Annotated in this window: 110 protein-coding genes and 2 riboswitches (2 of these 112 only partly in view); of the genes, 50 read left to right on the top strand and 60 right to left on the bottom strand. The window is 71.7% G+C overall.

Annotated features, from left to right (window positions below; translation table 11 throughout):
* Positions 1-822 carry the 5' portion of a helix-turn-helix transcriptional regulator gene (locus EUA93_RS09365; RefSeq protein ID WP_207208644.1) on the bottom strand. It extends 126 nt beyond the left edge of the window, so only the first 822 of its 948 coding nucleotides appear in the window; it begins with the start codon at positions 820-822; its stop codon lies off the left edge, out of view.
* 62 nt (positions 823-884) lie between these two features.
* Here EUA93_RS09365 and EUA93_RS09360 point away from each other — a divergent pair, with 62 nt between their 5' ends.
* Together EUA93_RS09360 and EUA93_RS09355 are read left to right on the top strand one after the other, a co-directional pair.
* The gene (locus EUA93_RS09360) at positions 885-1925 is read left to right on the top strand and encodes an ABC transporter ATP-binding protein (protein ID WP_129399883.1); all 1041 of its coding nucleotides are present in this window, start codon (positions 885-887) and stop codon (positions 1923-1925) included.
* On the top strand, positions 1922-2668 hold the full coding sequence (locus tag EUA93_RS09355; protein ID WP_129399882.1) for an ABC transporter permease: 747 nt from the start codon (positions 1922-1924) through the stop codon (positions 2666-2668). The genes EUA93_RS09360 and EUA93_RS09355 overlap by 4 nt, the downstream gene beginning before the upstream one ends.
* 106 nt (positions 2669-2774) lie before the next feature.
* Here EUA93_RS09355 and EUA93_RS09350 read toward each other — a convergent pair whose 3' ends face one another.
* Genes EUA93_RS09350 through EUA93_RS09335 form a run of 4 tightly spaced genes read right to left on the bottom strand, consistent with a single transcriptional unit; the run spans position 2775 to position 7775 of the window.
* Entirely contained in the window at positions 2775-3776 is a 1002-nt protein-coding gene (locus tag EUA93_RS09350; protein WP_129399881.1) for a glycosyl hydrolase family 18 protein, read from the bottom strand.
* Between the two features lie 20 nt (positions 3777-3796).
* Positions 3797-6109 (bottom strand): phosphoribosylformylglycinamidine synthase subunit PurL, encoded by a 2313-nt coding sequence (gene purL, locus EUA93_RS09345; protein WP_242497304.1) that lies wholly within the window; start codon positions 6107-6109, stop codon positions 3797-3799.
* A gap of 9 nt (positions 6110-6118) precedes the next feature.
* Entirely contained in the window at positions 6119-7393 is a 1275-nt protein-coding gene (locus EUA93_RS09340; RefSeq protein ID WP_129399880.1) for a WXG100 family type VII secretion target, read from the bottom strand.
* Position 7394: 1 nt separating this feature from the next.
* On the bottom strand, positions 7395-7775 hold the full coding sequence (locus EUA93_RS09335; RefSeq protein WP_129399879.1) for a hypothetical protein: 381 nt from the start codon (positions 7773-7775) through the stop codon (positions 7395-7397).
* A 186-nt stretch (positions 7776-7961) separates the two neighbouring features.
* Between EUA93_RS09335 and EUA93_RS09330 the strand changes: the two genes are divergently transcribed.
* From EUA93_RS09330 to EUA93_RS09320, 3 genes are all read left to right on the top strand, one after another.
* Complete coding sequence (locus tag EUA93_RS09330) at positions 7962-9050, top strand: type VII secretion target (RefSeq protein ID WP_129399878.1); 1089 nt, start codon at positions 7962-7964, stop codon at positions 9048-9050.
* Between the two features lie 9 nt (positions 9051-9059).
* Complete coding sequence (locus EUA93_RS09325) at positions 9060-9458, top strand: hypothetical protein (RefSeq protein ID WP_129399877.1); 399 nt, start codon at positions 9060-9062, stop codon at positions 9456-9458.
* Positions 9459-9555: 97 nt separating this feature from the next.
* Positions 9556-10902 (top strand): glycoside hydrolase domain-containing protein, encoded by a 1347-nt coding sequence (locus tag EUA93_RS09320; RefSeq protein WP_129399876.1) that lies wholly within the window; start codon positions 9556-9558, stop codon positions 10900-10902.
* A 3-nt stretch (positions 10903-10905) separates the two neighbouring features.
* On the opposite strand, the gene EUA93_RS09315 is transcribed toward EUA93_RS09320, so the two are convergent.
* From EUA93_RS09315 to EUA93_RS09275, 9 genes are all read right to left on the bottom strand, one after another.
* Positions 10906-11349 (bottom strand): DUF3817 domain-containing protein, encoded by a 444-nt coding sequence (locus EUA93_RS09315; RefSeq protein ID WP_129399875.1) that lies wholly within the window; start codon positions 11347-11349, stop codon positions 10906-10908.
* On the bottom strand, positions 11346-12014 hold the full coding sequence (gene purQ / locus EUA93_RS09310; RefSeq protein ID WP_129399874.1) for a phosphoribosylformylglycinamidine synthase subunit PurQ: 669 nt from the start codon (positions 12012-12014) through the stop codon (positions 11346-11348). The genes EUA93_RS09315 and purQ overlap by 4 nt, the downstream gene beginning before the upstream one ends.
* Entirely contained in the window at positions 12011-12253 is a 243-nt protein-coding gene (gene purS / locus EUA93_RS09305; protein ID WP_129399873.1) for a phosphoribosylformylglycinamidine synthase subunit PurS, read from the bottom strand. The genes purQ and purS overlap by 4 nt, the downstream gene beginning before the upstream one ends.
* A gap of 126 nt (positions 12254-12379) precedes the next feature.
* Entirely contained in the window at positions 12380-13447 is a 1068-nt protein-coding gene (locus tag EUA93_RS09300; protein WP_129399872.1) for a hypothetical protein, read from the bottom strand.
* 163 nt (positions 13448-13610) lie between these two features.
* Entirely contained in the window at positions 13611-13796 is a 186-nt protein-coding gene (locus tag EUA93_RS09295) for a hypothetical protein (protein WP_129399871.1), read from the bottom strand.
* The gene (locus EUA93_RS09290; RefSeq protein ID WP_129399870.1) at positions 13796-15358 is read right to left on the bottom strand and encodes a long-chain-fatty-acid--CoA ligase; all 1563 of its coding nucleotides are present in this window, start codon (positions 15356-15358) and stop codon (positions 13796-13798) included. The genes EUA93_RS09295 and EUA93_RS09290 overlap by 1 nt, the downstream gene beginning before the upstream one ends.
* A 32-nt stretch (positions 15359-15390) precedes the next feature.
* Positions 15391-15816 carry an SRPBCC family protein gene (locus EUA93_RS09285; protein WP_275937887.1) on the bottom strand — a complete coding sequence of 142 codons (426 nt, stop codon included), beginning with the start codon at positions 15814-15816 and terminating at the stop codon, positions 15391-15393.
* An 11-nt stretch (positions 15817-15827) separates the two neighbouring features.
* Positions 15828-16721, bottom strand: a complete 894-nt coding sequence (locus tag EUA93_RS09280; RefSeq protein WP_129399868.1) for a phosphoribosylaminoimidazolesuccinocarboxamide synthase — start codon at positions 16719-16721, stop codon at positions 15828-15830.
* A gap of 19 nt (positions 16722-16740) precedes the next feature.
* On the bottom strand, positions 16741-17295 hold the full coding sequence (locus EUA93_RS09275; RefSeq protein WP_129399867.1) for an antibiotic biosynthesis monooxygenase: 555 nt from the start codon (positions 17293-17295) through the stop codon (positions 16741-16743).
* Between the two features lie 122 nt (positions 17296-17417).
* On the opposite strand from EUA93_RS09275, the gene EUA93_RS09270 reads away from it, so the two are divergent.
* Complete coding sequence (locus tag EUA93_RS09270) at positions 17418-18428, top strand: sulfotransferase family protein (protein ID WP_129399866.1); 1011 nt, start codon at positions 17418-17420, stop codon at positions 18426-18428.
* On the opposite strand, the gene EUA93_RS09265 is transcribed toward EUA93_RS09270, so the two are convergent.
* The 3 genes from EUA93_RS09265 to EUA93_RS09255 form a co-directional block, all read right to left on the bottom strand.
* Positions 18412-19044, bottom strand: coding sequence for a hypothetical protein (locus EUA93_RS09265; protein WP_242497303.1), 633 nt, complete (start codon positions 19042-19044; stop codon positions 18412-18414). The two genes, EUA93_RS09270 and EUA93_RS09265, sit on opposite strands and share 17 nt — an antisense overlap.
* 277 nt (positions 19045-19321) lie before the next feature.
* Positions 19322-19591, bottom strand: coding sequence for an acylphosphatase (locus EUA93_RS09260; RefSeq protein WP_129399865.1), 270 nt, complete (start codon positions 19589-19591; stop codon positions 19322-19324).
* A 40-nt stretch (positions 19592-19631) separates the two neighbouring features.
* Complete coding sequence (locus EUA93_RS09255; RefSeq protein ID WP_129399864.1) at positions 19632-20147, bottom strand: hypothetical protein; 516 nt, start codon at positions 20145-20147, stop codon at positions 19632-19634.
* A gap of 132 nt (positions 20148-20279) precedes the next feature.
* On the opposite strand from EUA93_RS09255, the gene EUA93_RS09250 reads away from it, so the two are divergent.
* On the top strand, positions 20280-21719 hold the full coding sequence (locus EUA93_RS09250; protein ID WP_242497302.1) for an MFS transporter: 1440 nt from the start codon (positions 20280-20282) through the stop codon (positions 21717-21719).
* A 15-nt stretch (positions 21720-21734) separates the two neighbouring features.
* Here EUA93_RS09250 and purB read toward each other — a convergent pair whose 3' ends face one another.
* Genes purB through purD form a run of 3 tightly spaced genes read right to left on the bottom strand, consistent with a single transcriptional unit; the run spans position 21735 to position 25026 of the window.
* Complete coding sequence (purB, locus tag EUA93_RS09245) at positions 21735-23189, bottom strand: adenylosuccinate lyase (RefSeq protein WP_129399863.1); 1455 nt, start codon at positions 23187-23189, stop codon at positions 21735-21737.
* Between the two features lie 3 nt (positions 23190-23192).
* Positions 23193-23738: a ribonuclease FAU-1 family protein gene (locus tag EUA93_RS09240; protein ID WP_129399862.1), complete on the bottom strand. Its 546-nt coding sequence runs from the start codon at positions 23736-23738 to the stop codon at positions 23193-23195.
* Complete coding sequence (gene purD, locus EUA93_RS09235; RefSeq protein WP_129399861.1) at positions 23731-25026, bottom strand: phosphoribosylamine--glycine ligase; 1296 nt, start codon at positions 25024-25026, stop codon at positions 23731-23733. The genes EUA93_RS09240 and purD overlap by 8 nt, the downstream gene beginning before the upstream one ends.
* Positions 25027-25140: 114 nt before the next feature.
* On the opposite strand from purD, the gene EUA93_RS09230 reads away from it, so the two are divergent.
* Positions 25141-27285, top strand: coding sequence for a serine/threonine-protein kinase (locus tag EUA93_RS09230; protein ID WP_129399860.1), 2145 nt, complete (start codon positions 25141-25143; stop codon positions 27283-27285).
* Positions 27286-27301: 16 nt separating this feature from the next.
* Here EUA93_RS09230 and EUA93_RS09225 read toward each other — a convergent pair whose 3' ends face one another.
* Together EUA93_RS09225 and EUA93_RS09220 are read right to left on the bottom strand one after the other, a co-directional pair.
* Positions 27302-28834 (bottom strand): sialidase family protein, encoded by a 1533-nt coding sequence (locus tag EUA93_RS09225; RefSeq protein ID WP_129399859.1) that lies wholly within the window; start codon positions 28832-28834, stop codon positions 27302-27304.
* Positions 28835-28955: 121 nt separating this feature from the next.
* Positions 28956-30239 carry an adenylosuccinate synthase gene (locus EUA93_RS09220; protein WP_129399858.1) on the bottom strand — a complete coding sequence of 428 codons (1284 nt, stop codon included), beginning with the start codon at positions 30237-30239 and terminating at the stop codon, positions 28956-28958.
* Positions 30240-30430: 191 nt separating this feature from the next.
* On the opposite strand from EUA93_RS09220, the gene EUA93_RS09215 reads away from it, so the two are divergent.
* Positions 30431-31342 carry a diacylglycerol/lipid kinase family protein gene (locus EUA93_RS09215; RefSeq protein ID WP_242497301.1) on the top strand — a complete coding sequence of 304 codons (912 nt, stop codon included), beginning with the start codon at positions 30431-30433 and terminating at the stop codon, positions 31340-31342.
* Here EUA93_RS09215 and EUA93_RS09210 read toward each other — a convergent pair.
* Complete coding sequence (locus EUA93_RS09210; protein WP_129399856.1) at positions 31339-32301, bottom strand: helix-turn-helix domain-containing protein; 963 nt, start codon at positions 32299-32301, stop codon at positions 31339-31341. The two genes, EUA93_RS09215 and EUA93_RS09210, sit on opposite strands and share 4 nt — an antisense overlap.
* 215 nt (positions 32302-32516) lie before the next feature.
* Between EUA93_RS09210 and lysS the strand changes: the two genes are divergently transcribed.
* From lysS to EUA93_RS09170, 8 genes are all read left to right on the top strand, one after another.
* Entirely contained in the window at positions 32517-34232 is a 1716-nt protein-coding gene (gene lysS, locus EUA93_RS09205; protein WP_129399855.1) for a lysine--tRNA ligase, read from the top strand.
* A gap of 13 nt (positions 34233-34245) precedes the next feature.
* A complete protein-coding gene (locus EUA93_RS09200; RefSeq protein ID WP_129399854.1) occupies positions 34246-34572 on the top strand; it encodes a hypothetical protein in 327 nt (108 codons plus the stop codon).
* Between the two features lie 81 nt (positions 34573-34653).
* The gene (locus EUA93_RS09195; RefSeq protein WP_129399853.1) at positions 34654-35634 is read left to right on the top strand and encodes a hypothetical protein; all 981 of its coding nucleotides are present in this window, start codon (positions 34654-34656) and stop codon (positions 35632-35634) included.
* The gene (locus tag EUA93_RS09190) at positions 35627-36025 is read left to right on the top strand and encodes a hypothetical protein (protein ID WP_129399852.1); all 399 of its coding nucleotides are present in this window, start codon (positions 35627-35629) and stop codon (positions 36023-36025) included. The genes EUA93_RS09195 and EUA93_RS09190 overlap by 8 nt, the downstream gene beginning before the upstream one ends.
* Positions 36026-36075: 50 nt before the next feature.
* Positions 36076-36498, top strand: coding sequence for a DUF3151 domain-containing protein (locus EUA93_RS09185; RefSeq protein WP_129399851.1), 423 nt, complete (start codon positions 36076-36078; stop codon positions 36496-36498).
* Positions 36499-36596: 98 nt separating this feature from the next.
* Positions 36597-36881, top strand: coding sequence for a DUF3311 domain-containing protein (locus tag EUA93_RS09180; protein WP_207208642.1), 285 nt, complete (start codon positions 36597-36599; stop codon positions 36879-36881).
* Positions 36878-38608, top strand: a complete 1731-nt coding sequence (gene mctP / locus EUA93_RS09175) for a monocarboxylate uptake permease MctP (RefSeq protein WP_129399850.1) — start codon at positions 36878-36880, stop codon at positions 38606-38608. The genes EUA93_RS09180 and mctP overlap by 4 nt, the downstream gene beginning before the upstream one ends.
* A gap of 35 nt (positions 38609-38643) precedes the next feature.
* A complete protein-coding gene (locus EUA93_RS09170) occupies positions 38644-40167 on the top strand; it encodes a DHA2 family efflux MFS transporter permease subunit (RefSeq protein WP_129399849.1) in 1524 nt (507 codons plus the stop codon).
* A gap of 33 nt (positions 40168-40200) precedes the next feature.
* On the opposite strand, the gene EUA93_RS09165 is transcribed toward EUA93_RS09170, so the two are convergent.
* The 3 genes from EUA93_RS09165 to fbaA all read right to left on the bottom strand — a co-directional run bounded on the left by EUA93_RS09165 (position 40201) and on the right by fbaA (position 42861).
* The gene (locus EUA93_RS09165; protein ID WP_129399848.1) at positions 40201-40923 is read right to left on the bottom strand and encodes a GAF and ANTAR domain-containing protein; all 723 of its coding nucleotides are present in this window, start codon (positions 40921-40923) and stop codon (positions 40201-40203) included.
* 76 nt (positions 40924-40999) lie between these two features.
* Positions 41000-41620, bottom strand: a complete 621-nt coding sequence (locus tag EUA93_RS21560) for a GAF and ANTAR domain-containing protein (protein WP_275937886.1) — start codon at positions 41618-41620, stop codon at positions 41000-41002.
* 206 nt (positions 41621-41826) lie between these two features.
* Positions 41827-42861, bottom strand: coding sequence for a class II fructose-bisphosphate aldolase (gene fbaA, locus EUA93_RS09155; RefSeq protein WP_129399847.1), 1035 nt, complete (start codon positions 42859-42861; stop codon positions 41827-41829).
* 159 nt (positions 42862-43020) lie between these two features.
* Here fbaA and EUA93_RS09150 point away from each other — a divergent pair, with 159 nt between their 5' ends.
* Positions 43021-43761: a septum formation family protein gene (locus EUA93_RS09150; RefSeq protein ID WP_129399846.1), complete on the top strand. Its 741-nt coding sequence runs from the start codon at positions 43021-43023 to the stop codon at positions 43759-43761.
* A gap of 78 nt (positions 43762-43839) precedes the next feature.
* On the opposite strand, the gene EUA93_RS09145 is transcribed toward EUA93_RS09150, so the two are convergent.
* The gene (locus EUA93_RS09145) at positions 43840-44520 is read right to left on the bottom strand and encodes an RNA methyltransferase (protein ID WP_165355104.1); all 681 of its coding nucleotides are present in this window, start codon (positions 44518-44520) and stop codon (positions 43840-43842) included.
* A 37-nt stretch (positions 44521-44557) separates the two neighbouring features.
* Between EUA93_RS09145 and EUA93_RS09140 the strand changes: the two genes are divergently transcribed.
* Positions 44558-45259, top strand: a complete 702-nt coding sequence (locus EUA93_RS09140) for a DedA family protein (protein ID WP_242497300.1) — start codon at positions 44558-44560, stop codon at positions 45257-45259.
* 9 nt (positions 45260-45268) lie between these two features.
* On the opposite strand, the gene pyrE is transcribed toward EUA93_RS09140, so the two are convergent.
* Both pyrE and EUA93_RS09130 read right to left on the bottom strand, forming a co-directional pair.
* The gene (gene pyrE, locus EUA93_RS09135; protein WP_129399844.1) at positions 45269-45802 is read right to left on the bottom strand and encodes an orotate phosphoribosyltransferase; all 534 of its coding nucleotides are present in this window, start codon (positions 45800-45802) and stop codon (positions 45269-45271) included.
* 10 nt (positions 45803-45812) lie between these two features.
* Positions 45813-46553: a class E sortase gene (locus EUA93_RS09130; RefSeq protein ID WP_129399843.1), complete on the bottom strand. Its 741-nt coding sequence runs from the start codon at positions 46551-46553 to the stop codon at positions 45813-45815.
* Positions 46554-46595: 42 nt separating this feature from the next.
* Between EUA93_RS09130 and EUA93_RS09125 the strand changes: the two genes are divergently transcribed.
* Complete coding sequence (locus EUA93_RS09125; protein ID WP_129399842.1) at positions 46596-47771, top strand: pyridoxal phosphate-dependent aminotransferase; 1176 nt, start codon at positions 46596-46598, stop codon at positions 47769-47771.
* 18 nt (positions 47772-47789) lie between these two features.
* On the opposite strand, the gene EUA93_RS09120 is transcribed toward EUA93_RS09125, so the two are convergent.
* Both EUA93_RS09120 and EUA93_RS09115 read right to left on the bottom strand, forming a co-directional pair.
* Entirely contained in the window at positions 47790-48659 is an 870-nt protein-coding gene (locus EUA93_RS09120) for an ABC transporter permease family protein (RefSeq protein ID WP_129399841.1), read from the bottom strand.
* A gap of 54 nt (positions 48660-48713) precedes the next feature.
* Positions 48714-49850 carry a hypothetical protein gene (locus EUA93_RS09115; protein WP_129399840.1) on the bottom strand — a complete coding sequence of 379 codons (1137 nt, stop codon included), beginning with the start codon at positions 49848-49850 and terminating at the stop codon, positions 48714-48716.
* Positions 49851-49982: 132 nt separating this feature from the next.
* On the opposite strand from EUA93_RS09115, the gene EUA93_RS09110 reads away from it, so the two are divergent.
* The 4 genes from EUA93_RS09110 to EUA93_RS09095 all read left to right on the top strand — a co-directional run bounded on the left by EUA93_RS09110 (position 49983) and on the right by EUA93_RS09095 (position 53375).
* Positions 49983-50879 (top strand): ABC transporter ATP-binding protein, encoded by an 897-nt coding sequence (locus tag EUA93_RS09110; RefSeq protein WP_129399839.1) that lies wholly within the window; start codon positions 49983-49985, stop codon positions 50877-50879.
* Entirely contained in the window at positions 50876-51697 is an 822-nt protein-coding gene (locus EUA93_RS09105; protein WP_129399838.1) for an ABC transporter permease, read from the top strand. Before EUA93_RS09110 ends, EUA93_RS09105 begins: the two co-directional genes overlap by 4 nt.
* A gap of 188 nt (positions 51698-51885) precedes the next feature.
* Complete coding sequence (locus EUA93_RS09100) at positions 51886-52428, top strand: cysteine hydrolase family protein (protein WP_129399837.1); 543 nt, start codon at positions 51886-51888, stop codon at positions 52426-52428.
* Entirely contained in the window at positions 52425-53375 is a 951-nt protein-coding gene (locus EUA93_RS09095; RefSeq protein ID WP_129399836.1) for a PfkB family carbohydrate kinase, read from the top strand. Before EUA93_RS09100 ends, EUA93_RS09095 begins: the two co-directional genes overlap by 4 nt.
* Positions 53376-53473: 98 nt before the next feature.
* Here the strand turns inward: EUA93_RS09095 and EUA93_RS09090 are convergent, their stop codons facing one another.
* Genes EUA93_RS09090 through kdgD form a run of 4 tightly spaced genes read right to left on the bottom strand, consistent with a single transcriptional unit; the run spans position 53474 to position 58189 of the window.
* The gene (locus EUA93_RS09090; protein WP_129399835.1) at positions 53474-54403 is read right to left on the bottom strand and encodes an alpha/beta hydrolase; all 930 of its coding nucleotides are present in this window, start codon (positions 54401-54403) and stop codon (positions 53474-53476) included.
* Between the two features lie 8 nt (positions 54404-54411).
* On the bottom strand, positions 54412-55734 hold the full coding sequence (locus EUA93_RS09085) for an enolase C-terminal domain-like protein (RefSeq protein WP_129399834.1): 1323 nt from the start codon (positions 55732-55734) through the stop codon (positions 54412-54414).
* A complete protein-coding gene (locus tag EUA93_RS09080; RefSeq protein WP_129399833.1) occupies positions 55731-57218 on the bottom strand; it encodes an aldehyde dehydrogenase (NADP(+)) in 1488 nt (495 codons plus the stop codon). Before EUA93_RS09080 ends, EUA93_RS09085 begins: the two co-directional genes overlap by 4 nt.
* Before the next feature lie 44 nt (positions 57219-57262).
* Positions 57263-58189, bottom strand: coding sequence for a 5-dehydro-4-deoxyglucarate dehydratase (kdgD, locus tag EUA93_RS09075; protein ID WP_129399832.1), 927 nt, complete (start codon positions 58187-58189; stop codon positions 57263-57265).
* A gap of 159 nt (positions 58190-58348) precedes the next feature.
* Here kdgD and EUA93_RS09070 point away from each other — a divergent pair, with 159 nt between their 5' ends.
* Together EUA93_RS09070 and EUA93_RS09065 are read left to right on the top strand one after the other, a co-directional pair.
* The gene (locus EUA93_RS09070; RefSeq protein ID WP_129399831.1) at positions 58349-59170 is read left to right on the top strand and encodes a Rossmann-fold NAD(P)-binding domain-containing protein; all 822 of its coding nucleotides are present in this window, start codon (positions 58349-58351) and stop codon (positions 59168-59170) included.
* A 61-nt stretch (positions 59171-59231) separates the two neighbouring features.
* Entirely contained in the window at positions 59232-59696 is a 465-nt protein-coding gene (locus EUA93_RS09065) for a GNAT family N-acetyltransferase (RefSeq protein WP_207208640.1), read from the top strand.
* Here EUA93_RS09065 and EUA93_RS09060 read toward each other — a convergent pair.
* Both EUA93_RS09060 and EUA93_RS09055 read right to left on the bottom strand, forming a co-directional pair.
* Complete coding sequence (locus EUA93_RS09060; RefSeq protein ID WP_129399830.1) at positions 59683-61476, bottom strand: GAF domain-containing sensor histidine kinase; 1794 nt, start codon at positions 61474-61476, stop codon at positions 59683-59685. The two genes, EUA93_RS09065 and EUA93_RS09060, sit on opposite strands and share 14 nt — an antisense overlap.
* A 100-nt stretch (positions 61477-61576) precedes the next feature.
* On the bottom strand, positions 61577-62485 hold the full coding sequence (locus EUA93_RS09055) for a LysR family transcriptional regulator (protein WP_129399829.1): 909 nt from the start codon (positions 62483-62485) through the stop codon (positions 61577-61579).
* 112 nt (positions 62486-62597) lie between these two features.
* On the opposite strand from EUA93_RS09055, the gene EUA93_RS09050 reads away from it, so the two are divergent.
* From EUA93_RS09050 to EUA93_RS09020, 7 genes are all read left to right on the top strand, one after another.
* Positions 62598-63599: a Bug family tripartite tricarboxylate transporter substrate binding protein gene (locus tag EUA93_RS09050; RefSeq protein WP_129399828.1), complete on the top strand. Its 1002-nt coding sequence runs from the start codon at positions 62598-62600 to the stop codon at positions 63597-63599.
* A gap of 66 nt (positions 63600-63665) precedes the next feature.
* On the top strand, positions 63666-64208 hold the full coding sequence (locus EUA93_RS09045; protein WP_129399827.1) for a tripartite tricarboxylate transporter TctB family protein: 543 nt from the start codon (positions 63666-63668) through the stop codon (positions 64206-64208).
* 14 nt (positions 64209-64222) lie between these two features.
* Positions 64223-65764: a tripartite tricarboxylate transporter permease gene (locus EUA93_RS09040; protein ID WP_129399826.1), complete on the top strand. Its 1542-nt coding sequence runs from the start codon at positions 64223-64225 to the stop codon at positions 65762-65764.
* On the top strand, positions 65761-66156 hold the full coding sequence (locus EUA93_RS09035) for a universal stress protein (RefSeq protein ID WP_129399825.1): 396 nt from the start codon (positions 65761-65763) through the stop codon (positions 66154-66156). The genes EUA93_RS09040 and EUA93_RS09035 overlap by 4 nt, the downstream gene beginning before the upstream one ends.
* Positions 66153-67418, top strand: a complete 1266-nt coding sequence (locus EUA93_RS09030; protein WP_129399824.1) for a glucarate dehydratase family protein — start codon at positions 66153-66155, stop codon at positions 67416-67418. The genes EUA93_RS09035 and EUA93_RS09030 overlap by 4 nt, the downstream gene beginning before the upstream one ends.
* 43 nt (positions 67419-67461) lie before the next feature.
* Positions 67462-68106, top strand: a complete 645-nt coding sequence (locus EUA93_RS09025; RefSeq protein ID WP_129399823.1) for an SRPBCC family protein — start codon at positions 67462-67464, stop codon at positions 68104-68106.
* Between the two features lie 3 nt (positions 68107-68109).
* Positions 68110-68445, top strand: coding sequence for an ArsR/SmtB family transcription factor (locus EUA93_RS09020; RefSeq protein WP_129399822.1), 336 nt, complete (start codon positions 68110-68112; stop codon positions 68443-68445).
* A 251-nt stretch (positions 68446-68696) separates the two neighbouring features.
* Here EUA93_RS09020 and EUA93_RS09015 read toward each other — a convergent pair whose 3' ends face one another.
* The 3 genes from EUA93_RS09015 to EUA93_RS09005 form a co-directional block, all read right to left on the bottom strand.
* Positions 68697-69371 (bottom strand): FadR/GntR family transcriptional regulator, encoded by a 675-nt coding sequence (locus EUA93_RS09015; protein WP_129399821.1) that lies wholly within the window; start codon positions 69369-69371, stop codon positions 68697-68699.
* The gene (locus tag EUA93_RS09010; RefSeq protein ID WP_129399820.1) at positions 69368-70531 is read right to left on the bottom strand and encodes an L-talarate/galactarate dehydratase; all 1164 of its coding nucleotides are present in this window, start codon (positions 70529-70531) and stop codon (positions 69368-69370) included. Before EUA93_RS09010 ends, EUA93_RS09015 begins: the two co-directional genes overlap by 4 nt.
* An 84-nt stretch (positions 70532-70615) precedes the next feature.
* Positions 70616-71551 carry a 2-hydroxyacid dehydrogenase gene (locus tag EUA93_RS09005; RefSeq protein WP_242497299.1) on the bottom strand — a complete coding sequence of 312 codons (936 nt, stop codon included), beginning with the start codon at positions 71549-71551 and terminating at the stop codon, positions 70616-70618.
* A gap of 101 nt (positions 71552-71652) precedes the next feature.
* Between EUA93_RS09005 and EUA93_RS09000 the strand changes: the two genes are divergently transcribed.
* The 4 genes from EUA93_RS09000 to EUA93_RS08985 all read left to right on the top strand — a co-directional run bounded on the left by EUA93_RS09000 (position 71653) and on the right by EUA93_RS08985 (position 76350).
* Positions 71653-72564: an AEC family transporter gene (locus tag EUA93_RS09000; protein WP_129399819.1), complete on the top strand. Its 912-nt coding sequence runs from the start codon at positions 71653-71655 to the stop codon at positions 72562-72564.
* 17 nt (positions 72565-72581) lie between these two features.
* Positions 72582-73988 carry an FAD-binding oxidoreductase gene (locus EUA93_RS08995; RefSeq protein ID WP_129399818.1) on the top strand — a complete coding sequence of 469 codons (1407 nt, stop codon included), beginning with the start codon at positions 72582-72584 and terminating at the stop codon, positions 73986-73988.
* Positions 73989-74010: 22 nt separating this feature from the next.
* Positions 74011-74454, top strand: a complete 444-nt coding sequence (locus tag EUA93_RS08990; RefSeq protein ID WP_129399817.1) for a DoxX family protein — start codon at positions 74011-74013, stop codon at positions 74452-74454.
* A 72-nt stretch (positions 74455-74526) separates the two neighbouring features.
* Positions 74527-76350 (top strand): reprolysin-like metallopeptidase, encoded by a 1824-nt coding sequence (locus tag EUA93_RS08985; protein ID WP_129399816.1) that lies wholly within the window; start codon positions 74527-74529, stop codon positions 76348-76350.
* Positions 76351-76428: 78 nt separating this feature from the next.
* Here the strand turns inward: EUA93_RS08985 and EUA93_RS08980 are convergent, their stop codons facing one another.
* Together EUA93_RS08980 and EUA93_RS08975 are read right to left on the bottom strand one after the other, a co-directional pair.
* Positions 76429-77262 (bottom strand): CPBP family intramembrane glutamic endopeptidase, encoded by an 834-nt coding sequence (locus tag EUA93_RS08980; protein ID WP_242497298.1) that lies wholly within the window; start codon positions 77260-77262, stop codon positions 76429-76431.
* Positions 77263-77308: 46 nt separating this feature from the next.
* Complete coding sequence (locus EUA93_RS08975) at positions 77309-77803, bottom strand: MarR family winged helix-turn-helix transcriptional regulator (protein WP_129399815.1); 495 nt, start codon at positions 77801-77803, stop codon at positions 77309-77311.
* A 113-nt stretch (positions 77804-77916) separates the two neighbouring features.
* Between EUA93_RS08975 and EUA93_RS08970 the strand changes: the two genes are divergently transcribed.
* Positions 77917-78852: an NADP-dependent oxidoreductase gene (locus EUA93_RS08970; protein WP_129399814.1), complete on the top strand. Its 936-nt coding sequence runs from the start codon at positions 77917-77919 to the stop codon at positions 78850-78852.
* 22 nt (positions 78853-78874) lie between these two features.
* Here the strand turns inward: EUA93_RS08970 and EUA93_RS08965 are convergent, their stop codons facing one another.
* The 3 genes from EUA93_RS08965 to clpB form a co-directional block, all read right to left on the bottom strand.
* The gene (locus tag EUA93_RS08965) at positions 78875-79852 is read right to left on the bottom strand and encodes a peptidoglycan-binding domain-containing protein (protein ID WP_129399813.1); all 978 of its coding nucleotides are present in this window, start codon (positions 79850-79852) and stop codon (positions 78875-78877) included.
* Between the two features lie 69 nt (positions 79853-79921).
* Positions 79922-81121: an MFS transporter gene (locus EUA93_RS08960; protein WP_242497297.1), complete on the bottom strand. Its 1200-nt coding sequence runs from the start codon at positions 81119-81121 to the stop codon at positions 79922-79924.
* Positions 81122-81280: 159 nt separating this feature from the next.
* Complete coding sequence (gene clpB, locus EUA93_RS08955; protein ID WP_129399812.1) at positions 81281-83872, bottom strand: ATP-dependent chaperone ClpB; 2592 nt, start codon at positions 83870-83872, stop codon at positions 81281-81283.
* A gap of 166 nt (positions 83873-84038) precedes the next feature.
* Here clpB and EUA93_RS08950 point away from each other — a divergent pair, with 166 nt between their 5' ends.
* Positions 84039-84449, top strand: a complete 411-nt coding sequence (locus EUA93_RS08950; RefSeq protein WP_129399811.1) for a hypothetical protein — start codon at positions 84039-84041, stop codon at positions 84447-84449.
* 140 nt (positions 84450-84589) lie between these two features.
* Here EUA93_RS08950 and cobF read toward each other — a convergent pair whose 3' ends face one another.
* Positions 84590-85324 carry a precorrin-6A synthase (deacetylating) gene (cobF, locus tag EUA93_RS08945; RefSeq protein WP_129399810.1) on the bottom strand — a complete coding sequence of 245 codons (735 nt, stop codon included), beginning with the start codon at positions 85322-85324 and terminating at the stop codon, positions 84590-84592.
* Complete coding sequence (gene cobN, locus EUA93_RS08940) at positions 85321-88914, bottom strand: cobaltochelatase subunit CobN (RefSeq protein ID WP_129399809.1); 3594 nt, start codon at positions 88912-88914, stop codon at positions 85321-85323. Before cobN ends, cobF begins: the two co-directional genes overlap by 4 nt.
* Positions 88915-88944: 30 nt before the next feature.
* Positions 88945-89091: riboswitch (cobalamin riboswitch) on the bottom strand.
* Between cobN and EUA93_RS08935 the strand changes: the two genes are divergently transcribed.
* Positions 89085-89912 carry a nitrite reductase gene (locus tag EUA93_RS08935; RefSeq protein WP_129399808.1) on the top strand — a complete coding sequence of 276 codons (828 nt, stop codon included), beginning with the start codon at positions 89085-89087 and terminating at the stop codon, positions 89910-89912. Its footprint overlaps the riboswitch before it by 7 nt.
* A 96-nt stretch (positions 89913-90008) precedes the next feature.
* Here EUA93_RS08935 and EUA93_RS08930 read toward each other — a convergent pair whose 3' ends face one another.
* Entirely contained in the window at positions 90009-90695 is a 687-nt protein-coding gene (locus EUA93_RS08930) for a 4a-hydroxytetrahydrobiopterin dehydratase (RefSeq protein WP_129399807.1), read from the bottom strand.
* Positions 90696-90758: 63 nt separating this feature from the next.
* Positions 90759-90828: riboswitch (cobalamin riboswitch) on the top strand.
* A gap of 48 nt (positions 90829-90876) precedes the next feature.
* Between EUA93_RS08930 and EUA93_RS08925 the strand changes: the two genes are divergently transcribed.
* Genes EUA93_RS08925 through cobM form a run of 3 tightly spaced genes read left to right on the top strand, consistent with a single transcriptional unit; the run spans position 90877 to position 93874 of the window.
* A complete protein-coding gene (locus tag EUA93_RS08925) occupies positions 90877-91560 on the top strand; it encodes a precorrin-8X methylmutase (protein ID WP_129399806.1) in 684 nt (227 codons plus the stop codon).
* Positions 91557-93140, top strand: coding sequence for a precorrin-2 C(20)-methyltransferase (locus EUA93_RS08920; protein ID WP_129399805.1), 1584 nt, complete (start codon positions 91557-91559; stop codon positions 93138-93140). The genes EUA93_RS08925 and EUA93_RS08920 overlap by 4 nt, the downstream gene beginning before the upstream one ends.
* Positions 93137-93874: a precorrin-4 C(11)-methyltransferase gene (gene cobM / locus EUA93_RS08915; RefSeq protein WP_129399804.1), complete on the top strand. Its 738-nt coding sequence runs from the start codon at positions 93137-93139 to the stop codon at positions 93872-93874. The genes EUA93_RS08920 and cobM overlap by 4 nt, the downstream gene beginning before the upstream one ends.
* A gap of 125 nt (positions 93875-93999) precedes the next feature.
* On the opposite strand, the gene EUA93_RS08910 is transcribed toward cobM, so the two are convergent.
* The 3 genes from EUA93_RS08910 to EUA93_RS08900 form a co-directional block, all read right to left on the bottom strand.
* The gene (locus EUA93_RS08910) at positions 94000-94440 is read right to left on the bottom strand and encodes a protein-tyrosine phosphatase family protein (protein WP_129399803.1); all 441 of its coding nucleotides are present in this window, start codon (positions 94438-94440) and stop codon (positions 94000-94002) included.
* A gap of 88 nt (positions 94441-94528) precedes the next feature.
* Positions 94529-94804 carry a Fe-S cluster assembly protein HesB gene (locus EUA93_RS08905; protein WP_129399802.1) on the bottom strand — a complete coding sequence of 92 codons (276 nt, stop codon included), beginning with the start codon at positions 94802-94804 and terminating at the stop codon, positions 94529-94531.
* A gap of 74 nt (positions 94805-94878) precedes the next feature.
* Positions 94879-95394 carry a cupin domain-containing protein gene (locus EUA93_RS08900; protein WP_129399801.1) on the bottom strand — a complete coding sequence of 172 codons (516 nt, stop codon included), beginning with the start codon at positions 95392-95394 and terminating at the stop codon, positions 94879-94881.
* Between the two features lie 58 nt (positions 95395-95452).
* On the opposite strand from EUA93_RS08900, the gene EUA93_RS08895 reads away from it, so the two are divergent.
* Positions 95453-96097 (top strand): TetR/AcrR family transcriptional regulator, encoded by a 645-nt coding sequence (locus EUA93_RS08895; RefSeq protein ID WP_129399800.1) that lies wholly within the window; start codon positions 95453-95455, stop codon positions 96095-96097.
* On the opposite strand, the gene EUA93_RS08890 is transcribed toward EUA93_RS08895, so the two are convergent.
* Positions 96094-97848: a sensor histidine kinase gene (locus EUA93_RS08890; RefSeq protein WP_129399799.1), complete on the bottom strand. Its 1755-nt coding sequence runs from the start codon at positions 97846-97848 to the stop codon at positions 96094-96096. The genes EUA93_RS08895 and EUA93_RS08890 overlap by 4 nt on opposite strands.
* Complete coding sequence (locus EUA93_RS08885; protein ID WP_129399798.1) at positions 97845-98489, bottom strand: response regulator transcription factor; 645 nt, start codon at positions 98487-98489, stop codon at positions 97845-97847. The genes EUA93_RS08890 and EUA93_RS08885 overlap by 4 nt, the downstream gene beginning before the upstream one ends.
* Before the next feature lie 153 nt (positions 98490-98642).
* On the opposite strand from EUA93_RS08885, the gene EUA93_RS08880 reads away from it, so the two are divergent.
* Positions 98643-99038 carry a hypothetical protein gene (locus tag EUA93_RS08880; RefSeq protein WP_129399797.1) on the top strand — a complete coding sequence of 132 codons (396 nt, stop codon included), beginning with the start codon at positions 98643-98645 and terminating at the stop codon, positions 99036-99038.
* A 55-nt stretch (positions 99039-99093) separates the two neighbouring features.
* On the opposite strand, the gene EUA93_RS08875 is transcribed toward EUA93_RS08880, so the two are convergent.
* A complete protein-coding gene (locus EUA93_RS08875) occupies positions 99094-99375 on the bottom strand; it encodes a DUF4287 domain-containing protein (protein WP_129399796.1) in 282 nt (93 codons plus the stop codon).
* A 133-nt stretch (positions 99376-99508) separates the two neighbouring features.
* Between EUA93_RS08875 and EUA93_RS08870 the strand changes: the two genes are divergently transcribed.
* Positions 99509-100708 carry an acyl-CoA dehydrogenase family protein gene (locus tag EUA93_RS08870; RefSeq protein WP_129399795.1) on the top strand — a complete coding sequence of 400 codons (1200 nt, stop codon included), beginning with the start codon at positions 99509-99511 and terminating at the stop codon, positions 100706-100708.
* Entirely contained in the window at positions 100708-101658 is a 951-nt protein-coding gene (locus EUA93_RS08865) for a class II glutamine amidotransferase (protein WP_129399794.1), read from the top strand. Before EUA93_RS08870 ends, EUA93_RS08865 begins: the two co-directional genes overlap by 1 nt.
* A gap of 64 nt (positions 101659-101722) precedes the next feature.
* Here EUA93_RS08865 and EUA93_RS08860 read toward each other — a convergent pair whose 3' ends face one another.
* Positions 101723-105808 carry an isopeptide-forming domain-containing fimbrial protein gene (locus EUA93_RS08860; protein WP_129399793.1) on the bottom strand — a complete coding sequence of 1362 codons (4086 nt, stop codon included), beginning with the start codon at positions 105806-105808 and terminating at the stop codon, positions 101723-101725.
* 471 nt (positions 105809-106279) lie between these two features.
* On the bottom strand, positions 106280-106486 hold the full coding sequence (locus tag EUA93_RS08855) for a hypothetical protein (protein WP_129399792.1): 207 nt from the start codon (positions 106484-106486) through the stop codon (positions 106280-106282).
* Between the two features lie 261 nt (positions 106487-106747).
* On the opposite strand from EUA93_RS08855, the gene EUA93_RS08850 reads away from it, so the two are divergent.
* Positions 106748-107896, top strand: coding sequence for a hypothetical protein (locus tag EUA93_RS08850; protein ID WP_129399791.1), 1149 nt, complete (start codon positions 106748-106750; stop codon positions 107894-107896).
* Positions 107897-107982: 86 nt separating this feature from the next.
* On the opposite strand, the gene EUA93_RS08845 is transcribed toward EUA93_RS08850, so the two are convergent.
* The gene (locus tag EUA93_RS08845; RefSeq protein WP_129399790.1) at positions 107983-108492 is read right to left on the bottom strand and encodes a hypothetical protein; all 510 of its coding nucleotides are present in this window, start codon (positions 108490-108492) and stop codon (positions 107983-107985) included.
* A gap of 185 nt (positions 108493-108677) precedes the next feature.
* Between EUA93_RS08845 and EUA93_RS08840 the strand changes: the two genes are divergently transcribed.
* A complete protein-coding gene (locus tag EUA93_RS08840; RefSeq protein ID WP_129399789.1) occupies positions 108678-109355 on the top strand; it encodes a hypothetical protein in 678 nt (225 codons plus the stop codon).
* A gap of 68 nt (positions 109356-109423) precedes the next feature.
* Here EUA93_RS08840 and EUA93_RS22305 read toward each other — a convergent pair whose 3' ends face one another.
* Complete coding sequence (locus EUA93_RS22305; protein ID WP_129399788.1) at positions 109424-109732, bottom strand: tyrosine-type recombinase/integrase; 309 nt, start codon at positions 109730-109732, stop codon at positions 109424-109426.
* Positions 109702-110019 carry a site-specific integrase gene (locus tag EUA93_RS08830; protein WP_165355102.1) on the bottom strand — a complete coding sequence of 106 codons (318 nt, stop codon included), beginning with the start codon at positions 110017-110019 and terminating at the stop codon, positions 109702-109704. The genes EUA93_RS22305 and EUA93_RS08830 overlap by 31 nt, the downstream gene beginning before the upstream one ends.
* 466 nt (positions 110020-110485) lie before the next feature.
* On the opposite strand from EUA93_RS08830, the gene EUA93_RS08825 reads away from it, so the two are divergent.
* Positions 110486-111304 carry a nuclease-related domain-containing protein gene (locus tag EUA93_RS08825; protein WP_242497296.1) on the top strand — a complete coding sequence of 273 codons (819 nt, stop codon included), beginning with the start codon at positions 110486-110488 and terminating at the stop codon, positions 111302-111304.
* 190 nt (positions 111305-111494) lie between these two features.
* Here EUA93_RS08825 and EUA93_RS08820 read toward each other — a convergent pair whose 3' ends face one another.
* Positions 111495-111901, bottom strand: the 3' portion of a protein-coding gene (locus tag EUA93_RS08820; RefSeq protein WP_129399786.1) for a TatD family hydrolase. The gene runs 352 nt beyond the window's last position; only the last 407 of its 759 coding nucleotides appear in the window; the start codon falls outside the window, past its right edge; it ends in the stop codon at positions 111495-111497.

Genomic DNA, 111901 nt, shown 5'->3' with positions numbered 1-111901 from the left:
GTTCATCTCCAGGACGCAGCCCGCCCCGTCGGGCGTCACCGTGCCCCAGCGACCGACCCGGGCGGCGAGGTCGTCGGCTGCCATCGCCAGCCGCACGCGTACGGCGTAGCGCTGGGGCATCCGCCGGATGCCCTGCTGCACGAAGGCGAGCGCGTCTCCGCCGGGCAGGTCGCGGGGGCGGAACCGCTGGCCGGTCGGCTCCGGGTCGGAGATCCGGTCGAGTCGGAAGCTGCGCCAGTCCGTCCGGTCGCGGTCCCAGGCGACGAGGTACCACCGCCGGCCGATCGAGACGAGCCGGAGCGGCTCGACCCGACGGTGCGTCACCTCGGCCTCGCGCGCGGCGTAGTCGAAGCGCAGCATCTCGCTGTCGCGGCAGGCCTGCGCCAGCGTGGTGAGGACGGCCGCGTCGAAGACCGGTGCTCCCTCCCACGGGCCGGGCGAGTCGGTCTGGCTCGCGACGGCGTCCATCTGGCGGCGCAGGCGGGGCGGCATCAGGGACAGCACCTTCGACAGCGCCTGGACCGACCAGTCGTCCATCCCCGCGACGGCGCCGGCGGCCGCCGTCCGCAGACCGACGGCGATCGCGACGGCCTCCTCGTCCTCGAGCAGCAGCGGCGGCAGCGAGCCGCCGGCCCGCAGCTGGTAGCCGCCGGCGGCGCCGCGGACGGCGTCGACGGTGTAGCCCAGCTCGCGCAGCCGGTCGACGTCGCGGCGCAGCGTGCGAGCGCTCACCTCGAGGCGGTCGGACAGCTCCGGACCCGGCCAGTAGCGGTGGGTCTGGAGGAGGGACAGCAGTCGCAGCATCCGTTCGCTCGTGCTCATGTCTCCAGAATAGTTCCGAATGCGGTCAGGAACTGACCTGATGCGTCCCTAGCGTCATCTCCATGACCCACACCAACACCGGACCGGCGATCGTGACGCGTGGCCTGACCCGCCACTTCACCTCGCGCAAGCAGACCGTCGAGGCAGTGAAGGGCCTCGACCTCGAGATCGGGCAGGGCGAGCTGGTCGCCTTCCTCGGGCCCAACGGGGCCGGGAAGTCGACCACGCTCCGGATGCTCACCACCCTCATCCCGCCCACCTCCGGCACCGCGAGCGTCGCCGGTCACGACGTCGTCACCGGCCAGCGCCACGTGCGCCAGGCCATCGGCTTCGTCGGGCAGGGCAACGGTGCCGGGCACCGCCAGCTCGGTCGCGACGAGCTGATCAGCCAGGGCCGCGCCCACGGGCTGTCCCGCGCCGACGCCCGCCGTCGCTCCGAGGAGCTGATCGAGGACCTCGACCTCACCGCGGTCGCCGACCGCAAGGTCTCCTCGCTCTCCGGCGGCCAGCGTCGCCGGCTCGACATCGCGATGGGCCTCGTCCACCTGCCCCGCGTGCTCTTCCTCGACGAGCCGTCGACCGGCCTCGACCCGCAGAACCGGATCAACCTGCAGGAGCTCATCCAGCGCCTGCACACCGAGACCGGCAGCACCGTCGTGCTCACCACGCACTACCTCGAGGAGGCCGACGCCCTCGCCGGTCGCGTGATCGTCGTCGACCACGGCACGGTCATCGCCGACGACTCCGCAGCCCGGTTGAAGTCCGGCCTCGGCGACCTCGTCCGGCTCGGCTTCTCCTCGGAGCCCGATGCCGCCCGGGCCGCGTCCCGGCTGTCCCGGGTGCCGTCCTCGCGTGTCGACGCCTCCGGCTCCTTCGTCGACCTGCGGGTGAAGGACGGCTCGACGCTCGTCGGTGGGCTGCTCGCCGACCTGGCCGCGGACGGCGTACCCCCGACGCGGGTGGAGGTCGCCCGACCCACCCTCGACGACGTCTTCCTCGACCTCACCGGTCGCAGCCTGCGCGAGACCCAGCAGTCCCCCACCACCGAGTCGGACGCCGCGTCCGACCAGCCCACCTCCATCGAGAGCGAGGTCGCAGCATGAGCACCTTCGTGTCAGACACCGTCAACGTCATGAACCGCGAGCTGAAGCCCGTCTGGCGCGAGCCGATGGCCGTGGTGTTCGCGATGATCCAGCCGCTGGTCTTCCTCGGGCTCTTCGCGCCGCTGCTGCCGCAGATGGCGTCGGGCTCGGCGCTGCAGTGGTTCGTCCCCGGCATCGTCGCGATGACCGCCCTGATGGGCGCGTCGTTCACCGGCTCGAACCTGATGGAGGAGATGCAGTCGGGCTCGCACGAGCGCCAGCTGGTCTCGCCGCTCGGCCGTCCGGCGCTGCTCGTCGGCCGCGCGCTGAAGGAGGTCGTGCCGATGCTGATGCAGGTCGCGATCATCGTCGCGGTCGTGACGCCGTTCAGCTTCGACCTGCACCTCGGCGGGGTGGTCGTCGCCGCGCTCGTGCTGTCGCTCTTCAGCATCGGGATCGGGGCGCTGTCGTTCGCGCTGGCCCTCGCCTCGAAGGGCCAGGACTGGATGTTCTGGACGATCCAGCAGACGCTGCTCTTCCCGGCCCTGCTCACCGCCGGCGTGCTCCTGCCGATGGACGGCGCACCCCGCTGGCTCGAGGTCGTCTCGACGCTGAACCCCATGACGTACGTCGTCGACGCCACCCGCGCGCTCTTCGCCGGCACCTTCCCGGCCGACGTCGTGCTCCAGGGCGTCGCCGGTGCCGCGGTCGTCGCGGCCCTCGGCCTCTGGGTCGGGGTCCGGGCGATGCGCCGCTCGAGCTGAGGTATGTCCTGCCTTGCCGGGGGAGTCACCGGATATCCGGTGACTCCCCCGCTTGTCGGCCGAGATCTGGGTGCCGAAGCGGGAGACTCGGGTGCGAAGTACGGCGTCAGCCCAGGCGGCCGGCCGAGCCGAGGCGCCAGATGGCGGTCCCGCGGAGGCCGAGCTCGGCGGTCAGCGATGCGCGGGCGTCGTACGACCTCCCGTCGGACCACCACACCCGGCGACCTCCGGGGAGCAGAGCCGTCCACTCCCCCTGGGCGCCGTTCCAGCGGGGCCGGGCACCGGTGCGTGACACCAGGTTGCGCGCCGCCTTGACAGCGAGCGTCCGGCCGGAGCCGTCGGCGTTCCAGAGGTAGCCGTAGCCCGCGATGCCGAGGTCGAGCCTGTCCGCCGGCACGAGCTCGAGCGCCGCCGCGACGCTCTTCCGCACCCACGGCAGCCCGCCGACGGGGCCGGGGCCGGACCAGCCGGGACCGTGCTGGTCGTAGGCCATCAGCTGGATCGCGTCGACCACCTCAGCGAGCTCGGTCATCCGGTATCCCCGGTCGAGGTACGCCGACGAGGTGCTGGACGCCGACACGTCGATCGTGATCGACGAGGCGGCCGGCAACCGCTCCCGCAGTGCCTGCACGAAGGCGACCAGGCCGCGCGAGTCGCGGCGCCGCACGAGCTCGAGGTCGACGTTGACGCCGTCCCACGCGCCGGCCCCGACGAGTGCGGCGAGGCGGTCGGCGACGACGTCGATGTTCGCGCTGCTCGAGAGCAGCGCCGACAGCGCGTCCGGGTCGAAGCCGCCGAGGCGGTCGCTGTAGTTTCCGACCAGGAGCTCGGCCCGCAGGCCCTCCTCGTGGGCGACCTCGACGAGCCGGAGCGTCCTCGGGTCGGGCTCGGTGAGGCCCGCTCCGCTCGGCTTCAACGAGGTCGCCGCGACCGTCACGGTCGACAGCGCGTCGGCGTCACGTCGCACGATCGCCGGGCGGGTGCTCGGCATCGCGTAGCCGGTGACGGCCAGCCCGTCGGTCGGCTCGGCCAGTTCCCGGACGGGCGCCGCACCCGCCGGCAGCGGCGCGAGCAGGAGCAGGGCGAGGGTCGCGATGGCGGTACGCACGAGGAGCAGTCTGCCGGGAGTCAGGCCCCGAGCACCGCAGGCAGCGTCGCGCGCCAGGCCGCCTTGGCCTCGGCGACGGGGAGGTCGAAGACGCCCTCGACCGAGATCGTGTCGCCACCGGTGCGCCCGATCGGGGTGATCGGCACGCCGTGCTGCTGGGCGAGCGCGACGAGCGTGTCGGCCCGGTCGTCGGTCACCGTCGCGAGCACCCGGGCGGTCGACTCGGAGAAGAGCGCGACGAACGCGTCGTCGGCGACGGAGGCGAGGGAGACCGAGACGCCGACGTCGCCGGTGAAGGTCGACTCGGCGAGGGCCTGGGCGAGGCCGCCGTCGGCGAGGTCGTGGGCGCTGGTGACGACGCCGTCGCGCGACGCGTCCTGCAGGAGCGAGGCGAGGGCCTGCTCGGCGGCGAGGTCGAGGCGGGGCGGGAGGCCGCCGAGGTGGCCGTGGACGACGTGGGCCCACTCCGACCCCGAGAGCTCGTCGGCCGTCGAACCCAGCAGGAAGACGCGCTCGTCGGCCGCGCGGAACCCGGTGGGCGTACGACGCGTGACGTCCTCGATCACGCCGAGCACCGCGACCACGGGCGTCGGCAGGATCGCCGTCTCGCCGGTCTGGTTGTAGAGGCTGACGTTGCCGCCGGTGACCGGGATGCCGAGCTCGAGGCAGGCGTCCTTGAGGCCGCGGCAGGCCTCGGCGAACTGCCACATCACGGCCGGGTCCTCGGGCGAGCCGAAGTTGAGGCAGTCGGAGACCGCGAGCGGCCGGGCGCCGCCGGTGGCGACGTTGCGGAAGGACTCGGCCAGCGCGAGCTGCGCGCCGGTGTAGGGGTCGAGCTTGGCGAAGCGGCCGTTGCAGTCGGTCGAGACCGCCACACCGAGGTTGGTGTCGGCGTCGACGCGGACCATGCCGGAGTCGGACGGCTGCGACAGGACGGTGTTGCCCTGGACGTAGCGGTCGTACTGGTCGGTGATCCACGACTTGTCGGCCAGGTTCGGCGACGCGACGAGCCGCAGGAGCGTGGACCGCAGCTCATCACCCGATGCGGGTCGCGCCAGGCGCGAGGCGTCGTCGGCCTGCAGCTCGTCCTGCCAGTCGGGCCGGGCGAACGGGCGCTGGTAGGTCGGGCCGTCGTGTGCCACGGACCGCGGGGGTACGTCGACGACGCGCTCGCCGTGCCAGTCGATGTGGAGGCGGCCGGAGTCGGTGACCTCGCCGACGACGACGGCTTCGACGTCCCACTTCTCGCAGATCGCCATGAAGGCGTCGACGTCGCCGGGCTCGACGACCGCCATCATCCGCTCCTGCGACTCGCTCATGAGGATCTCCTCGGGGGCGAGGGTGGAGTCGCGCAGCGGCACCCGGTCGAGCTCGACGTGCATGCCGCCGTCGCCGGCGGACGCGAGCTCGGAGGTGGCGCAGGACAGACCGGCACCGCCGAGGTCCTGGATGCCGGCGATCACGCCGGCGGCGAAGAGCTCGAGCGTGCACTCGATGAGCAGCTTCTCCATGAAGGGGTCGCCGACCTGGACGCTCGGTCGCTTGGCCGGGCCGCCCTCGTCGAAGGTCTCGCTCGCCAGCACCGACACCCCGCCGATGCCGTCGCCGCCGGTGCGGGCGCCGTACAGCACCACCTGGTTGCCCGTGCCGGAGGCGTTGGCGAGGTGGAGGTCCTCGTGGCGCAGGACGCCGACGCAGAGCGCGTTGACGAGCGGGTTGCCGGCGTAGGTCTCGTCGAAGACGGCCTCGCCGCCGATGTTGGGCAGGCCGAGGCAGTTGCCGTAGCCGCCGACGCCGGCCACGATCCCGGGCAGCACCCGGGCGGTGTCGGGCGCGTCGAGCGGGCCGAAGCGGAGCGGGTCCATCACGGCGACCGGGCGCGCGCCCATCGCGAGGATGTCGCGGACGATGCCGCCGACGCCGGTGGCCGCGCCCTGGTAGGGCTCGACGAACGACGGGTGGTTGTGGCTCTCGACCTTGAAGGTCACCGCGTAGCCCTGGCCGATGTCGAGGACGCCGGCGTTCTCGCCGATGCCGGCGAGCATCTTGCCGACCGGCGTCTCCTGCGGGATCTCGCCGAACTGCTTGAGGTGCACCTTGGTCGACTTGTAGGAGCAGTGCTCGCTCCACATGACCGAGTACATCGCCAGCTCCGAGCTCGTCGGGCGGCGGCCGAGGATCTCGCGGATCCGGGCGTACTCGTCGGCCTTGAGGCCGAGCTCGGCCCAGGGCTGCTCGCGCTCGGCGTCGGAGGCGGCGATCGCGACCGTGTCGAGGGTGCCGGTCGCGCCGGACGTGGTCAGGGTGGACTGCGGGGCGCTCGTGTCGGGCACGGCGACAATCTACCGGCGTGAGGCCCCGGGTCCCGAGCCGGTCTCGACGCTCGTACGCCGCCCGCGACCCGATGCGTCGTCGTCGGGCTCATCCTCGGGGCCGTCGGGGCCGTCGGCCTGCTCGGCCTCGAGCTCGGCGTCCAGCTCGTCGTCGAGCTCGTCGTCCAGCTCGGCGTCGTCCGCCTCCGCGTCGGAGCCGACCGTGACCTCCTCGGTCGGCACACCGTCGTAGCGCTTCTTCTCGTCCTTGTCCTGCTCGCGCTCGGCCTTGCGGGCGGCGCGCTCGGCGCGCCTCTCCTCGACGGCGGCGCGCTTGGCCTCCCTGGCGGCCTCCTTCTCCCGGGCGACGCGGGCAGCCTCGTCGTCATCGACCGGACCGCCGGCCGCGGTGCCGCGCGCGCCCGCCCGACCCTCGAGCTTGGGGGTCGCCAGCCGCGTCGGGCCGGAGCGGCCGCTGGCCATGCCGCGCGACATGGTGCCCGCGCGGGCACCCATCGCGCCGGCTCCCATCCCGCCCATCGGCGGGGCCGCGCCGGACGATTTCTTGTCCCCGCGGCGACCCAGCACGCCACTGGCCGCGGAGGCGACGAAGGGAGCGATGTTGCCCGAGACGCCGTGGAGGTCGGGCATCGACACCGATATCGCACCGATCGGCGGCAGGGCCGCGATGCCGGCCTGCGACGAGCCGAGCACGGTGGTCGACGGCGGCGGGACGGTGCCGACGCCGCTGACGTCGTCGCCCGGGCCCTGCCCGTGGGGGAAGAACCCGCCGGCGAGGGTCTTCAGCTCGGTGCGGACCATGACGAGCTCGGCGCGGGCGCTGCGCAGCCGGGCGCCCTCCTGCTCGAGGGTGGCACTCATCCGTCGGCGGATCTCGGTGGTCTCCTGCTCGCCCGAGGTGACCTTGGTGCGGTCGTCGTCCTCGGAAGGCTGGAAGACGAGGTAGCGCGACTCGCCCACCACCTGGTGCGGAATCATCGAGACCTTGGTCCAGGCCTGGTCGAGCTCACGCTGCGAGGAGCTGATGATGGCGCTGATCGCCCGGAGCGAGCCGGCGATCTGCGTGGCCAGCGCGGTGAACCGGTCGAGGTTGAGCAGCACCTGACGGCGGTGGTTGTCGTAGCTCTCCGCGGCGGCGGCGTCCCAGCCCTCGGTCGCCCGACGGGCGGCGGTGACGATCTCGTCGCCCCGGCGGGTCATCAGCGCGCTGATCTCGTCCCACCGCAGGGCGGCCGTCTCGAGCGGGCCGACGTCGGCGCGGAGCTCCCAGGCGTTGGCCGGCACGTCAGCGACCTCCCGGCTGGGGAGTCCGGTCGAACTCGTGGGTGATGATCTGCGACACGGCCCGGTCGAGCTCGCCCGCCACCGTGTCGTCGGCGCGGACGGCGTCCCGCGCCGCGTCGATCAGCCCGGCCACGCCCTGACCGAGGGCGCCCGAGAGTGCCGCGAGCGTCTCGCCGGCGTCGGTCAGCGAGTCGGCGTACGACGCCGCGATGTTGCGCATGCCGTCGGCGTCGCCGAGGTCCGCACAGGCTCCGGCGAGCTGGTCGATGGCGAGCGCCCAGTCCTGCTGCATCGCGGCGAGGGTGCTCTCGGACGACTCGGCGAGCTCGACCAGCTTGGTCGGCTCCACCTGCATCAGGGATCGCTTTCCGGTTCCGCTCACCTCTGCGGCCTACCCGCGCGAGCCCGGCCCAAACACCGATCCGGTGAACCTGTGGGTAAACAAATGGCTCGGTAAACATTTCGGGGCCGGCGGTTTCACGGCGCGGAGTTCGGGGAAGTCAGCCTGCACAGCCGTTTCCCAGCGATCTCCCCCGTGTCCCTTCTCGGAAAGCCACCAGGAGCTGCGATGAATGCCGTGATGACCGTCGACCTCTCGGAACTCGACGCCTGGTCAGCCCAGGTCCAGCGCGCGAGCGACGACCTCACCGGGATCGCCCGCAACGGCGGCAACAGCCTCGTCCAGAGCGACTTCGGCCCGATCCTCGAGACGATGATGGGCGCCTACAACGCGCTCCTCCCGTCGGTGAACCAGTCCCTGGAGGACAACGGCACCGGCATGAAGGACCACGCCGACGCCCTGCGCGCCACGGCCCGCGACTTCACCCTCACCGAGGACGGCATCGTCCGCCGCCACAACGCCAACGGCGTCGACGCCCGCGACGGCTCCAGCAGCTTCTGGGACGTCGCCGACACCACGATCCGCCGGGCCGCTCCCACCGAGGGCGAGCTCCCCAAGATCAGCTTCGGCTTCCCGTACGACACCGTGTGCGACCTCGTGCGCATGCTGACCGGCTTCGACATCCGCGCCGAGCTCGCCGAGAAGATCGGCGGCGACGTGGTCAGCGCTTCGGGGCAGGGCTCGTCGTTCGGCAGCCTCGGCACCTCGATGAAGGGGGTCGCCGCCAACCTGCAGAGCGGTGGCCAGACCATCACCAAGACCTGGCAGGGCTCGACGTCCGACGCCGCGATCAAGCAGATCGGGACCTGGGTCGGCTCGCTCAACACCCAGGCCGGCCAGCTCGTCCAGATGGGCCAGAACATCATCCAGATCTGCCGCGACGCGTGGCAGACCGCGCTCTCGGTCGTGCAGTGCGTGAAGTCGGCCGTGCAGACGGTGTCGTCCGCGCTCGCCACGATGAGCATCCCCGGCGTCGGCTGGGCCCGCGTGGTGCAGGCCGTGTTCCAGGCGTTCCAGGCCGTGATGAAGGCCTACAAGGCGATCATGAAGCTCATCAACATCCTCAAGCAGGTGAAGTCCCTCATCGAGACCGTGAAGAACTTCTTCGACGGCGACAAGGCCCCGGTCTCCACGCCCAGCGCGCCGACCGCCACCGGTACGCCGACCAGCGTCACGCGCGACCCGAGCACTATCACCACGCCGACGGTGGGCCAGAAGCCCGCTGCACCTGCGGCGCCGATGGTGCAGACGGCATAATCGCGCGGCATGAGCGACCCCCGTAGCCAGGCGGAGATCCTGGAGGCGATCAGCGCCGCCCGCGAGGACCTGACCGCGAGCCTGGCCGACCTCAAGGCGACCGTCGACCAGCTCAACGCGAAGCCGCTGCTCAGCGAGGAGGAGAAGGAAGCCCTCGAGGAGCAGGCGGAGTCGGGCGAGCTGGGCGAGGACATGAAGGAGCTCGTCGCCAAGATCAAGGGCGGCGAGGACACCTGGGACAACGTCTTCTCGGGCGAGTCCCCCAACGGCGCCCTCCTCCAGGGCCACCTCACCAAGATGTTCGAGGAGCACAAGGAGGACATCGCGCTGGCCTTCGAGGACCTGATCGAGGAGGAGGAGGCCAAGGGCAACTTCATCTTCGACGAGGTGCCCACCAGCGACTCCTGAACTACTCCGGTGTAGTTCGAGCGAAGGCCTGTTACCGGTGTGACTCGTGTGGTTTGGTGGCGGCGCTCGCCCTTCCCCGCACTGCTGGAGTCACCCCATGCGTCGCCTCGTCCTCGCCCTCCTCACGCTCGTCCTGGTCACGCCCGTCGTGGCCTCGTCGCCGGCCACCGCCGAGGAAACGTCGAGCGCTCCGCGCCTCGCCTCGCAGCGCCAGGTCGCGCTGGCCACGCCGGGCGACTTCACCGGCTACGGCTTCGACCAGTGCCTGGCCCCGACCCAGTCGGCGATGGACACCTGGTGGAAGAAGTCGCCCTTCTCCGCGGTCGGCATCTACATCTCCGGTGACTCGCGGGCGTGCCGCTCGCAACCCAACCTGAGCCCGACCTGGGTCGCAACCCAGGTCGCCCGCGGCTGGCGACTGCTCCCCATCGCCCTCGGTCCGCAGGCCTCGTGCCAGCCGCGCTTCCCGCGCTACCAGGACGACTTCACGATCTCGAGCAAGCCGGCCGGCGGCTACGCCACGGCGGCCGCGCAGGGCGTGGTCGAGGCCGACAAGAACGCCACTGACGCCACGACGTACGGCATCGGGCCGGGCAGCACGATCTGGTACGACCTCGAGGGCTTCGACCTCACCAACACGCACTGCCGCGAGTCCGCGCTCGTGTTCACCTCCGCGTGGGTGACCCGGATCAGGGAGCTCGGCTACGTCGCCGGCTTCTACTCCAGCGCCAGCTCCGGCATCAAGATGCTCGACGACGCGCGCACCCAGCGTCCCGGCCAGTTCGCGCTGCCGGACCGGATCTGGATCGCCCGCTGGGACGGCAACGCCAACACCTCGACGACGTACATCCCCGAGGACGGGTGGCGTCCCGGCGGCCGGATGAAGCAGTACCGGGGCGGCCACAACGAGACGTGGGGCGGGGTCACGATCAACATCGACAGCAACTACATCGACCTCGGCGCCGGCTCGGTGGCGCGTCCCGAGGGCCGGTGCGCCGGCACCAGGCTCGGCTTCTGGAAGTACCCCGCGGTCTCCCCCGCCTCCGCCCAGCCGACGCGGGTGAAGGTGCTGCAGTGCCTGCTGACCGAGCAGGGTGCCTACTCCGGCCCCGTGTCCGGGACCTACGACGCGGCCACGATCGCCGCCGCCCGCGCGTGGCAGGCGAGCCGCAGGTTCACCCCGGCCGACACCTTCGAGAAGCGCCACTGGGTGGCCCTGCTCTCCGCCGGGGCGCGTACGACGATCAAGCGCGGCTCCGCCGACGAGTCGGTCAACCGGCTCCAGCGCGCGCTCAACGCGGCGGGCGCCGGGAAGTTCCGGGCGACGGGCGTGTTCGACGCCAAGACCGAGGCGGCGCTGAAGAAGTACCAGTCCCGCCTGAAGATCTCCGTGTCCGGCGTGGCCACGCCCCAGACCTGGAACAAGCTCCACCAGGGTCGCTGACGGCTACGCCGGAGGGCCGACCACCAGCGCGACGCCGGTGAGGCCGGCGACGGCGATGATCCCGACGAGCAGGCCCTGCGCCGGGCGGCGGAGCAGCCAGGCAGTGGGCTTCTCGAGGAGCCCGGTGGGCGACTCGGTGCGCAGACGCCACTCGTCGCCGAGCAGCCCCGCGCGCTCGGCGTACCGCTCGAAGGCGATCGTCACGAACGGCGGGATCGCGGCGAGCAGGCCCAGCGCGAGGCGGCCGGGCGTCCACCTCTGGTCGACCCAGAGGAGCACGGTGGTCAGGCAGTAGGCGATGAACACGACGCCGTGGACCATGCCGCCGATCCGGACGCCGAGCTCGGTGGTCTCGGTGACGTACTTGAGGAACATGCCCGTCAGGAGCAGCGCCCACGTGACGGCCTCGGCGCGCGCGACGAGGCGGTAGAGACGGGTGGGGCTCACACGAAGACCTGGGCGGCGAGCGAGGTGAAGAAGCCGAGCCCGTCGGTGCCGGGGCCGGTGAGCTCCTCGACCGCGTGCTCGGGGTGGGGCATGAGGCCGACGACGTTGCCGCGCTCGTTGGAGATGCCGGCGATGTCACGGAGCGACCCGTTGGGGTTGTCGTCGAGGTAGCGCGCGACGACGCGGCCCTCGCCCTCGAGCATGTCGAGGGTGGGCTCGTCGGCGACGAAGCCGCCCTCGCCGTTCTTGAGGACGATCGTGACCTCGGCCCCGGCGGCGTACGACGACGTCCACGGGGTGTCGACGCGCTCGATGCGCAGCCGCTGGTCACGGCAGACGAACTTGCGGTGGTCGTTGCGGATCAGGGCGCCGGGCAGCAGGTGCGACTCGCAGAGGATCTGGAAGCCGTTGCAGATGCCGAGCACGGGCAGGCCCTGGCCGGCAGCCTCGATGATCGGGGTCATGACCGGCGCGAAGCGGGAGATCGCACCGCAGCGGAGGTAGTCGCCGTAGGAGAAGCCACCGGGCAGGACGACCGCGTCGACGCCCTTGAGGTCGTCGTCGCCGTGCCACAGGGCCACCGCCTCGTTGCCGCCGACGGTGACCGCCCGGCGCGCGTCGACGTCGTCGAGCGAGCCTGGGAAGGTGACGACCCCGACCCTCACTGGACGTGCACCTCGAAGTCCTCGATGACCGGGTTCGACAGCAGCTTCTCGGCCATCTCGCGGACCTCTGCGAGCAGCGCGTCGCTGGGCTCGCCCTCGAGGTCGACCTCGAACCGCTTGCCCTGCCGCACGTCCCTGACCCCCGCGAAGCCGAGCCGCGGCAGCGCTCCGAGCACCGCCTTGCCCTGGGGGTCGAGGATCTCGGGCTTGGGCATGACATCAACGACGTAGCGAGCCACGTGGCGCTCCTGGGGACAGGCTGGGGTGGGCGAGGCCGATTCTAGTGAAGGGTGGCGTCGTCCTCCGACTCGGGCGGCTCGCGCGGACGGGTACGACGCCGGGCTGGGGAACCGTCGGGTGGCAGATCACCGACTCCGAGGACTCGACGGTTCCCCGGACCTGCGGTCCTCGAGCGCGGCGTAGTGCTCGAGCATGATCACCTCGCGCTCGGCCTCCTCCGTGTCGACCGGGGCCAGCGGCGGGGCCGGGACGAAGGCTCCGACGCGCCACCGACGCTCGGACCCGGGCAGCCACAGAGCGCGTCCGCGGGCGGCGTGCATCCGCTCGACCTGCACGTCGTCGGAGTCGGAGCCCACGACCGCGAAGGTCTCCAGACCGACGGCTCTGAGATCGGCGTGGCGCTTCTCGTCCCGGGACTGGCGCCGTGCGGACCGATGAGCAGAGCCGTTGAACTCGCCGCACACCCCGGCGTCCACGTCGAGCAGGTCCACGACCGCGAGCAGCCGCCCCGACAGGTCGCGCACCTCGCGGTTCATCAGGGGCCGGGGCAGCCCTGCGACGGACTCCCACACCTGGAGCATCGCCGACTCCCTGGGCGAGCGGCACTCCGCGCACGCGCGCCCGAGTGCGTATGTCGCGTGCGCCGGGAGCCGGACGTCCCGCACGAGCCCGCGCAGCACCGGACGCTCCACGACTCCTGCCGCCAGCGCCATGTCGACCATCACCCCGGCGGCTCGGGCTGAGGAGGCACGACGGATCTCGTGCAGGAGCGCGACGTCGTTCGGAGCGCACCTGACGCCGTACCTCACGATCGGGTCCGGCAGCTCACGGCGGGTGCGGGCGACCACTACTGCCGGCCCGCGAAGCCGCCTGGCGTGGGGCAGCAGCACCGGGACCGGGAGCGGCGTGCGCCGGTCCGGCTCCACGCCCTCGAAGTAGCTCGCACCGGCCAGGCGCAGTGCCGCCCAGCCGGTGAGCATCCCGCTCGTCGGCAGCAGGCAACCCACCTCGAACGCCCGCTGCTCGGGCGTGCGCGGGGTGTCGGCGGGCACGTGCCATCCGCGGCTCACCGCGAGGAACCCGGGGCCTCGCACACGACCGGCGCTCGGCCCCTCGCGGCCCTCGGCCCAGCGGCGTACGGGCGCCACCAGGCCTGTCGCCGGTGGGCAGCACGGGTGCCAGTTGTCGTCCATGCGGGCGTCCTGCCCACCGACCGGACCCTCGACACCGACCCGTCGCGGCCTGTGGACAGCCGATCCGGGGAACCCACGGGTCGTCCCGCTCGGCCGCCGACGACCCGACGGTTCCCCGGACGAACGGAGTCACCGGATATCCGGTGACTCCCGAAGTAGGGACCTAGTGCGGGCGACGGGCGGCGGTGATCGCGAGCCCGACGCCGAGGCCGGCGAGCAGGGGGCCGATGATCGCCCAGATGGTCTGGTCGGTCATCGCGCTGCCGCCGATGTAGCCGAGGCCCTGGCCGGTCCAGAGCGCGCCGACGAGCACCATCACCACGCCGAGGGCGATGAAGAGGGCCCGCATCAGCTGAGCTCGCGCTTCAGGATCTTGCCGGTGGCGGTCATCGGGAGGGCGTCGACGAACTCGACGATCCGGGGGTACTTGTAGCCCGCCATCTGCTCCTTGCCCCACGCGACGAGCTCGTCCTCGGTGACCGTCGCGCCGTCGTTGCGGATCACGACGGCCTTGATCTCCTCACCGTGGCTCTCGTGGGGCACGCCGATGACGGCGGCGAGCGAGACGTCGGGGTGGGTCAGCAGGACCTCCTCGATCTCGCGGGGGTACACGTTGTAGCCACCGCGGATGATCATGTCCTTGGACCGGTCGACGATGTAGTACCAGCCGTCCTCGTCCTTGCGGCCGAGGTCGCCGGAGCGGAACCAGCCGTCGACGATCGCCTCGGCGGTCGCGTCGGGCCGGCCGTAGTAGCCCTTCATGATGTTCGGGCCCTTGATCGCGATCTCGCCGACCACGTCGTCGCCCTCGAGGTCCTCGCGCACGCCGGGCTCGGGGTTGATCAGCTTCATCTCGACACCGGGGATCGGCTTGCCGATCGATCCGACGCGGGCGGGCTCGCCGTAGACCGAGAAGCTCGCGACCGGCGACGTCTCGGACAGGCCGTACCCCTCGAGGATGGTCACGCCGAAGCGGCGCTCGAAGTCCTTGTGCACCTCGACCGGCAGCGCCGAGCCACCGGCCGCAGCCACCCGCAGGGTGCTGGCGAGCTTCTTCACGTCGACGCCGGAGTCGTCGAGCGCGCCGAGCAGCCCCCAGTACATCGTCGGGACGCCGGCGAAGAAGGTGACGTCCTCGCGGTCCATCAGCGCGAGCGCGGGGCCGGCCTCGAACCGCGGCAGCAGCACGACGGTGCCGCCGAACGCGAAGCCGGCGTTCTGGATGACGGTCTGGCCGAAGGAGTGGAAGAGCGGCAGCACGCACAGAAGCGTGTCGGGGTTCTCCGCGTCGGCCCCGAAGAGGGCGTCGCTGCTGAGCGCGTTGGAGACCATGTTGCGGTGCATCAGCTCGGCGCCCTTGGGCTGGCCGGTGGTGCCCGAGGTGTAGAGGATGACCGCCGTGTCGTCGCCGTCGACCTCCACCGTCTCGAAGATCGGGAGCTGGTCCTTCAGCGCCTGGCCGAGGGTCTCGGTCCCCTCGATCGGCGACTCCGCGGCCGGGTCGGCGGTGACCACGAAGAAGTGCTCGCACGAGTCGGTCTGCTCGAAGCCGGCGTGGCCCTCCGTGCCGATCGGCAGGTCGGGCGTGCCCTGGAAGCAGAAGTAGGCCTTCGCGTCCGAGTCGTCGAGGTGGTAGGCCACCTCCCGCCCCTTGAGCAGGACGTTGAGCGGGACGACCGTGGCGCCGGCCTTGAGGATGCCGTAGTAGACGATCGGGAAGTAGGGCAGGTTCGGGCAGCTCAGCGCCACCTTGTCGCCCGGCTCGATGCCTCGCGAGACCAGCAGGTTGGCCACCTGGTTGGCCGCTGCGTCGACCTGTGCGTAGGTCAGGCGGGTGTCCCCGAGGACGACGGCGGTGCGGTCCGGGTGGGACGCGGCGGATCCTTCGAGCAGCGAGGCGAGGTTCGACATGACGACAACCTACCGACCGGTCGTGACGCGCGTCACCGACCGGCGCGCTCGGCCATGATCCGACCGGCCTTCCTGAGGTCGGCGGCGATGGCCGTCGACGCCAGCAGCCCGGCTGCGGCCGCGGGGAAGGCCCACGCACCGCGACCGGTCACCTCGCCCGTGGCGTGCACCCGACAGCCGCCGGGCACGTCGGAGAACCGCAGCGCCAGGGTCGCGGTGACGCCACGCCAGCTGCCGCGCTCGGCCCACAGCCGGACCGGCTCGAGGTCGGTGGTCTCCATGTGGGGTCGTACGCCGACCGCGGTCCGCTCGCGCCACGTCTGCCCGAGGTGCGGCTCCTCGTCGGGCGGCACCTCCACCGAGAGCAGCGAGGACTGCCACTCGGGACGGCGACGCGGGTCGCTGAGGTAGTGGAAGGCCGTCTCGGCCGGGACGGGCAGCTCGACGGTGGCGTCGATGCGCCGGCCCTTCAGAACCGCTCCCCGGTGAGCAGCTCGAACGCCTCGACGTACCTCGCCCGGGTGCGCTCGACGACGGCCTCGGGCAGGGGCGGCGGAGCCTCGCCGGAGTGGCGGTCCCAGCCGGACTCCCCGGTGAGCCAGTCCCGCACGACCTGCTTGTCGTACGACGCCTGGGCGCGGCCCGGCTGCCAGTCGGCCGCCGGCCAGAAACGGGACGAGTCGGGGGTGAGGACCTCGTCGGCGAGGATCGTCGTGCCGTCCGGACGCCGACCGAACTCGAGCTTGGTGTCGGCCAGGATGATCCCGCGCTCGCGCGCCAGGCCGTGCGCCTTGTCGTAGACCTCCATGGTGAGCATCCGGAGCTCCGCTGCGGCGTCGTCACCGACGGCCTCGACGACCGCCTCGTAGTCGACGTTCTCGTCGTGGTCACCGAGGTCGGCCTTCGTGGCGGGGGTGAAGATCGGCGACGGGAGGTGGCTGCCGTCCTGCAGTCCGGCGGGCAGCGCGATGCCGCAGACCTCGCCGGTGCGCTGGTAGTCGAGCAGCCCGGAGCCGGTGAGGTAGCCGCGCGCCACGCACTCGACCGGGAACATGTCGAGCTGCTCGCAGACCAGCGCGCGCCCGGCGACGGAGGCCGGCACGTCGGTCGAGACGACGTGGTTGCCCACCAGCCCGGAGAGCTCCCCGAACCACCACAGCGACATCCGGGTGAGGATCTCGCCCTTGTCGGGGATCGCTGCGTCGAGGACGAAGTCGTAGGCCGAGATCCGGTCGCTCGCGACCATGAGCAGCCGGCCCTCGTGCTCGCCGGAGTCGATCCGGTAGAGGTCGCGCACCTTGCCGGAGTGCAGGTGGGTGGTGCCGTCGATCGCAGGGGCGGTGGGAATGCTCAGCTCGGCCACGCGCCGAGCCTAGCGGGGACTAGCGGTGCAGCCACCAGCTCATCCGGCGCGTGATCCACGGCAGCACGACGTAGGTCATGAGCGGGGTCAGCACCACGATCGTCACGAGAACGCGCGGCACGAGCGGCCAGTCGACGAGGGGCGTGTGGCCGACGACGAAGTTGACGGCCAGGCTCAGGGGGAAGAACCCCATGAAGATGACGACCATCTGCTTCCACCGCGGCGGCGCGGACGGAGCGGCGACGCTGAGGTGCTCGACGGTCGCCGGCTCGTCGAACCAGCCCTCGATGCCGGTACGACGCTCGCGCCGCTTCTCCTCCACGTCACCGGCCGCGGCCTCGAGCCACCAGGCGCGCTGCGGGGAGGCCTCCCAGGCGGCGAGCGACTCGGCGTCGGCGAAGCGGTAGAGCATGTGCCAGTCGCTCGAGTCCACGCTCGGGCGGACCCAGCCCGAGCCGAGGAAGCCGTCGAACCTCTCCGCCATCGAGGTGCCCGCCTGCATCCACGCCAGCATCTGCGTCGTGTGCCGTGGGTCGACGTGACGGGTGACGGACACGGTGACGGGGGCGGTCATGGCACCAGTCTCGGTCGCGCGTGCGCGCGAGGTGAAGCCGACGGCGACGAGATCCCGACCACTCTGGTCTCCCATTGTCGAGTGACCTAGTCTACAAAGACGAGATCACCCCTGGAGCGAGCATGACCCGAGCACCCCGTCCCGACTTCCTCGTCATCGGAGCACCCAAGGCCGGCACGACCGCCCTGCACGCGGCGCTGGCGCAGCACCCCGACGTCTTCGTGTCCGACCCCAAGGAGCCGAAGTACTGGCTCTGCGACGGCGCCCCGCCGCCGGCGTGGCGCGGACCGGGTGACAAGCACTCGCAGCAGGAGTGGATCTGGCGGGCCGACCGCTACTTCCCGCTCTTCGAGGGCGCGCGGCCCGACCAGGTGCGCGGCGAGAGCACGCCCTTCTACCTCTGGAGCCGGGGCGCCCACCGCCGGATCGCCGAGGACCTGCCCGACGTGCGCCTCGTCGCCGTGGTCCGTGACCCGATCGACCGCGCCTACAGCAACTGGATGCACCTGTGGTCCGACGGGCTCGAGCCGGAGTCGGACTTCATCACGGCCTTCGGCCGCGAGGCCGAGCGCGTCCGCGCCGGCTGGGCACCGTTCTGGCGCTACGGCGAGCTGGGCCGCTACGGCGAGCAGCTCCAGCACCTGCACCGCCACGTCGACCCGCAGCGGATCCTGGTCGTGCGCTACCGCGACCTGGTCGACGAGCCCGGCGCGACCGTCGACCGGGTGAGCCGGTTCCTCGGGATCCGCGAGGGACTCGTCGACTCGATCCCCCGCGACAACTCGCGCAGCTTCGTGCCGCCCGGGTGGCGGCCCCAGGTCTTCGGCCCGCTCGTGCGCGGTGGCGCACGCCTCGGGCAGTTCGCGCCGCCCGAGGTGTGGCGTCGCGTCCACCCGTGGACCATCGGCCTGCTCAGCGACCGCGCCGAGGCGGCCCGGCCCCGCCTCGACGCCGTGCGCCGGCAGCGGCTGGTGGACGAGTACGCCGACGACATCGGCCTCCTGTCCGAGCTCACCGGGCAGGACTTCGAGGACTGGCTGTCGCCGGAGAGCCGCGGCTCCTACGCCGAGCGCTCCGCGACGGTGACCGCGACGGTGACCGCGACGGTGACCCCGATCAGCGCACGCACGTGACCAGGTCGTGCGCGCCGTCGGGGCGCGCGGCCTCGACGTAGTAGCGCACCCGGCCGTCGGGCAGCGGCACCGCGGTCGCGTAGCGGAAGGCGCCGTCGGAGTGCGGCGAGCTGATCGGCGGCGTCTCGGCCCGGGTCAGGGCCTCGCCGTCCCACGTCGCCACACCGGTCGTCTCGAACCAGTTCGACTCCGCGTCGGGGCGACCGTCGTAGAGCACCGTGCCGTCGGGGAGCACCGCGCTCACCCGGGCGCCGCGGGCGTCCCACTGGCCGTCGCGCCCGGCGAGCACCTCGCCGCGGTCGTCCCACGCGAGGCCGTCGGCGCTGGTGAGGCGGCGGGTGGTCATCCGGTCCTCGTGGCCGGGCTCGTCGAGCGGGTGGCAGCACAGCCACATCTCGTAGCCGTCGTCGCCGACCGTGACGACGGGGTCCTTCACGCCGGTGTGCTCGTCGCCGGCGTGCACCGTGTGGCGTACGCCGTCGGGCAGGCCCTCGACCGTGTCGGCGGTCAGGCTGTCGACCCACCAGTGCTTGGAGCCGGGCGTCGCGCAGGAGAGGTAGCCGCCAACCGCCCTCGCGCAGCGGCACGAGCACCGGCCGCTCGAACGACTCGGCACCGAAGGCCTCGCGCGCCACCTCGGCGACCGGCTCGAAGGTGGTCCCGTCGCTCGAGCGCGCGACGACGACCGAGACACCGCGACCGTCGGTCAGGGGGCGGCGGACGCGCCAGGTCAGCCAGAACGTGCCGTCGACCAGCACCGCGCTGGCCGCGCCGGCCCAGTTGCCTGCACCGGGACCGGGTGCGGGCACCACGACCTGCACGTCGTCGTAGGTGGGCGGAGCGCTCGTGGCCGTCGTCATGCGACCACGATAGTCCACAAGAGTGGTCGAGAATCAGCCCGTGGTGGTGAAGGTCGTGGCGCCCGTCGGCGCGGCCTCCCGGACGGCGACGTGCTCGACGCGCGCCGACGGCGGACCGTGGTGGCACCAGGCGACGAGCTCGTCGACCGCGGACCGGTCTCCCTCGGCGTGCAGGAGCACCGAGCCGTCGACCTCGTTGCGCACCCAGCCGGCGACGCCGAGGCGGTGCGCCTCCTCCTCGGTGTGCCACCGGAAGGCGACGCCCTGGACGCGCCCGGTCACCCGGACGGAGACGGCTGCCACCCCGCCATCATGCACGAGCGGCCGTCGCCGGCTGCGCGCGTCAGGCCGTGCCGATGGTGTAGGTCAGCTGACCGGTGCTCGCGTCGCCCATCACCATGGCGGTCCCGTCGTCCTTGCTGAACACCGCCAGCCGGGTCTCGCCGGTCTCCGTGGTCGTGTCGCGGGTCCAGCCGTTGGCCTCGAGGTCGGCGACGGCCTCGTCGAAGGCCGCGACCGCGTCGTCGACGTCGAGCGTGACCGAGGAGCCGTCAGGGGTGTCGACGGACGAGACGACCTCGCCCTCGGGGACGGTGAGGTCGCTCGGGAAGCTCTCGGGGATCTCGCCGGAGCCGACGGAGATGGTGCCGTCGTCGGACTCGATCGTGACGTCCTCGCCGTCCACGTCGACGTCGACGTCCTCGCTGCCGGAGTCCTCCATGGCCTGCTCGGCGAGCTTCTCCCCCAGCTCCTGGCCGGCCTTCTCGCTGGCGTCGTCGCCGCCGCACGCGGAGACGAGTCCGGCGACTGCGACGAGGACGACCGCTCCGGCGGCACGTCGTACTGCGATCCTGCGCATGGTTTCCCCCTGTGACGATCCGGTTGTGGCACCACCCAACCGAGCCCGGGCGAACCGTGGCAAAACGACGCCCTGTGGTCTGGACCAGCCCTTCGGGCGGGACGGCTCGGGCGCGGGTGCGAGGCTGGTCGGGTGAGCGAGGAGACGCGGACCGCAGCGACTGCCGGCGATGCGGCCGCCGAGCCCGACCCGCGGCGCTGGCGTGTCCTCGCGGTCTCGCTCGTCGTCGGCTTCATGTCGCTGCTCGACGTCACCATCGTCAACGTCGCCGTGCCCTCGATCCGGTCCGGTCTCGACACCAGCGCGGCCGCGATCCAGTGGGTGGTGTCGGGCTACGCGCTCGCCTTCGGCATGACCCTCGTCGCGGGTGGGCGACTGGGCGACGCGCACGGGCGCCGCCGGATGATGATCATCGGCCTGGTCGGCTTCGTGCTCTCCAGCGCCGCCGTCGGGCTGGCCCCCAACCCGGCCGCGATCATCGTGGCCCGGCTCGTGCAGGGCGCCAGCGCCGGTCTGCTCACCCCGCAGAACTCCGGGCTCATCCAGCAGCTCTTCCGGGGCGAGGAGCGCGGGCGCGCCTTCGGGATGTTCGGCTTCACCGTGGCCGTCGCCTCGGCGACCGGCCCGCTGATCGGCGGTGCGCTGATCGGCCTGCTCGGCGAGGAGAACGGCTGGCGCGCCCTCTTCCTCATCAACGTCCCGATCGGCCTGGTCGCCCTCGCGCTGATCCGACGCCTGGTCCCGGACAACGACACCGGTGCGGACGCCGAGAAGGACCCGAGGGTGGACCTGCCCGGTGCCCTGCTCCTGGGCCTGGCCGTGCTGGCCGTGCTCTACCCGCTCATCAGCCTCGAGGGCGGCGCCGGGTTGTCGCTCGTGGCGCTCGTGGCCTTCCCGCCGCTCGCCTGGGCGTTCGTGCGGTGGGAGGCGCGGACGGTGAGCCGCGGGCACCCGCCGCTGCTCGACGTCTCGCTCCTGCGCGGCCTGCCCGGCTATGCCAACGGGCTGCTCGTCGGCACCCTCTACTTCACCGGCTTCACGGGCATCTTCCTGGTCCTGTCGGTCCACCTGCAGGAGGGCGAGGGCTTCTCACCGCTGCACGCGGCGCTGCTCATCACCCCGTTCGCCGTGGGATCCGCGGTGACGTCGCCCGTCGCGGGCCGCCTGGTGGGCCGCCTCGGCCGGCGGGTCACGCTGCTGGCGCTCTCGGTCATGATGACCGGCACCGCCCTGGCCGCCTGGCTGGTGACCCAGCCGACCGACCGGCTCTGGTGGACGCTCGCCCCTGCCATGCTCCTCGCCGGGATCGGCGGTGGTGGCGTCATCTCGCCCAACCTCACCCTCACGCTGGCCGAGGTGCCGCCCCGGATGGGCGGTGCTGCCGGAGGCGCACTGCAGACCGGGCAGCGGATCGGGTCGGCGCTGGGCGCGGCGCTGCTGATGACGATCTACCAGGCCGTCGCGTCGACGACGTCCGCCCCGGTGGCGGCGCGCACGGCCTTTCTGGCCGCGCTCGCGGTGCTCGCGGTCGCGCTCGCGGCCGCCGTGCGCTCCTGGCGCCTGGGCGACTGAGGCGCGCCGCGCAGGTCAGAGGATGGCGCCGGGGACGTACGCCGCCGCGCCGGGGTGGCGGGCCGCGAGGGCCTCGACCCGGGCGACGACTGCACGGGTCTGGGCGACGGCGGCTCCGGTGAACTCGATCGGGTCGGCGACGAGCGCGTCGATCTGGTCGCGGGTGAGGCCGAGGCGTGGGTCGGCGGCGAGCTTGGCGAAGACGTCGTTGTCGGCCTGGCCGGCGCGCATCGCGAGCGCGGTGCCGACGGCGGCCTCCTTGATCGCCTCGTGGGCGGCCTCGCGGCCGACGCCGTTGCGCACGGCTGCCATCAGCACCTTGGTCGTGGTGAGGAACGGCAGGTAGCGGTCGAGCTCGCGCTGGATCACGGCCGGGAACGCACCGAACTCGTCGAGCACGGTGAGGAAGGTCTGGAAGAGCCCGTCGGTGGCGAAGAACGCGTCGGGGAGGGCGACGCGGCGCACGACGGAGCAGGAGACGTCGCCCTCGTTCCATTGGTCACCAGCGAGCTCGCTGACCATCGACAGGTGCCCGCGGATGATGACGGCGAGGCCGTTGACGCGCTCGCACGAGCGGGTGTTCATCTTGTGCGGCATCGCCGACGAGCCGACCTGGCCCTCCTTGAAGCCCTCGGTCACCAGCTCGTGGCCGGCCATCAGCCGGACGGTGGTGGCGAGGTTGGACGGGCCGCTGACGAGCTGCACCAGCGCGGCGACGACGTCGAAGTCGAGCGAGCGCGGGTAGACCTGGCCGACGCTGGTCAGCACCTGCTCGAAGCCGAGGTGGGCCGCGACCCGCTCCTCGAGGGACTCGAGGAGCGCGGCGTCGCCGTCGAGGAGGTCGAGCATGTCCTGCGAGGTGCCCATCGGGCCCTTGATCCCGCGCAGGGGGTAGCGGGCGAGCAGCTCCTCGATCCGCTGCACGCCGATCAGCATCTCGTCGGCCACGGTCGCGAAGCGCTTGCCCAGCGTGGTGGCCTGGGCCGCGACGTTGTGGGAGCGGCCGGCCATGACGGTGGCCTCGTGCTCGGCGGCGAGCCGGCCGAGGCGGACGAGGGCGGCGACGGCGCGGTCGCGAACCAGCTCGAGCGAGCGGCGTACCTGCAGCTGCTCGACGTTCTCTGTCAGGTCGCGGGAGGTCATCCCCGCATGGATGAACTGCAGAGTGATGTGCTCGTGGCTGGCGAGGGCGGCTACGGAGTTGAACTCCTCGATGCGGGCCTTCACGTCGTGGCGGGTGACCCGCTCACGCGCGGCGATCGACTCGAGGTCGACGCCCTGCTCACCTCTGGCGACGACCTGCTCGTAGGCCTCGACGACGCCGTCGGGCACCGCGATGCCGAGGTCGCGCTGGGCCTTGAGCACGGCGACCCAGAGCTGTCGCTCGAGGACGATCTTGTGCTCGGGGGACCAGATCTCGGCGAGGTCGGCGCCGGCGTAGCGGGTGGCCAGGACGTTGGGGACGGTCACGGCTCAGATCATCCCATCCGCCGGGGTCCACCCATCCCACGGTGCCCACCAGCGGTCACCCCGGTCGAGGAGCTCCGCGACGTGTGCGGCCTCGCGGAGCACGGCGAGCAGCTCGTCGTGGGTGATCCGGCCCGACGCGAGCGTCGGCGCGAGGTCCTGGACGTCCTTCCAGCGCCAGTCCCCGTCGGGAGGTACGACGATGTCGAGCTGGAGGTCGTTGACCTCGATCGCGCCCTCGGCGCGGACGTAGGGCGTCTCGAAGTTGACGTACCACCGCAGGAACGCGCCGTCGGCGTCGAAGAACTTCCACACCGAGTACCAGTCGCCCTCGCGACGCAGCTTGAGCACCGTCGTGCCCGACCAGGCGTCGAGGTGCGACCAGGGGTGCGGGTGGTCGTGCGGCGGGAACGTCAGCGGCGTGCCGTTGCGCTGGAGGGTGACCAGGATGCCGTCGTCGGCGACGACCTGCTCGTCCCACCAGGCCCACTCCGCGCCGTGGAGGACCTCCACGACCCGGACGTCGGAGCCGACGGCGAAGGAGTCAGCCACGCGACGCCGCGCCCTCGACCACGCCGAGCGGCTCGGCCGCGATGTCGGAGCGGCGCTGCAGGCCCTCGAAGGAGATGAGGTCGGCTGCGGCATAGGCCCGCGACCGGGCGTCGGCCACGTCGTAGCCGACGGCTCTCACCGAGAGCACCCGGCCACCGGCCGTGACGAGGTGGCGGTGGTCGGGGTCGCCCTCCTCCGGGGCGGCGACGATCGCGGTGCCGGCGTGGATCACGTCGACGTCGTACACGCCGTTGGCAGCGCCCGCGCCGCTGATCACGTCGCCCTTCGACGACGACTCGGGATAGCCGGCGGAGGCGAGGACGACCGAGACGGAGGCGCCGTCGTCGAAGGTCGGCTCGGGCACGGAGGCGAGGTCGCCGGCCGCGGCCGCGGCGAGCAGCACGCCGAGCGGCGAGGTGAGCAGCGCCAGCACCGGCTGGACGTCCGGGTCGCCGAAGCGGCAGTTGAACTCGATGACCTTCGGCCCGGCGGCCGTCAGTGCGAGGCCGACGTAGAGGCAGCCGACGAACGGCGCGCCGAGGCGGCGCATCTCGGCGAGCGTCGGCTCGACGACCTGGTCCATCACGGTCTCGACGGTGCCGTCGGGCAGCCAGTCCAGCGGGGCGTACGACCCCATCCCGCCGGTGTTGGGTCCGCGCCCTCCGTCGAAGATCCGCTTGAAGTCCTGGGCCGGCAGCAGCGGCCGCCCGACGGTGCCGTCGCAGACGACGAAGATCGAGAACTCGGGTCCGTCGAGGAACTCCTCGACGACCACGGTGTCGCAGTCGGCGGCGTGCGCGAGGGCCTCGGTGCGGTCGGTGGTCACGACGACGCCCTTGCCGGCGGCGAGCGCGTCGTCCTTCACGACGTAGGGCGCCCCGAACGCGTCGAGCGCGTCGGCGACCTCGTTGGGCGTGATGCAGGTGCGCGAGCCGGCGGTGGGCACGCCCGCGGCGGCCATGACGTCCTTGGCGAACGCCTTCGACCCCTCGAGCCGGGCGGCGGCCCGCGACGGTCCGAAGCACGCGATCCCCGCGCCGGTGACGGCGTCGGCCACACCGGCGACCAGCGGCGCCTCGGGTCCGACGACCACCAGGTCGGCGCCGAGCTCCGTGGCGAGCGCAGCGACGGCCGTCCCGTCCATCGGGTCCACGTCGTGGAGCGTGGCGAACGCGCCGATCCCCGGGTTGCCGGGTGCGGCGTGGACCTCCTCCACCGCCGGGTCGAGGGAGAGCGCGAGCGCGAGCGCGTGCTCGCGGCCGCCGGTGCCGATGACGAGGGTCTTCACGGGCGTCGAGCCTATCGGCGCAGCGACCACCGGCCGCGTCCTCCCCGTTAGTGGGGAGGTTTGACCCGCCCTCCTCCGGGCAGGGGTCACCCACCCCGAGACGTAGGAGTGAGTGTGGGCGCGACACCCCGGCAGGGCGAGACCTTCGGCCGCTACGAGATCGAGCGACGGCTGGGCGCGGGCGGGATGGGCGTGGTGCACCTCGCGCTCGACACCCGGATGCAGCGCCGCGTGGCGCTCAAGGTGATGTCGACGCAGATCGCCGAGGACCCCGAGCTGCTCGCGCGCTTCCACCGCGAGGCCGAGACGCTGGCCCGGCTCGACTCCCCGCACATCACCACGATCTTCGACCACGGTGACGTCGACGGCACGCCCTACCTCGCGATGCAGTACGTCGCCGGCGGCGACCTCGGCACGCAGCTGAAGCAGCGCGGCCCCGTCCCCACCCCGCTGGCCGCGGCGATCTGCGCGCAGGTCGCGGAGGCGCTCGCCGACGCGCATACCGCAGGCGTGGTCCACCGTGACGTGAAGCCGGCCAACGTGCTGGTCCGCGACCCCGACGCGGCCGAGCCGTTCGTCTACCTCAGCGACTTCGGCATCGCCCAGGCGCAGACCGGCGAGCAGGGCCTGACCCGCGCCGGAAGCGTCGCCGGCAGCTGGGCCTACCTCGCGCCCGAGCGCGCGCACGGCGCGCCGGCCACCCCGGCGAGCGACATCTACGCCCTCGGCTGCCTGCTCCACGCCTGCGCGACCGGTCGTGCGCCCTACGCCGGCTCCGACGTCGAGATGGCCGTAGCCCACGTCAACGAGCCGGTCCCGCAGCTCGACGGCACCGACACGTCGACGGTCGAGCTCAACCGCGTCCTGCGGCTCGCGATGGCCAAGGACCCCGCCGAGCGCTACGCCTCGGCCGGCGACCTCCGCGCCGACCTGCTCGCCCTCGCGCGCGGCGCGTACGACCCCGGCGCGGCGCCCCTCCCCACCCCCACCCCGACCCCGACCACCACCCCGACTCCTCCGGCGGCACCCGCGACCGGTGCACCCGACGAGCCGGGTCCGTCGCGCGGACGTCGTACGGCGCTGGTGGCGGGGGTCGCCGCGGTGGCGGTCCTCGCGGTCGTCGGCGGCGTCCTCGGTGCGCAGGCACTGGGTGGCGACGACGACGGTGCGGCCGACGGCGGGTCCGACGCGACCGGCGCCGCGATCGAGGGTGCGATCGCCGACCCGGTCGCCGGCGACTGGGACGGCGACGGGCTCGGCGACCTCCGGGTCGGGCGCTGGATCTGGCGCGACGGCATCGAGGCCCTGCCCGCGCTGATGGTGCCCTCCGACGGGTCGGCGTTCGGCGAGGCGGTCGAGGACGCCGGCCGGGTGGAGCTCCCCAGGACCGGCGACGTCGACGGCGACGGCCGCCCCGACCTGGTCCAGGTCGTGGAGAGCCTCGACGACACCGAGGTCGAGGTGACGACCTGGCGCGGCACGGGCGACGGCGTCGAGGAGCAGTCGGAGCAGACCTTCACCTGGCGCACCGACTTCGGGTTCTACGGCGTCGGCGACTTCGACGGCGACGGTCGCGACGACCTGGTGCTCACCCGCAACCGGGGCGAGAAGCTGATGATCGTCTCGGTCGCCCTGAGCAACGGCGCCGGCTTCGAGGAGCCGGTCGAGTTCGCCTCGCGTGGCGGTCGCGCCAACGACGACGACCTGTTCGCGGTGGGCGACTTCGACGGCGACGGCCTGGACGACCTCGCCGCGCGCGTCGTCAACGGCGGCGACGCCGTCGGCGTGCGCTTCAAGGTGCTGCTCAGCACCGGCGACCGCTTCCGCAAGACCGCCGACGTCCGCATCGAGGACGGCCGCTACGGCGTCGCCGACTACACCGCGGCCGACATCGACGGTGACGGCGCCGACGAGCTCGTCCACCTGGTCACGGACCGCTGGGGGGAGGACGAGTACGGCGCCACGCTGGCCGTGCAGCGCTTCGTCAACGGCAGCTTCGGCACGCCCGAGGAGGTCGTCGCCCCGACGAGCGGCGGCCCCGACTTCCCGTTCCTCGAGGTCGGCGCGAGCGACGTCGACGGCGACGGGGACGAGGACGTCGTGCGCCTCCTCGGGTTCGACGAGACGACCGGCACCGCGCAGGTCGAGGTCTACCTCTCCGACGACGGGACGCTGGCGGAGCCGGTCGTGTGGGGCGAGGTCCCGTGCACCACGACGACGTGCGACGCGGAGTCCGCGTCGCTCGTCTCGAGCGAGTGAGGGCCCCCGCCGTCCGCTAGGCCCTCACGTTCGGCCGGACCTTCACGGTGCCCGCCGAGCTGGCGAAGGTGACGGTCAGCCTGATGCGCGCCTTCGGCACCGACCGCAGCAGGGCGCGCGCGGCCTTCGGCAGCCGCACCCTCGTCGTGTAGGTCCCGAAACCCTTCGCCCGCACCGACTTCGTGACCCTGGTCGGCCTGCGGCCGGGCGCCGTGATCGTGGCGACGGCCTTGAGCCGGCCCGGGGTGTTGACCGTCGAGCGGATCGTGAGCGTGCCCTTCTTCGAGGAGTACGCCGCGCGGCCCTTCGACGCGAGCGTCGGATCGATCGTCTGCGGGCTGGCCTCCGCGGCCCAGACGACGGCGGTGGAGTCGCTGTCGCGGTTGCCGAGCCCGACGGCCCACCCGGCCGAGACGTCGAGGTGCGAGTAGTAGCTGACGGCGTCCGCCTCGTCGTCGATCACCCTGCTCGTCGACCACGTGCCGTCGGCCCCGCCGCTCGCCCGGGCGACGTAGAGGTCGCTGTCGCCGTTGTCGCGCCAGATCGCCGCCAGGCCTCCGGCGGAGGGGAGCGAGCGCAGCTGGAAGAACAGCGCCTGCCCGGTGCTCAGCCGGTGCTCGGCGCCGACCGCGCCGGTGGTCGGGTCGAACCCGCGCACCCACAGCGCGGTCGTGCCGGAGGCGGCGTACGACGGCGTGTGCGAGGTCGCGAGGGCCGCACCGGTGGTGTCGCCCGCGACCCCGAGCAGGGTGCCGAGGCTGCCGGCCCCGAAGACCTGGGTGTCCAGCGCGGGGTCGTACGTCGCCCCGCGGTGGGCGTAGATGCCGGCGGTGGTGAAGAAGCCGAGGACCGGCGTCCGCGCCGGGCCGGCCGTGACGAGCCCCGTTGCTCCCCGGCTGCCGAGCTTGTCGGTCAGCCGGGTCGCGCCGGACGGGGTCGCCTGCATCGAGTAGTCGGCCGGCACGTGCGCGATCAGCGCGTCGGTCTCGCCCACGGTCGTCCAGAAACCGCCGGCGCCGTCGGGCGCCGCGTCACCGACCCCGAACGAGTTCCACACCCTGACCGGCGCCGACCAGGTCACGCCCTGGTCGGCCGACCACCAGAGGTAGGTGCCGAGCGTGCCCGCGACGTCGGCCGACGCCTGGGCCGAGGCGGTGAGCAGGACCCGTCCGGTGGCGGCGTCCTCGACCAGCGCCGGCACGCCGAACGTGTCGAGCCCGCCCTGGGACAGCGCGACGGGCGCCCAGGTGCCGGTGCCGACCTGGCGCTGCAGCTCGAGCGCCCGCGCGACCCCGGGCCCCTGCCGGTAGTAGCTGAGCAAGGACGTCCCGGCGGCAGTGGTGAGCGTCGCGGGCCCGCCGAACGACTGACCCGCGCCGGCGACCGCCACCACCGTGGTCGCGTCGGCGGGGGCGGCCCTGCCGGCGCTGGACGCGTGGCTCGCGGCCGGTGCGGCACCGGCTGACGGACCGGTGCCGGCGACCAGCGCGAGGGCGACGACGGAGGTGAGGACGACCGCGCAGGGGCGGCGGGGAGGGAGTGCGCGCACTGGGAGCTCCTGGTGAGAGGGGACCCGCTCACGCTAGGAACCTCACCGCCTCGCCGGGGAGAGGGTTAACCCGCAATTGCGCCCTCACCTGCCCGGATCCGGCCCGCGCGCCCTGCTGGTCCTACTGGTGGACGACCACCGTCTGCTCGCGACCGGGGCCGACCCCGACGCCCCAGATCTTCGCGCCGGACATCTCCTCGAGCGCCCGGACGTAGGCCTGGGCGTTCTTCGGCAGGTCCTCGAACGAGCGGCAGCCCGAGATGTCGGACTTCCAGCCGTCGAAGTACTCGTAGACGGGCTTGGCGTGGTGGAACTCGGTCTGCGTCATCGGCATCTCGTCGACCCGCTCGCCGTCGATCTCGTAGGCCACGCAGACCGGGATCCGGTCCCACGCACCGAGGATGTCGAGCTTGGTCAGGAAGAACTCGGTGAGGCCGTTGACCCGGCTGGCGTAGCGCGCCACCACGGAGTCGTACCAGCCGCAGCGCCGCGTGCGCCCGGTCGAGACGCCGATCTCGCCGCCGAGCTGCTGGAGCTGGACGCCGTCCTCGTCGAAGAGCTCGGTGGGGAACGGGCCGGAGCCGACGCGGGTCGTGTAGGCCTTGATCACGCCGATCACCCGGTCGACGCGGGTGGGGCCGATGCCGGCGCCCACGCAGACGCCACCGGCGACCGGGTTGGACGACGTCACGAACGGATAGGTGCCGTGGTCGACGTCGAGCATCGTGGCCTGCGCGCCCTCGAAGAGCACGGTCTGGCCGGCGTCGAGCGCCTGGTTGAGCAGCAGCGAGGTGTCGCACACCATGGGCCGCAGTCGCTCGGCGTACGACGTCAGCTCCTCGACCACCGCCTCGACCTCGATCGCGCGACGGTTGTAGACCTTCGTCAGCAGGTGGTTGCGCACGTCGAGGGCAGCCTCGACCTTCTGCGCGAGGATCTTCTCGTCGAAGAGGTCGGCGATGCGGATGCCGACGCGGTTGATCTTGTCGGCGTAGGCCGGGCCGATGCCGCGCCCGGTGGTGCCGATCTGGTTCTTGCCGAGGAAGCGCTCGGTGACCTTGTCGATCGTCGCGTGGTAGCTCGCGATGACGTGCGCGTTGCTGCTCACCTTGAGGTCGGCGACCTCGACCCCGCGCTCGATGAGCCCGTCGAGCTCGCGGAAGAGCGCCTCGGGCGACACGACCACGCCGTTGGCGATGACCGAGGTGGCGCCGGGCGTGAGGATGCCGCTGGGCAGCAGGTGGGTGGCGTACTTCTCGCCGTCGATGACGATCGTGTGGCCGGCGTTGTGGCCGCCGCTGGTGCGGACGACGAAGTCGATGGGGTCGGTGGTGGCGAGCAGGTCGGTGGCCTTGCCCTTGCCCTCGTCGCCCCACTGGGCGCCGAGCACGACGATCGCGGGCATCTCAGCCCTCCTCTGTCTTTCGGCAGGTCATTCGGATGTTGTCTCGGTTGACATGCACACAGCCCCGGCACGAGGCACCGGGGCTCTTGCGACGTCACGCTATCGCACCTCGGGCGGAGGGCCGGCGGTCCGCCCACGGCGCCCCGTGCGGGTGGACCGTGCCGTCGGAGGGGTGGGCTACTGTCCCGGACGTGCAGTCGCTCCTCGTCATCACCAACTCCGGCGCCGGGACATCCGACGAGGAGAACCTCCACATCGCGCTCGCCGTCCTCCGCGAGAGGGCCTCGGTCGAGGTCGCCAGGACGTCGAACCCGGGTGAGCTCGACGGTGTCCTGCACCGCGCCGGCGGCCGCACGGTCGTGGTCGCGGGCGGCGACGGCAGCATGCACGCGGTGATCACGGCGCTGCACAAGCGCCACGAGCTCGCCGACACCACGCTCGGGCTGCTCCCGATGGGCACCGGCAACGACTTCGCCCGCGGCAACGACATCCCGCTCGAGATCGCGGACGCCGCCCGGCTCGTGCTCGACGGCGAGGCGCGCCCCGTCGACCTCATCGTCGACGAGACCGGCAGCATCGTGGTCAACAACGTCCACGTCGGCGTCGGCGCCCAGGCCAGCCGCAAGGGGGCGACCTGGAAGTCGCGCCTCGGCTCCATCGGCGTCGGCAAGGTCAACCTCGGCAAGCTCGGCTACCCGATCGGTGCCGCCCTGTCGGCCTTCCACCCGCCGAGCTGGCGGCTGCGCGTCGAGATCGACGGGAAGGTCGTCAACGACGTCGACCAGCAGGTGCTGATGGTCGCGATCGGCAACGGCGGCAACGTCGGCGGCGGCACCGAGCTCAATCCCGACGCCGACACCGAGGACGGCCTCCTCGACGTGATGATCAGTCGCGCCGTGAAGCCGACCGCCAAGCTCGGCTACGTGCTGCGCCTGCGCAAGGGCGAGCACGACCAGCGCGACGACGTCGTGTCCCTGCGAGGGCAGAGCGTGAAGGTCAGCGGCGACGAGTTCTGGCTGTCGGCCGACGGCGAGATCTCCGGCCCGGACCGCAGCCGCAGCTGGCGCCTCGAGCGCGCGGCGTACTCCCTGATCCTGCCCTAGAGCCAGCCGCGGCGGACCGCCTCGACGCCGGCCTGGAAGCGGGTGTCGACGCCGAGCTCGGCCATCAGTGCGGCGACGCGGCGCCGCACCGTGCGGAGGCTGACGTCGAGGTTGCGGGCGATCTGCTCGTCCTTGACGCCGTCGGCGAGCTCGGCCAGCAGCATCCGGCGGTGGTCCTGCTCGGCGAGCCGCCCGGCCCGCGCGTCGACCCGGCTCGCGGTCTCCCACAGCTCGTCGAAGTAGGCCTGGAGCATCCCGACGATGGACGTCTGGCGGATGACGGTGCGCCGGTCGGAGCCGACGCCGAGCGGCTCCGGCAGGATCGCGCGACGCGGGCCGACGATGACCAGCCGGGTGAAGACGCTCGGCACCAGCCGGATCTCCTCCCCGATCTCGGCCCGTCCGCGCAGCATCTCGGGCGCCTCGGTCATCGCGCGGGCGGGGTAGATCGCGCGCACCCGGGCGCCCTCGCGCACGGCGTTGCTCACCGCGACCGCCATCTCCGACTCGCTCGGGAAGCGCCACTGGTCGGGGCGCAGGAAGCTGAGGTCGCCGCGCCTCTCGCGGATCCAGCCGGTGATCAGTGCCGGGACGTCGCCCTCCGCGGAGATGTCGCCGTCGATCGCCTCGGCGCTCTCGAGGCGGGTCTCGCGGGCGTCGGTCAGCAGCGGGATGATCTCCGCCATCCGGGCGATCTCCCGGCTGGTGCGCTCGAGCGCCTCGGACTGCGCCGTCAGGACGGTCCGGGTCGCGCTGATCGGGTCGGCGACGTGCAGCACGCCGTCCTCGACCTCGACGATGCCGAGGCGGATGAGGGGGCGCACCTGCTGGAGGAACCGCTCGGGCTTCATCAGCAGGCTCGCCGCCACCTGCTCGACCGTCTGGCCCGATCCCGGCAGGACCTGGAGGTAGAGGCGCTCGACCCGGGCGTGGCCGGAATCGTCCACCCACTCGCTCACGGTGGCATCTTAGTGCCATCGGCCACTTCGAACCACGCAACGGATCGACAGCACTGGCATGATGCTGCCGACCACTCGGAGGTCCGGCGCAGACGCGGGGGTGACTGCGCCGGACCACCAGTGTCGGACACGGGACCGGACACCAGGGTGGGGCGTCGGAGCCGCCGCGGGGGACGGCTCCGGCGCCGCTCTCCCCCACCGATAGCCTTGCTCGCATGGCTAGAGGTGGGCAGCAGGGCGACGCAGACCGGACCCCGGTCGACTGGGTGACGCGCGCGGCGGACGATGCCGTGCGCCACGCGGGCGAGGGCAACCTGGTCACGGTCGCGTCGGGTGCCTCGCCCAGCGGCCCGATCCACCTCGGCAACCTCCGCGAGTTCATCACGCCGCACTTCGTGGCCGAGGAGCTGCGACGCCGCGGCGTCCCCGTGCGCCACCTGCACTCGTGGGACGACTTCGACCGCTTCCGCAAGGTGCCGGTCGGGGTGCCCGCGTCGTGGTCGGAGCACATCGGCCGTCCGCTGACCGCCGTGCCCGACCCGTGGGAGTGCCACGCCAGCTGGGCCGAGCACTTCAAGGCCCCGCTGCAGGAGTCGCTCCGGGCGCTGGGTGTCGAGATGGAGGAGGTGTCGCAGACGCAGATGTACCAGGCCGGCACCTACCGCGACCAGGTGCTGCTCGCCGTCTCGCGCCGCGACGACATCGAGGCCGTGCTCGCCCAGCACCGCACCAAGAAGGTCGCGCCCGCCGAGGACGCCTCGGACCAGGAGGCCGCCGACCTCGCCGACTCCGTGGCCAACGAGGACGACGAGCCGGCCGGTCCGTCCGACGATGCGATCGCGCGGTTCCCCTACCGGCCCTTCTGCCGCCGGTGCGGGCGCGACACGGTCACCACGACGGCGTACGACGACGCCACCACGACGCTGTCCTACACCTGCGCCTCCTGCGGCTACGAGGGCACCACCGACCTGTCGACCGACACCGACGGCAAGCTCGTGTGGAAGGTCGACTGGCCGATGCGCTGGGCCTACGAGTCGGTGAACTTCGAGCCGGCCGGGCGCGACCACATGACGCCGGGCTCGTCCTACACCGTCGGCACCGAGATCGTGCGGACGATCTTCGACTGGAAGGCGCCGGCCCGCGTCATCTACGCCTTCGTCGGCTTCGCCGGCGTGCAGAAGATGTCGTCGTCGGCCGGCGGCGTGCCGACCGCGACCGACGCGCTGCGCGTGCTCGAGGCGCCGATGCTGCGCTGGCTCTATGTCCGCCGCGCGCCGACGCAGGCCTTCGACATCGACTTCGGCCCCGCCGTCGTCCGCCTCTACGACGAGTGGGACGCGCTCGGTCGCAAGGCCGCCGAGAAGTCCGACGTCGCCACCCTCGCCTGGGAGCGGGCCTCCGCCACCGCGGCCGGCCGGCTGCCGACGCCCGCCGTCCCCGTGCCGTTCCGGACGCTCTCGTCGGTCGCCGACGTGACCGCCGGGTCGGCCGACCTCATCTCGCGCATCATCGAGTCCTCGGGCTTCCACCACGACTCGGTCGCCGACCTCGAGCCCCGGCTCTCGCTCGCGATGCAGTGGACGGCCGAGCACGTGCCGGCCGACGAGCGCACGACGGTCCGCGATACGCCCGACATCGAGCGGCTGGCTGCGCTCTCCGAGGACGAGGAGCTCTGGCTGCGGATCTTCCTCGACCGCCTGCCGACCGAGGACCCCGACCTGGACGAGGTCACCTCGGTCGTCTACGGCGTGCCCAAGGTCGCACGCGGCCTCGGCTTCGACGACGCCCCGACCGACGAGGTGAAGGCCGACCAGAAGGACTTCTTCCGGCTGCTCTACAACCTCCTCGTCTCCGCCGACCGCGGCCCCCGCCTGCCGACGCTGGTGCTCGCGCTCGGGCCCGAGACCGTACGCTCGCTGCTCGGTGGCTGACGACGGAGGACGCATGGCCGAGGAACCGCTCAACCCGCTCGAGATTCCCGACGACACCACGAAGGCCGGGCTCGCCGGCTGGATGCTGGAGTCCGTCGCGCGCTCCTACGCCCTCAGGCTGGCCGCCCTCGTCGCGCTGCTCGGCGCCACGATCGCCGCGCTCAGCCCCGACGCACCCGCAGGTCCGCGCATCGCCATGGTCGTCGTCGGTGTCGCGACGGCCTTCGCCCTCCTCGCCTCCCAGCTGGGCTCGTGGCGACGGAGCCGCCAGTGGGGGCTCATCGTGGTCACCGGGCTGGTCAGTCTCGCGCTTCTGGTCACGGTCGTCCGCCTGGGGTGAGAAGGTGCCAGTCCGCCGCCCGGACGTTTGAGGGCGCCGGTTCAGGGGATGCCTCCTGACAACAGCGCACAGGGGGCGGCAATGGGCACACAGGTCACGGTGGAGATCAGCGATCTCCGCGGCTACGCCGACGTGGTGGACGACATGGCCACCTACCTCGGCCGCGCCTCGGGCTACGCGGACACGCACTGCAACGCGACGGACTTCGGCCTGCTGCTCGACCCGTTGGCCTCCGACTACTCCGCGCTGCTGCCCCGGATGAAGACGCTCCTCTCCGACCAGGTCGCCCTCATGAAGGCCAACGCCACGGCGATCGACCAGACCCTGCAGGACTTCCTGACCACCGACGCGCAGGAGGCCGAGCGACACGGCGGCCAGGCGACGATCACCGACGACGGCACGTCGGCGAGCTACTACGGCAACCCGCTGACCGAGTTCGGCAGCCCCACCCCCGACGAGTCGGACCTGCCCGAGATCGACTTCGGGTTCCCCTTCGACCAGCTGGCCTGGGCCCTGGAGAAGATCTGTGGCTACGACGTCCGGCGCGAGGTGACCGACTACCTCGCAGGCGACGTCGTGGAGGTGTCCCGGCAGTCCAACGCCTGGTACATGGTCGGCTCGGCGACGGGCAGCTACTCCTGGTGCCTGCGCAACGCCAACGTCATCGTGGCCAGGACCTGGACCGGCGACGCGGCCGAGTCCACGATCCAGCGGATGGACGAGTGGAAGGAGTCGCTCGACCAGCAGGGCACCGACTTCCACCAGGTGGGCGCGCACCTGGCTGACATCGCCGCGGACGCCGTCGACATGGCCCAGCTGGCGGTCGACCTCATCAAGTACGCGATCGACCTCATCGCGGCCGCGTGGTCGAGCCAGTGGATCCCGGTCTACGGCCAGGCGAAGTTCGTGAAGAAGGCCTGGGACGCCTACCAGATCGTCAAGAAGGCCTGGGACAAGATCTCGGAGTTCCTCGACGTCCTCAACCTGGTCCTCAGCTCCCTGGAGATCATCTACAGCTCCCTGAACCCCGTCGAGCTCCCCGCGGCGCCGTCCCATGCCTGATCCCCGACGCCTCGAGGAGGTCGCCGCCGCTAGGGCACGCTTCCGCGCCGGCCTCGCAGCGGCCCGCGAGGAGCTCGCCGCCGCCCGGAGCCGACCGCTGCTGACCGAGGAGGAGAAGCGCGAGCTCACCGAGGTGGCCGCCCGCGGTGACATGGGCCGGGACATGCAGGAGTTCGCCCGCGACGTCCGCGACGGCGACGCCGACTGGGAGTCCTTCGTGCGTCGCACCGACGGTCGGTCCGAGCTCTTCCGGGAGTTCGTGCACCGATCGGAGGAGCGTTTCCGCGACGAGGTCGAGGAGGCACTCGTGACCTCCGAGCCGCCGCCCGGTGTCGACGACCCCCGACCGTCGCCCTGGCCTCCCCCGGGCTGGGTGCCGCCGCGGTCCTGAGGTCCGACCGCGACCCCGAGCCGCGACGTCGGTCGTGGGAGGCTGGGGCCATGACCTCCGGAACCTTCGGCGGTGACCTGATGGCCGGTCCCCCGCCCACGCACCTGCCCGCCGACCCCGCCGACGCCGAGCTGGCCGGCGGCGACGCGCCGGCAGCGGTCGTACGCCGCCACCCGGCGTCGCCGGCCGCCTGGGCCGCGATGGCACAGCAGGCCCAGGACGCTGGTGCGGACGACGTGACCGTCTACGCCTACGCGCGCGTCGGCTACCACCGCTCCCTCGACCAGCTGCGCCGCAACGGGTGGAAGGGCCACGGCCCGGTGCCGTGGGACCACGAGCCCAACCGCGGCTTCCTGCGCTCGCTGGCGCTGCTGGCCCTCGCCGCCCGCGCGATCGGCGAGACCGAGGAGTGGGAGCGCTGCTCGACCTTCCTGCGCGACTCGAGCGCGGCCGCGGCCGACGCGCTGCTCTGACCCGACCCGGCTGACCGCTCGGCGCGCCAGCCCGACCACTGGTCGCGCCACCTGCGTGGGTGGGTGACGGTCGTCACCGCGGGAGTAGTGTCGCGCGGGTGAATTCCGGGAACACAGCTCCAGAGTCGCGCCCGCAGCAGGGCCCGCCACCCACCGACAAGACCAAGATGGCGCTCGCCGGCGTCCTGCTGGTCATTCCGATCCTCGCCCTCCTGTGGGTGCCGTCGTACGCCAAGGTCGATCCGGAGCTCTTCGGGTTCCCGTTCTTCTTCTGGTACCAGTTCCTCTGGGTGTTCATCTGCTCCGGCATGACCTACACGGCCTACCGCCTGACCCTCTCGGCCCGCGGCAGGACCACGCACAAGGTCGGTGAGGACCGATGACGCCGCAGGTCACCGTGCTGGCCGCCGACACCGGCGGGGTCAACGGCGTCGCGCTCACGGTCCTGATCGTGCTGTTCCTGCTGGTGACCGTGGCCGGCTTCATGGCCAGCCGGTTCCGCCGCGCGGAGTCCCTGGAGTCCCTCGAGGAGTGGGGCCTGGGCGGCCGCTCGTTCGGCACGTGGATCACGTGGTTCCTGCTCGGCGGCGACCTCTACACGGCCTACACCTTCGTCGCCGTGCCGGCCGCGATGTTCGCGACCGGTGCCGTGGCCGGCTTCTTCGCCGTCCCGTACACGATCATCCTCTACCCGATCATCTTCATCTTCATGGCGCGGCTGTGGTCGGTCAGCCACCGTCACGGCTACGTCACGACGGCCGACTTCGTCCGCGGGAGGTACGACGACCGCGGGCTGTCGCTGGCCGTCGCGGTCACCGGGTTCGTGGCCACCATGCCCTACATCGCCCTCCAGCTCGTGGGCATCCAGGCGGTGCTGGAAGTGGCCGGGCTCGGCGGCGGCGACAACATCGTCGCCAAGGACGCGCCGCTCTTCATCGCCTTCGCGGTGCTGGCGGCCTACACCTACTCCAGCGGCCTGCGCGCGCCGGCCGTCATCGCGTTCGTGAAGGACATCCTGATCTACCTCGTGATCATCGTCGCGGTGATCTACCTGCCCGGCCAGGTGGGCGGCTGGGACGCGATCTTCGGCGCGGCGTCGGACAAGATGGACGCCAACAACGCGGCAGCCGTCGAGGCCGGCCTCGCGCCGAGCTCGTCGTTCGTCCCCGGGTCCGGCGCCTTCTGGGCCTACGCCACCCTGGCGCTCGGCTCGGCGATGGCGCTGTTCATGTACCCGCACTCCATCACCGCGTCGCTGTCGTCCAACTCGCGCAACACTATCCGCCGCAACGCCTCGATCCTGCCGGCGTACTCCTTCGTGCTGGGCCTGCTGGCCCTGCTCGGCTGGGTCGCCATCGCTGCCGGGACGCAGCCGATCGGGCTGGACGGCGAGCCCAACGCGCAGCTGGTGATCCCGCAGCTGTTCGAGGACATGTTCCCGGCCTGGTTCGCCGGGGTGGCCTTCGCCGCGATCGCGATCGGCGCGCTCGTGCCGGCCGCGATCATGTCCATCGCCGCGGCCAACACGTTCAGCCGCAACATCTACAAGGAGTGGATCAAGAAGGACGCCACCCCGAAGCAGGAGGCCAAGGTCTCCAAGCTGATGTCGCTGCTGGTGAAGGCGTTCGCGCTGATCTTCGTGCTCACGCTCGACAAGCAGAACGCGATCAACTTCCAGCTCCTCGGCGGCATCTGGATCATGCAGACCTTCCCCGCCGTCGTGTTCAGCCTCTTCACGCGGTGGTTCCACCGCTACGGCCTGCTGCTCGGCTGGGCGGTCGGCATGGTCTATGGCACCGTCGAGGCCTACCAGGTGGTCAACCCGGTCACCGGCAAGCACTTCGGCGGCTCGCTCGCGCTGATCCCGGGGATGGAGCGGATGGGCTACATCGCGGTCACCGCGTTCGTGCTCAACGTGGTCGTCGCGGTGGTCGTCACCGCGATCTGCCGGGCGCTGAAGGTCTCCAACGGCAAGGACGAGACGATCGCGTTCGACTACTTCGCCGACGCCGACGACCCCCGCGTGCAGAAGGACCTCGAGGAGCACGACTCGCACGACGAGCCCTACGGTGACGCCGACGACGTCCCCGGCAACGCGCCGGCACGCTAGCGACCCACCTCCGTCAGCGGTCTGCAAGTCGGCGGGTGTCTACTGGGTCCGTGACCCACACCGACACCGAGGCACCCGCCGAGACCAGCCCGTGGCCCGCCCTCGTGGCGCTGTGCATCGGCTTCTTCATGATCCTGGTCGACACCACCATCGTGACCGTCGCGACGCCCGCGATCATCGAGGACCTCCAGGCGGGGGTCAACGAGGTGGTCTGGGTGACCAGCGCCTACCTGCTGGCGTACGCCGTCCCGGTGCTGATCACGGGCCGGCTCGGTGACCGCTTCGGCCCGAAGAACCTCTACCTCGTCGGACTGACCGTCTTCACCCTCGCCTCCCTCGCGTGCGGGCTCACCTCCACGATCGAGGGCCTGATCGCGGCCCGCGTCGCCCAGGGCCTCGGCGCGTCGATGATGACGCCGCAGACGATGGCCGTGATCACGCGCATCTTCCCGATCGAGCGCCGCGGCTCGGCGATGGCCCTGTGGGGCGCGACGGCCGGTGTCGCGACGCTGGTCGGCCCGATCGCCGGCGGCGTGCTCGTCGACACGCTCGGCTGGGAGTGGATCTTCTTCGTCAACGTCCCCGTCGGGATCATCGCCTTCGCCCTGGCCTGGCGCCTGGTGCCCCGGCTGGACACCAACGACCACCGCTTCGACTGGCTCGGTGTCGTGCTGAGCGGCGCCGGGATGTTCCTGCTGGTCTTCGGGATCCAGGAGGGTGAGCAGTACGACTGGTCGACCATCACCGGCCCGATCACCGTGTGGCGCCTGATCGTCGCCGGGCTCGTCGTGATGGGTGTCTTCGTCTGGTGGCAGGCGCGCAACAAGCGCGAGCCGCTCGTGCCGCTGAGCCTCTTCGGCGACCGGAACTTCTCGGTCTCGAACCTCGCGATCACGACCGTCTCGTTCACCTTCACCGCGATGGGCTTCCCGCTGATGCTGTGGGCCCAGCTGGTGCGCGGCTACTCGCCGACCGAGTCGGGCCTGCTGCTCGCGCCGATGGCGGTCACCTCGATCGTCTTCGCACCGATCGCCGGTCGCCTCACCGATCGCCTCCACCCGCGCCTGCTGACGCTCGGCGGCTTCGCCGGGCTCGGCGTCTCGCTGCTCATCATCGTCGCGGTCCTCGACCCGGACACCCCGCTGTGGCAGCTGCTCGGGGCGTTCGCGCTGATGGGCATCGGCAGCTCGTTCCTCTGGGGCCCGCTCGCCACCACGGCGAACCGCAACCTGGCGCCGCAGCGTGCCGGTGCCGGGTCGGGCGTCTACAACGCCACCCGCCAGGTCGGCGCCGTGCTGGGCTCCGCGGCGATCGCCGTGCTGATCGACGCACGTCTGGCGGCCAACGGGCTCACGTTCTCGCCCTCCGAGGGCTCGGCGTCGGGCGGCGCGCTGCCCGCCCAGGTCGCCGGCCCGTTCACCGACGCGATGGCGCAGTCCCTGCTGCTCCTGCCGGTGGTCCTGGCGCTCGGGCTGGTCGCCGTCATGTTCTTCGAGCGCCCACGCCACTTCGCCGCGCGCTCCGCCGACCCCGCGCCGGTGGCGTCAGCCAGCCGCTGAGCCGGCGTACGGCCCACGCCGGGGCCGGCGCGGTCACTCGCGGCGCAGGCGGTCCTCGATGGTCTCCGGCGCGTTGACCAGGTCGTAGGCCAGGCCCGTGAGCGGAGTCCGGGTGTGTCGGGCGCGCTCCCTGAGCAGCACGAAGGCCTCGTTGACCGAGATGCCGAGCGCCCGGGCCACAGCACCCTTCGCCTGCTCGACCACGATGCGGCTGTTGAGGGCCGCCTGCAGCTGCTCGGTGACCACCTCGGCCCGCGCGATCGCCTGCTCCTGGATGATGGAGATCGTCGCCACGTCCGCCAGGGCCTGCACCACACGCGCCTCGTCCGGCTCGAGGACCTGCGCCTCGGTGCCGAAGACGTTGAGCGCCCCGATCACCCGGTCACGCAGGCGCATCGGGAAGGCGTGCACCGACCGCACACCCTTGCCGACCGCGAGGGGGGCGAAGTGCGGCCACTGCGCCTCGGCGCGCACGAGGTCGGTGTCGATGACCACCTCGCCCGAGCGGAAGCAGTCCAGGCACGGTCCCTCGCCGAGGTCGAGCTGGAGCAGCTCGAGCTCGCGGGCGACGTCGCCCGAGGCGCTCATGTAGTGCAGCTGGCCGTGCTCGTCCGCGAGCACGAGGCCCACCGCCCCGCCGGACACGTCGGCCGCGTGCTGGGCCACCGTGTGCAGGAACTCGATGAGGTCGAACCCCGCCACCAGTGTGTCGGCGACCTCGACGAAGACGTCGGCGAGGTTGTCGATCTCGATCATGGCTCGCGCCCCTTTCTCCTCGGCACTGTAGTGGTGCCCTTTCCTTCGTGGCCCGATACCGCCGAACGCCATCGGTTCACCAGCTCTCCGGATCGCTCGTGCCGTCCAGCACCTGCTGCGCGAGGTCGATCAGCGGCAGGGCCGAGGCGAAGGCGTGGGACCGCAGGATCACCATCGCCTCGGCGAGGCCGACGCCGAGCGCGACCGCCAGGGCGCCCTGCGCCTGGTAGATCTCCGCGCGGTGGTCGACGATCTCCGCACCGGCCTGGGTGAGGTCGCCGGCGTCGTCGAGCAGCACCCGGGTCGCCTCGTCCGCCAGCGCGAACGCCGTGCCGAGGTCGTCGGAGGTCAGCATGCCGGCCTTGTCGGCGTACAGGTCGAGGACGCCGAGGCCGACCGCGCCGACCTGCAGGGGCATGCTGAAGACGGCACGCACACCCTGCTCGAGCGCCGACTCCGCGTAGCCGGGCCAGCGGCCCGCAGCCTCGGCCAGGTCACCGACGAGCACCGGTCGCCGCAGGCGGAACGCGTCGTGGCAGGGCCCGACGCCCGTGACGAAGGGCAGCTCGCCCAGCGCGTGGGCTCGAGCGTCGGACGCCCCGACGACGCCCGAGCTCTCCTGACGCGTCATCAGGTGGGCGACCGAGGACGACACCGGGAGCTCGTCCACAGCACGACGGCACACAGGATCGAGCACAGATGCCAGCGACACGCGGCACCGCCCTCTCCATTGAGCCCCGACACTAGACCCTCGTAGACCCGGCGTCCCGCATGCGGGGTCGTCCGGGCGCACGCCGTCAAGGAACGGCGTGGGTGAGTGGCCTCTCCACCTGCCCTCGCACGGGCAGCACTGCGCCTGCGCGGCGGGTCGCGGGGACCCGCCACGCGTCGCCCGTCGCGGGCTCAGCCCTTGAGCGACGTGCCCGCCGACCGGAGGTTCTGGCAAGCCTCGACGATGCGCTCGGCCATGCCGGCCTCGGCGGCCTTGCCCCAGGCACGGGGGTCGTAGAGCTTCTTGTTGCCGACCTCGCCGTCGATCTTGAGGACGCCGTCGTAGTTGCTGAGCATGTGTGCGGCGACGGGGCGGGTGAAGGCGTACTGGGTGTCGGTGTCGACGTTCATCTTCACCACGCCGAAGTCGACCGCGTCGCTGATCTCCTGCGCGGTCGAGCCCGAGCCGCCGTGGAAGACGAGGTCGAAGGGACGGGCGTCGGAGCCCAGGCCGAGCTCGGAGGCGGCGGCCTCCTGGGCGGTCTTGAGGATCTCCGGGCGCAGCTTGACGTTGCCCGGCTTGTAGACGCCGTGCACGTTGCCGAAGGTCAGCGCGGTCATGTAGCGACCTCGCTCGCCGGCGCCGAGCGCCTTGATCGTGGCGATCGCGTCCTCGGGGGTCGTGTAGAGCTGGTCGTTGATCTCGTTGGCGACACCGTCCTCCTCGCCGCCGACGACGCCCACCTCGATCTCGAGGATGATCTGGGCCGCGGCGCACTTGGCGAGCAGCTCCTCGGCGATCTCGAGGTTCTCGCCCATCGGCACGGCCGAGCCGTCCCACATGTGCGACTGGAAGAGCGGCGCCTCGCCGCGGGCCACGCGCTCGGCGGAGATGTCGAGCAGGGGGCGGACGAAGCCGTCCAGCTTGTCCTTGGGGCAGTGGTCGGTGTGCAGCGCGATGTTGACCGGGTAGTTCTTCGCGACCTCGGCGGCGTAGGCGGCGAAGGCGACCGAGCCGGACACCATGTCCTTGACCGACGGGCCGGAGAGGTACTCCGCGCCACCGGTGGAGACCTGGATGATGCCGTCGGAGCCGGCGTCGGCGAACCCCTTGAGCGCGGCGTTGAGGGTCTGGGACGAGGACACGTTGATGGCCGGGAACGCGAACGAACCAGCCTTCGCTGCGTCCAGCATCTGGGCGTAGACCTCAGGGGTGGCGATGGGCATCGGTGGATCTCCTCAGGAAGCTTCGTGTGCGGTTCGTCAGGCGCCCACAACCCTAGTGGCTACCGGCCAGTCGGCCAGCGGGCGCAGATCCGGTCTCACGACGTGACGACCGACGGCAGGTGTGGATTCCGCGGTCCGGTCAGGTCTACGTTGACAGTCATGACGACACGGCTCGCGATCGGTGCCGCCGTCGCGGCCCTGCTCGCCGCAGCCGTGACCGCCACGGCCCCCACGAGTGCCGTCGCGCAGGACCCCGTCCTCGGGGCGCCGGTGGTCGGGCAGTGCTTCGACCTGGACGCCGAGGAGCTGTCGCAGCCGTCCCATCCCGAGACGGCGATCGACTGCTCGGCTCCCCACACCTCCCGGGTGGTCGGCGTCGCGATCGTGCCCGACGGCCTCGGCCTCCAGGGCCCGAAGGTCGAGCGGTTCGCGCTGGAGACCTGCTACGCCGCGGCCCGCACGGCGATCGGCGTGAGGAACATGCGCGCGCTGAACCTCACCGCCTTCCGCATCGGCTGGTTCGTCCCCACGGACGAGCAGCAGGCAGCCGGCGCCCGCTGGCTGCGCTGCGACCTGGTCCTGGGCGGCCCGTCCGACCTGCAGCCGCTCCCGGCGCAGCTCGAGGTCGGCAGGTTCCCGTACGCCACCGGCGTCTCGCGGTGCCTGGCCGGCCGCGACCTCCACGACACGGCCTGCTCGAGCCGGCACACCTACCGCGCGACCGCGGCGGTCACGGTGCCCGGGAAGCGGTATCCCCGCGCCGAGGCGTGGCAGGAGCTCGGCAACACGCGGTGCGTGCCCGGCGTGATCACGCGGGTGTTCCGGTTCGGCTGGCCCACGAAGGCCTCGTGGAAGGCCGGCGACCACACGCTGACCTGCTACTCGCGGACGAGGCGCTAGCTGCACGACCTGGGAGGGGGGTCCGGGGTGCCGAGGGGACATCCCGGGCCCGGCCCATGCGCACCCGGGCGTGGTCGGTCAGCCCCGCCAGGCGTCCTCGCCCGCCAGGTCGGCGTACGCCCGCACCCAGCTGTGCATCGCGATCGCGGCAGCAGCGCCTGCGTTGATCGAGCGGGTCGAGCCGAACTGGGCGATCGAGAAGGTGCCGTCGCACACCTCGCGCGCCGACTCCGAGAGCCCCGGGCCCTCCTGACCGAAGAGGAAGCACACCCGCTCGGGCAGCTCCATCGTCTCGAGGTGGAGCGAGCCGGGCAGGTTGTCGATCCCGAGGAGCCGGACGGGCTGCTCGAGGGAGTGGAGGTACGCCGCCAGCGCCGGCGCGTCGGCGTGGTGGCGGACGTGCTGGTAGCGGTCGGTCACCATCGCACCGCGCCGGTTCCAGCGGCGGTTGCCGACGATGTGCACCTCCGCGGCGAGGAACGCGTTGGCGGTGCGGACGATCGTGCCGATGTTGAAGTCGTGCTGCCAGTTCTCGATCGCGACGTGGAACCCGTGGCGCCTCGTGTCCAGGTCGGCGACGATCGAGTCCAGGGTCCAGTAGCGGTAGCGGTCGACGACGTTGCGCCGGTCGCCGTCGCGGAGCAGGTCGTGGTCCCAGTGCTCCCCCGCCGGCCACGGCCCCTCCCAGGGGCCGACGCCCACCTCCGGCGGACCGTGCGGCATCGGGTCGTAGGGCGCCCGTTCCTCCTGCTCGTGCATGCGGGAAAGGCTAGGGGTGACGTCTATCGTGTCGCGCGTGAGCGCTCTCCTCGACCCGTCCGCGTTCGTGACCCCGTTCCTGCTGGGCATCGAGTGGATGGACCCCAACTGGCTGCTCGACCGGTTCGGTCCCGAGCTGTTCTGGATCAGCCTCGTCATCGTCTTCATCGAGTGCGGCCTCTTCTTCCCGATCCTGCCGGGCGACACGCTGCTCTTCGCGCTCGGCCTCTTCATCGCCAACGCCGACTCCGACGGTGCGCTCAGCCTCGACGTCTTCTCCGGCGTCCCGCCTGTCGGCGAGCTGCTGATCGCGCTCGTCCTCCTGACCGCAGCGGCCTTCCTCGGCAACGTGGTGGGCTACGAGATCGGCCGCAGGATCGGCCCGCCGCTCTACGAGCGCGACGGCCGGATCATCAAGCGCAAGTACTTCGACCAGACCACCGAGTTCTTCGAGCGCCACGGCAACAAGGCGCTGGTCATCGGCCGCTTCGTCCCCTTCGTGCGGACGTACGTCACCGTGGTGGCCGGCGTGACGCGGATGGAGCGGCACCGCTTCTTCCTCTGGAGCTTCGTGGGTGCGGTGCTCTGGGTGCTCTCGATCGTGCTGCTCGGCTTCTTCCTGGGCGCGGCGTTCCCCACGCTGGGCGAGAGCATCGACAAGCTCGTGATCGTGATCCTGGCCTTCTCGGTGATCCCGATCGTCTTCGAGTGGTGGAAGCACAGGCGCGCAGGCGCCTGACCCGGCTCCTCAGGCCTGCGCGGCCGCGGCGTCGAGCTGCGCGCGGGTGAGCACCGGGCGGACCTCGAGGCCCACGTCGGCCAGCGGGTTATCACCGGCGGGCGACCGGTCGATCGCGCAGACCACGACCTCGACGATCGCGCCGGCAGCGCGCAGCTCGCGCGTGGCGTCGCGCACGGCGCCGCCGGTGGTGATCACGTCCTCGACCAGCGTGACCCGGCGGCCGGCGACGTCGGGGCCCTCGGCGAGCTTGCAGGTGCCGTACTCCTTGGCCTTCTTGCGCACGAAGAGCGCGGGCAGCCCGGTCTTCGCCGAGACCATCGTCGCGATCGGCACACCGCCGAGCTCGAGGCCGCCGAGGAGCTCGGTGTCCTCGGGCAGCAGGTCGAGCATCTGCGCGGCGACCCGGTCGAGGAGCGCCGGCTGGGCCTCGAAGAGGTACTTGTCGAAGTAGGTGTCGGCGACCTGCCCGGACCTCAGGGTGAACTCCCCGGTCAGGCGGCAGACCGCGTCGATGTCGCGTGCGAGCGTCTCGTCAACCACGCGCAGCAGCCTAGGGGGTGGTGGGTTCCTTCGACTCCAGGTGCCCGAACGCGACGAGCCGGTCGTCAGTGTGGAACAGCTCCGAGCACGTCGTCAGGGTGAGGAGCCGCTGACCGGGCTCCTGCGCCGGCTGCACGCCGCCCGCGTCGGGGTTGGCCGGGACGTCGGCGAGCACCCAGCCGGCGGTGAACGGCACGGTGAGGTCGGCGCCGCCGGTGTCGAGGACGTAGGTGTAGGTCCACTGCCGCGTCTCGACGACCACCTCGTCGCCGGGCTGCAGCTCGGGCATCGCGCGCAGGGGCTCGCCGTGCGTGATCCGGTGCGCAGCGAGGGCGTAGTTGCCCTTCGCCCCCGCCTCCGCGGTGTCGGAGAAGTGGCCGAACCCGGCCGCCAGGACCTCGTCGCTCGTCCCCTCCAGCACCGGCACCGCGTAGTCGTCGCCGAAGGCCGGGATCCGCACGATCGCCGACACGTCGCCCCGGTCGGTCTCGACCGACGCGCCGGCACCGTCGCCCGCCCGGTCGCGCCAGGTCTGCTCGACGTCCTCGACCAGCGCCCGGTGGGTGCGCTGGGAGACCACGTTGGTGCCCCACACCTGCCACGCGACGTAGGCCCCGAGCGCGAGGCCCGCGACGACCAGCACCACGCCGACCCTGCCGAGCCACCGCGCACCGGCGGTGCGGTCGGCCCTCTGGTCGGCACTCTGGCCGGCCCTCTGGTCGGCACTCTGGTCGGCGGGGGTGTCGGCCATGCCCCGAGTCTGCCAAACGCCCCGGCCACTAGCCTCGACGCCATGTCCGCCACCGCCCGACGCCTGGCCCACATCCCGCCCACCGTCTTCAGCGAGATGTCCGCCCTCGCCGTGCGCACGGGCGCGGTCAACCTCGGCCAGGGCTTCCCCGACGCCGACGGTCCGGCCTCGGTGATCGCGGCGGCGGCCGAGGCACTGGCGAGCGGCGCGAACCAGTACGCCCCCGGCATCGGCGTACCCGCCCTCCGGGCCGCGATCGCGAGGCACCAGCAGCGCCACTACGGCCTCGAGGTCGACCCCGACACCGAGGTCGTGGTGACCACCGGCTGCACCGAGGCGATCGCCGGGGCGCTGCTCGGCCTCGTCGACGCCGGTGACGAGGTGGTCGTGCTCGAGCCCTACTACGACTCCTACGTCGCCATGCTCGACATGTGCGGCGCGCGGCGGCGCGCGGTCACCCTGCGCGCGCCCGCCTTCCGTCTCGACCTCGACCAGCTGCGCGAAGCGGTCACCGACCGCACCAGGGTGATCCTGCTCAACAGCCCGCACAACCCGACCGGCACCGTGCTGACCCGCGACGAGCTGCAGGTCGTCGCCGACCTCGCGGTCGAGCACGACGTCCTCGTCATCACCGACGAGGTCTACGAGCACCTCGTCTTCACCGACGCCGCGTCCGCCGAGGGACACGTGCCGATCGCCACCCTGCCGGGGATGTGGGAGCGCACGCTGACCCTGTCGAGCGTCGGCAAGTCGTACTCCCTCACCGGCTGGAAGGTCGGCTGGGCCACCGGACCGGCACCGCTGGTGCAGGCGGTGCTGGCCGCGAAGCAGTGGCTGACCTTCACCTCGGGAGCCCCGCTCCAGCCGGCCGTGGCGCACGCGCTCGACCACGAGCCCGACTGGCCCGCGGAGCTCGCCCGCGACCTCCAGGTGCGACGCGACCTGCTCTGCGCCGGGCTCGTCGAGGCCGGGCTCACGCCGCGCGTGCCCGAGGGCACCTACTTCGCCACCACCGACGTCTCGCACCTGGGCTGGGCCGACGGACGCGAGCTCTGCCTCGCCCTGCCCGAGCGCGCCGGCGTCGTCGCGATCCCCACGCAGGGGTTCTACGACGACGCCGAGGCCGGGCTCCAGCTGGTGCGCTGGGCGTTCTGCAAGGACGCCGACGTGATCACCGAGGGCGTACGACGACTCGCCGCCGCCGACCTGCGGCGCTGAGGCGGTCGGGCCGCCGGGTCAGCGACCCGGGTAGTCCTTCGGCGGGTAGTCCGAGCTGCCGGTCCCCCCGCTGGTCTCCCCGCCGGACTCGCCGGCGCTCGGCGGCTGCTGGCCGTAGGGGTTGCCCTGCTGCTGGCCGTAGGGCTCGAAGCCGCTGCCGGCGGACGGCTGCTCGCCGGACGACGGGTACGGCTGCGTCGGCTGGGCGCCGTACTGCTGCTGGCCGTACTGCCCCGCGCCGTACTGGCCGCTGCCGTACTGCTGCTGGCCGTAGGCCTGGTAGCCACCGACGCCCTGGCCACCGCCGGGCGGCAGCCCCTTGAACCAGTTGCCGGCGTCACCGACGAAGAGCAGCACGATCGTGGCGATCGCCGCGGCGAGCCACACGATCGAGATGCCGCTGGTGATGCCGAGCAGCGAGAAGGCCGCGGTGACGCCGCTGGAGATGACGAGCAGGATCCGGGCGACGTTGGAGCGGCGCAGCACGAAGACGGCGAGCACGACGGCGATGAGGCACCAGAGGGCGATGCCGAAGATCATCGCGACCCCGACGCCGTAGGCGTCGTTGATGTCGACGTCGAGGTTCTGGTAGTCCGGCTGGCGCTGGAGCTCGTCGATCACGCTGTCGCGGGCGACCAGGGCGAGGAGCGAGATGCCGGCGAACAGCAGCCCGGTGAGACCGGAGAACACGATCGCGATCCACGCGCCCGCGGTCACCGTGCCGGGGCGACGCCGCGGCTCCTGGGAGTGGCCGGAGCCGTAGGCCGGCTGCTGGCCGTAGGGCTGGCCGGTCGGTGCCGAGCCGTAGGGGCTGGACTGCGGTGACTGGCCGTAGGGGTCGGGCTGGCCGTACGGGCTGTGCGTGGGGCCCGGCTCGTCGTTGCTCATGCGCCTATCTCATCATGTCCGGGGCCGCCGCAGGCACCACCGGAAGATGTGGTCCTAGCGCACGCCGAGGGAGAACCACTGCCGCACCTCGACCCGACGCAGGCAGACGACGGTGGCGATGGCGGCTGCGGCCGGGAGGAGCACGACCGGCGCCGTGAAGGCGGCGGCACCGCACGCGACCGCGCTGCAGGCGGCGGCGACGACCAGGCCGCGGCGGGCCCACTCGCGGCCGGCCATGGTGAACCCGGCGAGCACGAGCGCGACCGCCGACCACACCAGGAAGCCGACACCGAAACCGAGGAGCGCCCGGCGGACCTCGCCGGCCGAGAGGTCGTCCATCAGGTCGGGCTGCTGGCGCTCGAGCTCGGTCATCAGCACGTCGACGGAGCTCGCAGCGATCCCGAGGAACATCAGGCCGATCGCGAGCAGGCCGCCGGCCGTGACGACGGTGATCACGAAGGCGGTGACCAGCGCCTGCGGTCGCGGCGGCGCGACCGGCTGGGACTGCCAGCCGGGCGGCGGCGGGTACCCGGGCGGGAGCGGGGGCGGCAGCTGGCCATGCTGCCACTGCTGCGCCTGCTGGGCGGGCGGGGCCCACGGCTGGCCGTAGGGGTTCTGGGGCTGCTCCGGCTCGCCGAACGGGCGCGCTGCCGGCGGGGGCGTGTGCGGGTGGCCGGACCGGGGGTCGGTGGGGCCGGCGCCCGCGCCCGGCGTCGTACGACGACCCGCATCCGTCTTCGCGGCAGGTGCCGGAGGAGTCCAGCGACCCGTCGCGAACCACTCCCGGGCGGGCATCATCCAGAGCATCGCGGCGCCGGCGGCGACGAACGATCCGGCCAGCCCGCCGACGGGGAACCCGGCGACGAACACGGGCACGGCGGCGATCGTGAGGCCGAGCCTGGAGGAGCGGTCGGGCTTGCGGACGTACCAGCCGAGGATGCCGGTGGCGCAGGCGGCGACCGCGGCCACGAGCGCGGTGATCCGCAGGACCTGCGTCACGCCGGGGACGTCGAGGCCGAGCTGGTCGAAGGGCTGCTCGCCGAGGAAGTCGCGGATGGACTCCTGGGTCTCGAGCGACCCGAGCGTGGAGACGCGCTCCCAGACGCCGATGAGGACCAGCACCGAGGCGACCATGACGATCGTCGAGGCCAGGGTGACCTGGGGCGGGCGCTGCTCGGTGGGGGTGCTCACGGGCTCATTGTCCCAAGGCCACCCCAACGCGCCCCCCACCGGTCGGTGGGGGTCATCTCAGGGTTGCTCTCAGGGGCCGCACAGGCACTGTCCCCGATGTGCGCGGGCACCCACCGCCGCGAGGGTTGACCCATGATCAACGTCGAGTCACTCACCAAGCAGTACGGCCACTTCACGGCCGTCGACCACGTGTCCTTCACGGCCGCCTCCGGTCGCGTGACCGGCTTCCTCGGCCCCAACGGTGCCGGCAAGTCGACCACCATGCGGATCATGGTCGGCCTCACCCGGCCCTCCACCGGCCAGGTCACCATCTCCGGTCGCGACTACCGCGACCTCCCCAACCCCGGCCTCGAGGTCGGCGTCCTGCTGGACGCCTCCGCGCAGCACGCCGGGCGCACCGGCCGCGAGATCCTCGCGATCGCCGCCCAGACGATGGGCCTGCCGAAGTCGCGGGTCGCCGAGACCATCGCCCGCGTGGGCCTCACCGAGGACGAGGCCGAGCGCCGGGTGCGCAACTACTCCCTCGGCATGCGCCAGCGCCTCGGGATCGCGACCGCCCTCATCGGCGACCCGCAGGTGCTGGTCCTCGACGAGCCGGCCAACGGCCTCGACCCCGCCGGCATCCGCTGGATGCGCGACCTGCTCCGCGGCTTCGCGAACGACGGCGGCACCGTGCTGCTGTCCTCGCACCTGCTCCACGAGATCGAGGTCATCGCCGACGACATCGTCGTGATCGGCCAGGGCCGGATCGTGGCGCAGGGCAGCAAGACCGAGCTGCTCGCCGCGGCCGGCACCCTCGTCCGCTCGTCCGACGACGCCCGTCTCGCCCGGGCCCTCCACGATGCCGCGGTCGCCACCAGCCCCATCGACGGCGGCCTCCGGGCCGACGCCGACCCCCAGCTCGTCGGCGAGGTCGCGCACCGCGCCGACGTCGTCGTCCGCGAGCTCCGCGCCGCCGACGGCGCAGGGCTGGAGGAGATGTTCCTCCAGCTCACCGCCGAGACCGCCCGTGAAGGAGCAGCAGCATGACCACCACGACCCAGGTCCACCCGGAGGCCCCCGCGACCGCTGCGGTCGCGACCCCCGCCCGCACCGTCAGGCCGATCCCGACGACCCGGCTCGTCGGCGTCGAGCTCCGCAAGATGTTCGACACCCGCGCCGGCTCCTGGCTGATGGCCAGCGTCGGCATCGTCACCGTCCTCGCCACCGCGGCCGTGATCCTGTGGGCGCCCGACGAGGCGATCACGCAGGGCACCTTCTCCACCGCCATCGGCATGCCGCTCTCGGTGGTGCTGCCGATCATCGCGGTGATGGCGGTGACCTCGGAGTACAGCCAGCGCACCGGGCTGACGACGTACACCCTCGTCCCCTGGCGCGGTCGCGTGCTCAACGCGAAGCTGGTCACCACCCTGCTCGTCGGCGTCGTCGCGATGTTCGTCGCGCTCGCCGTCGGCGCGGTCGGCAACCTGCTCGGCTCCGCCATCACCGGGCTCGACGCCCAGTGGGACATCACGCTCGGCCAGTTCGGCAACATCGTCCTGGCCAACGTGCTCGGCATGCTGATGGGCTTCATGCTCGGCGTGATCTTCCGCTCCACGCCCGCCGGGCTCGTCGGCTACCTCGTCTACTCCTTCGTCCTGCCGATCGCCTTCGGGACGCTCGCCGCCTTCCAGGGGTGGTTCCGCGACCTCCAGCCGTGGGTCGACGTGCAGTTCGCCATCACCCGCCTCTTCGACAGCTCGATGACCGCGGAGTACTGGCAGCAGCTCGGCGTCACCACGCTCGTCTGGCTCTGGATCCCGCTCGCCCTCGGGCTGCGCGCGGTCCTGCGTGCCGAGGTGAAGTAGCCCCCCTGCCCGGGTGGCGTCATCTCCGCAGCGTCAGCGGCTGCCGGTCGGGGGACCGGTGGCCGCTGGCGTGTCCCCTGCCCTGGAGTCACCGGATATCCGGTGACCGCCCCGCTTGTCGGCCGAGATCTGGGTGCCGAACCGGGAGACTCGGGTGCGAAGTACGCCGTCTCTGACAGGCTGGCGACATGCACCCGGACGCCTGGCTGGTCGTGATCGACCCGCAGCGGATCTTCGCCTCGCCCGACAGCGAGTGGGGCTCGCCGATGTTTCCCGACATCGTGGAGCCGGTACGACGCCTCGCCGCCGCGGCGGGCAGGCGCACCGTGGTCACGCGCTGGGTGCCCGCGCCCGACCCGCAGGGGAGCTGGGAGGCCTACCTCGACGCGTGGCCCTTCGCGGCCGTGCCCGACAGCGACCCGCTGCTCGAGCTGGTGCCGGAGATGCAGGGGCTGGCCACCCAGACCATCTCGCTGCCGACCTTCGGCAAGTGGAGCTACGCGCTGCAGGCGGTCACCGGACCGACCCCGCACCTGGTGCTGACCGGCGTCTCGACCGACTGCTGCGTCATCTCCACCGCCCTCGCGGCGGCCGACGCCGGGGCCACGATCACGGTCGTCACCGACGCGTGCGCCGGCTCGACGCCGGAGAACCACCGGGCGGCGATGGACGTGATGGCCCTCTACCCGCCGCAGATCACCCTCGCCACCACCGACGACGTGCTGGGATGAACGCTGCGGTGGGCCGGGTCATCCACACCGGCCAGGCACTGGTCGACGTCGTCGTCGAGGTGCCCGACCTCCCGGCCCGCGGGCAGAACGTGATGGCCACGTCCGCGACCGACTACGCCGGCGGTGCGGTCACCGTGCTCGTCGCGGCCGCACGCTTCGGCGCGACCTGCGTCCACGCCGGCGCCCACGGCACCGGCCCGCACGGCGACCTGATCCGGGCCGCCCTGGCCCGGGACGGCATCAGCGCCTCCGCGCCGCCGGTCACCGACCTCGACACCGGCATCTGCGTCGTCATGGTCGAGCCCAGCGCCGAGCGCACCTTCGTCACCACCCTCGGTGCCGAGCGCCACATCTCCGTCGAGTCGCTCGGCACCTCCGACCCGCAGCCCGGCGACCTGGTGTGCGTCACCGGCTTCTCGCTGGCCCTGGCGAGCACCGGCGAACCGCTCCTGGCCTGGTTGCAGGCCCTCGACCCGTCCGTGGTCGTCGTGCTGGACCCGGGGGCGGCGTTCGCCGAGCTCAGCGAGCACGTGCGCGTCGCGATGCTCGAGCTCACCGACGTGTGGTCGAGCAACGCCGAGGAGGCCGAGGCGATCCTCCGGGTGGTCGGGCAGGCTCCCCCGGCCGACCTCGCCGACCTGACCACCGCCGTCGCTCCGCTGCTCCGCGGTGACGCCGTCGCCATCGTGCGCGACGGACCGGAGGGCTGTGCGGTGCACGTCGGCGAGGAGACGACGTACGTCCCCGGCTTCCCGCAGACCCCCGTCGACACCAACGGCGCGGGCGACACCCACACCGGTGCGCTGCTGGCGGAGGTCGCGGCCGGCACGCCGTGGGTGGAGGGCTGCCGCCGGGCGAACGCCGCGGCTGCCATCAAGGTCACCCGCCGCGGCACGCAGTCCGCCCCCACCGCCGCCGAGGTCGACGACTTCCTGGCCGCCATCTGACGCCCCGCCCGATCTCTCCCCTCCGGATATCTAGGGACGATTGGGTGGGTGAAGTCGCCCTCGGACCTACCAGTTCGTCCCTAGATATCCGGTGTTGGTCAGCTCACGGAGGCGAGCATCTCGGCGAAGCGACGGTTCACGTCACGTGTGGCAGCGGCCGCGGCGGGTGAGACGTGGCCCTGGTCCATGAAGCCGTGGATCATCCCGGCGTGGCGTACGACGTCCACGCGGACGCCGGCGGCGGAGAGCGCGGCGGCGTACGCCTCCCCCTCGTCGCGGAGCAGGTCGCACTCGGCGGTCGCGACGACGGCGGGCGGCAACCCGGCGAGGTCGCCGTGCAGGGGCGAGTGGCGCCAGTCCCCCGGCGCGGGCGCGACTCCGGAGAAGTACTGCGTGTTGATCCAGTCGGTCATCGCACGCGAGAGCAGGAAGCCGCTGGCGAACTCGTCCTTGGACGGGTGGTGGCCGAGCAGGTCGGTCGCCGGGTAGATCAGCAGCTGGGCGGCGATGTCGACCTCGCCGCGGAGCTCCTGGGTGGCGATGGCGGCGAGGTTGCCGCCGGCCGAGTCGCCGGCGACGGCGAGCACCTCGGACCCGCCGAGGTCGGCCAGCCGGTCGGCGACCCAGCGGACCGCGCGCACCGCGTCGTCGGGCGCCGCGGGCCAGGGGTCCTCGGGAGCGAGGCGGTAGCCGACGCTGACGTGCACCGCGCCGGTGTCGCGCACGAGGCGGCGTACGACCTGGTCGTGGGTGTCGATGTCCCCGCGGAACCAGCCGCCGCCGTGGAGGTAGACGACCGTCGGGACCGGACCGTCGACGACGGCGGGCCGGTAGACCCGAGCGGGCAGGTCGTCGAGGAGGACGTCGGTCACGTCGCCGACGGGTACGACGTCCTCCGGACGCACGCTGTCGACCCGGAGCGCCCGCATCTGCGCGCGCGCCTCCGGGATCGTGACCTCCCAGACCGGGCGTCCGCGCTTCGCCTCGACGTCCGCGATGAAGCGGGCGAGGTCAGGGTCGAGGCTCATCCCGCTCCTCAGCGCACGAGGCAGGGACGCTTCGGGTCGAAGCTCCAGTCCGGCACGAGGTACTGCATGGCGATCGCGTCGTCGCGGGCACCCAGGCCGTGCTCGAGGTAGAGCTCGTGCGCCTCGGCGAGCCGGTCGGGGTCGAGCGTCACGCCGAGCCCGGCCTGCTCGGGCACCTGGACGGCACCGTCACGGATCTCGGGCGGCGCGGTCGTCAGTCCCTGGCCGTCCTGCCAGATCCAGTGGGTGTCGAGCGCGGTGATCTCGCCCGGGGCGGCGGCGCCGACCTGGGTGAACATCGCGAGCGAGACGTCGAAGTGGTTGTTGGAGTGCGAGCCCCACGTGAGGCCGAAGTCGTGGCAGAGCTGGGCGACGCGGACGGAGCCGGCCATCGTCCAGAAGTGCGGGTCGGCGAGCGGGATGTCGACGGCGTTGGTGCGGACGGCGTCGGCCATCTGGCGCCAGTCCGTGGCGACCATGTTGGTGGCCGTGCGCAGGCCGGTGCGCCGCTTGAACTGCGCCATCACCTCGCGCCCGCTGTAGCCACCCTCGGCGCCGCAAGGGTCCTCGGCGTAGGCCAGGACCTCGTCGAGGCCGTCGAGCAGACGCACCGCGTCGTCGAGCAGCCAGCCGCCGTTGGGGTCGAGGGTGATCCGCGCGTCGGGGAAGCGCTCGTGCAGCGCCGTGACTGCCGCGACCTCGTCCTCGCCGGGAAGCACGCCGCCCTTGAGCTTGAAGTCGGCGAAGCCGTAGCGGGCCTGCGCGGCCTCGGCGAGGCGGACGATCGCCTCGGGGGTCATCGCCTCCTCGCGGCGGACCTTCTCCCAGTCGTCGCCGCCGTCGTGCTCGCGGAGGTAGGGCAGGTCGGTGGCGTCGGGGTCACCGACGTAGAAGAGGTAGCCCAGCATCGGCACGCTCGTCCGCTGCTGGCCGTCACCCAGGAGCTCGGCCAGGGGTACGCCGACCGCCTGGGCGGACAGGTCGAGCAGCGCCGACTCCAGCGCGGTGACCGCGTGGATCGTGGTGCGCAGGTCGAAGGTCTGCAGTCCGCGTCCGCCCGAGTCGCGGTCGGCGAAGCGGGTCGCGACCTCGCGCAGCAGAGAGCGGAAGCGCGCCACCGGCTGGCCGACCAGGATCGCCGCTGCGTCCTCGATGGTGGCTCGGATGGCCTCGCCGCCGGGCACCTCGCCGAGGCCGGTGCGACCCTCGGAGTCGGTGACGATCGCGATGTTGCGGGTGAAGAAGGGGCCGTGCGCGCCGCTCAGGTTGAGCAGCATCGAGTCGTGGCCGGCGACCGGCACCACCTCGACCTTGGCGATGGTCGTGCTCACTGCTCCAGGGTCCCGTCGACGCGGCGGAGCAGCCCCCACGGGTTGTCGTCGCGGACGGCCTCGGGCAGCAGCGCCGTGGGCACGTCCTGGTAGGCCACCGGGCGCTGGAACCGCTCGATCGCGAGGCTGCCGACGCTGGTCGTGCGCGAGTCGGAGGTCGCGGGGAACGGGCCGCCGTGCACCATCGCGTGGCCCACCTCGACGCCCGTCGGCCAGCCGTTGAAGAGGATGCGACCGGCCTTCGTCTCGAGGACCGGCAGGAGCGCACGGGCCGCCTCGGTGTCGGAGTCGTCGGCGTGGATCGTCGCGGTGAGCTGGCCCTCGAGGCCCTCGAGCCGGGGCAGCAGGTCGGCCACGTCGTCGTACCGCACCACGACGCCGGAGGCGCCGAAGACCTCGTCGGCGACCGGGCCGTCGAGGGTGGAGGTCTCGACGACCTGCGGCGCGGGGGCGAGGTCGCCGGCGGCGGTGCCCTCGGCCACGACGCGTACGCCGGTGACGTCACGCAGCGCGGCAGTGCCGGAGCGGTAGGCCTCGGCGATGCCGGAGGTGAGCATGGTCTGGCCGGTGGCGCCGGTGACGGCCTCGGCGGCGGCACGCAGGAACGCGTCACCCTCCTCGCCGGAGGGCAGGAAGAGCAGGCCCGGGTTGGTGCAGAACTGGCCGGAGCCGAGGGTGAGGGAGCCGACGTACGCCTGGGCGAAGGCCGCGGTGTCGCTGGCGGCGAGCGCGCCCGGGAGGACCACGACGGGGTTGATCGACGACATCTCGGCGTAGACCGGGATCGGCACCTCCCGGGTGGCCGCGGCCTGCACGAGGGCGAGGCCACCCCCGCGCGAGCCGGTGAAGCCGACGGCCGTGATGCGCGGGTCCTTGACGAGGTCCTGGCCGGTCTCGATGCCGCCGAGGACGAACGAGAAGACACCGGCGGGGAGGCCGGCCTTCTCGACGGCCCGGGTGATCGCGCGGGCGACGAGCGTGCCGGTGACCGGGTGGGCCGGGTGGCCCTTCACGACGACCGGGCACCCCGCGGCGAGCGCGGAGGCGGTGTCGCCGCCGGCGGTCGAGAACGCGAGCGGGAAGTTGCTGGCGCCGAAGACCGCGACGGGGCCGAGCGGCACCATCCGCTGACGGATGTCGGCGCGCGGGAGCGGCGCACGGTCCGGGAGCGCCGGGTCGATGCGGACGCCCTGGTGGTCTCCCTGCTTCACCACGCCGGCGAAGAGGCGCAGCTGGCCGGTGGTGCGGCCGACCTCGCCGGTGATCCGGCCCTCGGGCAGGCCGCTCTCGCGGACCGCCTCGACGATGATCGCGTCCTTGTCGGCCTCGATCTCGGCGGCCACCGCCTCCAGGAACGCGCCGCGCTCCTCCGGGCTGGTGGCGCGGTAGGCGCCGAACGCCTCGGCGGCGGCCGCGGTGGCGGCGGCGACGTCGGGCTGCTCGGAGTCGAGTCCGGCGATGATCGAGGTGGCGAGGTCAGACATGGGTTCCTCTCGTTGCGGTGCTGCGTGCGGGGGTGGGGTGGTGCTCAGGCCTTCGAGCCTGCCACCTTGTCCACGAGGGTCTGCAGCTCGTCGCGCTCGGCCTCGGTGAGGTCGGAGAGCGGCGGGCGGACCGGGCCGGCGGGGCGACCGACGGCGGCGAGACCGGCCTTGACGATCGAGACCGAGTAGCCGGACTCGCGGTCGCGGATCTTCGTGTAGGGGATGACGAAGTCGTTGAGCATCGCGTAGACCGCGGTGCGGTCCTGCCGGCGTACGGCGGCGTAGAAGTCGAGCGCGAACTGAGGCACGAAGTTGAAGATCGCCGAGCTGTAGGTCGTCACGCCGAGCTGGAGCAGCGGCAGCGCGAAGACCTCGGCGGTCGGCAGGCCGCCGACGTAGAAGAGCCGGTCGCCGAGCTGGGCGTAGGTGCGCGTCATCTGCTCGATGCCGCCGACACCGTCCTTGAAGCCGACGAGGTTGGCGTTGCGGGCGCAGGCCTGCTCGAGCGCATCGGTGCCGAGCACGGCGTTGGCGCGCGAGTAGAAGATGACCCCGAGGCTGGTGGCCGCGCAGATCGCGCTGATGTGCTCGACGAGCCCGCGCTGGCCGGCCTCGGTGAGGTACGGCGGCATGAGCAGGATGCCGTCCGCACCGGCCTTCTCGGCCGCCTGGACCTGGGCGACGGCGTTGACCGTCGAGCCCGTGGCGGGGGCCAGCACGGGGACCTTGCCGCCCGCACCGGCGATCGCGGCGCGCACGACGCGGTCGGTCTCCTCGGCGTTGAGCGAGAAGCCCTCGCCCGTGCCACCGGCGGCGAAGAGGCCGGCGACGGGGTAGCCGCTGAGCCACTCGAGGTGGTCGCGGTAGGCGGGCTCGTCGAACTGCAGGTCGGCGTCGAAGTGGGTCACCGGGAAGGAGAGGAGGCCGCTCCCCAGGGTCTCGACGAGCTCGGTCGGGCTGTACTTCGTCACGCTGCGTCCTTCGGTCCGAGGCGGGTGCTCATGAGGCAAGTGGGGCCACGTGATGTGGCGGTAGTCACCAACCTAGGAAGCCGCGACGATGCCTGTCCAAGCCCGGTTTTGGATCGGGTGATGCGCGTGGAGCATGGTCCGTCCCGATAGGTTCGTCACGTGGATCCGGACGTCCTTCTCGTCGGTTGCGGCGACCTCGGTGCCGCGGTCGGGCTGCGGCTGGCCGACCTCGGGCACGGCGTGCTCGCCCTGCGTCGCAACGCCGACCTCGTCCCGGAGCCGCTGGTCGGGCGCTCGGTCGACATCACCGCGTCGGCGCCGGACCTCTCCGACGTACGCCCACGGTTCGTGGTCGTCGCGCTGACGGCACGCCCGCGGACGGAGGAGGCCTACCGGGCGACGTACGTCGACGGGATGGCGCGGGCGCTCGACGCGTTGGCGGTGCCACCGGAGCGCGCGGTCCTGGTCTCGTCGACCGCGGTGTGTGCGAGCGGCGACCGGCCCGCGTTGTCCGACGAGTCCACCCCGGCCGCACCCTCCGACGGGCCCGGCCGCCAGCTGGTCGCGGCGGAGGAGGCCTTCCACGCGCGCATCCCGCACGGGACCGTCCTCCGGCTCTCGGGGTTGTACGGCGGCTCGAGCACGCGGCTGCGCGACCAGGTCGCCGAGGGCCGGGTCACCGACCCGCACCGCTGGACCAACCGCATCCACCGCACCGACGCCGCCTCGGCCGTCGTGCACCTGCTGACGATGGACGCGACGCCGGACACGCTCTACCTCGGCACCGACGACGTACCGGCCCAGATGGGCGACGTGGCCGCCTTCCTCGCCTCACAGCTCGGGGCGCCCGCTCCCCCGGCTGCGGATCCGGCGCAGGGTCACGGCAAGCGGCTGTCGAACGCCCGGCTCCGGTCGACGGGCTGGACGCCGAGCCTCCCGAGCTACCGCGAGGGCTACGCGGGGCTCGACCTCCAGGGCTGAGGGGTTTCGAGACGGGCGCTGCGCGCCCTCCTCAACCAACGGAAGTGGCACGATCTCCCTCGTGCAGATCACCCGCGCCGACTTCGAGGACCCGCGGCTGGCGGCGTTCCTGCAGGCGCACCTCGACGACATGGAGCCGACGGCGCCGCCGGAGAGCCGGCACGCGCTCGACCTCGGCGGCCTCCGGGCGGAGCACGTGCGGATGTGGGTCGGGGTGGACGAGGAGGGCATCGTCGGCACGGCGGCCCTCGCGGCCATGACCGACGACCACGAGGAGCTCAAGAGCATGCGCACCGAGCCGCGCGTCCGTGGCCGTGGGGTGGCGTCGCAGATGCTGGCCCACGCGATCGACGACGCACGGGAGCGAGGCGTCGTACGCATCTCCCTCGAGACCGGCAGCATGGAGTTCTTCGAACCGGCCCGGCGGTTCTACGCGCGCGCAGGCTTCGTGCCGTGCGACCCGTTCGGTGCCTACCGGCCGGACCCGAACAGCACGTTCATGACGCTGGAGCTCAGTCCAGGCTGATCGCGTTGACCACCTTGCCGACGTAGGCCGGCAGGGTGACCGTCGCGGTCGTGCCCCGACCGCGCTCGGAGCTGAGGTCGATCGTGCCGGAGTGCCGGCTGACGATCCGGGCCACGATGGCGAGGCCCAGACCGGTGCCGGGCCGGACGAGCGCCGCGGGGTTCGTCGAGCGGAAGAACTCGCGGAAGAGCTCCTGCTGGTCTGCGTCGGAGATGCCGATGCCGGTGTCCGTGACGGTCGTGACGACCAGGCCGCCCCGGGACGCCACGCGCACGGTGACGCTGCCTCCGGGGTCGGTGTACTTGATCGCGTTGCTGGTCAGATTGGTCAGCACCCGGTGCAGCTCGTCGGGCTGGCCCGGCACCAGGACCGACCCGGGCGGGAGCTCGGCCGTGCACGTCACGTCGGCTGCCTCGGCGGAGGCCCGGCACTCGTCGAGCACGTCGGCCACGACCCGGCGCATGTCGACCGGCACCGGCTCGAACTCCAGCCGCGGGTCGGACATCTGCGCCATCGTGAGCATGTCGTCGATGACCGCGCGCATCCGCGCGGCACCACGGGTCGCGGCCTCGACGGAGTGGCGGCCGTCCTCGTCGAGGCTGTCGACGTCGAGCAGCTCGAGGTTGGCGCTCATCGAGAAGAGCGGGTTGCGCAGCTCGTGGCCGAGGGTGTTGACCACCTCCACGCGATAGCTGTCCAGCTTGCGCAGCCGGTCCACGACCGCGCGCTCGCGCTCGAGCTGTCGCGCGTTGGCGATGGCCGTCCCGAGGTCGCGGCCGATGTCGAGGGCGGCGTCGCGCTCGACCTCGGTCCAGCTGCGGGAGTCCGAGACCCGCGTCAGCACCAGGAACCCGAGGCACTCGGTGCCCGCGCCGAGCGGCACGAAGAGCACCGACCCGACGCCGATCCGGTCGAGGAAGCCCAGGAGCTGGTCACGCGTCTCGGCCGGGAGCCCGGGGTGCGCGGGCACGGAGCGGGAGAAGGGGGCGACGTACTGCTCCGCCCAGTAGCGGTGCGCCAGGTCCATCACGACGTCGTCGATCTCGGAGTAGGGCGGCTCGACGTCGCTGCCCCGCGCGTAGGACGTCGTGGACGCGCCGCCGTGCTCGTCGAAGGCGGTCAGCCACATCCCGACGGCGTCGAAGCACTCGACGAGCGTCGAGCGGCAGGCCGCCAGCACCCGGTCGAGCGTGCCCTCGCCGAGGGCCAGGCGCACGATCTCGCGCGCCTCGGTGGCCATCCGCACCTTCTCGTTGAGCTGCTCGCGCTCGAGGGCGAGCAGCACGAGCGTGCGGGCGACGCCGGCGTAGCGGGTCAGCACGTCGATCTTCGCGGGACCGGGGACCCGGCCGTCGCGCGGGCTGTCGACACCGAGGAGACCGCGCAGCTCCCCCTGGTCGTCGTAGAGCGGCGCGAAGAGGGAGTCGAGGGGGTGCCAGGCGTCCTCGCCGTCGAGCGGGGTGAGGTCGGGGATGTGGCTGTAGTCGAGGACCTCGTCGCCGACCCGGTCGTGCGGCACGAAGCGCCAGGCGCCCCAGTCGTCGGACCGTTCGAGCTCGCGCTCGATCGCGCCGGCCGGGGTCATCGATCCGACGAACCCGTCGGCGACGGAGGCAGCCACGACCACCTGGAAGGAGCCGTCGCGGCGCAGCAGGATGGCGGACTGCTCGAAGCCGGCCAGGGCGGCGACCCCCTCGACGAGCACCTGCAGGTGCTCGCGGGTCTGGTCGTCCGCCCAGGGCGGCACCTCACCGTCACGAGCCTCGTGCTGTCCCTGCATCGAACCCCCTTGCCGGCGCCGTCAGCCGGCATGTCGTCCCAACCCAAACACGTCCGTCCACGCAGGGGAACCTTGACTCGCCACCACGTGGGACAAGCCCTCAGGTGCGCGAGGTCACCACGTCCAGCACACGTCGTACGACCGGGGTGACCGCCTCGCGCGACCAGATCGCGTGCAGCTCCACCGGCTTGTCCGGGTCGGCGTCGACGCGGGTGTCGCCGCCGTGGTGCGCGAGCTCCTTGAAGACCACGCCGTCGACGTGCAGGGACTCAGCAGAAGCCGGGGCCAGGGTGACCCCGCGGTCGGCGGAGACCAGCAGCATCGCGGTCAGCACCTGGTGCACCCGCTGGTCGATGCGGGGGTGGGCGTTGGCGAAGAAGCGCACCGACAGCTCGTGGAAGTAGCGCGACTGGTCGGGGTTGTAGCCGATCACGGTCTCGCCCTCGAAGTCGTCGGAGGTGAGCGGGTGGTCGGCCGAGGCGAGCGGGTGGCCGACGGGCACGACCGCCATGAACGGCTCGCGGAGCACGACCCGCGAGCGCAGCAGCGTGGTGTCGAAGGGTGGCCGCGCGAGGCCGATGTCGAGCTCGCCCCGGCGGATGCCCTCGACCTGGTCGTTGGTGACCCGCTCTGAGAGCACCACCTCGACGTCCGGCAGCTCGGCGGTGAGCCGGCGCAGCAGCGGCCCGAGGATGGAGATCGCGGAGACGGCGGTGAAGCCGAGGCGTACGACGCCGGCCGCGCCCGCGTCGACGCGCCGGGCGAGGTCGCCGGCTCCCTCGACGAGGTTGAGCAGGCGGTGCGCCTCCTCGAGGAAGGCCCGGCCGGCGCCCGTCAGCTCGACCCGCCGGTTGTCGCGCTCGAGGAGCCGCGCACCCACCGACTTCTCCAGCTTCTGGATCTGCCGGGACAGGGGCGGCTGCGTCATCTGGAGGCGCTCGGCGGCGCGACCGAAGTGCAGCTCCTCGGCCACGGCGACGAACGAGCGGACCTGGTCCAGCGTGATCACCGGCCGAGGGTACGATGCACGAGTTGGATCAGTCCATGCTGAATCGGGCTTGGACCGGCATCGTGATGCAATCCTAGTGTCGGTGGTCACACCCCGAACAAGGAGCACCACCATGCGCAAGCAGTCATTCGCCCTGGCGGCCGTCGCCGCCGGCACTGCCCTCGCCCTCACCGCATGCGGCGGCGTCTCGACGACCACCGGTGACGGTGGCGACGGCGACACCTACCCCACCGGCTCCGTCGAGATGTACGTCGGCGCGGACCCGGGTGGCTCCTCCGACCTGATCTCGCGCCAGGTCTCCACCGGCCTCACCGACGAGCTCGACCAGCAGTTCCCCGTCATCAACCTGTCGGGCGCCAACGGCGCGCTGGCCGCCAACAAGGTGCAGTCCTCGGACAACGACGGCTCCGTCATCTCCGTCCAGAACGCCTCGCTCTTCGCGATCACCCCGCTCGCGGTCGCCGAGGACGAGGTCACCAGCATCGACGACTTCGACGTCGTCGGCGGCGTCTCCCGCGACGACTACGTGCTGGTCACCAACGCCAAGAACGGCTGGACGTCGATCGACGACCTCAAGGCCGAGGGCGGCCGCATCACCTACGGCACCACCGGCGTCGGCACGGGTGCCCAGCTCGCCTGCGCGCTGACGTACTCCGTCGGCGACATCACCTCCGAGGCCGTGCCGTTCGACGGCGGCGCCCCGGCGCTGACCGCGCTGCTCGGCAACCAGGTCGACACCGCCTGCCTGCAGACCGGCGAGGCGATCGAGAACATCAACAACGGCAAGCTGACCGCCCTCTCGGTCTTCGCCCCCGAGCGGATCTCGTTCCTCCCCGACGTGCCCACCGCCACCGAGCAGGGCCTCGACGTCGAGGTCTACCAGTACCGCTTCCTCACCACGCCGAAGGGCACCCCGCAGGACGTCAAGGACACCCTCTACGACGCGCTGCAGGCCACCTTCAAGACCGAGGACTACCAGGCCTTCAACGAGCAGAACAGCCTCACCCCGCTCGAGGTGACCGGCGACGAGGTCGTCGAGATGCTCGACAGCGACCGCGAGCGCTACGCCTCGCTGGTCGACGAGTACGGCATCAGCCTCGGCGACGCCAGCTGATCGAGCACCACCCACCGCACCACGGCACCACCCTCCCCCGCACACGCATCACGTAAGGACCACACGATGAGCGACGAGCGCACCGCCACAGGCAGAGGTGGCCCGGACATCCTGGACGAGATCGAGGCCGAGGTGGCCGAGACCCTCGCCGAGGAGGAGCTGCCCCCGGGCGGCCCGGCCTACCAGACCGTCGGTGCGCTCGTCGCCCTCGCCGTCGGCATCGGCGGCCTGGTCCTCGCCCTCGACTACGGCCTCGACAACCTGCGCCGACCCGGTCCCGGCCTCTGGCCGTTCGTGATCTCGGCGCTGATCACGGTCCTGTCGGTCGTGCTGCTCGTCACCGGCCGCAAGCTCGAGGACAGCGTGTCCTTCTCCAGGTCGAGCATCCTCCCCGCGGTCGGCGTGCTCACCTTCATCGCCCTCGGCGTGATGATGCCGCTGACCGGCTTCGAGATCCCCTCGCTCATCCTCTGCGTGGTCTGGCTCCGCTTCCTCGGCGGCGAGACCTGGCGCAGCACCATCACCATCTCGGTCGGCACCGTGGCCGTCTTCTACTTCCTGTTCCTCTACGGGTTGAGCATCCCGCTCCCCCACCTGCTGAACTTCTGAGAGGAGGCAGCCACATGAACGACTTCCTCAACGGTTTCGCCGTCGTCGCCCAGCCCGACGTGCTGCTCTACTGCCTGGTCGGCGTCCTGATCGGCATGCTGATCGGCGTGCTGCCCGGTCTCGGCCCCGCCGCCACGATGGCCATCCTGCTGCCCATCGTCATCCAGATCGGCGACCCGATCTCCGGCATCGTCATGCTCGCCGGCGTCTACTACGGCGCCCAGTACGGCGGCACGATCACCTCGGTCCTGCTCCGGCTGCCGGGTGAGGCCAGCTCGGTGGTCACCGTCTTCGACGGCTTCGCGCTGGCCAAGCAGGGCAAGGCCGGCACCGCCCTCGGCGTCGCCGCCATCGGCTCCTTCATCGGCGCCACCGTCTCGATCGTCCTGCTCAGCCTCACCGCACCGCTCGTCGCCAGCTGGGCCGTCGACTTCGGCCCGCCGGAGTACGCCGCCCTCGCCCTGCTCGGCGTGCTCCTGGTCTCCACCATCGGCAGCGGCAACACCGTCAAGGCCCTCATCGCCGCCTCGATCGGCCTGCTCCTCGCGACGGTCGGCCAGGACAAGTTCAGCGGCGCGCAGCGCTACACCTTCGGCAGCCTCGAGCTCAGCCAGGGCATCGACTTCGTGGTCGTCGCGATGGGCCTCTTCGGCGTCAGCGAGATCCTGCACAACCTCGAGGAGCGCCACGGCAAGCCGCACGTGCCGGCCAAGGTCACCAACATCTGGCCCTCGCGCAAGGACCTCAAGGAGGCCTCGCCCGCGATCGGTCGCGGCACCGTCATCGGCTTCTTCCTCGGCGTGCTGCCGGGCGGTGGCGCCGTGATGTCGTCGCTGGCGGCGTACGCCACCGAGAAGCGCATCTCCAAGACGCCCGAGGAGTTCGGCCGCGGCTCGATCAAGGGCGTCGCCGCCCCGGAGACGGCCAACAACGCCGCCGCCACGTCGTCGTTCATCCCGCTGCTCACGCTCGGCATCCCGGCCAACGCCTCGATGGCGATGCTCTTCGCCGGCCTCCTCGTCCTGGGCGTCACGCCCAGCCCGGCGCTGGTCGACGAGAACCCCGACCTGTTCTGGGGTGTCGTGAACTCGATGTACGTCGGCAACATCATCCTGCTGCTCCTGAGCATCCCGCTGGTCGGCATCTTCGTGCGCATCCTGCGGATCCGGCCGGCGATCCTCGCCCCGATCACCGCCCTGATCACGATCCTCGGCGCCTACACGCTCAACAACTCGACCTTCGACGTCTTCTTGATGATCGTGTTCGGCGTCCTGGGCTACCTGATGAAGAAGGGCGGCTTCGAGCCCGGCCCGATGGTCCTGGCCTTCGTGCTCGGCGCGATCCTGGAGAACAACGTCCGGCGCTCGATGATCATCTACGACGGAGACCCGACCGGGTTCGTAAAGGACCCGATCTCCGGGACCATCCTCGCCGCCTTCCTCCTCGTGGCCCTGTGGCCGCTGGGCAAGAAGCTCCTGTCCGGCCGCCGGCAGCAGCCGGCCGGACAGGCCTCCACCTCCACCGACGACGTCCACCGAGAGGACTCCCTGCGATGACCATCCTGATCGGCTACGTCCCCAGTGCCGTCGGTGAGGCGGCCCTCGCGGCCGGCCTCGCCGAGGCCGCCGCCCGCGGCGACGAGGTCGTCATCCTCAACAGCCCGCGCCGGCGCAGCACCGTCGACGGGGAGCTCATCGACGGCACCGCGGCCGACGAGCTCGTCGCCCGGGCGGGCGCCCTCGGCGTCACCGCGACGGTCGACCAGTCCGACCACGGCGACGACATCGTCGAGACCTTCACCAAGGTCGCCGCGGCGCACGACGTACGCCTCGTCGTGATCGGCATGCGCCGCCGCTCCCCGGTCGGCAAGCTCGTCACCGGCAGCGACGCGCAGCGCCTCCTGCTCGACCTCGACGTCCCGATCCTCGCGGTGAAGCCGTCCAGGTGAGCGACCTCCGCATCTCCCGCGTCGTCGTCACGCCCGTCGCGTTCGAGGACCCGCCGCTGCTCAACGTGGTCGGCGTCCACCAGCCCTACGCGCTGCGCGCGATCGTCGAGCTGCACACCGACTCCGGCCTCCTCGGCCTCGGTGAGACGTACGCCGACGAGGTGCACCTCGCACGCCTGGAGGCCATCGCCGCCGGGCTGCCCGGGCACGACGCGTACGACCTGCACGGCCTGCGCCGCCTCGTCACCGACGTGCTCGGCCGCGAGACCGGCGGGGGTGGCGCGTCCTTCGGCGGGATGCTCGACGTCGACTCAGCGGTCGACACCGTCTACTCCCCCTTCGAGGTCGCCTGCCTCGACCTCCAGGGTCGTGCCGCCGGCGTGCCCGTCTCCGACCTGCTGGGCGGCGCGGTCCGCGAGACCGTGCCGTTCAGCGGCTACCTCTTCTACAAGTGGGCCGGCCACCCCGGCTTCGCCGACGACGCGTGGGGCGAGGCACTGACCCCCGACCAGCTCGTCGGCCAGGCGCACCGGATGGTCGAGGGCTGGGGCTTCGGCTCGCTCAAGCTCAAGGGCGGCGTCCTCCCGCCCGAGCAGGAGTGCGAGGCGATCGAGGCGCTGCGGGCGGCGTTCCCGGACCTGCCGCTGCGGCTCGACCCCAACGGTGCGTGGACTCCCGAGACCTCGCTCGAGGTCGCGGCCCGGCTCGCCGGCGTCGTGGAGTACCTCGAGGACCCGACCCCCGGCATCCCCGGCATGGCAGCCGTCTCGGCCGGCACCGACGTACCGCTCGCGACCAACATGTGCGTCATCGCCATGGAGCACCTGCCCCCCGCGATCGCGCAGGACGCGGTCCAGGTCGTGCTGTCCGACCACCACCTGTGGGGCGGGCTGAGGAAGTCCGCGCTGCTCGGCCAGATCACCGACGTGTGGGGCCTGGGGCTGTCGATGCACAGCAACTCCCACCTCGGCGTCTCGCTCGCCGCGATGGTGCACCTCGCCGCCGCGACGCCGAACCTGACCTACGCCTGCGACACCCACTACCCCTGGAAGACCCAGGAGGTGATCGCCGACGGCGTGCTGTCGTTCGTCGACGGCGCGGTCGCCGTGCCGACCACCCCCGGCCTCGGCGTGACGCTCGACCGCGACCGGCTCGGCGAGCTGCACGAGCTCTACCTCTCCTGCGGCGTCCGCCGGCGCGAGGACACCGTCTACATGCGCTCGATCCAGCGGGACTTCGAGGTCAACACCTCCCGCTGGTGATTCAGCCTTGACTTATATAAGTCATGCATGAATTATTTGCGGCATGTTCGACGTAGCCAAGCACCTGGGCGCGGTCACCCGCGCCGTCGAGGACAGCACTCACGAGGGCACGCCCGTCAAGGTCGTGGTCGCCTCCCGGACCTACCCGACCGACGCGGCCGACCTCTGGACCGCCGTCACCGACCCCGAGCGGATCCCGCGCTGGTTCGCGCCGGTCAGCGGCGACCTCCGCCTCGGCGGCCGCTTCCAGGTCGAGGGCAACGCCGGCGGCGAGATCCTCGCCTGCGACCAGCCGGAGCACCTCGCGATCACCTGGGAGCTCGGAGGCGAGACCTCGTGGGTCGACGTGCACCTGGTCGAGGAGACCGAGGGCGCCACGACGCTGACCCTGCGGCACGCGGCCGACGTGTCCGGCAACGAGCACTGGTCGACGTACGGCCCCGGGGCGGTCGGCGTCGGCTGGGAGCTCGGCCTGATGGGCCTGGCCGAGCACCTCGCGACCGGTACGACGATCCCGCACGAGGAGGTCGAGGGCTGGGGGGCGTCGGCGGGCGGCCAGTCGTTCATGGGCGGCTCGGCGACCCAGTGGGGCGAGGCCGACGCCGTGGTCTCCGGCGACCCGGATGCCTCGCGCGCGGCCGCCGCCCGGACCGCCGCCTTCTACACCGGCGCCGAACCGCCGGCCTGAGCCGTGCACGCCTTCGACGTCCTCGGCGATCCCGTACGCCGTCGCATCCTCGAGCTGCTGGCGGCCGAGCCGGCCGGCGAGTCGAGCGCCGGTGACGTGGCCGCGGTCGTGCGCGAGGAGTTCGGGATCAGCCAGCCCGCGGTCAGCCAGCACCTCAAGGTGCTGCGCGACCACGGCTTCGCGACCGTGCGCGCCGCGGGCACCCGGAGGCTGTACGCCGTCGACCCCACCGGCCTCCGGGAGGCCGACGCCTGGGTCGAGCAGTTCCGGGTCTTCTGGGACGCCCGGCTCGACGCCCTCGCCACCGAGGTCGCCCGGGGCAAGAGGTCCGGCCGCTGATCTCCTGAGCGGTGTGTGAGCCACATTCCGAGCCCCGGGAACGTGGCTCACTCACCGCCCACCGGCGCGGCGTACGACGACACGCCCGCGGGCGGTGCCACAGCCACATCCCGAGCCTCCGAAATGTGGCTCACTCACCGCTCCGCCCACCGGCGCGGCGTACGACGACACGCCCGCGGGCGGTGCCACAGCCACATTCCGAGCCTCGGAAATGTGGCTCACACACCGCTCCGCGCACCCGCGCCCGGACGTCACGTCACCCGGCGGCGGGTGTTCCCCAGGTGCAGCCGCATCGCGGCGCGGGCGGTCTCGACGTCTCCGGCGAGGACCGCGGCGGCGACGTTGTCGTGCTCGCGCTGGACCCGCTCGACGTGGGTGGCGTCGGTCATGGAGTACGCCTCGCCGAGGCGGGTGCGGGGCAGCATGATCATCATCGGTCCGAGCGAGCCGAGCAGGTCGACGTAGAAGCGGTTCTGCGTGGCACGGGCGACGGCGAGGTGGAAAGCGAAGTCGGCCTCGACCGCGCCCTCGTGGCCGGCGCGCGTGAAGCCCGACATCGCGGACTCGATCGAGGAGACGTCGGACGGCGTATGGTGCCTCGCCGCCAGAGCAGCCGCCTCCGACTCGACGCCGATGCGGAAGTCGAGCATCGCGGTGACGTCCGCGTTGGTGCGGATGGCGGAGGCCTCCACGAGGAACGACGACGACTCGGGGACCGCGAGCACGAAGGACCCGCGACCCTGCTGGGTCTCCACGAGGCCCTCGGCCCGGAGGCGGGTCACGGCCTCGCGCACGACGGTGCGGGAGACGGCGTACTCGTCGATGAGCTCCGCCTCCGAGGGGAGCTTCGCTCCCGGCGCGAGGTCGCCGGCCAGGATCTTGTCCTTGAGGCCGGCGACCACACGCGCGGAGAGGGTCGAGCTCATGCGGTGAAGGTAGCGGTCTCCAGGGTGAGCTCACGCATGCGCTCGGTCAGCGTGAAGCCGAGGCCCGGGCGGTCCGGCACGAAGATCTGGCCGTCGCGGATCTCGATGCGCTCCTCGAAGAGCGGGTTGAGCCACTCGAAGTGCTCGACCCACGGCTCGGTGGGGTACGTCGCCGCGAGGTGGAGGTGGATCTCCATCGCGTAGTGCGGCGCGAGGTCGAGGCGGTGGTGGGCGGCGAGGGTGGCGAACTTCAGGAACGGCGTGATGCCGCCGATGCGCGGGGCGTCGGGCTGCACGATCCCGCGGTAGCCGGCGTTGACCAGGCCCATGTGCTCGTCGACCGAGGTGAGCATCTCGCCGGTGGCGATCGGGGTGTCGAAGGTCTGCGAGAGGTCGGCGTGGCCGACGTGGTCCCACGCGTCGAGCGGCTCCTCGATCCAGACCAGGTCGAACTGCTCGAGCTCGCGGCACATCCGGCGGGCGCGGGCGCGGTCCCACTGCTGGTTGGCGTCGACCATGAAGGGGCCGTCGCCGAGGTGCTCGCGAAGGGCGGCGACGCGGCGCAGGTCCTCGCGCCAGTCGGGCTGGCCGACCTTGATCTTGATGCCGCCGATGCCGGACTCGAGCGAGGCCGACGCCTTCTCCTTGATCTCCTCGACGGAGGCCTGGAGGAAGCCGCCGGAGGTGTTGTAGACGCGGCACGAGTCGCGGTGCGCGCCGAGCAGCTTGGCGAGCGGCAGGCCGGCGCGGCGGGCCTTGAGGTCGTAGAGCGCGACGTCGAGCGCGGCGACGGCCTGGGTCGCGACGCCCGAGCGGCCGACCGAGGCGCCGGCCCACATGAGCGACTCGTAGATCTTGGCGATGTCGCTCGGGTCCTGGCCGATCGCGCGGTCCATGACCTCCTTGAGGTGGGCGTACTGCGCCTTGCCGCCCGCGCGCTTGGAGTAGCTGAAGCCCATGCCCTCGAAGCCCTGCTCGGTGGTGAGCTCCACGAAGAGCATCACCGTCTCGGTCAGCGGCTTCTGCCGGCCGGTGAGCACCTTGGCGTCGCTGACGGCGTACGGCAGCGGCAGCACCACGTGCGACAGCGTGATGGAGCGGATGCGGTCACCGGTGGCGGCGACCGGCTGGGACGGGGTGGGCGTCAGGGTCTGCGTCATGGGGGTTCCTCGGGTCGTCACGAACTTGTATGATGAGTTTGCAACTCATTACACAAGTAAGTCAAGAGGAGGCCGAGCACCTTGTCAGCCGACCGGCGTCAGCAGCTCCCCGCTGTCGAGGTACGACGCCACGTTGGCGAGGGTGAGCTCGGTCATCGCCTGCCGGGTCTCCACCGTGGCGCTGCCGATGTGCGGCGTGAGCACGACGTCGTCGCGCTCCAGGAGGGCGGCCGGGACGGTCGGCTCGGACGCGAAGACGTCGAGCCCGGCGCCGGCGATCACCCCCGACTCCAGCGCCGCGACGAGCGCGTCCTCGTCGACGACCGACCCGCGGGCGATGTTGACCAGGAAGCCCTCGGGCCCGAGCGCGTCGAGCACCTTCGCGTCGACCAGGTGGCGCGAGCCGTCCCCGCCGGCAGCGGCCAGGACGAGGACGTCGACGCCCTCGGCCAGCGTCACGACGTCGGGGACGTAGGAGTACGACACGTCGGTCCGCGCGGTGCGGTTGTGGTAGCTGATCGTGGTGCCGAAGCCCTCGAGCCGGGCGGCGATCGCCAGCCCGATCCGGCCCAGGCCGACGATGCCGACCCGCTTGCCGGAGACCCGTCGGGCCAGCGCGGGGGTGCTGCCGGAGGCCCAGTCGCCGCGGCGGACGAACCGGTCCGAGGCGGAGATCCGGCGCAGGGTGTCGATCACCAGCCCGACCGCCGCGTCGGCGACGCAGTCGGTCAGCACGTCGGGGGTGTTGGACACGACGATGCCCCGCCGGCGTGCCTCGACGACGTCGGTCGCGTCGAAGCCGACGCCGAAGTTCACGATCGCCTCGAGCGCCGGCAGCCGGTCCATGTGCTCGGCCCGCACGCCCCACACACCGCTGGTCACCGCGACGCGGACGGTGGCGGCCTCCTCGGGCGTGAGCTGCGACAGCTCGCGGGCGTCGTACGCCTCCTCGAGCGGGCCCACCAGCTCGGCCCGCAACGTGCCCACCATGACGACCGTCGATCCACTCACACCGTTCACACCCGGACGCTAGGGACGGCCGGCGGGCATCGTCCAGTGCCCATCGGGCATGGCGGCCCGGTGCGTCGGACCGCTTCCCTGCTGGGACCATGGGGCACGACATGGACCTGCTGATCGGCTTCACCACGATCCTCGTCGTGATCGCGGCCGGCATCGGGCTCGCGCACGTCGGGGTCCTCGACGCACGGTCGCAGCGGACCCTCGGCGAGATCGCGTTCTTCGTCGCCTCTCCGGCCCTGATGATCATCACGATCAGCAAGGTCCACCTCGAGACCGCGACCAAGAACCTCGTCGCGAGCTCGATCTCGCTCGCCGTCTGCTTCCTGCTGTACGTCGTCCTGGCGCGGCTGCGCTGGAGGCTGACGACCGGCCCGCTGCTGATCGGCGCGCTCACCTCGTCCTACGTCAACGCGGGCAACCTCGGCCTCGCCGTCGCGGCCTACGTCGTCGGCGACATCACCGTCGTGGTGCCGGCCCTGCTGGTGCAGATGATGCTCGTACAACCCGCCGCGCTCGTCGTGCTCGACCGGGTCACCGGCCGTGGCGAGGGCTTCGGCAAGGCCGTGCGGCGGCTCGTCACCAACCCGCTCACCGTGGCCGCCGTCATCGGTGTCGTGCTGGCCCTCACCGGCTGGCCGCTGCCCGAGGTCGCCGAGGCCCCGCTGGAGCTGATGGCGGGTGCGGCGATCCCGATGATGCTGATGTCCTACGGCGCCGCGCTGCGGCTGAGCCCGGCGCTCGGCAAGGCCGGGCACAACGGCGAGGTGCTGCTCGCGACGGTCCTCAAGCTCGCCGTGATGCCGGTCGTCGCGTGGGCGGTCGGCGCCTCGCTGGGCCTCGAGGGGACCGTGCTGCTGGGCGTCGTCGTCACCGCCGCCCTGCCCACCGCGCAGAACATCTTCCTCCACGCCACGCGCTACCGCGTCGGCGAGGACGTGGCCCGCGAGACCATCCTGATCACGACGCTCGCCTCGCTGCCGGTGGTGCTCCTCATCGCCGTCCTGCTGGGCTGATCGACCCTGGAGACGACATGACCGACATCCTCGACCGCCTGCGCTCCGCCGTCGGCGACGCCCACGTGCTCACCGCCGACGCCGAGGTCGCCGCCTTCGTCGTCGACTGGACGGGGACGTACGCCGGCCGCGCGCTCGCCGTCGTCCGGCCCGGGTCGACGGCCGAGGTCGCGGACGTCGTGGCCGCGTGCCACGAGGCCGGGGTCGCGATCGTGCCGCAGGGCGGCAACACCGGGCTGGTCGGCGGCGGCGTGCCCGATCCGTCCGGCGAGGAGGTCGTGCTGTCGCTCGGCCGGATGCGCAGCGTGCGGGACGTCGACCCCGTTGCGGGCACCATCACCGTCGACGCCGGGGTCGTGCTCGCGGACCTCCACACGGCGGCCGAGGCCGTGGACCGGCTCTTCCCGATGTCGCTGGGCTCGGAGGGCAGCTGCACGATCGGCGGCAACCTCGCCACCAACGCCGGCGGCACCGCGGTGCTGCGCTACGGCATGACCCGCGAGCTGGTCCTCGGTCTCGAGGTGGTGCTGCCCGACGGGCGCGTGTGGGACGGGCTGCGCGGGCTCCGCAAGGACAACACCGGCTACGACCTCACCCAGCTGTTCGTCGGCTCCGAGGGCACGCTCGGCGTGATCACCGGCGCCGTGCTCCGGCTCTTCCCGGCCACGCCCCGCCACGCGACAGCGTGGGTCGCGGTGCCGTCGGTCGACGCCGCGGTCTCGCTGCTCGGGCTCGCACAGTCGCGCGCCGGTGCCCACCTCTCGACCTTCGAGATCGCCAACCGGCAGGCGGTCGACCTGGTGCTCGCCCACCTGCCCGGGGCCTCCGACCCGATCAGCGAGCCGAGCGACTGGTACGTCCTGGTCGAGCTCGCCGGTGCCGCGACCGAGGACGGGCTCGACGACGCGCTGGAGGCGATCCTCGGCGACGCGGTCGAGGCCGGTCTCGCCGCCGACGCCGCGATCGCCGGCAGCCCGGCCCAGCGCACCGCCCTCTGGGCGCTGCGCGAGGGCATCTCCGAGGCGCAGAAGGTCGAGGGTGCCACCCTCAAGCACGACGTCACCCTGCCGATCGCCTCGCTCGCCACGTGGGCGGCCGACATGGTGCCGGTGCTCGAGGAGGTCCTGCCCGGCATCCGGCCGGTGACCTACGGGCACGTCGGCGACGGCAACCTGCACTACAACATCAGCGCACCCGTCGGTGGTGACGATGCCCTGCTGGCGGCGGCGCCGGACCTCTCCCGGGCGATCTACGACTCCGTCGCCGCCGGCCGCGGCTCCATCAGCGCCGAGCACGGCCTCGGTCGGTCGAAGGCCGTCGCGGGGTCGTCGTACAAGTCCGGGGTCGAGGTGGACCTGATGCGCGCGCTGAAGCACGCGCTGGACCCCCGCGGCCTGATGAACCCGGGCGTGCTCCTGCCCTGATCGCGAGAACTAGGCTGGCCGCATGAAGGCGCAGACGATCGGACGCATCCTGCTCGGCTCGGCGATGGTGGGTGCGGGCGTGCTGCACCTGACCACCCAGCGCCAGGAGTTCCAGGCGCAGGTGCCCGACTGGTTCCCGATCGACGAGGACGTCACGGTCATCGGCTCCGGCGTCGTCGAGATCGCTCTGGGCGGGGCGTTCGTCGCGCTGCCGAAGCACCGCGGCACGATCGGCGCGCTGCTCGCGGCCTTCTACGTCGCGATCTTCCCGGGCAACATCGCGCAGTACGTCGAGGGCACCGACGCCTTCGGCCTCGACACCGACCGCGCGCGGTTCGTCCGCCTGTTCTTCCAGCCCCTGCTCGTGCTGTGGGCGCTGTGGGCGGGTGGCCTGCTCGGCCGACGCCGGACCCAGCGGCGACAGGCCGAGGAGCTCGCGACCGAGGACGTCGACACCGGCGAGTGAGACCCTGCTCCCCGACGGTTTGGACGGGCCCACCCATGGGCACGTACGACCACGAGAGAAGGGGGACTCCACATGCCAACCCGAAAAGTCCTGTCCACCATCGCCGGCCTCGCCACGTTCGCGCTCGCCGCGTCGATGGTTCCCGGCACCACCGCCACCGCGGCACCCGTCGCGAAGCCCGGGAAGGTCGACCTGCTGTCGGCCTCCGACGGCGCCACCACGGCACCCGGCCTGACCGGTGACCGCTCGCGCTCCGTCGCGATCGACGAGTCCGGCCTCGACGCCGCTCGTGCGGGCGACCGGCTCGCGATCGACCTCTTCGACGGCGAGTCCGTCACCGCGGTCGTGGACGCGCAGAGCACCGTCGACGGCGTGACGTCGTGGACCGGCTCGCTCGCCGGCGAGGGCGGCTCGTTCACCGCCGTCGACGTCGACGGCTACCGCCACATCACCATCAGCTCCGCCGAGCAGGGCACCTACGAGGTCACCAGCACCAAGGGCGGCGACTACGTCCTGACCCAGGCCGGCGAGTTCGACGGCGAGGGCGAGGACGCGATCGTGCCCGACGCCGACCACGCCGACCACGCCGACGGCGCCACCCCTCGTCGCCAGGCACCCACCGCTGGTGGCGACGCCACCGGAGCCGACGCGGCGAGCACCATCGACGTAGCGATCGTCTACCCCGCCTCGCTCGTGGCCGAGCTGGGCGCGGGTCCGATGCAGGCGCAGTTCGCGCTCGGCATCACCCAGACCAACCAGGCGTTCGCCGCCTCGGGCATCCCGACCCAGGTGCGCCTGATCGGCACCCGCCAGCTCGCCCAGCCGCAGCTGTCCAACCTGGACCTCTCGCTCTCTGCCCTGCAGAAGCCCTCCGACGGCCTGTTCGACGAGGTCGCCGGGTTCCGTGAGGAGGTCCACGCCGACCTGGTCAGCATGTGGCTCTCCAACTACCCCGCCGGCACCTCGTGCGGCCTCGGCTACATCGGCTCGGGCGCGGGCAGCGCCGACTACGCCTTCACCGCGCTCTACGGGCCCAGCTGCTCCACCGGCAACATGACGTTCGCCCACGAGCTCGGCCACAACCTCAGCGCCGACCACGACTCCGGTGCCAGCTCGGCGCCCTCGGCGAGGAGCAAGCCCTACGCCCGCGGCTACGTCGACCTCACCGCCGGGACGTACTCCGTCATGGCCTACCCGACCGCCTGCCAGGCGGCCGGGGTGTCGTGCACCCGTGCCGCGGCCTTCTCCGGCCCGAACGTCCTCTGGAACGGTCGCCCGCAGGGCACCGCGGCGATCGACAACACCCGGGCGATCAACGAGCAGATCGGGCTCGCGGCCAACTACCGCCAGTCGCAGATCTACCCGGGCGCGGTCGCGATCACCGGCTCCGCGCGCTACAAGGGCACCGCCGTCGCGACCCCCACCGACTGGGCGCCGGCCGTCAGCTACAGCTACCAGTGGTACGTCGACGGCGCGCCGGTCCCCGGTGCGGTCGGGGCGACGTACACCCCCGGCCCGTCGCAGATCGGCCACGCCCTCAGCGTCGCGGTCACCGGCAGTGCGCCCTACTACACGCCGGCGAGCGTGGGCACCGCTGCCGTGGCCATCGGCAAGGCCACCTTCAAGACCAAGCGCCCGAAGCTCAAGGGCGTCCCGCGCGCCGGCCGCGTGCTCTCGGTCAAGCTCAAGGGCTGGAAGCCGAAGCCCGGCAAGAAGGGCGTCAAGGTCCGCTACCAGTGGATGCGCAACGGCAAGAACATCAAGGGCGCCAAGAAGGCGACCTACCGCCTCGGCCGCAAGGACCGTGGCAAGAAGGTCTCCGTGGTGGTCAAGGTGAAGAAGAAGTACTACGACACCGCCAAGAAGAGCTCGAAGAAGATCAAGGTCCGCCGCTGACCTGAGGGGTCAGCACAGGACGTCATACGGACGGGGCGAACGGTTGCCCCGTCCGTATGACGTTCCGGGCAGGACGCCTCAGAGCGTGGGCAGCCAGTCGACCCGGCCGGCCAGGACGGCGTACCCCACGAAGGCGCCCACGTCGAGCAGCGTGTGCGCCACGACGAACGGCATCACCCGCCCCCAGCGGCGGAAGAGGTAGCCGAAGAGCAGGCCCATCGCGAGGTTGCCGACGAAGCCGCCGAGGCCCTGGTAGAGGTGGTAGCTGCCGCGCAGCAGGGCCGCGAGCCCGATCGCCGCGGTGTCGCCGAAGCCGAGCTGGCGCAGCCGCACCTGCACGAAGCCGAGCACGACGAACTCCTCGAGCACGGCGTTCTCCGCGGCCGCGAGGACGAGCACCGGCGTCTGCCACCACTCCCCCGGCAGCGACTGCGCGACGACGGTGAGGTTGGTGCCGAGCGCGAAGGTCGCGAGGTAGAACACCACGCCGACCGTCCCGACGCCGGCCGCGAGGACCGCGCCCCGACCCCAGTCGCCGAGGCCGTGCCACCCGCCGTCTCGGGCCCACACCTCCTTCAGGCGGCTCCCGGAGCGGACCAGGAGGTACGCCGCCAGCGCGACGGGCACGAGCGCGAAGCCGATCCGCAGCAGCTGGTAGGTCAGGTCCAGCCAGGGCCGGTCGGGGGCGAGCGAGTTGTTGAGGTTCGCCGCCTGCGACGACAGCGGTCCCGGCGCGGTGAGCGCGGAGACCAGGCTGACCACGGAGTAGATCGCGCTCCGGCCCAGCGAGACCAGGAGGACGATCGCCAGCTCGGTCCACAGCAGCGCCCTGGCCAGGTCGGGCACCCCTCCGGGCACCGGCGTGTCACGCAGTCGCCACCACGGGCGCGCGGCTGCGGTCGTCGTCCTCACGCAGGACAGCATCCCCCAGCCGGCTGAAGCCGGGCTGAGAACCACCTCAACGTCGTCGGCGTGAGCCCGCCGAGCGGGGCGGCGCAGCACGCATGTGGTCCCGGACCGGGACCAGCAGGTCGCGCAGCGACTGCGTGTCGGCGCCCGACAGCGGGGAGAAGAGCTGCTGGCGCAGCACCTCGACGTGCCCCGGGATGACCCGCGCGATGACGGCACGTCCGGCGTCGGTGACCGAGACGGTGACGCTGCGCTCGTCGTCGACCGACGGCGCCCGGCTGACCAGGCCCGCCTTCTCGAGCAGGCCGGCCTGGTAGGTGAGGCCGCTGCGGCTGTAGACCACGCCGTCGGCGAGGTCGGTCATCCGCTCGCTGCCGGTCGGCGAGTCGAGCGCGAGCCGGGCCAGCAGCTGGAACTGGACGTAGCTGAGGTCGCCCTCCTCGCGCAGCTGCTGCTCCACCGCGTGCTTCAGGAGACCGGCCACGTCCATCAGGGCGAAGTAGGCACTGAGCTGGTCGGAGTCGAGGGAGGTCTGCGCGGGCATGGAGCCACCCTACCGATTGTTTCGTCTTCGAAGCACTTGCTTCGAAGTCAAAGCATCGCTACTGTCGCCATGTGCTTCGAACTCGAAACACATCCTCCCGAAAGGACATCACCATGAAGGCCATCCGCTTCCACCAGTACGGCGACGCAGGCGTCCTGCGGCTCGAGGACGTCGAGAGCGTCCACCCCGGCCCCGGCCAGGTCCGGGTGCGTGTCGCCGGGACGTCGTTCAACGGGGTCGACGCCAACATCCGCGCCGGCAACGTGCAGGGCCCGATGCCGCTGACGCTGCCCCACACGCCGGGCCTCGACGTCGCCGGCACGGTCGACGCCCTCGGCGAGGACGTCACGACCCTGGCGGTCGGCGACCGGGTCGTCGGCTTCCTGCCCTTCACCGTCGACGGCGCGGCAGCCGAGCAGGTCGTCGTCGACGCCGACGCCCTGACGGCCGCGCCCACCTCGATCCCGCTGTCCGACTCCGCGGCCCTGCCGCTCGTCGGCCTCACCGCGTGGCAGGCCGTCCACGAGCAAGGCGGGCTCGAGGCCGGGCAGCGCATCCTGGTCAACGGCGCGAGCGGCGCCGTCGGGAGGTACGCCGTCCAGCTGGCCGCCGCGGCGTCGGCGCACGTCATCGCCACAGGGGACGCCGACGCCCGCGACCACCTCCTGGCCCTCGGCGCGGAGCAGGTCGTCGACCACACCCGCGGCGACGTCCCTGCACAGGTGGGCGAGCCCGTCGACGTCGTGCTCAACCTCGCGCCGGTCACGCCCGAGGAGCTCGCCGCCCTCGCCGCACTCGTCAAGGACGGTGGCGTCGTCGTCAACACGACCGTCTGGATGCCCGCGCCCGTGGACGAGGTCCGCGGCGTGCGGGGCGTCGACCTCTACGTCCGCAGCGACGCCCAGCAGCTCGCCGGCCTCGTGGCCCGGGTGGACCGCGGCGAGCTGGTGGTCGACGTCGAGGAGCGGGTGGCCCTGGCCGACCTCGCCTCGGTCCACGCCCGCGCCGCGGCGGGGACGTTGCGGGGCAAGGTCGTCCTGGTCCCCTGACCCCGGCGCCTCAGCCGGCGCCTCAGTAGGTGTCGGCCAGCGTGGTGGCCATCGACTCCCACTGTGCGTAGGCGTCGGGGCAGCAGGAGCGCTGGACGGCGTCGGCGGCGCGGGTCTTCGCCATGGACTCCCAGCCGGAGACGTCGAAGAGGCCGCGGTTGCTGGTCGCCGAGGAGACGCCGAGGAAGCCCTGGGTGGAGGCCGTCGGGTTCACGCATGCCGTGCTGCCGGGGCACCAGCCCTGGCTCGGGCGCTGCTGGAAGAGGCCGAGCGAGTCGCGGTCGCCGAACTGGATGTTGCAGATCTTCGACTCCTGCATGGCCGTCATCAGCGCGATGACCTGCGCGTTGCGGTTGCCACCGGCGGCGCGCGTCGCGGCGAGGATCGCCTGCACGTTGGTGACCTGCGCCGGCAGCAGCGAGGAGGCGGTCGTGCCGCCGGTGGAGTAGCAGAGCGACTGGTCGCCGGCCTGGCTGTAGCCGAGCAGCTCCTGCCAGGTGGCGACGTCCACGGTCCCGGACTGCGACAGGCCACGGCTGGCCTGGAAGGAGACGACGGCCGCCCGGGTGCCCGACCCGAAGACCCCGTCGGCGACGAGGTCGGCGCCGTACTTGTTGAGCTGGGTCTGCGCCGCCTTGACCGCGTTGGTGTCGCTCGAGCCCTGGCCCACCTGCACGACGAGCAGCGGCCACGTGCCGCTGCCGGCGATGCCGTCGGCACCGACGCCCTGGGCGGACTGGAAGGCCTTGAGGTTGGTGGTCGTGCCGGAGCCGAAGGCGCCATCGGCGGTGGTGGCGTAGCCGCGCGAGGTCAGGAGGAACTGCAGCGCCATCGCGTTGTTGTTGCGGGGCTGGCCGGCCTGGGTGACCGGCCACGCGCTGGCGGCCTGGGCCGGTGCGGCGGCCAGCACGGAGGCCGCGACCAGCAGGGCGAGCAGTGCGGCGGCCACGGTGTCGACGAGGACGGTCGAGCGCGGTCGGGGCAGGGTCGATCGATGCATGTGGAGCTCCCGAGAGAAGTGCCCCGGCCAGCCGAGTCGGTCGGGGCGCGTGCTGCGACCCTGCCACACCTACTCGAGCGGACGCTCGTCCTGCACCGGCACCAGGGCCACCGCCAGCAGCGGGAAGAGGGCCGCCAGCGCGAACGTGCCGGCGTACCCGGTCGTGCCGATCGCCAGGCCGCCGATCGGTGGCACGAGGGCGGCGGCGAGGAACTGCGCGGTGTTCTGCACGCCCAGCGCGCGACCCGACCAGAACGGGCCGGCGCGCTCGGCGACGGCGGTGAACGCGAGCCCGTTGTCGGCGACCGTGATGACGGTGGCGACGACGATGAGGGGTACGGCGACGGCGAGGTCGAGGCCCGTCGCGAGCCCCAGGAGGGCCATCGCCAGGCCCGCCGCGATCGCGACCCACCGCAGCGGGCGCATCCGCGACCGGACGTGGTCGGAGAGCTGGCCGGCGGCGATGCGGCCGAACGCCGCGAGCACCTGGGTGCCGGCGACGAGCGACCCGGCGGCCGCGGGCGACCAGCCGCGGTCCTGGATCAGCCAGACGAGGGCGAAGGTCCACACCACGAACTGCGGCACGACCAGGAGCACCGAGACGCCGTGGATGCGGGCCAGGTAGCGGTCCTGGCGGTAGGGGTTGGGCGCGGCGCCCTCCTTCGGTGCGGTGCGCGGCGGGTCCATCACGACGAGCGCGACGACCACGGTCGCGACCGCGCACGCGATCGTCGGCACCCAGAGGGCGGCGCGGATGCCGTGGCCGTCGGCGACGACGGGTACGGCGATGGCGGCGAGCCCGACGCCCATCGGCTGCGCCATCTGCCGGATGCCCATGGCCAGGCCGCGACGGTGCGGCGGGAACCAGCCGACGACCACCCGGCCCGACGCCGCGTTGGTGCTCGCTGCGGCGGCTCCGCCGAGGCCGAGCGCGACCGCGAGCAGCACGCCGTCCTCGGCGAGGACGGCGAGGAGCCCGGCGACCGTCGCCAGGCCGAGGCCGGCCATGAGCGCGATCCGCTCGCCGCGGCGGTCGGTGAACCAGCCCCACGCGACCAGCGTCAGCATCACGCCGATCATCGGCGTCGCGGTGACCACGCCTGCCTCGGCGATGCTCATCCCCCGCTGCTCGTGGAGCGCCGGGATCAGGAAGACCGCGCCGTTGGTCATCACCGCGGCCGCGGCCTGCGCCGCCGTGCTCGCGCCGAGCATCCCCCACCTGCGGGCCGTGCCGACCTCCGACCGCTCGGCCACCCCACTCTCCGTCACCACCTCACGCTAGTTCTGCCTGCGCGCGCGGCCGGGTGGGTGTCCACCGGCTGGGTCCTGCTGCTGTAACGCCGGGTTCGTGCTTGTACCCACCCCCTTGCAGCAGGGTGGGTACAGCACTCAACCCGGCGTTACAGCGTTTCGGGCCGACCGAGGCGACTAGCGGAGCACGAGCCCCTCGTCACCGACGTCGACGGTCACCGAGCCACCGTCGGTGACCTCGCCGGCGATCAGCCGGCGGGCGAGCGGGTCGCCGATGGCCGACTGGATGAGCCGGCGCAGGGGCCGGGCGCCGTACGCCGGGTCGTAGCCGGTCTCGGCCAGCCACGCGCGGGCCTCGTCGGTCACCGAGATGGTGATCCGCCGGACCGCAAGCCGCTGCTCGAGCAGCGCGAGCTGCAGGTCGACGATGTGCGCGAGGTCGTCCTTCGACAGCGCCTCGAACAGCACGACCTCGTCGAGCCGGTTGAGGAACTCCGGCTTGAAGTGCTGCCGCACCACGTTCATCACCGACATCTTCTTGGTGTCGGGCATGAGGGTCGGGTCGACCAGGAAGTTCGAGCCGAGGTTGGAGGTGAGGATCAGCAGCGTGTTGCGGAAGTCGACCGTGCGGCCCTGGCCGTCGGTGAGCCGGCCGTCGTCGAGCACCTGCAGCAGGATGTCGAAGACCTCCGGGTGCGCCTTCTCCACCTCGTCCAGCAGGACGACGCTGTAGGGGCGCCGCCGTACGGCCTCGGTGAGCTGGCCGCCCTCGTCGTAGCCGACGTAGCCGGGAGGCGCGCCGACGAGCCGCGAGACCGAGTGCTTCTCGCTGTACTCGCTCATGTCGATGCGGACGATCGCCCGCTCGTCGTCGAAGAGGAAGTCCGCGAGCGACTTGGCGAGCTCGGTCTTGCCCGTGCCGGTGGGGCCGAGGAAGAGGAACGACCCGGTCGGCCGGTTGGGGTCGGCGATGCCGGCGCGCGAGCGTCGTACGGCGTCGGACACGGCCGTGACCGCCTCGCGCTGGCCGATCAGGCGCTCCCCGATGACGTCCTCCATCTGGAGGAGCTTGGCCGTCTCGCCCTGGAGCATCTTGCCGGTGGGGATGCCGGTCCACGCCTCGACGACGTCGGCGATCTGCTCGGCGCCGACCTCCTCGCCGACGAGCGGCTCGAGGTCGCCGAGACCGTCGGACTCGGCCTTCTCGACCTGCGCGATCTGCTCCTCGAGCTCGGGGATCCGGCCGTACTGGATCTCCGAGGCACCCGCGAGGTCGCCCTCGCGCAGCTTCTTCTCGGCCTCGATCTTGAGCGCGTCGAGCTGGCGACGCAGCTCGCCCTCGCCCTGGAGCTGGTCCTTCTCGCGCTCCCACCGGACCTCGAGCCCGCGCAGCTCCTCCTCGCGGTCGGCCATCTCCTTGCGGAGCACGGCGAGCCGCTCGACGGACGCATCGTCGGTCTCCTTCGCGAGCGCGAACTCCTCCATCTTGAGGCGCTCGACCTGCCGGCGCAGCACGTCGATCTCCTCGGGGCTCGACTCGTGCTCCATCCGGAGCCGGGAGGAGGCCTCGTCGATGAGGTCGATCGCCTTGTCGGGCAGCTGGCGGCCGGTGATGTAGCGGTCGGACAGCGTGGCGGCTGCGACCAGCGCGGCGTCGGTGATGCGGACGCCGTGGTGGGCCTCGTACTTCTCCTGGATGCCGCGCAGGATCTGGATGGTGTCCTCGACGGTGGGCTCGCCCACGAAGACCTGCTGGAAGCGACGCTCGAGGGCGGGGTCCTTCTCGATGCGCTCGCGGTACTCGTCGAGCGTGGTCGCGCCGATCATGTGCAGCTCGCCGCGCGCCAGCATCGGCTTGAGCATGTTGCCGGCGTCCATCGCGGAGTCGCCGCCGGCGCCCGCGCCGACGACCGTGTGCAGCTCGTCGATGAAGGTGATGACCTGCCCGCCGGCGTCCTTGATCTCCTCGAGGACGGCCTTGAGCCGCTCCTCGAACTCACCGCGGTACTTCGCACCGGCCACCATCGCGGCCAGGTCGAGGCTCAGCACGCGACGGCCCTTGAGGGAGTCGGGCACGTCACCGGCGACGACGCGCTGGGCGAGGCCCTCGACGACGGCGGTCTTGCCGACGCCGGGCTCGCCGATCAGGACGGGGTTGTTCTTGGTGCGGCGCGACAGCACCTGGATGACGCGTCGGATCTCGGCGTCCCGGCCGATGACCGGGTCGAGCCGGCCGTCCTCGGCCTGTCGAGTGAGGTCGACGGAGAACTTCTCGAGCGACTCGTACGACGCCTCGGCGCTCTCGCTGGTCACGCGGCGGTTGCCGCGGACGGCCGTGATCGCCTCCCGCAGACCGGCGGCCGTGAGGCCGGCGTCGGTCAGCACCTTCTGGGCGGGCGACTCGACCGTCGCGATCGCGACCAGCAGGTGGTCGGTGGCGACGTAGTCGTCCTTCATCGAGCCGGCGAGGTCGAGCGCACTCGCGAGCACGCGCGTCAGCGACGGCGATCCGCTCGGCTGCTGCACCGTCGTACCGGTCGCGCGCGGCAGCTGCCGCTGGACGCCCTCGGCCTGCGCGAGCAGGGTGGCCGCGTCCACGCCCGCCTTCTGCACGAGGCTGCGGCTGGTGCCGTCCTCCTGCTTGAGCAGCGCGACGAGCAGGTGGATGGGCTCGGTGTGGGTGTTGCCGCCCGTGGTGGCGGCCAGCTGGGCAGCCTCGATGACCTCGCGGCTGCGGGTGGTGAACTTCTCGGCACCGAACGTGCTCAACTCATCTCCTCCGTCGTGGTGTCCCGGCCCACTCTGGCCGGTACCTCCTCAACGCACCAGAAGTTGAGTCGATTCCCCTCAACTTTGATTTCTTGTCCGAGCGGGCCATGCCGGCTGAGCACCAGTGCTCAATCCAGTCGGTGCCCGCGATTCCTACCGTGGCGCCATGCCTCGCACCCACGCCTCCGTCGCCCTCGTCCCCTCGGTCATCGCCGTCGCCCTCGCCTGGCTCGGCACCGCCCACGCGCTCGCCGTCGACTCCTACGGCATCGACGGACGCGTCTACCTCCTGGCCGCCTCGGGCGCGGCCGTCCTCGTGGTCCTGGCGTGCGAGCTCTGCTGGCACGTCGGAGCCGTCGCCGGCCTCGGTGTGGTCGCCGGCCTGTGGTGGGGCTCGGCCGAGTACGTCGAGAGCGTCGGGCCGGGCGGCGGCTGGCTCCAGGGGTTCGAGTACGTCATCTTCGCCGTCCCGCTCGCAGCCGCGATCGTCGTCGTCGTCGGGATCGTCACCTGCGCCGCCATGGGCACCTGCCCGCCCAGCGCCGAGCACCGCTCGCCGGGATCCGTTGTCCTGTGACGAGCCGAGGGCGACCCGGCACCCTGGCCCGGCGACCAGGGCTGAGGGGTTTCGAGACGGTCGCTGCGCGACCTCCTCAACCAGCGGGGATCGCGCTGCGCGACCTCCTCAACCAGCGGGGATCGCGCTGCGCGACCTCCTCAACCAGCGGGGGACGCGCGCCGCAACAGGTAGGTGTCCATCACCCAGCCGTCGGCGTCCTTCGCCCGGCTCCGTGATGCAGTGATCTCGCCGACCACGTCGGCCAGGCGTCCGGAGACCAGCTCCTCGTGCGGGCTGCCGAGGTTGGCGCCCCACCAGATGTCCCAGTCGTCCGGCAGCTCCGAGGCCTGGAGGCGGCCGTCGAGCATCACCACGAGGTTGTCGTGCCCGGCCTCGACCTCGGCGGCGAGCCGGCGGCCGGTCGTGACCAGCACCGGTCGGCCGACCTCGTGGAGCACGAGCCGGTGGCGGGCGGCGAGGAGCGAGATGGCGGAGACGCCCGGCAGGACGTCGTACTCCAGTCCCAGCCGGTCGACGACGCGGATCGTCGAGTCGTAGAACGCCGGGTCGCCCCACACCAGGAAGCCGACCGTGCCCGGTCGCGCGGAGATGACGGAGGAGTACGCCGCTGCGCGGGCGTCGTGCCAGTCGAGGACCGCCCCGTCGTAGCCGGCCTCGTCGAGGCCCGAGGAGCGGTCACGCGACGGGTCGGGCACGGCGACCAGCTCGACGCCGGCCGAGGAGCAGATCGAGCGACGCAGCGCGAGGAGCGGGTCGTCCTGGCCCTTGTCGGCCGCGATCACGTAGTCACAGGACTCGATCGCGGACCGCGCCTCCAGGGTCAGCTGCTCCGGGTGGCAGCCGATCCCGATGATGCGGACCCGGGACGTCACCGGTCCTCCAGCTCACCCTCGACGTCGAGGTAGACCTGCTGCAGCGCGGCCATCACGTCGGCGTCCGGCTCGGCCCAGAGGCCACGGTCGGCGGCCTCGTGCAGCCGCTCGACGATGCCGCGCAGCGCCCACGGGTTCGACGTGCGCAGGAACTGCTGGTTGGTCTCGTCGAGGACGTACTCCTTGGCCAGCGACTCGTACATCCAGTCGTGCACCACGCCCGCGGTGGCGTCGAAGCCGAAGAGGTAGTCGACGGTGGCGGCGAGCTCGAAGGCGCCCTTGTAGCCGTGGCGCTGCATCGCGCCGATCCAGCGCGGGTTGATGACGCGCGCGCGGAAGACGCGGTTCGTCTCCTCCTGGAGCGTCCGGGTCCGCACCGCGTCCGGGGTCGTCGAGTCACCGACGTACGCCTTGGGGTCGCTGCCGGTCAGCGCGCGCACCGTGGCGACCATGCCGCCGTGGTACTGGAAGTAGTCGTCGCTGTCGGCGATGTCGTGCTCGCGGGTGTCGACGTTCTTCGCGGCGACCTTGATGCGCCTGTAGTTGGTGCGCATGTCGTCGGCGGCGGGCGCGCCGTCGAGGTCGCGGCCGTAGGCGAAGCCGCCCCAGGCCGTGTAGACCTCGGCGAGGTCCTGGTCGCTGCGCCAGTTGCCGGACTCGACGACCTGGAGGATGCCGGCGCCGTACGACCCGGGCTTGGAGCCGAAGATGCGCGTGGTCGAGCGGCGCTCGTCGCCGTGCTCGGCGAGGTCGGCGCGGGTGTGCGCGCGGACGTAGTTCTGCTCGTCCGGCTCGTCGAGCGAGGCGACCAGCCGGACGGCGTCGTCGAGCATCGAGACCACGTGCGGGAAGGCGTCGCGGAAGAAGCCGGAGATCCGGACCGTGACGTCGATGCGCGGGCGGCCGAGCTCGTCGAGCGGGATGACCGTGAGGTCGTTGACGCGGCGCGAGGCCGGGTCCCACTCGGGGCGCACGCCCATCAGCGCGAGCACCTCGGCGATGTCGTCGCCGGACGTCCGCATCGCGCTGGTGCCCCAGACGGACAGGCCGACCGACTCGGGGTAGCCGCCGGTCTCGTCGACGTACTTCGCGACGAGCGACTCGGCCATCGCCATGCCGGTCTGCCAGGCCAGGCGCGACGGCACCGCGCGCGGGTCGACGGTGTAGAAGTTGCGGCCGGTCGGGAGCACGTTGACCAGCCCGCGCAGCGGCGAGCCGGACGGGCCGGCGGCGATGAAGCCGCCGTCGAGCGCGTGCACGACGGCGTCCATCTCGTCGGTGGTGCGGGCGAGGCGAGGCACGACCTGGGTGGCCGCGAACTCCAGCACCCGCTGGACCTCGGGGTCGTCGTGGAGCGTGGCCGCTGCGGCGACGTCCCAGTCGGCGGCGTCCATCGCCTGCACGAGCTCACGGGCCTTGGCCTCGATCGCGTCGACGGCGGTGGTGGCCTCGGCGCCCTCCTTCAGGCCGAGCGCTGCCCGGAGGCCCGGCACCGCCTGGGCCTGCCCGCCGAAGACCTGCGAGGCACGCATGATCGCGAGCACCAGGTTGACCCGGGCCTCGCCGGCCGGGGCGTCGCCGAGGATGTGCAGGCCGTCGCGGATCTGGGCGTCCTTGATCTCGCAGAGCCAGCCGTCGACGTGCATGATGAAGTCGTCGAACGACTCGTCGTCCGGCTGCTCGTCGAGGCCGAGGTCGCGGTGCATCTCGGCGGCGTGCATGAGCTGCCAGATCTCGCCGCGGATCGCCGGCAGCTTGGCCGGGTCCATCGCGGCGATGTTGGCGTGCTCGTCGAGGAGCTGCTCGAGCCGGGCGATGTCGCCGTAGGACTCCGCGCGCGCCATCGGCGGCACGAGGTGGTCGACGATCGTGGCGTGTGCGCGGCGCTTGGCCTGCGCGCCCTCACCGGGGTCGTTGACGAGGAACGGGTAGATCATCGGCAGGTTGCCGAGCGCCGCGTCGGTGCCGCAGGAGGCCGACAGCGCGGCGTTCTTGCCGGGCAGCCACTCGAGCGAGCCGTGCTTGCCGAGGTGCACGACGGCGTCGGCCCCGAAGCCCTGCTCGAGCCAGCGGTAGGCGCCCATGTAGTGGTGGGTCGGAGCCAGGTCGGGGTCGTGGTAGATCGCGATCGGGTTCTCGCCGAAGCCGCGCGGCGGCTGGATGATCAGCACCACGTTGCCGGCCTGCACGGTCGCGAGGACGAGCTCGCCGGCGTCGTTGGTGAAGAGCGACCCGGTGCCCTCGCCCCAGGCCTCGACCATGTCGGCCTTCAGGTCCTCGGGCAGGTCGGCGGTCCAGTCGGCGTACTGCTCCGGCGTGATCCGCACGTGCGCGTCGATCAGCTGCGCGTGCGTCAGCCACTCCTCGTCCTGGCCGCCCGCCTCGATGAGCGAGTGGATCAGCGCGTCGCCCTTCTCGGTGTCGGTGGCGTCGCGCTCGAGGATGTCGGTGACGACGTTGTCGGCGCCGAGGTCGTAGCCCTCCGCCCGCAGCCGGTTGAGCATTCGGATCGCGGAGACGGGGGTGTCGAGGCCGACGGCGTTGCCGATGCGGGCGTGCTTGGTGGGGTACGCCGACAGCACGAGCGCGAGCCGCTTCTCGGCGTTCGGGAGGGAGCGGAGGCGGGCCTGCTTGACCGCGATGCCGGCCACGCGCGCGCAGCGCTCGGCGTCGGCGACGTAGTGCGGCAGCCCGTCGGAGTCGACCTCCTTGAAGGAGAACGGCGCGGTGATGATGCGGCCGTCGAACTCGGGGATCGCGATCTGGGTCGCCGAGTCGAGCGGGCTGACGCCGTCGTCGGAGGCGAGCCACTCCTCGCGGCTGCTCGTGAGGCACAGGCCCTGGATGATCGGGATGTCGAGCGCCGACATCCGCGCCACGTCCCACGACTCGTCGTCGCCGCCCGCGCTGGCGCTCGCGGGCGTGCTGCCGCCGGCCGCGAGCACGGTGACGATCAGCGCGTCGAGCGAGCCGAAGGCGTCGTACAGCTCGTCGGGCGCGGAGCGCAGGGAGCCCGCGAAGATCGGGACGCCGACCGCGTGGCCGGTCGCGTCGACCGCGTCGGCGAGCGCGTGGGCGAAGGCGGTGTTGCCGCTCGCCTCGTGGGCGCGGTAGTAGAGCACCCCGACCCGGGCCTTGCCCTCCGCGACCGTCTCGGCCTGCGGGCGGGTGGCGTACCCCCACTGCGGCAGCACCGCGGGCGGCTCGAAGCCCTCGCCGGTGAGCAGGACGGTGTCGGAGAGGAAGGCGTGGAGCTGGGTGAGGTTCTCCGGGCCGCCCTCGGCGAGGTAGCGGTGCGCCTCGGCCGCGACGCCCATCGGCACCGACGACAGCTCCATCAGCTCGGCGCTCGGCGACTGCTCCCCGCCGAGGACGACGACGGGCATGCCGGTCGCGGCGACACGGGTGAAGCCGGAGCAGAGGTCCTGCGGCGAGCCGAGCAGCCGGCCGATGACGAGGTCGCAGCCCTCGATCACCGCGGCCATCGACTGGTGGCCGGGCCGCGCCGGGTTGGCGAGGACGTAGTCGGCGCCGGACGCCCGGGCGCTCAGCAGGTCGGTGTCGGACGTGGACAGGAGTGCGATGCGCACGATTTCCTCCAGGGGGGTTCTCGCCCCTCGTTCGTCGGATCCCGCGTGGCTCAGTGTCTGGCTCGGCCCACCGGTTGGCGGGCCTGACAGTGGCGGAACCGCCCCGGACTCGCACCGGGTTCCTGGTCCCACGCAGGTGGCTGCCGCGAGCCTACTGCCACACTCGGCCCATGACCGAGCGCACCCGAGGCGACCTCTGCCCGGGCGTCTTCCGACCGTGGCCGGCGGACGACGGAGCGCTCGTCCGGCTGCGCCTCCCGGGCGGTCACCTCTCGCGCTCGACACTGCTGTCGCTGGTCGCGGTCGCGGAGGAGTACGGCGACGGGCAGGTCCACCTGACCAAGCGGGCGAACCTCCAGCTGCGCGCGCTGCCCTGCTCCGGTGCTTCGCTGCCGGACGAGGTGGTCTCCGCGATCCGCGACACCGGGCTGCTGCCCCACCCGGCGCACGAGCTCGTCCGCAACGTGATGGCCTCACCGCTGTCGGGCTTGGTCGGCGGACGCGCGGACCTGCGCCCCGTCGTCGCCGAGCTCGACGCGCGCATGTGCGCCACACCGTCGCTGGCGTCGCTGCCCGGCCGCTTCCTCTTCGTCCTCGACGACGGCCGCGGCGACCTCGCCGGGCGCTCGACCGACCTCGGCCTGGTCGCGCTCTCCCCGGGCGAGGTGCAGCTGCGGATCGGGTCGTCGGCCTGGGGCCCGGTCGTCCCGCTCACCGAGGCCGCCGCCCGCCTCAACGGGCTGGCCCGCGCCTTCCAGCAGGTCCGGGGCCGCGGCGACGACGCCGCCTGGCACGTCGACGAGCTCCCGGTCGCCCTCCCCTCGCAGGACCCCGACCCCCGCGCCCTCGTCGCCTCCGACCCCCCGCCCCCGGGCGAGGTCGCGCAAGGAGTCGTGCACGTCCCGATCGAGGGTGGCGTGCTCGACCGAAAGCTCTCGGTCACGCTGCCGGAGGCGCTGGTCGTGACCCCGTGGAAGTCCCTGATCGCTCTCGGGTGACCCACCCGCCACCCGGGTGGGGAACCGTCGGGTTCCCGCCGGCCGGTTACGCCAACCCGACCGTTCCCCACTCGCCGCTGGCTGAGCAGCGAGCGATCACGCCACGCAGATGACGCCCCGGTTGCCCTCCTGGTCGGCGATCACCGTCAGCCCGGGCGCCTGCGAGTCGTCCACGACCGTGCCGCCGGCAGCGAGGGCGGCGGCCACCCGAGCGTCGCGCGCCTCCGCAGCGACGTACACCTCCACGTGGAACCGCTGCCCCGGAGCGGCGTCCTCGTCGAGGTCGTCGAACCACAGGTTCGCCACCCGGTTCGACCCGTCGCGCACCTCGTCGGAGGGTGACCCGCGCCCCTGGGAGGCGAGGTCGCCGGTGAGCAGGGCCGCCCACACGGGCGCCACGTCGCTCGACGAGTCCACGTTGAGCCCGAGCTCGAGCTCCGCGACCGACGCCGGGTCCGCGGTCAGGCCGAGGTCGGAGGCGAGCGAGGCGATCGTCCGGGCGAGGTCGAGGTCCTGCTGCGTCGGCCACTCCACGACGTACTCCGTGCCGTCGTCGTCGCGGTAGATCGCGTCCGGCGTGACCAGCTCGAGGTCGACGTGACCGTTGCCGATCACGACGCGCGGGTGGTGCCCGACCTCGTCACCGGCGTCGGAGATCGCGGAGACGAGGCGTACGCCGTCCGCGAAGGAGTCCACGAGGTAGCGGGCGTGGAGCCCCTGGGCCAGCTTGCGCCAGTCGGTCAGCCCGGCCTCGGTGATCTGCGCACTCGGGATCATGTCCATGCCGGGACACTCCCCCACGCGGACCGCCGCCGCAAGGCCCTAGGCTGCCCCCGTCACGAGACGCAGGAACCCGGTGCGAGTCCGGGGCGGTTCCGCCACTGTCAGTCCCCGCGAGGGACGAAGCCAGACACTGCCCGCGCGACGTCCAGCCGACCAGGGGCGAGAACCCCGAGGAGCAGTGATGAGCCTGACGACCACCCAGAGCGCGACCCAGAGCGGGGTCCAGCGCCCGACCAAGCGCTACGACTACATCGACGACGGTGCCGCGATCTACGTCGACTCGTTCGCGACGATCCGCCGCGAGACCGGGTTCGACCACCTGCCCGCCGACGCCGAGCGGGTCGCCGTCCGCATGGTCCACGGCACCGGGCAGATCGACCTCGCCCACGACCTCGTCATCCACGACCGGCTCGTGGTCAGCGCCCGCACCGCGCTCAACCTCGGCGCCCCGATCATCACCGACGCCGGCATGGTCGCCAGCGGCGTCACCCGCGCCCGGCTGCCGAAGGACAACGAGGTGCTCTGCGCACTCCGCGACGAGCGGGTGCCCGCGCTCGCGAGAGCGATGGGTACGACGCGCTCCGCCGCCGCGCTGTCGCTGCTCGAGAACCGCTTCGACGGCGCCGTCATCGCGATCGGCAACGCCCCCACCGCCCTCTTCCACCTGCTCGAGATGATCCTCGACGGTGCTCCGCGCCCGGCCGCGATCGTCGGCTGCCCGGTCGGCTTCATCGGTGCCGCGGAGTCCAAGCAGGCATTGGAGGAGGCCGAGATCGACATCCCGTTCCTCACCATCCGCGGCCGCCGCGGCGGCTCGGCGATGACCGCCTCCGCCCTCAACGCGCTCGCCCAGGAGAAGGAATGAGCGCCGGCCGGCTGTACGGCGTCGGGCTCGGCCCCGGCGACCCCGAGCTGATCACCCGCAAGGCCGCCCGGCTGATTGCCGAGGCCGACGTGATCGCGTACCACGCAGGGGTCGGCAAGACCTCCAACGCCCGCACCATCGCCGACGAGCTCATCCCGAGCACCGCGATCGAGGAGGAGCTGCGCTACCCCGTGACGACGGGCGAGACCGCGCACCCGGGTGGGTACGCCGGCGCGATGGCCGAGTTCTACGAGTCCTGCTCCGCCCGGCTGGGCGCGCACCTCGAGGCCGGCCGGACGGTCGTGGTGCTGGCCGAGGGCGACCCGCTGTTCTACGGCTCCTTCATGTACCTCCACGACCGCCTCTCCCCGCGCTTCGCGACCGAGGTCGTCCCGGGCGTGCCGGCCTTCGCCGCCGCCACCGCCGTCCTCGCCTCGCCGCTCGTGCGGCAGACCGACGTGCTCACCGTCCTCCCCGGCACCCTCCCGGAGCCCGAGCTCGCCCGCCGCCTCGCCGACACCGACGGCGCCATCATCATGAAGCTCGGCCGCACCTTCCCCCGCGTGGTCGAGGCGCTGCGCCAGGCCGGCCGCCTCGAGCACGCGCTCTACGTCGAGCGCGCCTCGATGCCCGCCGAGCGCTGGATGCCCGTGGTCGACGTCGACCCCACGTCCGTCCCCTACTTCTCACTGATCGTCGTCCCCGGCGACTCGAAGTCCGAGGACCCCCACGGCCGACGGACGGCCACCGCGTCGCTGGTCGAGGAGGGCGCGCACCCCCCGCTGGTTGAGGGCGGCGCCCAGCCCTCGCTGGTTGAGGAGGGCGCGCTGGCGCCCGTCACGAAACCCCCCAGCCCTCTCCGCGTGATCGGCCTGGGCCCCGGCCCCGACAAGTGGCTGACCCCCGAGGCCAGGGCCGCGCTGGAGGACGTCGACCACGTCGTCGGCTACGCGCCCTACGTCAACCGCGTCCCCCAGCGCGAGGGCCTCACCCGCCACGCGTCCGGCAACACCGTCGAGGTCGACCGCGCCCGCCACGCACTCGAGCTGGCCCAGAGCGGCGAGAAGGTGGCCGTCGTGTCCGGCGGGGACGCGGGCGTCTTCGGGATGGCGAGTGCCGTGTTCGAGGCTGCCGTCGACTTTCCCGACGTACCCGTCGAGGTCGTCCCCGGCGTCAGCGCCGTGCAGGCCGTCGCGGCCAAGGCAGGAGCCCCGGTGGGCGCGGACTTCGCGGTCCTGTCTCTGAGCGACCGGCTCAAGCCGTGGGCGGTGGTGGAGAAGCGCCTGCGCGCGATCGCCGAGGCCGACCTGGTGCTCGCGGCCTACAACCCCGCCTCGCGCAGCCGCACCACGCAGGTCGCCGACCTGCAGAAGCTCTTCCTCGAGCACCGCAGCCCCGACACGGTCGTCGTGGTCGGTCGCGACGTCGGGCGTTCTGAAGAGTCGCTGACCGTGACCACCCTCGCCGAGCTCGAGGCCGACACGATCGACATGAAGTGCCTGCTGATCATCGGCGCCTCGTCGACCACCGTGACCCCAGCCGGACAGGTCTGGACGCCGCGGTTCGTGGAGGGCGAGTGACCGTCCACTTCGTCGGCGCCGGCCCCGGCGCCGCGGACCTGATCACCCTGCGCGCTGCGTCGTTGCTCGCAGCCGCCGACGTCGTGCTCTACCCGGGGACCTACCTCGACGCCGAGGTGCTCTCCCACTGCGCCGACGCCCGCCAGGTCGACACCCAGAAGCTCGACCTCGACCAGATCACCTCGGTCATGGTCGACGCGTCCGCCGACGGCCTCGAGGTCGTCCGCCTCACCTCCGGCGACCCCTCGCTCTACTCCGCGCTCGCCGAGCAGACCGCCCGACTCGACGCCGCCGGGGTCGCGTGGGACGTGTGCCCGGGAGTCCCGGCGTACGCCGCCGCTGCCGCCGCTGTCGGCCGCGAGCTCACGGTCCCCCTCGTCACGCAGTCGGTGGTCCTGACCCGCACCCAGGCCCGCTCCACCGCGATGCCCGAGACGGAGTCGCTCGCCGCCTTCGCCGCCACCAGAGCGACGCTCTGCCTCCACCTCGCGATCACGAAGACCCGGTCGCTGGCTCTTGAGCTCGTCGAGGAGTACGGCGCCGACTGCCCCGTCGCCGTCGTCTACCGCGCCACCCAGCCCGACGAGCTCGTCCTCCGCGGCACGCTCGCCGACATCGCCGACCAGGTCGAAGCAGCCGAGCTCACGCAGGCCGCCGTCATCCTCGTCGGCCGAGCCCTCGCCCGGGACGGCGCCGAGTCCTGGCTCTACCAGGCCGACCGCCCCCGGACCTGACACGCGCCTTCGCTGGTCGAGGAGGTCGCGCTAGCGACCGTCACGAGACCCGCACACACAACGAAGCCCCCAACCAAGCCCACCGTTGGTCGAGGAGGTCGCGCTAGCGACCATCACGAGACCCCTCAGCCCGCCACGAACCCTTCGACCCACCGCCGCTGCCACGGCGTCTCGACCGCCCGCGGGTGGTAGTGCTCGCGCACCCACCTCACGGCGGCGCCCGGAGGTACGCCGTCGAGGACCGCGAGGCAGGCGAGCGCCGTACCGGTCCGACCACGCCCGCCGGAGCACGCCACCTCGACGCGCTCGTGCACCGAGCGCTCCCACGCCTCACGCAGCGTCGTACGAGCGTCTTCCCCGGCGCGCGGCAGCCAGAAGTCCGGCCACCTGACCCACCGGCTCTCCCACGGCACGGGGTCGGGCGGCGAGCCGAGGAGGTAGACGCCAATGTCGGGACGTACGCCGTCGGGCACGGGCAGACGCAGGCTGCGGCCGCGCACCAGCCGCCCTGACGGCAGCGTGACGACGCCCGGCGCCGCCGGGTCCCACGTCTCGTGCGAGGTCATCGCGCGTCTAGATCGTTCCGCGGAGCGGGCCGGAGACAACGAAGCCCCGAGCCGTGTCGACAGGCTCGGGGCTCCACTGGTGATCAGCTCAGGCCTGCTGGCCCAGCGCGAACTGGATGTTGCCTTCCTCGTCCACGCCGCCGTCGAGGATCTTGTCGGCGAGGAACTCCGACGCCGGCTGGTCGACGTAGATGGTGGCGCCGTCCTGCTCGAGCACGACGTCGTCCGGTGCGGCCGCCTCAGCGGGGCTGACGGAGAGCGACTCCCCGTCCGGCTCGGTCGCGATGCGCAGCGCGGAGATGCCGGGCACCTCGTCGGTGAGCTTGTTGACGATCTCGGTCACGTTCTCGGTGAGAGCAAGCATGGGCTCTCCTCCCGTATGGCGAATGTGTCCCCTCCACCATGGCGAATGTCTGGCCGATACCCAAACCGAGTGCGTCAGGCCGGAGCCTCCTCGGCGATCGGCGGGCCGACCACCTCGAGCCCGTAGCGCGGCCCGACCTCGTTCCAGCGCGCGATCTCCTCGGCCATCGGCAACCCCTCGCCCTCCCCGGGGATCCGGCGAGCCGAGGCCGGGACGCCCACCTCGTCGTACAGCCCGAGCAGGTGGCCTGGCTCGGTGAGCGCGAGGTAGCGCACGGGACTCGTCCCGCGGGTGCGGAAGGCGTGCGGCAGACCCTGAGGGAGGTACATGAAGCAGCCGGCGTAGAGCTCGAACTGCTCCTCGCCTGCCCGATAGGTCATCTCCCCCTCGAGCAGGTAGAACGCCTCGGCCTCGCGCGTGTGCCGGTGCAGCGGGGTCGCGATGCCGGGCGGCTGGGTCACCACCGCGACGCCCAGCCGCCCTTCGGACTCCCCCGCCACCAGCAGGTGCTCGAAGAGCGAACCCATCGCCCAGGTCTCGTGCGCGGGCCTGCCCGGCTCCCGCATGACCACTGTCGCTTCGCCGTCCATGGGGCCTCCCACGTTGATCCGAATCGACTTCGGATGAATATCAAGTACCGTGGGCCCCGTGCCGACCGAGCGCAAGGCCCGCACCTACGACGCCTCCGCCCGGCGCGCGGCCGCCGAGCAGACCCGCGCACGGGTCCTCGGTGCCGCGCACGACCTGTTCGTCTCCGGCGGCTACGCCGCGACGTCGGTCAGCGAGATCGCGAGGCAGGCGGGCGTGTCGGTGGACACGGTATACACCGCGGTCGGACGCAAACCACAGCTGCTCCTCACTGTGGTCGACATGGTGCTCGCCTCGTCGTCCCAACCGCTTCCGGCGACTGAGCGCGACTACGTCCAGGAGATCCGTCGCGCGGAGGGCGCGCGCCGCAAGCTCGAGACGTACGCCGCCGCGCTGGCCCGGCTGATGCCGACGATCTCGCCGCTGCTGCTCGCCCTGCGGGACGCCGGACTCACCGACCCCGAGTGCGCGCAGGCGTGGCGGCACATCACCGAGCGTCGCGCCACCAACATGCTCCAGCTCGCGGCCGACCTCCGGGTCACGGGCGAGGTGCGTGACGACCTCACCGACCAGGACATCGCCGACCTCGTCTGGTCTACCAACAGCCCGGAGTGGTTCGCCGCCTACACCTCACGCGGCCGCACCCCGGAGCAGTACGCCGCCGCACTGGGCGACGTCTGGAGCCGCACACTGCTGAACGGCTAGGCCGGACCCAGCGGGATCGAGGCCTCGACCACCCCGCCCTCACCAGTGGCGCACGCCGTCAGCGTCCCGCCGACCTGGAGCGAGCGCTCGCGCATCGACGCGATCCCGACGCCGGGCGTCCACTCACCTGCGGACCGCCCGTCGTCCCGGACCGCCAGCGCCAGGGCCCCCGCGTCCACGGCGAGCGAGACGGAGGCGGACGTCGCGGACGAGTGGCGTACGACGTTGGTGAGCGCCTCGACCACGATGCGGTAGGCCGCGACCTCCGTGGCAGCCGACAGGGCAGGCAGCGGCGAGGCCGACACGGTCACCGGCAACGGCACGCCTGCGGCGGAGTGCAGCGTGGAGGCGTGCTGCCGGATCGCCCCCTCCAGTCCGAGCTCGTCCAGCGCGGGAGGCCGCAGGCCCTCGACCAGCCGTCGGATCTCGGTGATGGCGCTGGCCGTGTCGGCCCGCAGCTGCACGAGCAGCTGGTCCGCGCGGTCGGGGTCCGACCGCACCTGGTTGCGCGCCGCGTCGGTCGCGAAGGCCACACCGCTCAGCGTCGGCCCGAGCCCGTCGTGGAGGTCGCGCCGCAGCCGGCGTCGTTCCTCCTCGACGGCCGCGACGACCGCCTCCCGCGACTTCTGCAGGTCGCGGCTCATCTGCCGCGCGCGCAGGGTCTGCGCCAGCAGCGGCGCGACGATCCGCAGCACGTCCTCGTCCGCGGCCGACAGCCCGAAGTCCCCGGCGCGCAGCCCGACGACGACCTCCCCCACCTCGTCCTGGCCGAGCCGCAGCGGCAGCACCCGCGTGTGCGTCACCTCGGTCCCCGACGACGCCAGCTCCTCACCGCCCGAGCGGATGCTGGCGTAGGGCAGGACGAGCGCCTCGCGCACGGCGGCCAGCGCGAGCGCCGGGTCGTCGCCGATCCGGTCGGCGAGGGACGACGCCGCGGCCAGCGGGTCGGGCCGGTCGCCGAAGAGCAGCTGGTCGACGACGCCGCGCAGCATCACCTGCAGCGGCCGCACCCCGAAGGCGAGGACCGCGCAGAGCATGATCGTCGGCACCGACTCCAGCGGACGCCCGCGGACCGCCTCGACGCCCGAGGTGATCCCGATCCCGGCGGAGGCGAAACCGACGAGCACGGTCCCCGCCACCACGGCCCGGGTCACGAGGCCGCGTACGTCGACCACGTCGGGGCGCACCACGCCGACGACCATCGCGACCGGTCCGACGACGAGGCACGCGATGAACGCCGGAGCCAGCTCGGGGAAGCCACCGGTGCCCGCCGACTCGCTCACGAAGCCCACCGCCGCGGCCGCCAGCCCACCGCCGATCCAGGCCAGCGAGCTCCACGCCAGCGCCCGCCGGTCCTCGGCGTCGCCCTGCTCGTAGGCCCACCACGCGTGGAGCAGCAGCGCCACCACGAGGACGTACCCCATCGCCTCCCGCGCCGCCTCCCACACCACGCAGAGGGCACCGGCCGTGGCGACGACGATGAGCAGCACGAAGGAGACCGGCTCGCGCCAGGCGAGCCGGGGGTAGGCCAGCACGGCGAGGGGCAGCAGCAGCGCCGCGGCGAGGACGTACGCCGTCGGCGCGACGCCGGGCACGTCGGTCAGGACGACCGCGCTCCCGACGAGCAGCGCGACACCGCCGAGCACCAGGCATGCCGCGGACGGACGGGCGCGACCGCTCTGCCAGACGAACCAGCCGGACGCGGTCGTGACAAGGCCGAGGACGGCAGCGGCGGCGACCACGAGGCTCATGACCCGCCCAACCCCTCCCGCCGTGCGCGCACGATCGCGGCGGACCGGTCCGCGACGGCGAGCTTCACGAAGATCGAGGAGATGTGGTTGGCGACGGTCTTCGGCGAGAGGAAGAGCCGGTCGGCGATGACCTGGTTGCGCTCACCCGCCGCCATCAGGTCGAGCACCTCGCGCTCGCGGGCGGTGAGCTCGGGGAACGGGTCGGCGACCGGCGGTGGCGACGCGAAGTAGCCGAGCACCCGCTGCGCGACACCGGGGCTGAAGATCGCCTCGCCCGCGACGACCGCCCGGATCGCGCGGTCGATCTCGACCTGGTCGGCGCCCTTGAGCAGGTAACCCTGGGCGCCGGCGCGCATCGCGCCGAAGACGGTGTCGTCGTCGTCGAACATCGTCAGCACCAGCACCGCCACCCCGCCGGCTCTCTCCCGGATCCGGCGCGTGGCCTCGAGCCCGTCGATCCCGGGCATCCGGATGTCCATCAGCACGACGTCGGGCCTGGTGAGCACGACTTCGCGCACGCCGGCCTCGCCGTCCGTCGCCGTACCCACCACCTCGAAGTCGGGCAGCGACTCGAGCAGTGCGCGCAGCCCGCCGAGGACGACCGGGTGGTCGTCGACCAGCACGACGCGGATCGGGGTCATGGGCTCATCGTCCTGCCTGCGGGCGCCTTTGACCCGGGATCCTGCTCCTACCCGACCCGGGAGTCGTCCCTGAAGATGGGGAACGTACGCCGATCCCGACCGGCGCCCGTGCGACGACGGTGGAATCACCATCACCTGACGGAGGAGATTCCGATGACCACCACCGCAACGCAGGGCACCTCAGCTCCCGCCACCTGGAGCACCAGGAACAAGGTCGGCCTCGCCCTGGCGATCGTCTACGCGATCACCAACATCCCGAGCGCCTTCGTGCCGCCGGACACCGGCGGCGAGGACGGTCCGCCGATGGCGATCCTCTGGGTCTGCACGGTTCTCTCGGTGATCGCCCTCGTCGCGGGCGTCATGGCCTGGCGCACCGGCAGCCGCCCGGCCGCGCGGCTCACCGCTGCCAGCCTGATCGTCGTCACGCTGACCGGGCTCCCGGCCTTCTTCGTCGACGTCCCGGCCGGCATCAAGATCCTGGTCGCCGCCGGGGTCGTGATCACCGTCGTCTTCACGCTGCTGATCTTCTCGCCGGCGAAGCGCGGCTGATCCCTGATCCAGTACGCCGCCGGGCCGTGGGGGCCCGGCGGCGCTGGCGTGCCCGTCAGCGGCGGTCGATGCCGTCCAGCCGCAGCTCGGTGGAGGCGTCGGAGTGGGTGGTGCCGGTGCCGACGTGCTTGTCGCTGATCGTCGACCCGTTCTTGAGCACGCCGAAGAGTGCCTGCGCGTGGCCCTTGCCGACGTCGTAGTCGTCCTTGAGCCAGGTCGCGAAGTCGCCCGCCTTGCTCTGCGGGGTGAACCCACGCGCCGCGGCCTCGTCCAACAGCTCCTGGGGCGTCTTGCCGGTCTTCTTCTCGATCGCGTCGAGGTAGGCCTGGTAGCTCATCGTGAGTCCCTTCAGTGGTGTGTCACAACGCTAGTTGCGCCGCCGCGGTGCTGCTTCTCCGAAACCGCTGCGTGCCTGCGCTTTCAGCCGCGCGTCTACCGTGGCGGTCAGCCACGACGAGGAGATCCCCCTGATGAGCACGCTCGACGACGTCGGACTCACCGATTCCCCCTTCTCCGACTTCCTCGGCTTTGAGCTGCTGCTCGAGGAGGAGGACCGCGAGCTGCTCAGCCGCGTGCGCGCGTTCACGACGCGCGAGATCGAGCCGATCATCAACGACTACTGGACCCGCGCGGAGTTCCCTCACCAGCTGGTCGCAGGCCTCGCGGAGCTCGGGATCGCGGGCCTGGCCTACGACGGACCCGGCTGCCCCAACCGAGGCGCGCTGGTCGACGGCATGGTCGCCATGGAGCTCGGTCGGATCGACCCGTCTATCGCCACGTTCATGGGCGTCCACGGCGGTCTGGCGATGGGATCGATCAACCTGTGCGGCTCCGACGAGCAGCGCGAGCGCTGGCTGCCGGCCATGGCCCGGATGGAGCTGATCGGCGCGTTCGGCCTGACCGAGCCCGACGTCGGCTCGGCGATCTCTGCCGGTCTCGCCACGAGCGCCCGGCGTGACGGCGACGACTGGATCCTCAACGGCGAGAAGAAGTGGATCGGCAACGCCGCCTTCGCCGACCTCGTCGTGATCTGGGCGCGCGACGAGGCCGACGGGCAGGTCAAGGGGTTCGTCGTCGAGAAGGACGCCGAGGGCATGACCTTCGACAAGCAGGAGGACAAGATCGCCCTGCGCGTCGTCCAGAACGCCGAGATCCACCTCCACGACGTCCGCGTCCCCGAGGCCAACCGGCTGCAGAAGGCCGAGAGCTTCCGCTCGACGGCCGACGTGCTGCGGGTGACCAGGATGGGCGTGGCCTGGCAGGCGGCCGGATGTGCGCGCGGCGCGTTCGAGCACGCCCTGCGCTACACCAAGGCCCGCGAGCAGTTCGGCCGTCCGATCGCGTCGTTCCAGCTGGTGCAGGACCTGCTCGTGAAGATGCTCGGCAACGTCACCGCCTCCACCGCCATGAACGTCCGGGCATCCCAGCTGCAGGACGCCGGCCTGCTCCGCGACGAGCACGCCTCGCTGTGCAAGGTGCACGCGACCGTCAGGATGCGCGAGGCCGTCGGTTGGGCGCGCGAGGTCCTCGGCGGCAACGGCATCCTGCTCGAGCACCACGTGGGCCGCTTCGTCGCCGACGCGGAGGCGATCTACTCCTACGAGGGCACCCGCGAGATCAACACCCTGATCGTCGGTCGGGCCATCACCGGCGAGAGCGCGTTCGTCTGATGTGCCGCGTCCTTGCCTACATCGGCCCCGAGATCCCGCTCGAGGACCTGCTGCTCACGCCGTCGAACAGCCTGGTCAACCAGGCCCTCGACCCCGAGCACTACCCGGACCTGCACCTGGCCGGCTGGGGGTTCGGCGCGTGGAGCGAGCACCTGCTCGAGCCGGAGGATCCCTTCCTCTACCGCCGCCCCATGGCTGCCTTCTACGACGACAACGCCACCCGCATCATCCCGAGCCTGCGGACGAGCACGATGCTCGGCCACGTGCGCGCAGCGGCGTACGACTCCAAAGCCGTCATCGTCGACGAGAACTGTCACCCGTTCTCCTTCGACGAGACGCCCTGGATCCTGGCCCAGAACGGCGACCTGCCCGGCTGGATGCTCCTGCAGAGGGAGCTGCTGCAGCACTGCGAGGACAGGTACCTCAAACAGATGCGCGGGACGACCGACACGGAGTTCCTCTATGTCCTCCTGCTGTCCCTGCTCGAGGGCGACAGCAACGAGGACGTCCAGCGGGCCGTCGAGACGATGGTCAGGCTCGTCGCACAGGCGATGGCGGACCTCGAGCTGCCTGCCCTGGCCAAGATGAAGATGGCCCTGGTGTCGCCGAACCGGATCATCGGGTTCAACGTCGGCCTCGGGCACCACGGCGAGACCAACCCGGCCGGTGACTGGAGGAAGCTGCGCGAGTCCGGTCCCGGGACGGACGACTACGCCCTCTCGATGCTCCTGGAGCCGATGTACATGCTGATGGGGCGCCACGTCCCGGAAGAGGACAAGGACTACGACTTCGAGGCGTGCGACGAGGCCGAGGCCACGGTCGCGATGTTCGCCTCCGAGCCCCTGACCGACGACGAGACCGGCTGGTCGACCGTCGAGTTCGGCGAGATCGTGTTCCTCGAGAACACGGGCGGGCGCGTCACCCGGAGCGTCGGCAGGTTGTCGGTCTAGGCGTACGACGTCGGGGCGACGCGCGTGGTGACGACGATCGAGAGGTTCCTCCAGCGCCGGACCGTCAGCGCAGCCGGATCAGCACGTCTCCTGATCGCTGGGTAGCGCGACCCGTCACGCGGAGGTGGATCGTCGTCCCCCGCTTGAAGCGGGCCGGGGGCCGGATGGTGCCGACCACCTCGCCCCGCGCACCGGCACGGCCGGTGAGCACCCGCGTCGTCCGGCCGCCGTGACGGATCGTGACGTAGAAGCGCTCCTTGGCCCCGAGCCCGGCGACCGTGAGCAGGAACGGTCGGCCGGCGCGCGTCGTCGTTGGTGCGTCGAGCCGGAGGTCGGTGGGCTCACGCACGGCGACGATCGCTGCCCGGGCGCTGGTGCTCCCAGCCTCGTTGATGGCGCGCATCCGGAAGGTGTGCCCGCCTGCCCGGTCGAGGCTGATCAGGACCGACCCCGACATGGGGACGGGCTGGTCGCCGTACCTCTCCTCGAGGACCGTACGGAGCTCGCCGGAGGCAGAGAGCGCGAGCGCATCGGTCGCCGACCATGTCAGTCGGACGCGGCGACCGCGTAGGGCGGTGGCGTCGCCGTCGGGCGTCTCGGCTTCCTGCGCCCGCGGCGGCACCTTGAGGGTGAGCTGCAGGCCGGGAGCACGGTCGGTCGCGACGGGCGCCGTCGCGGCGGAGGTGCTCGACACGGTGTCGTACCCGGGGCGCGTCACTGTTGCCGTCATGCTGATCCGCTGGCCACGCCGGGCGCTCGTCAGTGCGAGCTCGGACGACGTGGCGCCGGCGATGGGCGTGCCGTCGGCGTACCAGGCGAACGTGGTGGCTGTCGGGGTCGGCGTGACGGCGCCGGCGCGGGCGGTCAGCGTCTGGCCGACCTGTGCGGTGCCGATGATGGTGGCGGTGGGTCGGGTGGTGAAGGCTGCCAGCGCCACGGGGGCGGTCGCGGCGGACTCGCTGACCGCGTCGACGTGCCAGGCCCGGTGCGCGGTCACCACGACGGAGACGCGGACTCCGGCCAGCGCGGGCGACAGGACGAGGGTCGTACTGGTGGCGTCCGTGACGGGCTCACCGTCGGCGAGCCACTGGTAGGAGTACGACTCCGCCGCCGGCGTGGTGGCACCCGGGGCGGTTGGGCCGGCGGTGAGCGTGGCGCCGACGATCGGGATGCCGTCGACGAGCGCAGTCGGACCGGTCGTGAACGACGCCTCGGTGACCGCAGCGGTGGGCTCCGACTCGTCGGTGGCGTCCACCGTCGCGGCCCGGTGCGCGCTGACGGCGACTGAGATCGATCGGCCGATCATCGAGGACGTGACTGCGAGGGTCGCTCCGGTGGCGTCGGCGAGCTCGGTGCCGTCGGCGAACCACTGGTAGGTGAAGGAGTCCGCGGCCGGGGTCGTGGTGCCGGTCTGGGCCGGGCCGGGCGTCGCGGTCAGCACCCCACCGAAGACCGGGTCGCCGGTGATGCCAGCGGCCGGACCCGTGGTGAAGATCGCGGTGACGTCGGTCGTCGTGGTGGCGGTGTTGTCGGCCGGGACGAGCTCGGTCGTGCTCGACGTCACCCCGGCGATGTTGATGACCGGGGCCTGTCGCGCGGAGGCGACCCGCACCGTCAGGTCGACCGACCGGGTCGCGTCGGGCGCCAGGTCGCCGTAGGAGCAGGTGATCGTCTGACCCGTCACGCTGCAGTGGGTCGGGTCGTCGAGCTCGACCAGGGTGAGGTAGGAGGGCAGCGTGTCGGTCAGCGTCGTCGTGCGCGCGGCCGACGGGCCGTCGTTGCGGGTCGTGAGGGTGTAGACGAGCTCCTCGCCGGCCACGACGGACGGCTCGGACGCGGTCTGGGTGAGCACCAGGTCGGTCGAGGTGCCGACGGTCACCGAACCCGTGTCGATCACGTCGGCGGTCGTCTCGTCGGCGCGCGTGGACCCCGTCGTGGTGAGGGTGGTGCCTGGCGCGACGTCGGCGCCGACGTGGGCGACGACCGTCCGCGTGACCGAGGCGCCGGGCGCCAGGGCGCCGACGTTCCAGGAGACGGTCTGACCCGATGCCGTGCCACCCGCCGAGCTGCTCACATAGGTCAGCCCGGCCGGGAGGACGACGTCGGCGACGACACCGTGGGCGGTGGCGAAGGTGTCGGCGTTGGTGACGTCGATGGTGAACGTCGTGTCGGTGCCGGCCGTGGCCTCCCCGCCGTCGGTCGTCGTCGCGATCGTGAGCAGGGGCTTGGCGACCGTGAGCGACACGACGTCGCTCGGCCCGGCGTACGCGCGCCAGGGGTTCGACGGCGCGTCGGCACGCTCGGCGCCCGGTGCCCCGAAGTACGACGAGACGGTGGCCACGTTGGTCACCTGGTCACCGGCAGTGAGCTGCGCACCCGGCTTGACCTTCGCGGTGTAGGTGAGGACCTGGGTCGCCCCAGCGGCGAGTGGTCCCGGGATCACCCAGTGCATCGCCGGGTCGTCGGCAGTCCACCCGTCGGTGCTCAGCGTCGCACCGGCGGCGAGAGTCACGTCGACGAGCCCGGCGTCGGGCTGGTCGGTCACCTGGACGTCGTACGCCGGCCAGCCGGCGGTGTTGGTGACCGCGACCGTATACGTGACGACGTCGCCGCCTTCCACCTTCGGGCCCTTGTCCACCGACTTGTCGATGGCCAGCTTCGGTTCGCGGACCGCGACGCTGGCGGACGCGGGACCCACCGTGTCGGAATACGCCGCGGGGACGGTCGCCGGGCTCGCGGGCATCACGTCGGTGCGGTTGGTCCGCACCCGCGCCTCGCCGGTGAACGTGACCGGCGCCGCCACTGCTCCGCCGGCGCGCCTGGTGGCCAGCACATGGCCCTTCAGCACCAGCGTGTAGACGCGCTGCCCCGCTGCCGGGCCCAGGTCGCCCAGGAACCAGGCAGCCTGCTGCGTCACGCCGCTGGTCGTCACCGGGAAGGTGGAGACGGCCGGGTCGGTGCCCGGGCAGTTGGTGCAGGTGACGGTGCCGTAGGCGTCGAAGGCCAGTCCGTCGGGGATGGCGTCCGTGACCGTGGCGTCGAGGTAGCGGACGTTGGCGGGGACGGTGACGCCGATGGTCCAGGTGATGGCGCTGCCGACGGTGGCCGTAGGCCGGTCGATGCTGTTGCTCACCGTCGGCAGCACGACGCTCAGCGTCCGCTGCGCGGTGGCGTCGTAGTCCCCGGCTGTCGAGGCGTTCGAGGCGGGCGTGCGTGCGCCGCCGGTGCCTGCGGACAGGCTCGTCGAGGTGGCGAGCACGGTGTTGGTGTACGTCGAGCCCCCGGTTGGCGGGCTCTCCACCTGGACGGTGTAGGTGAACGCCTTCGTGGCGCCCGGGGCCAGCGTGGGCAGCGTCCACGTGACGGTTCGCGTACCCGCGTTCCAGGTGCCGCCGTCGTTGATCGTCACGGGCTCGGTGCCGGCGGGCAGCGTGTTGACGACGACCAGGTCGTGGGCGGTCGAGACGTTCGCGGAGCTGGAGTTACTTGCCGAGACGGTGAAAACCTTGGTCTCGGCGGCGGCGACGACAGCCCCACCGGTGGTGGTTGCGCCGGCCGTGAGGGACGGCTCCACGATCGCCGTGCTGACCGAGCCGGACCTCGACCACGGGGCGCCGTCCTCGTCCGTGTAGGCGAGGGTCGCGCCGTTGCCGAGGCCCTGACCACGGTAGTTGGCCGCGACGTCGAGGACCTTGGCCTGGAAGGTCAGCACCAGGACACCGTCGGTCGCGACGGGAGCGTCGTACGTCGTGGGCAGGGGGGCGCGGACCGTGTTGGCTGGCGACTCGGTGACGCCGCCGAACGGGGCCCCGTCGAGGGTGCATCCGGCGACGCAGAGGCTGCCGGGCACGAGTGACATCCGCGTGCCGAGCTGGTCGGTGACCACACCGGTGTACACCGTCGTCGACGCCGGGATCGTCGTCGTGAGGGTGTACGTGATGGTCTCCCCGATGGTCGCCTGGGCAGCGGAGTTGCCTGCCTCCGTGACCGAGGTGGTGCGGGTGAGGGTCACCTGGGCGTCGACCGGTCCGGCCTGCTGCGGCGCCGCGGTTGCGGGCGCAGCGGCGAGGAGGCCGCTCAGGACCGCGGTGACGGTCGCGCAGGTCAGCAACGATGTGGTGCGCACGCGCGCGACGATGGAGCGACTCATGGTCGACAGCCCCCAGATGCAGGTGGATCGTGGTTCCGCCAGCGCCCGTGCGTCGGCGAGGTGATCCTGTCAGCGATCGACGCGCGTGTCCGCGGAAGCCACAGGGATCCTCCTTCCGGGTGGTGAGCGACGGGGGTCCGGCTGACGTCGACGCGCCTCGGTTCGACATGCCCTGCCAGTCGTGTGCTGGCGGATGAGCCGCAGGCAGTCAAGTGCTCTCTGTAGTTCTCCGCTCGGCACAAGCCAGTGAGGAGGACGCTCGTCTCTCGAGTGAGAGCCGCAAGTCGATGGGGGGCGCTGCTCATGTCGATCGCGGTTCCCGCGCACCAAGTGCGCGGGTCGAGAGAGGCGGGCGCCACGGCATCGGCAGATCCGGATGTCCCCGACAGGCGGCGGATTGACGCTCCTCACTCGAGCTGTCAGGAGACGATCGACTCATCCGCTCAGAGAAGGCGCGCCAGGCGCGATAGTTCAGGAGTTGTCGGCGATCCACGTTGATGCAGCGCCATGAGCCCATTCACCCGTCATCCCGTGCTTGTTTTCCAGGATCGACTTGATTTCCTCACCTCGAGTCCACACGGACTGGATGACAGACGGGTGCTGGACGATCGCCGCCACGGCGTCTGCGTACTCGTCTGCATTGGCTACTTCGACGCGAAGTGTGATCGTGCGTTTCATAAGCGCATGCTCTCAGCCGTTAGCGTCCTGCGCACTAGATCTGTCAGTCATCCGGTGACGCGTGAAGGCGGCGGTACGACGCAATGCAAGTCACCGTGGTTCGGGTCGTCGACAAATCGAACTGACGTCGCATTGCCGTCCGAAGTGCGCTTGTCGCGCTCGCCCGCATCTCGCCCAAGGCTCTCGTTGCGAAGTCCTTCGAGCAGACAAGTTACGGCGTGCCAGTCCGGCTCCCGGATGCGAAACGGACAGCATAGAGACATGGGTGCCAGCACATCGGACGAACGCCTGCGCTTCCAACGGGTGAGTGCAGCCGCCCGCCGGTTGCTCTCACGCGAGGGCGAGTCAGGCCGCTTCGAGTTCAAGCAGACATCCAAGGCAGTCGACTCCTCAGTTCTGGTCGCTGCTGCGAACTGGGTATCGCTCGAGCCGTCTCGCACCGAGGTCACTATCTTGGCGGGGGTCGCGGAGGTGACGGATCCCGTCACGGGACTCACAACCGGAAAGCCGATCGGACTCACTGGCAATGACCTTGCCGTTCACGTACGGCGGATCCAGGACTACGCGAGAGCAACGCTTCCAGTTCCCGTAAGCGTGCGGATCATCGAGGAAGGGGTTTCCACAAAGCTGGCCTTCCTCCGGATCGAGGTGCGCCCAACACGCGCTCCCCACTTCGACGGATCAGGTAGGCGTATTACTCGGGATGGTGCGGCCCACAGGCCATTGATGGACGAAGAGCTGTTGGCGATCTATCTCGACCGCGAAAGCCTCCAGTTCGAGGCTCGCTTTGACCAGACTGCACGAAGAACCATCGAAGCAGTTGAGAGCCTCGGCCGCGGCCTCGGTGGCATCGCCGGAGAGGTCGAACGTCTTCCAGGGCTGATCGACAACGCCGAAGGCGCCGCAGCCATGGCCGGCTACGAAGCCGACGACGCCAAGCGAGCCATCGACGACCTCGGCCGAGCGCTTAATGCGCGAGTGGACAAGCTCGAGGAGCGGCTGGCGCGGCACCTAAACAGGACGCCGCTATATGTCCTGCTGAGACTTCGATACGTCCGTGAGCGAGTGTGGCGATCCTTTTGTGTAGATCGTGAACTGCGCCCCTCCAAAGCGGCGGAGAAGCTGGCCCCGCGCCTCCTGCGCATGCTCAACGAACCACTCGTCCTCGAGAGTCACGTCGCGAATCTGATCCAACTACAGGACTGGGAGGCGGCCCTGAAAGCTCGGAAGGACCAACGGCCCGCTTCGATGCGATGGTGGTCGAGTTGGGTCAAGCAGGTTGCAGCCGCGAAACCAGAAGCGGCCCAGCATCTTCTCCGTGACGACCCGGAGGCGATTCGAGACTTGGTGAACAAGGCGAAGAAGTGGTCGGACGTCGAACTCGAACCGTGGCCTGCACGTCAACTTTGACTCTGCGCAAGGGGAGGCGACGCTCCGCGTCTTCGCTACACGCAGCGCAATGGCCATCCTGGACGGCACGCGGCGGAATGCCGCTGCTAGATGATCTGCCCGCCAACTGCCGCGGCGATTTCGTTCACGTCTACAGCGCCGGTGCCGAAGATGGCTGGGCTGCCCGTGATGGTCAGGTAGAAGCCATCGCCGTAGACGACCTTGTGAGAGTCGTCGGGAATCGCGTCTTCGTATCCGAGCGCTTCTAGATCAGCGGGATCCACCGCGCGCACGGTGACGCTGACGTCGCTGGTGTAGGAATCGCCGTCCTCCTTAAACTCCACGTCCTTGATGTCGCAAGAGGCATAGAAGTTGCCGTCGAGGTCCTGCTCGCCCTTCTCTACGCCAGTTCCAATGGTGCAGTCCGGCACCCTCTTAAGGACGTCGACCGGGTTGACTGTCGGCCCAGCAGAATCGGTCCCTCCGTCCGCCGAGGTACTGGGCTGGGTAGCGCTACCTCCAGCCGTCGAGTCGACGCCGGACCTATCACCACTACAACCGGCGAGCAGCAGCGCGAGCACGACACCCGAGGCCCGGAGGATCACCGACGTCTTCATAAGCAGGAAGCCTAGTCATTCGCATCGCAGACTCGATTGGGTAGACGGGGACATCGGCATGTCCGGCAGGCGGCGCAATGGGCTAGGTCTCACTGACACCAGTTCGTGCAGCAGACCCGAAGGTCAGCGCCGGGGGTGCACGCGCCTCAAGGTCGACGGCGAGCATCGCACGGCATGATGGCCTTATGACCACGTTCGCGGATGATCCGTCTGATCCTGATCGCGTCCCGCTTTCACCGGAGATGAAAGAGAAGCTCGGCCGGATGCTAATGAAGGCCTTTGACACGCCTGAGATGCGAGCGAACGTGGATCGCATCAATGACGTGTTTGGGCGGGCGATGGAGAAGCAGGCCCGCGAACTGGCCGTCTCTCCTGCGATGCAACGGATCAACGTCGCACTCAGCCAGCGGTTGGAATTGCAGGCGCAGGAAGTCATGCGCTCGCCCGCAATGGAACGCGTTCGCGAACAAGTCGCCGCTCTTGCTCCGCAGATCGAACAGGTTCACGCGAACTTGTTCGCCTCGATGAGGCCCCAGATAGAGCAGTTGAATCGGGATGTGCTTGCCGCACTCGTAGCGTCGAAAACGGCCTCGGCATCTGAGACAGGTTCCGACTCGGTAGCCGTGACAGCGGTTGGTGAAGTCGCGACGGCAGAAGATGAGGCTGCTCTGATCTCCTCGGCTGGGTCGATCTTGGGTCCGATGAGCCCTACGGAGGCGATCCTGATCGTCGTGACGCTCTACTCGTTCCTCAAAGACGTTACAGACGACAACTTCATGGAGGCGGCACGAAATGGTCTTTGGTCCATTGCTTTGCTCTTGGTGATCCTCATGATGCAGAGCAAGCCGAGTGGTGAGAAGTGAGACTCCCGCGCCGACCGCGACGTGCGAAGCGAAACCGGCAGAAGAGCGACGCTTCTTCGCGTTGCCGCTCAAACTCCAGCGACGTAGGCGGTGAGGAAGTGGACGCCGTGGCGGTCGAGATTGCCACGGGCGCGGTCGTAGTGCTCAGTCGTGCGAGGGTCAGAGTGCCTGGCAAGGATCTGCGCGTCGCGGAGCGGAACACCGGCATCGAGGGCGTTAGAGATGGCGGCGTGCCGGAGCGAGTGTGGGCTGATGTGGCGGGGGATCGCTGCCGCTCTCGCGATGCGGGCAACCATCCGGTAGGCATCTCGCCGGTCGATGGGGTTCCCAGACACCGGGCGCAGGATCAGGCGTCCCTCTGTACGGTTCCACGACATGCCTCGAGGACTCGCAGCACAGGGACGGTGACGGGCATGGTGGCCGGCTTGTCGCCCTTCCCGACGAGGTGAATCACGCGATGCCCACGCAGGGTTTCGGAGTAGTCCTCAATCCGGACCGCGGCGGCCTCGGACGCGCGTAGAGCGTTGATGCCGAGGAGGAACGCTAACGCTCCGTGGTGGACGGTGAGCGTCTGCGCGACCTGAAGGAAGCGGATGAGCTCGAGACGATCCAGGCCCTGTGTGCGGGACTCGTCGCGGTACACCTTCGGCAGGCGTGCGTACACGGCTGGGTCGGACACGATGAGTCCATCGATGTGGGCATACCTGAAGTACCCGCGAACGGCGTGCATCGAGGTGACCACTGAGGACGCCATCAGCCCGGATTGCCCGAGATGACGGATGTAGAGCTCGATGTGCGCTCGCTGGATCCCGATTAGTGGGTCAAGGGTTGTTGGTCTCGCACCAGGCGAACCAGCGCCGCAGCTGGGAGGAATACAGAGTATGGGTGTGCCCGGAGTAGCGGGCGAGGTACGACACCGCGGCGAGTTGAGCTGGGGTCATGGCGTCGGGTTGGAACGGCAGAAGGGTGTTCATCGGTTGTCACCTGGCGGAGTCGGCTGAGCCTCGCCGTGGTCCGCCGTAGAGGGGCGAGGCACTTGCTCGACGCTACGACCGCAGAAGCTCGGGGGGATCGCTGTCACCTTCGGCAATGCGCGGACCAGGGCTGCGACCAACAGTTACGGTCCATGCGTGGACGACACGACGGCGCCAGCCGAGAAGCGGATGCGCCTGCGCTATGCCGGGACGTGCAGGATCTGCGACGCCGCGCTGCCTGCGAAGGCTGAAGCCGTCTACGAGCGCGAGACCAGGACCGTCCGCTGCGTGACCCACGACCGCGATCTGCCTGAGTCGCATCTGGACGTTGGTATCGGTGAGGCGGGGAGTTCCGCGCGGCGCGAGTTCGAACGCCGTCAGGCCGGGCGAGAGAGGCGCATCCGCGAAAAGCATCCGAAGCTCGGCGGTCTTATTCTGGCCCTCAGTGACGATCCGCAGTCCACCAAGGCCTGGGACACCGGAGCCATCGGCGAAGAGCGCCTCGGTGGCCGCCTGAACTCGCTGCAGTCCGACACGTGCCGGATCCTCCACGACCGGCGCATCCCCGGCAGTCGGGCGAACATCGACCACCTCGCAGTGACACCGACAGGTGTCTACGTGATCGACGCGAAGCGGTACAGCGGACGCCCACAACTTCGGGTCGAGGGCGGGCTCATACGCCCACGAGTGGAACGGCTCATCGTCGGCCGTCGGGACTGCACCAAGCTGGTCGACGGAGTCCTCAAGCAGGTCGAAGCCGTCCGTACAGTCGTCGGTGATCAGATCCCGATGCACGGCGCCCTGTGCTTCGTCGACGCCGATTGGCCGCTGATCGGCGGCACATTCACCACACGCGACGTCCAAGTCCTCTGGCCCAAACGCCTGCAATCGACCCTCACATCACTCGGGACGCTCGACGCTCACGCGATCGAACAAGTGCACCGCGATCTCGCAAGAGCCCTGCCGTCGGCCTGACGGTCAAGCGGGCACGCGGCGGTAAGACACAGCGTTGAAGCCCCCGCTAGCCGGTCGCGGCGACGGGCATACGAAGTTGACCGTTGCAGCGCGCTGCGCTCCTTCGACACGCTCGTGCTTCTAGCGCTGATGCTGACTACGGGGCGACTCCAGCAATCCTTCGGCGCTCCGCTCTGCCGCGGTCGGTGCTCTACTCGGGGTAGGGCCTCCCGGCGGTCTGTGCCAAGAAGCGGCGCTGGTTATCGAGGATCGAGCGGTTAGCGTCGGCATGGCTCACGTCCCACCCAAGGGCGAGCGCACTGACGACCTCTTCGAGCTGGTGGGGTCGAGCTGGACCGTGTTGCCCGCGCGCGAATGGACCATCGGTCTCGAGCAGGGTCCGATCTCGCGGGATCGCTCGTACGAGTTCTGAGAACTTTTTCGACCGAACCATCGCGATGTTGTAGGAGAAGTAGAGGCCCGCGGCGAGCGCCGCATCAATCAAGTTTGTGGGACCGGTGTACCAGTGGAGTACCGCGGATAGTTTGGACTGGCCGAGGAAGCCAATGGTGTCAGCCTCGGCACCACGGCTATGCACCGTGAGTGGGTGCTGCCCAG

This window comes from Nocardioides oleivorans, assembly GCF_004137255.1.
Lineage (GTDB): Bacteria > Actinomycetota > Actinomycetes > Propionibacteriales > Nocardioidaceae > Nocardioides > Nocardioides oleivorans.
This window is presented reverse-complemented; position numbering and strand designations above follow the sequence as displayed.

Excerpts from the sequence above, each read along its gene's own strand:
- EUA93_RS09360 (WP_129399883.1), top strand. The coding sequence starts at position 885 with ATGACCCACACCAACACCGGACCGGCGATCGTGACGCGTGGCCTGACC.
- EUA93_RS09355 (WP_129399882.1), top strand. The coding sequence starts at position 1,922 with ATGAGCACCTTCGTGTCAGACACCGTCAACGTCATGAACCGCGAGCTG.
- EUA93_RS09330 (WP_129399878.1), top strand. The coding sequence starts at position 7,962 with ATGAATGCCGTGATGACCGTCGACCTCTCGGAACTCGACGCCTGGTCA.
- EUA93_RS09325 (WP_129399877.1), top strand. The coding sequence starts at position 9,060 with ATGAGCGACCCCCGTAGCCAGGCGGAGATCCTGGAGGCGATCAGCGCC.
- EUA93_RS09320 (WP_129399876.1), top strand. The coding sequence starts at position 9,556 with ATGCGTCGCCTCGTCCTCGCCCTCCTCACGCTCGTCCTGGTCACGCCC.
- EUA93_RS09300 (WP_129399872.1), bottom strand. The coding sequence starts at position 13,447 with ATGGACGACAACTGGCACCCGTGCTGCCCACCGGCGACAGGCCTGGTG.
- EUA93_RS09295 (WP_129399871.1), bottom strand. The coding sequence starts at position 13,796 with ATGCGGGCCCTCTTCATCGCCCTCGGCGTGGTGATGGTGCTCGTCGGC.
- EUA93_RS09290 (WP_129399870.1), bottom strand. The coding sequence starts at position 15,358 with ATGTCGAACCTCGCCTCGCTGCTCGAAGGATCCGCCGCGTCCCACCCG.
- EUA93_RS09275 (WP_129399867.1), bottom strand. The coding sequence starts at position 17,295 with ATGACCGCCCCCGTCACCGTGTCCGTCACCCGTCACGTCGACCCACGG.
- EUA93_RS09270 (WP_129399866.1), top strand. The coding sequence starts at position 17,418 with ATGACCCGAGCACCCCGTCCCGACTTCCTCGTCATCGGAGCACCCAAG.
- EUA93_RS09255 (WP_129399864.1), bottom strand. The coding sequence starts at position 20,147 with ATGCGCAGGATCGCAGTACGACGTGCCGCCGGAGCGGTCGTCCTCGTC.
- EUA93_RS09220 (WP_129399858.1), bottom strand. The coding sequence starts at position 30,239 with ATGCCCGCGATCGTCGTGCTCGGCGCCCAGTGGGGCGACGAGGGCAAG.
- lysS (WP_129399855.1), top strand. The coding sequence starts at position 32,517 with ATGGCTAGAGGTGGGCAGCAGGGCGACGCAGACCGGACCCCGGTCGAC.
- EUA93_RS09200 (WP_129399854.1), top strand. The coding sequence starts at position 34,246 with ATGGCCGAGGAACCGCTCAACCCGCTCGAGATTCCCGACGACACCACG.
- EUA93_RS09195 (WP_129399853.1), top strand. The coding sequence starts at position 34,654 with ATGGGCACACAGGTCACGGTGGAGATCAGCGATCTCCGCGGCTACGCC.
- EUA93_RS09190 (WP_129399852.1), top strand. The coding sequence starts at position 35,627 with ATGCCTGATCCCCGACGCCTCGAGGAGGTCGCCGCCGCTAGGGCACGC.
- EUA93_RS09185 (WP_129399851.1), top strand. The coding sequence starts at position 36,076 with ATGACCTCCGGAACCTTCGGCGGTGACCTGATGGCCGGTCCCCCGCCC.
- mctP (WP_129399850.1), top strand. The coding sequence starts at position 36,878 with ATGACGCCGCAGGTCACCGTGCTGGCCGCCGACACCGGCGGGGTCAAC.
- EUA93_RS09165 (WP_129399848.1), bottom strand. The coding sequence starts at position 40,923 with ATGATCGAGATCGACAACCTCGCCGACGTCTTCGTCGAGGTCGCCGAC.
- fbaA (WP_129399847.1), bottom strand. The coding sequence starts at position 42,861 with ATGCCCATCGCCACCCCTGAGGTCTACGCCCAGATGCTGGACGCAGCG.
- EUA93_RS09150 (WP_129399846.1), top strand. The coding sequence starts at position 43,021 with ATGACGACACGGCTCGCGATCGGTGCCGCCGTCGCGGCCCTGCTCGCC.
- EUA93_RS09145 (WP_165355104.1), bottom strand. The coding sequence starts at position 44,520 with ATGCACGAGCAGGAGGAACGGGCGCCCTACGACCCGATGCCGCACGGT.
- EUA93_RS09130 (WP_129399843.1), bottom strand. The coding sequence starts at position 46,553 with ATGGCCGACACCCCCGCCGACCAGAGTGCCGACCAGAGGGCCGGCCAG.
- EUA93_RS09125 (WP_129399842.1), top strand. The coding sequence starts at position 46,596 with ATGTCCGCCACCGCCCGACGCCTGGCCCACATCCCGCCCACCGTCTTC.
- EUA93_RS09120 (WP_129399841.1), bottom strand. The coding sequence starts at position 48,659 with ATGAGCAACGACGAGCCGGGCCCCACGCACAGCCCGTACGGCCAGCCC.
- EUA93_RS09110 (WP_129399839.1), top strand. The coding sequence starts at position 49,983 with ATGATCAACGTCGAGTCACTCACCAAGCAGTACGGCCACTTCACGGCC.
- EUA93_RS09105 (WP_129399838.1), top strand. The coding sequence starts at position 50,876 with ATGACCACCACGACCCAGGTCCACCCGGAGGCCCCCGCGACCGCTGCG.
- EUA93_RS09100 (WP_129399837.1), top strand. The coding sequence starts at position 51,886 with ATGCACCCGGACGCCTGGCTGGTCGTGATCGACCCGCAGCGGATCTTC.
- EUA93_RS09095 (WP_129399836.1), top strand. The coding sequence starts at position 52,425 with ATGAACGCTGCGGTGGGCCGGGTCATCCACACCGGCCAGGCACTGGTC.
- EUA93_RS09090 (WP_129399835.1), bottom strand. The coding sequence starts at position 54,403 with ATGAGCCTCGACCCTGACCTCGCCCGCTTCATCGCGGACGTCGAGGCG.
- EUA93_RS09080 (WP_129399833.1), bottom strand. The coding sequence starts at position 57,218 with ATGTCTGACCTCGCCACCTCGATCATCGCCGGACTCGACTCCGAGCAG.
- EUA93_RS09060 (WP_129399830.1), bottom strand. The coding sequence starts at position 61,476 with ATGCAGGGACAGCACGAGGCTCGTGACGGTGAGGTGCCGCCCTGGGCG.
- EUA93_RS09050 (WP_129399828.1), top strand. The coding sequence starts at position 62,598 with ATGCGCAAGCAGTCATTCGCCCTGGCGGCCGTCGCCGCCGGCACTGCC.
- EUA93_RS09045 (WP_129399827.1), top strand. The coding sequence starts at position 63,666 with ATGAGCGACGAGCGCACCGCCACAGGCAGAGGTGGCCCGGACATCCTG.
- EUA93_RS09040 (WP_129399826.1), top strand. The coding sequence starts at position 64,223 with ATGAACGACTTCCTCAACGGTTTCGCCGTCGTCGCCCAGCCCGACGTG.
- EUA93_RS09035 (WP_129399825.1), top strand. The coding sequence starts at position 65,761 with ATGACCATCCTGATCGGCTACGTCCCCAGTGCCGTCGGTGAGGCGGCC.
- EUA93_RS09025 (WP_129399823.1), top strand. The coding sequence starts at position 67,462 with ATGTTCGACGTAGCCAAGCACCTGGGCGCGGTCACCCGCGCCGTCGAG.
- EUA93_RS09015 (WP_129399821.1), bottom strand. The coding sequence starts at position 69,371 with ATGAGCTCGACCCTCTCCGCGCGTGTGGTCGCCGGCCTCAAGGACAAG.
- EUA93_RS09010 (WP_129399820.1), bottom strand. The coding sequence starts at position 70,531 with ATGACGCAGACCCTGACGCCCACCCCGTCCCAGCCGGTCGCCGCCACC.
- EUA93_RS09000 (WP_129399819.1), top strand. The coding sequence starts at position 71,653 with ATGGACCTGCTGATCGGCTTCACCACGATCCTCGTCGTGATCGCGGCC.
- EUA93_RS08995 (WP_129399818.1), top strand. The coding sequence starts at position 72,582 with ATGACCGACATCCTCGACCGCCTGCGCTCCGCCGTCGGCGACGCCCAC.
- EUA93_RS08990 (WP_129399817.1), top strand. The coding sequence starts at position 74,011 with ATGAAGGCGCAGACGATCGGACGCATCCTGCTCGGCTCGGCGATGGTG.
- EUA93_RS08985 (WP_129399816.1), top strand. The coding sequence starts at position 74,527 with ATGCCAACCCGAAAAGTCCTGTCCACCATCGCCGGCCTCGCCACGTTC.
- EUA93_RS08975 (WP_129399815.1), bottom strand. The coding sequence starts at position 77,803 with ATGCCCGCGCAGACCTCCCTCGACTCCGACCAGCTCAGTGCCTACTTC.
- EUA93_RS08970 (WP_129399814.1), top strand. The coding sequence starts at position 77,917 with ATGAAGGCCATCCGCTTCCACCAGTACGGCGACGCAGGCGTCCTGCGG.
- EUA93_RS08965 (WP_129399813.1), bottom strand. The coding sequence starts at position 79,852 with ATGCATCGATCGACCCTGCCCCGACCGCGCTCGACCGTCCTCGTCGAC.
- EUA93_RS08950 (WP_129399811.1), top strand. The coding sequence starts at position 84,039 with ATGCCTCGCACCCACGCCTCCGTCGCCCTCGTCCCCTCGGTCATCGCC.
- EUA93_RS08935 (WP_129399808.1), top strand. The coding sequence starts at position 89,085 with ATGACCGAGCGCACCCGAGGCGACCTCTGCCCGGGCGTCTTCCGACCG.
- EUA93_RS08930 (WP_129399807.1), bottom strand. The coding sequence starts at position 90,695 with ATGGACATGATCCCGAGTGCGCAGATCACCGAGGCCGGGCTGACCGAC.
- EUA93_RS08925 (WP_129399806.1), top strand. The coding sequence starts at position 90,877 with ATGAGCCTGACGACCACCCAGAGCGCGACCCAGAGCGGGGTCCAGCGC.
- EUA93_RS08920 (WP_129399805.1), top strand. The coding sequence starts at position 91,557 with ATGAGCGCCGGCCGGCTGTACGGCGTCGGGCTCGGCCCCGGCGACCCC.
- EUA93_RS08910 (WP_129399803.1), bottom strand. The coding sequence starts at position 94,440 with ATGACCTCGCACGAGACGTGGGACCCGGCGGCGCCGGGCGTCGTCACG.
- EUA93_RS08905 (WP_129399802.1), bottom strand. The coding sequence starts at position 94,804 with ATGCTTGCTCTCACCGAGAACGTGACCGAGATCGTCAACAAGCTCACC.
- EUA93_RS08900 (WP_129399801.1), bottom strand. The coding sequence starts at position 95,394 with ATGGACGGCGAAGCGACAGTGGTCATGCGGGAGCCGGGCAGGCCCGCG.
- EUA93_RS08890 (WP_129399799.1), bottom strand. The coding sequence starts at position 97,848 with ATGAGCCTCGTGGTCGCCGCCGCTGCCGTCCTCGGCCTTGTCACGACC.
- EUA93_RS08885 (WP_129399798.1), bottom strand. The coding sequence starts at position 98,489 with ATGACCCCGATCCGCGTCGTGCTGGTCGACGACCACCCGGTCGTCCTC.
- EUA93_RS08880 (WP_129399797.1), top strand. The coding sequence starts at position 98,643 with ATGACCACCACCGCAACGCAGGGCACCTCAGCTCCCGCCACCTGGAGC.
- EUA93_RS08875 (WP_129399796.1), bottom strand. The coding sequence starts at position 99,375 with ATGAGCTACCAGGCCTACCTCGACGCGATCGAGAAGAAGACCGGCAAG.
- EUA93_RS08870 (WP_129399795.1), top strand. The coding sequence starts at position 99,509 with ATGAGCACGCTCGACGACGTCGGACTCACCGATTCCCCCTTCTCCGAC.
- EUA93_RS08865 (WP_129399794.1), top strand. The coding sequence starts at position 100,708 with ATGTGCCGCGTCCTTGCCTACATCGGCCCCGAGATCCCGCTCGAGGAC.
- EUA93_RS08860 (WP_129399793.1), bottom strand. The coding sequence starts at position 105,808 with ATGAGTCGCTCCATCGTCGCGCGCGTGCGCACCACATCGTTGCTGACC.
- EUA93_RS08855 (WP_129399792.1), bottom strand. The coding sequence starts at position 106,486 with ATGAAACGCACGATCACACTTCGCGTCGAAGTAGCCAATGCAGACGAG.
- EUA93_RS08850 (WP_129399791.1), top strand. The coding sequence starts at position 106,748 with ATGGGTGCCAGCACATCGGACGAACGCCTGCGCTTCCAACGGGTGAGT.
- EUA93_RS08845 (WP_129399790.1), bottom strand. The coding sequence starts at position 108,492 with ATGAAGACGTCGGTGATCCTCCGGGCCTCGGGTGTCGTGCTCGCGCTG.
- EUA93_RS08840 (WP_129399789.1), top strand. The coding sequence starts at position 108,678 with ATGACCACGTTCGCGGATGATCCGTCTGATCCTGATCGCGTCCCGCTT.
- EUA93_RS22305 (WP_129399788.1), bottom strand. The coding sequence starts at position 109,732 with ATGTCGTGGAACCGTACAGAGGGACGCCTGATCCTGCGCCCGGTGTCT.